The following is a 113779-nucleotide window of genomic DNA, read 5'->3' on the forward strand; positions in this document are numbered from 1 at the left end:
CGCCAAGAAGGTTGCAGCTCCGAAGGCAGCAGCCAAGAAGGTCGCAGCTCCGAAGGCAGCTGCCAAGAAGGTTGCAGCTCCGAAGGCAGCCGCACCGAAGGCAGCAGCTCCGAAGGCAGCCCCCAAGAAGGCCGCCGCTCCGAAGAAGGCAGCCGCCAAGCCGGCAGCTGCAGCACCGGCCGCCAAGACCGTGCTGAACCCGGCCGCCGCATGGCCGTTCCCGACCGGCGCTGGCCGTCCGTAAGATCGGCGCGCGTCCCGTCTGAGTCCTTCAGACGAAAAGCCGCTGTATGGCATGCCGCCATGCAGCGGTTTTTTTATACCCGCATTGCGGGCCGCAAGGCTCTGGCAATCACGAGGGATGGCACAATATATGAAGGATCGTGCGTGCCCGCCTCTGCACCCACCTCTGCTTCGGTGCATGGCGTGAGGATTGCACCGATGTCGCATGCACTCTAGTATGTGCCCTGCCTCTCACTGATGGAGAACCCTGTGCTGCATAGTATTTTCACGATGATCGTCAATGCCGTTGCCAGCATCCTGGCCGGTGTCATGCTGCTGCGTTTCTGGATGCAGGTCGTGCGCGTGCGTCCGCCGCAATCGGTGGGCCAGTTCGTCTACCAGCTCTCGGACTGGCTGGTACGCCCCCTGCGCCGGGTGCTGCCGGGCGGGACCTATGACTGGGCATCCCTGCTGGGCGCCTTCATCATCGTGCTGCTGTCCATCATCGCCATCCTCGGACTGCAGACCAATTTTGATTTCAAGCTCATCCTGCTCATCGCGCTGGAGCGCTTCTTCGAATGGATCTGCTATGGCTTCATGGCCACGCTGATCATCGAAGCCATCTTCAGCTGGGTCAATCCCTATGCGCCGTTGGCGCCCTTCGTGCGCGCGCTCAACGAACCACTGCTGCGCCCGCTGCGCCGTATCATCCCGCCACTGGGTGGCGTGGACCTGTCGCCGCTGGTGCTGCTGATCCTGCTGCAGATCGCCGTGCGGGTGGTCAGCGGCCTGTTGTTCGGGGCGGTCTGACGATCCTCGTTGATCATCGCTGGGACGAAAAAAGAGCCGGACTTGTCCGGCTCTTCTGTTTTGTAGCGCTGCGCCGGGGCATCGAAGACACGGCGGGCATCATCGTCATTGCCCTGGTCAGCGTTTCTGCCGGTCCGCCCACTGCTGCAGTGCCTGCATCGTGTTTTCCACGTGCTTCTCCGGATTCATGTCGGTGTATTCGTAGAGGATGGCATGGTCGGGTGTGATCACGTAGGACGTGCGGCTGGCATAACCGGTCACCTTCATGAACTGCGCGTCATAGGCCTTCATGATCTTCTTGTCGACATCGGCCGCCACGGCGAATTTGCTGCGGCATTCGCTGACCGAGAACTTGTTGAGGGTCTCGATATCGTCACCGGACACGCCAATCACCGTCGCCCCCAGTGCCTTGTAGCGATCCACTGCCTCGGCGAAGAGGTGGGCTTCGATGGTGCAACCCGAGGTGAAGGCCGCCGGGTAGAAATACAGCACCACCGGGCCCTTCTTGAGCGCGGCCGAGAGCGAGAAGGTCGAGACCTGTCCACCCAGCGAGGCCGGCGCCGAAAACTCGGGGGCCTTGTCGCCGGGTTTGAGTGCCGCCAGCGCCAGCGGTGAAGCCAGCGTTGCCGCCAGCAGCGCGCCGCCGGCAATCAGACCTCGCAGGAAGAGACGTACCTGGCGCGGCGAGGATGAATGGTCTGGCATGATCGATCTCCTGGTCTGTCTTGCGAATGGCCTGTGCAGAGGCGACGTGCGTTCCGGTCTCAACCGAAGCGGTAACCGAAAGCCTTGTGGAAGCGCTCTTCGATCTCGGCACGCGAGGGCGCATGGTTCTGCGGACCTTGCGACGCGATCTTGATCGAACCCATCAGGCTGGCCAGGCGACCGGTGGTTTCCCAGTCATAGCCTTCGGTCAGACCGTACAGCATGCCGGCGCGGAAAGCGTCGCCACAGCCGGTGGGGTCGGCGATGCGGTCAGCCGGTACGCAGGGGATATCGAACTTCTGGCCAGCCACGAAGATTTCCGCGCCCAGTTCGCCGCGGGTGACCACCAGGGCCTTGATCCGTTCGGCGATCTGCGTCAGCGTCAGCCCGGTACGGGCCGTCAGCAGCTCGGCTTCGTAGTCGTTCACTGCGACATAGGTGGCCAGGTCGATGAAGTTCTTCAGGTCATTGCCGTCGAACATGGGCATGCCCTGGCCCGGATCGAAGATCAGCGGGATGCCGAGTTCGGCCGCCTGCTGTGCGTGCTGCAGCATGCCGTCGCGACCATCCGGCGCCACGATGGCGAACTTGACCGGGCCGGCATCGGCGACCTTGTTCTCATGCGACCAAGTCATCGCGCCCGGGTGGAAGGCGGTGATCTGGTTGCTGTCGGCATCGGTGGTGATGAAGCATTGGGCGGTGAACGAGTCCTCGATCTGGCGCACGCAGCGGGTGGAGATATCCAGTGCCGCGAAGCGTTCCATATAGGGCGCGCTGTCCAGGCCGACGGTAGCCATCACGATGGGCTCGCCACCCAGCAGCTTCAGGTTGTAGGCGATGTTGCCGGCGCAACCGCCGAACTCGCGACGCATGGTCGGGACCAGGAAGGATACGTTGACCTTGTGCAACTGGTCGGCCAGCAGTGCTTCGGCAAAGCGGCCCTCGTATTGCATGATGTTGTCGTAAGCGAGAGAACCGCAGATCAGTGAGCTCATGGAGATGGCCGCCGGGAAAAGTGAATGATGCCGCATTGTAGAAGAAAAGCGGCACGCAGGCAGCACCTCACGGTGCAAGGACAGGCCGGAGACAGGGCCGGATCAGGGATAGAACAGGTAGATGCGATACCCCGACACCAGCGCATCCTTGAGCTCGAAGTTGAGCTTGATCTGGCGCTCGCTGTCAGCGGCCAGGCCGCTGTCGATCAGGCCGGCATCGGCAAGATAGTCGCGTGGACGGAAGACCTTTCGCACCACGGCCTTCTCGTCATCGTTGTTGAGGGTGAGTTCGATGTGCGGCCAGGCCTGGGCGCTGGTGCCGCGATTGCGCATCACGATGGACAGCGCATAGACGTTCTGGTTGGGCGGTACCACCTGCAATTCATTGGATTCCAGCGAGAGCCGGTCGATCTCGGCCGGTAATCCCACCGTGCAATGCAAGGCGACGCACATGCCATTGAGCATGGGGCGCAACACCGGCACCGAGGCCGCCAGCGGGTTGCGCCAGTAATAGAGCGATTGCAGCAGCAGCACCGGCACCATCACGCCGGCCAGCACCATCATCAGCATCTTCATCGCATGGCCGACGCGCGCCTTGCGCTCGGCACGCTTGACGAAACCGGGCTCGTCGGCCGCCTGCTGCTCATCGACGGCAGCGCGATCCTCGTCTTCCAGGCTCTCTTCGCGCTCGATCGGTGCGGACTCGACGTCATGCGTGACATCTGCCGATGCTGGCGGCGTTTCATTGTCGATCCTGAAGACGGCCGCGACCTCGGGCGGTGCCGCCAGGTCTTCGGCCGGGTCGGAGGAGCGCCGTAGCAGGGCGCCGGTATCGAGGTCATCGCCCTCGGCAAGCCCGGTCTGATCCGGCTTGTCGTTGTCCACAGGCTGGGACAGCTTCAGGGGCGCGCCGAGATCCGGGATATAGCCCGGGCTGGCGGGGGAGCGGAACACCTTGGGTTCCGCGATCAGCGGAATGGCGGCCGTGGTCGGGGGCGCCGGAGTTGCCGGTGTCGCTGGGGTCTCCGCCATCGGTGGTGCTGCTTCTGATGCAGCAGGTGCCACCGGCAGCCTGACCTCGGGTAGCGGGTCGGGCTGGGGCTGGAAAGAGGGGGAGGCCGAGGGCGGGTTGCGCCTGGCTGTGATGGCGGGCGCTGCTGATGCAGTGGCCGCTGCAGGGAGTGCGCCGGCCTGCGCCTTGCTGCCCGGAATCGGCTGGTAATGACCGTCGGCGATGCTGGGCTCGACCAGGAACTCATTACCGTTGAAGACTTCGCGGCAACTGCCGCAGCGTACCAGTCCGTTACGCAGCTTGAGCTGGTCGCTGGCGACCCTGAAGATGGTCAGGCAGTGCGGACACTGGGTCGCCAACGCCATGGATTACTCCGGCAGGTGGCCTGCCAGCGCCACCCAGCCTTCATGCTCCGCCCATACCGAGAGCGTGATGTAGGGCGCATAGGCGGCGATGACCTCCGTGGCCTGGCGCGCCAGCACACCCGACAGCACCAGGGACCCGCCGGCACGCACGCGGCCAGCCAGCATGGGCGCCATCAGTTGCAGCGGGCCGGCCAGGATATTGGCGACCACGACGTCGAACTTTTCACCTTCCGGGTAGGCCTGGGCGAAGGGTTCTGGCAGATAGTAGGTCGCGCTGCAGTGATTGCGTTCGGTATTGTGGTGGGCGGCTTCCAGCGCCTGCGGGTCGATGTCCACGCCAATGACCTGGGGGACGCCGATCTTGGCCGCGACCAGCGCGAGGATGCCCGAGCCACAACCGTAGTCCAGCAGGGTGCGGGCACTGGTGGAATTGCTTTCCAGCCATTCCATGCACAGCCGGGTGGTCGGATGGCTGCCAGTGCCGAAGGCCAGACCGGGGTCCAGTTCCAGCACCAGAGCATCGGGATCGGCCGGCGCTTCGTGCCAGCTCGGCACGACCCAGATACGCTGGCCTATGTGGATGGGCTCGAACTGGGATTGCGTCAGGCGCACCCAGTCCTGCTCTTCCACGTTACGCGTCGCAAAGGGCAGGGCATAGTCCAGGCCGATGGCCTTGGCCGCATCGGTCACGATGGCGGCGTGGTCGGCATCCTTGCCGGCCAACGCTACCACGCGGCTGCGGTCCCAGGCAGCTTCCTCCGGCTCCATGCCGGGTTCGCCGAAGAGCGGACGCTCGGCGTCCGTCCCTTCGTCCGCATCTTCCACCGACACCGACAGGGCGCCAGATTCCATCAAGGCGTCGGACAGTGCCTCCGCCTCTTCCCGCGCCACTTCGATGACGATTTCTACCCAAGCCATGTGCCTGCCTTTGCTGTTGCGTGATGTTGCATGATGTTGCGCGTTGTTGCTTGTTGTTGCGATTGGAGCGTGCTTACTTCTTCAGCGACTTTTCCGCATCCGGCGCCGTCGGACGTTCCGACAACTTATGTTCCAGATAATGGATATTGGTTCCGCCTTCGAAGAAACGGGCATCGACCATCAGCTCGCGGTGCAGCGGGATATTGGTCGAAATGCCTTCCACCACCATTTCCGACAGGGCGATCTGCATGCGACGGATGGCCTGTTCGCGGGTGGCGCCGTAGGCGATCACCTTGCCGACCATGGAATCATAGTTGGGCGGCACGAAATAGCCGGAGTAGGCATGCGAATCGACGCGGATGCCAGGACCACCCGGTACGTGCCAGGAAGTGATGCGGCCCGGCGAGGGGATGAACTTGAACGGGTCCTCGGCATTGATGCGGCACTCGATGGCGTGGCCCTTCAGCTCGATGTCGCGCTGGCGGTAACGCAGCTTCTCGCCTGCGGCGATGCGGATCTGCTCCTGCACGATGTCCACGCCGGTGATCATCTCGGTGACCGGGTGCTCGACCTGCACGCGGGTGTTCATCTCGATGAAGTAGAACTCTTCGTTTTCGTACAGGAATTCGAAGGTACCGGCGCCACGGTAGTTCATCTTGCGGCAGGCTTCGGCGCAGCGTTCGCCGATCTTCTCGATGATCTTGCGCGGGATGCCCGGTGCCGGTGCTTCCTCGATCACCTTCTGGTGGCGGCGCTGCATGGAGCAGTCGCGTTCGCCCAGCCAGATGGCTTGCTTGTGCTCGTCGGCCAGGATCTGGATTTCCACGTGACGCGGATTTTCCAGATACTTCTCCATATAGACTTCCGGATTGCCAAAGGCGGCACCGGCTTCGGTCTTGGTCATGGTCACGGCATTGATCAGCGCCGCTTCCGTATGCACCACGCGCATGCCGCGACCACCGCCGCCGCCAGCGGCCTTGATGATGACCGGATAGCCGATCTTGCGGGCGATCTGGACGATTTCCTTGGGGTTGTCCGGCAGCGCGCCTTCCGAACCGGGCACGCAGGGCACGCCGGCGCGGATCATGGCCTGCTTGGCCGAGACCTTGTCACCCATCATGCGGATGTTTTCCGCGCGCGGGCCGATGAAGACGAAGCCGGACTGTTCCACGCGCTCGGCGAAATCGGCGTTTTCCGACAGGAAGCCATAACCCGGGTGGATCGCCTGGGCATCGGTCACTTCAGCCGCGCTGATGATGGCCGGCATGTTCAGGTAGGACAGCGCGGAAGGGGCCGGGCCGATGCAGACCGACTCATCGGCCAGCTTTACGTACTTGGCTTCGCGGTCGGCCTCGGAGTGCACGACCACGGTCTTGATACCCAATTCGCGGCAGGCGCGCTGGATGCGCAGGGCAATTTCGCCACGGTTGGCGATGAGGATTTTTTCAAACATAACAGGAATGGGACGTCGCCAGTTCAAGCGTTATAGGTTCCGGAGGAGGGCCGTATCCGTAAGGACCACCGACCCTGCCGACCAGGCCAGGGACTGAATGCGATCAGCCCAGCACGAACAGCGGCTGGCCGAACTCGACCGCCTGGCCGTTTTCCACCAGGATCTGCTTGACCACGCCACCCTTGTCGGCGTCGATCTCGTTGAGCAGCTTCATGGCTTCGATGATGCACAGGGTGTCGCCTTCCTTGACTTCCTTGCCCACTTCCACGAAGGCCGGAGCGCCCGGTGCCGAGGAGCGGTAGAACGTGCCGACCATGGGCGACTTGACGATATGACCTTCCGGCACGGCAGCTGCGGCCGGCGCGGCCGGCGCAGCGGCGGCCACCGGAGCGGCTGCCACGGGGGCAGCGGCCGGGGCATAGGCCTGCTGTTGCGGAACCATCACCACCTGGTTCTGCGCATTCGGGGACGACTTGACGATCCTGACCTTGCTTTCGCCTTCGGTGACTTCCAGCTCTTCGATCGCCGATTCAGCAACCAGGTCGATCAGCGTCTTGAGTTTTCGTAAATCCATTTGAATCCCTCGGAATGTAGATAAGTAGTATTAGAGAAGCGCCAGCGCTCTGTCGCGGCCGGCAGGTTCAGTCAAGGTCTTGCAGTACGTGAAACGATCCGTTCGGGACGGGGCGGGCCCGCCGTCAGGATTGACGCAGCCAATGGTCCACGGCCATGCGATAGCCGTCGACACCGAAGCCGCACAGGACTGCCCGGGCAATGCCGGACAGGTAGGAAAAATGCCGGAACTGCTCACGTTGGTGGATATTGGAGATATGCACCTCGATGAAGGGAATCGCCACCCCGGCCAGCGCATCGCGCAGCGCCACGCTGGTATGGGTCAGTCCACCCGGGTTGATGATGATGCCGTCCACCCCTTCGTGGCGGGCCTGATGGATGCGGTCGATCAGCGCACCTTCATGGTTGCTCTGGAACGCGACCAGGGCCGCACCGGCGGCCCGGGCCTGGTCTTGCGCGCGCTGCTCGATATCAGCCAGCGTGGTGGATCCGTAGACTTCCGGCTCCCGGGTCCCGAGCAGATTCAGGTTCGGGCCATTGAGCAGGAGAAGCTGTTTTGCCATGGAGATTAAGCTCCGTTTGACGACGATGCGCGCATTTTGCCGTCAAATGGCATCATTTGGCAAGAAAAACTTTCTTTTCACGGATTTGCAGTCGCGCATGCATTTGCGCCAGCGTTGCTCTATCAGAGCTTGGAGAGGTCGGCACGCAGTTCATCGAACTTGATGCGACCCAGGTAGACCTTCTTGACTTTGCCGTCCTTGCCCACCAGAGCGGTGAAGGGGAGACCGCCTGCCTGATTGCCGAATTCCCGCAGCAAATCGGTGGCGCCGGTTCCGGCAACGAAGAGAGGATAGCGGATTTGGTACTTTTGCGCAAACTTGGCGATATTTTCCTGACTATCCACGCCAATTCCCAGAATTTGCACCGGCGCGATTTCCTGCTGCAAGGCTGTCAGCTCGGGCATTTCCTCCACGCAGGGGCCGCACCAGGTGGCCCAGAAGTTGACCACCAGCGGCCTACCCTTGTACTGCGCCAGCGACTGGGTCTGGCCGGTGGCATCCGGCATGGATTGCGACAGCAGCTGATTCAGCGCGAGCGTCTCGGGTGAGTCGGCGGGGTGGGCGCGATGGCTGGCATAGATGCCCACACCCACGCAAATCACGGCAACGACGGCCAACAGGATCACATTTTTCAGCTTCTTCATCACATGTCTTCTTCTGAAGTGGTCTCGATCAGTTGCGCCAGGGCGGCGGCGTCGCCCCGGTCGGCACGTTTTCCGGGCGCCACGCGCAGGCTGCCGCGCAGATCATCTTCGTCGTACAGGGCCAGGTGCGCCAATTCCGGGTCGGCGCCGCGCTGGGGCAGCAGGAAACTCAGGGTCTCGACCGCCTGACCGGTGCGGAAGTGCGCCGTCTCGCCGACCTCGAAGTTCACATTCTTGTTGAGCAGGAAGATTTCCACATCCTTGGCGCTGGGCGAGAACAGCTGCAGGTGGATGTCCGAATGTTCACCTGCCGTGCCATTCCAGACTGCGCCGGTGATGCAAGGATTGAAATGTTGCAAATCCTGCATCAACTGCAGCGCTACCCGGCGCAGGTGCAAGAGGCGCGCCGGCTGGGTGTCGGCAAAGAAGAGTTCATTGTAGATGCGCACTTCTTCTTCGATCTGCTCGTTATCGGGCATGATCTCGCCCCTGGCCTTCTGGTTGCCCAGGATCTGGCGGGCGGCCTTGCGCTTGGCGCTGCCATAGTCGGCGCCGTCCTCGGCAATCATGCGGGCAGCGGCGGCGGCAATCTCTGCACGCAGTTGCTCGGTGGGGGAGGTGAATTCGAATTCAGACATGGCCGCCATGATACTCGTTAGCGGTGGCGCCCGCCGCCTCAGGTAAAATCGCGGGATTACAGCCCAAGATTGACTATGCATATACATATCCTCGGCATCTGCGGCACCTTCATGGGTGGCCTGGCCGTGCTGGCCAAGCAGGCCGGCCATACCGTGACCGGCTGCGATGCCAATGTCTATCCGCCGATGAGCACCCAGCTGGAAGCCCAGGGCATTACCCTGATCCAGGGTTTCGAGCCGTCCCAGGTCGAGTTGAAGCCGGACCTGTTCGTCATCGGCAACGTGGTCTCGCGCGGCAATGCGCTGATGGAAGAAATCCTCAATCGCGGCCTGCCCTATGTCTCCGGCCCGCAGTGGATGGGCGAGAACATCCTGCAGGACAAATGGGTCCTTTCGGTGGCCGGCACCCACGGCAAGACCACCACCTCGGCCATGCTGGCCTGGGTGCTGGAGCATGCGGGTTACCAGCCGGGCTTCCTGATCGGCGGGGTGCCGATGAACTTCGGGATCTCGGCGCGCCTGGGCAGCGACGGCCAGAGGGGACCTTCGCCCTTCTTCGTCATTGAAGCCGATGAGTACGACACCGCCTTCTTCGACAAGCGCAGCAAGTTCGTCCATTACCGCACCCGCACCGCAATCCTGAACAACCTGGAATACGATCACGCCGACATCTTCCCCGATCTGGCCGCCATCGAGACCCAATTCCATCATCTGGTGCGTACCGTGCCGGGCATCGGCCGTCTCATCGTCAATGGCCGCGAACCGGCATTGCAGCGCGTGGTGGCACGCGGTTGCTGGAGCGAACGCGAGGACTTCGGTGTGGCCCAGGGTCAGCCGGGCTGGTCCCTGCAGACCCACGAGGACGGGCGCTTCGATGTCTTCTTCGAGGGCCAGTTGCAAGGCACCGTGGTCTGGGAACTGACCGGCGAGCACAACCGCATGAACGCCCTGGCGGCCATCGCCGCCGCCCGCCATGTGGGTGTGCCTGCAGCCCAGGCCATCGAGGCGCTGGGGGCTTTTCAGAGCGTCAAGCGGCGCATGGAACTGCGCGGCAGCGCCAATGGCGTGGCTGTCTATGACGATTTCGCCCACCATCCGACCGCCATCGCCACCACCGTGGCCGGCCTGCGCAAGAAGGTCGGCGACGCCCGCATCCTGGCCGTGCTGGAGCCCCGTTCCAACACCATGAAGCTGGGCACCATGAAGGAAGCCCTGCCCGGCAGCCTGGCCGAGGCCGACCTGGTGTTCGGCTTCGGTGCCCGCTCCGGACGTGACGCGCTGGGCTGGGACCTGGCCGAGGCATTGGCGCCGCTGGGCCAGAAGGCAGCCGCCTTCGATGAGCTCGATGCCCTGGTGCAGGCCGTCAAGGCCGCCGCCAGGCCGGGCGACCACGTGCTGGTGATGAGCAATGGCGGGTTCGGCGGCGTACACCAGAAGCTGCTGGACGCGCTGGCATGATCCTGTACCTGCACGGTTTTCGTTCCTCGCCGCAATCCTTCAAGGCGCGGGTGATGGGGCGGCGCATGGCCGAGCTGGGCTTGCAGGACGACTACCTCTGCCCGCAACTGCCGGCTTCGCCCGCTGCAGCCATTGCCCTGGCCGGGGCGCTGGTGGCCGGTGTCGACCCGGCGCGGCTGACTGTCGTCGGGTCTTCGCTGGGCGGCTTCTATGCCACCTGGCTGGCCGAACACCTCGGTTGCCGCGCCGTGCTGCTCAATCCTGCGGTCAAGCCGCCACGCGACCTGGAATCCTATGTCGGCGTGAGCACCCAGTATCACTCCGATGAACCCTTCGAATTCAAGCACGAATACATCGCCGAACTGCGCTCGCTGGTGGTCCCGGCCATCAGCCGCCCGCAGCGCTACCTGCTGCTGGCCGCCACCGGCGACGAAGTGCTGGACTGGCGCGAGATGGTGGCCCATTACCCGGGTGCGCGTCAGATCGTCATCCAGGGGAGCGACCACGGCATGGCCGAATTCGTGGACTACCTGGACGAAGTGCTGGCTTTCTGCGGTGTCGCGCCTGCGGGCAAGGTGCTGCGTTGATGCGATGTGTCCCGCGCAAGGCGCGCTGGATGGCGCACCCGCAGGCGCTGGCAACGCTGCTGGCCACCGAGGGCCAGCGCATGCGCTGCGTTCGTGCCTGGCTGGCCGACCCCGGTTCCATGACCCTGAAACTGAAGGCCCGTACCGACGCCTTCAGCGTGCGCCTGTTGCGCCAGCGGCCCGCCATGATCCTGGCCGATGAGCATGAGGCATTGGGCGTGACGGCGCGCAGCCGGGTGGTCGAGCGCGACGTGATCCTGCATTGCGACGGCCTGCCGGTGGTGTTCGGTCACACCGTCTTGTCCACCGGATCGGTGAAATCCGACTGGCCTTTCTTCAGCAAGCTGGGCAATACGCCGCTGGGCGCCAACCTGTTCTTTGATCCGCTGGTCGGGCGCCGCCCCATCCAGTATGCTCGCCTGAGGTCTGGCCACCCGCTGATGCGCCGCATCGCGCAGGCCCTGCCGCAGACCCCGCTACCGACCACCCTGCTGGCACGCCGCTCCCTGTTTACGCGGCGCGGCGGGATATTGATGGTCACCGATGTTTTCCTGCCGGCACTGGAGGCGCTGATGCGTCCGGTGCCGGCCCATGTACCAGATTGAGAAGCGATAGAAGCAGATGAATTTACTGTTCGAAGAATCCGGCGACTTCAAGGCCGGCTCCATCATGACCCAGCAGGGCGAGTCCTACCAGGTCGAGATGGCCTCCGGCAAGCGCACCAAGGTCAAGTCGCGCGACGCGCTGCTGCAGTTCGCCTCTCCTGCGCCGCAAGAATTGCTGGAGCAGGCGCAGGCCATCGCCGCCGAGGTCGACCTGGACTTCCTGTGGGAAGTGGCCGGCGAGGAAGAGTTTGGCTTCACCGAACTGGCGGCCGAATACTTCGGCCACGCGCCCCTGCCACCGGAAGCCGCGGGTCTCCTGCTGTGCCTGCATCACGCGCCGATCTACTTCTACAAGAAGGGTCGCGGTCGCTACAAGGCGGCCCCGCAAGCCTCGCTGCAGGCCGCCCTGGCCGGCCTGGAAAAGAAGAAGCAGCAACTGCTGGCGCAGGCCGCCTATGTGGAAGAACTCAAGGCCCACAAGCTGCCCGAGGCCTTCCGTCCGATTGCCCTGCAATTGCTCTTCAAGCCGGACAAGAACGGCATCGAATACAAGGCCCTGGACGCCGCCGCCAAGGAACTGCAGACCACCCCGCAGCGCCTGATGCTGGCCGCCGGCGGCGTGGCCTCGCCCAAGGACCTGCACTATGCGCGCTTCCTTCATGAGTTCTTCCCGCGTGGCACGGGCTTCCCGGCCATCGACATCCCCGCGCCGACCACAGACCTGCCCACCGCCGATGTGCAGGCCTTCTCCATCGACGACGTCACCACCACGGAAATCGACGATGCGCTGTCGGTGACCCGACTGGCTGACGGCAAGCTGCGCGTGGGCATCCACATCGCCGCACCGGGCCTGGCCATCAAGCGTGGCGACGCCATCGATGCGATGGCGCGCGCGCGCATGTCCACCGTGTACATGCCGGGCGAAAAGATCACCATGCTGCCCGACGATCTGGTGGCTACCTACACCCTGGATGCCGGCGCCGCCCGCCCGGCGCTGTCGCTGTATGCCACGCTGGACCCGGCCAGCTGGGAAGTGCTGGCCACCGAAACCCGTGCCGAACTGGTGCCGATTGCCGCCAACCTGCGCCACAACGACCTCGATGACCTGGTCACCGAGGAAGCCCTGGCCGAGAATCGCGGCGACTATCCGCACAAGGACGAGATCGCGCTGCTCTGGCAATGGGTGCAATTGCTGGAGCAGGGCCGCATGGCCAAGCGCGAGGCCTTCGGCCTGCGGCCGGAACAGAACAACCGCGTGGACTTCAACTTCTACGTCGAGAACGACGTGGTCAGCATTGTCCGTCGCCGTCGTGGCGCGCCGCTGGACAAGATCGTGGCCGAACTGATGATCTTCGCCAACAGCACCTGGGGCAAGCTCATGGCCGACCACGGCGTGCCGGGCATCTATCGCGCCCAGGGCGGCGGTGCCGGCGGCTGGGCCGCCAAGATGCAGGTGCGCATGGTCACCCATGCCGCTCCCCACCAGGGCCTGGGCGTGGACCAGTACGCCTGGAGCACCTCGCCCCTGCGTCGCTATACCGACCTGGTCAACCAGTGGCAGATCCTGGCCTGCATCGAGCATGGCGTGACCGCACCGCTGGTGGCGCCCTTCAAGCCGCGTGACGCCGACCTGTTCGCCATCGTCTCCGGTTTCGACGCGGCCTATTCCGGCTATGCCGACTTCCAGTCCACCATGGAGCGCTACTGGTGCCTGCGTTGGTTGGCCCAGGAAAATGCCCGCACCGTGGAAGCGGTGGTGCTGAAGGACGAAATCCTGCGCCTGGTCGATATCCCGCTGGTGTTGCGCATGCCCGGCCTGCCGCAACTGGCGCGCGGCCTGCAGGTCAAGCTCGACCTGCTGCGCTGGGATGAGGTCGATCTCAGCGTGGAAGCACGCCTGCTGGAAGTGCCGGCCGCGGCGGCCCAGGCCCTGGCCACCGATCTGGGTGAAGACGACGAGGAGTTGCTGGAGGGTATGGCTGCGCTGGGCAGCGAGGAGGATGCCTCCAGCGACGAAGCGACCGACGCCGGCGAGGGGGAACCCGGCGCTGCCGCTGAAACGGAAGCAGCGGCCGATGGCGAAAACCCGCCCGCCGCAGCGGCGCAATGAGGCGGTGCTGGCGTAGAATTGCCGCTGTCCCTATCGTCGCTTTTGCCTGCCTGCCGTGAACCTGTTTGCTCAACATCGCCTGCTCAGCGTGGCGCTCGGTATCTCGCTGCTGGTGCACGGCCTGCTGCTGGCCGTACACTTCGCCGCGCCCGATGCCTTCCGCTTCAAGCCGTCCGACCCGGAACTGGAAGTCATCCTGGTCAACGCCAAGCATGACAAGAAGCCGGTCAACGCCCAGGCCCTGGCGCAGGCCAACCTGGATGGGGGCGGCAATGCCGAGGACGGCCGCGCCAAGTCACCGCTGCCGGACATGCAGCGGGTCGAGAGCGGCGACAGCGTCAAGGCCGCGCAACGCAAGGTGGTCGAACTGGAACAGCAGCAGCGCAAGATGCTCGCGCAGCTGCAGGCGGCACAGCAGCATGTGACCAGCGCCGACCAGATCAAGCCGGTCGAGACGCCGCAGCCCAACGCGCACGACATGACCGAGACGGCCAAGGCCATGGCGCGCATGGAAGCCGAGGTCGCAAAGAACATCGAGCAATACAACAAGCGCCCGAAGAAGACCCAGATCACGCCCAGCACCCGCGAAGTCGGCTATGCCCAGTACTACAAGACGCTGCAGGACAAGATAGAAAAGATCGGTACCCTGAACTTCCCGACCCGGGACGGCAAGAAGCTCTATGGTGAACTGCTGATCGTCATCCCGGTCTTCCAGGACGGCACCATCTATGAACGCGATGGCGGCGTGGTGGTCAGGTCCAGTTCCGGCAATGCCGCACTGGACCAGGCGGCGGTGGCCATCGTGCGCCGCTCGGCGCCGTTCGGCCGCTTCCCGGAGAACATGCGCACCAGCGGCAAGGACGATGTATGGGAAATCATCACCCGCTTCCGCTTCACGCGTGACCAGGGTGTGCAGGCCGAACTGGGGGCCGGCTGAGAGGCTGACGCACTGAGGGTCAGCGGCGCGGGGCAGGAGCGCTGGCGGATCATTCAACGAAAACAGAGAACAAGGGAGCAGGCGGACCACCATGGATGAATACGTCGTCATCGGCAATCCCATTGCCCACAGCAAATCACCCGAGATCCACGCACAGTTTGCCGCCCAGACCGGCCAGCAACTGCACTACGATCGCCTGCTGGCGCCACTGCATGGCTTCAAGGCGGCGGTGCAGGTGTTCCAGCGGCGTGGCGGACGCGGTGCCAATGTCACCGTCCCCTTCAAGCTGGAGGCCCATGCCCTGGCCGACCAGCTGACCGAGCGCGCCCGCCTGGCCGGCGCGGTCAATACCCTCAAGTTCGAAGACGGCCGCATCCTGGGCGACAACACCGATGGTGCCGGCCTGGTGACTGACATCGTGGTCAATGCCGGCCAGGCGCTGGCGGGGCGTCGCGTGCTTCTGCTGGGGGCCGGCGGTGCCTCGCGCGGGGCACTGCTGCCGCTGCTGCAGCAAAAGCCGGCTGAACTGGTGATCGTCAACCGCACCCAGTCCAAGGCGGCCGAGCTGGCTGCGCAGTTCGCCTCGCACGGCCCGGTCAAGAGCGCCGCCTATGCCGAACTGGACGGGGTATTCGATGTCATCGTCAATGCCACTTCGGCCAGCCTCACCGACGACCTGCCGCCGCTGCCCGTGTCGGTCTACGGCAGCGACACCCTGGCCTACGACATGATGTATGGCCGCCAGCCCACGATCTTCCTGCAGAGCGCCCAGCAGCACGGCGCCTGCGTGCGCGATGGCCTGGGCATGCTGGTGGAGCAGGCGGCCGAAGCCTTCCACCTTTGGCGCGGGGTGCGTCCGGCCACCGCCGAGGTATTCGCCAGCCTGCGCGCGCAACTGGCGCAATGAGGGGCCTGCGCCCAGGGTCGGCCCGGCCGGCACGCGTGAGAATCTGCACATCGTGACACCCGAGAACCACAGAACAAGAACCGGCACATGAAATCGCTACGCAAGCTGCTCTTCTGGATCATCGTCCTGCCCATCGCACTGGTGCTGCTGTTACAGGCGTATTTCTTCGTCCAGATCTGGTGGTGGAAGGACCACAATCCCGAGTCCACCAGCTTCATGCGTCAGCAATTGTCATTGCTGCGCGAGAAGGACCCCAACGCGCAGCTGCAATTCCGCTGGACGCCGTATGCGCGCATTTCCAACAATCTCAAGCGCGCCATCATCGCCTCCGAGGATTCCAATTTCTCCGAGCATGACGGCATCGACTGGGAAGCTCTGCAAAAGGCCTACGAAAAGAACGAGAAGAAGGGCAAGGTGGTCGCCGGCGGCTCCACCATCACCCAGCAGCTGGCCAAGAATTTGTTCCTCTCCGGTGAGCGCAGCTACCTGCGCAAGGGCCAGGAATTCATCATCACCTACATGCTGGAATTCCTGCTGGACAAGCAGCGCATCTTCGAGATCTATCTCAACGTGGTGGAGTGGGGCAACGGCGTATTCGGCGCCGAGGCTGCGGCCCAGCACTATTACCGCACCACGGCCGCCGGCCTGGGTGCGGAGCAGGCCGCGCGCCTGGCGGTGATGCTGCCGCGTCCGCGCTACTACGACCGCAATCGCGGCTCGGCCTATCTGGCGGCCCGTACCGGGCTGATCCTGCGCCGCATGAACGCCGCCACGCTGCCGCCGACCCACAAGTGAGCGATTTTCTTGCCGCGTGCGCATGACCGGCGTATGACGTCAGGCTGCCAGCACGGGCCTGACAACAGGCCCCGTGTCGTGCTTGCCTGGCGCCGGGGTTGAACGTACACTTGCGCACGTTTCGCGCCTGAGGTCGCGCCGGCCTGCACCGGCGGCAGCGGGTCGCCGCACTCCCACCCGCGTTCCATCCAGCGAGAGCCCATGATCAATGTATTCGTGTTGCAAAACGGACGACTGAGCCAGGTCAACATCGACAGCCGTACCGACCTGGAACAGGCGGCGCCGGTCTGGGTGGACCTGACCGAGCCGAACGACGAGGAGCGCGCCTGGGTCAAGAGCATCTATGGCGTGACCCTGCCGGACGAGGATGAATTCAGCGACATCGAAGCCTCGGCCCGTTACTTCGAGGCCGAGAACGGCGACCTGCACCTGCGCACCGACTTCCTGTTCGAAGGGGATGACGATTCCTCCTCCACCATGACGGTGGCCTTCATCCTGGCCCGCAACATCCTCTTCTCGGTGCATGCCGAAGACCTGCCGGTGTTCCGCCTGGTGCGCATGCGCGCCCGTTCGCGGCCTGGCTCGATCGGCGACTATCGCGACGTGCTGCTGGACCTCTACGAGACCGATGCAGAATATTCCGCCGATGCCCTGGAAGGCATCTACCAGAAGCTGGAGGCGGTGAGCACCAGCGTGCTCAAGAAGAGCCTGTCCGACCAGGATGCCGCCGACGTCCTGAACACCATCGCCCACGAAGAAGACTTGAACGGCCGTATCCGTCGCAACATGATGGATACGCGGCGCGCGGTCAGCTTCCTGATGCGCGGGCGGCTCCTGAGTTCGGAGCAGTTCGAGGACGCCCGCCAGATCCTGCGCGACATCGAATCGCTGGACGGCCACACCGCCTTCCTGTTCGACAAGATCAACTTCCTGATGGACGCCACCGTCGGCTTCATCAACATCAACCAGAACAAGATCATCAAGATCTTCTCGGTGGCGTCGGTAGCCTTCCTGCCTCCGACCCTGATTGCCAGTATCTACGGCATGAACTTCAAGCTCATGCCTGAACTGGACTGGCCCATCGGCTATCCGTTGGCGATCCTGATGATGATCGGTTCGGCCATTGCGCCGTTCTGGTACTTCCGTCGGCGCGGCTGGCTCAACTGAGTCCTATCCGTTGAGGCCTGTCTGCTGACGGCGACGTCCTCATTTCTCTGACACCGTTTCCCGGGCTTCTCCGATGCCGTGCGCGCAGCCGGCGCGGCACACTGCATCCATCGTATATCGCCAGATCAGGAGAGCCCTCATGTCCACTCGCCACCATTACATTTCGCTGGCCATCGTCAGCGCCAGCTTCGCCGGCCTGCTGATCGGTTGCGCCAGCCCGCAGCAACCCTACGGCGCGGCCCCGCAGTCGCAGAACTATGATCGCGTTGCCTCCTATTCCGGTACCGGCGTGGTCGAGGCCATCGAAGTCACCCACAAGGAAAGTAACGGTGTTGCCGGTGCCGTGGTCGGCGGCGTGGCTGGCGGCCTGCTCGGTAACGCTGTCGGCGGCGGTACCGGCCGTGTGCTGGCCACCGTGGCGGGTGCCGCCGGTGGCGCCTACGCCGGCAACCAGGTGCAACGTAACAATTCCGCCGGCCACCAGGTCTACAACATCCGCGTTCGCATGAATGATGGCTCCTTGCAGACCTTCGCACAGGAAGACAATACCGACTTCCGCGTCGGTGACCGCGTGCGCCTGGATAACGGTCGTATCTCGCGCTACTGATCGCAACTGATCGCTACAGAGCGTTTCATACAGAGATGAGCCGCACCAGTTTCAGTGCCGTGCAATAGTCTTCAACAGTTCTTGAGGGCGCCGGGTGGTCGGGTGAAACCGGTCATCCAGCGCAAAAGTTCAGGCCGTCCGGCTTAGGCAGGACGGCCTTTTTCTTGTGGGCGGCCAGAGGGGGATTGGTCCGGCAGATCAGGCAGCTCAGGCAGGATAGAGTGCGCCCAGTACCCGCAGGCCACGCGCTCCGGTCACCGCCGGCAGGTTGCCCGGCAGGCGCAGGTCGAAGCGGCGCGCCAGCCAGGCGAAGGCCAGCGCTTCCACCCGTTGGGGCGCCACACCCAGCACGGCCGTCGATTGCACCTCGGCGCGCCCCTGCAATTGCTGACGCAGCAGTCGCATCAGCAGCGCATTTTCAGCCCCCCCACCACAGACATAGACCTGGCCCGCATCAGGCGCATGGGCCACGATGGCATCGGCGATCGTGCTGGCGGTGAGCATGGTCAGCGTGGCCTGCACGTCGGGTGCCGGCATGGTTTGCCCGCTGCGCTGCAGGGCTGCCTGCAGCCAGTCCAGGTGGAACAGGTCGCGTCCCGAGCTCTTTGGCGGCGCGGCGCGGAAGAAGGCTTCGTCACGCAGTTGCGCCAGCAGGCCGGCGTGTACCTGGCCACTGGCGCCCCAGTCGCCGTTGGCGTCGTAGCTGCGCTGCAGGTGCAGCTGTATCCAGCCATCCATGAGCGCATTGCCGGGGCCGGTATCGAAGCCATAGGCCCCTTCTTCGCCGGCCGGCAGGATGCTGACATTGGCAATGCCACCAATATTGACCACCACCCGCGATTGCGACGCATCGCCGAAGATGGCCCGATGGAAGGCCGGTACCAGCGGCGCACCCTGGCCACCGGCGGCCACGTCCCGGCTGCGGAAGTCGGCCACCACGTCGATGCCGGTCAACTCCGCCAGCAGCGCCGGGTTGTTGGTCTGGCGGGTGAAGCCCAGTTCCGGGCGATGGCGGATGGTCTGTCCGTGTACCCCCACCATGCGCAGGTCGGCCGCCGACTTGCCCGATTGCAGCAGCAGTTGCGCCACGCAGTCGGCGTAGTGCACCGCCAGTGCATTGGCGGCCATGGCTTCGCGTTCGATCTCGTTGGGGCCGGCTGCCTGCAGCGCCATCAGGTCGGCGCGCAGATGGTCGGGGAAGGGGACGTAGGCCGCTGCCAGCGTGGCCGAGACGGCCTGGCCGTCGAAGTCGGCCAGCACGCCATCGACGCCATCGAGGCTGGTGCCGGACATGAGGCCGATGTAGAGGGAAGGGGGCCGGGAAGACGACGGGGACGAAGAAGAACTCATGGCAGGGGCGCAGGAAAAAGAAAAGGGCGGTCGCTGATTCTACAGCGACCGCCCTTCGTAGCTCATGCCGGCAGGAACGATGCCGGCCGGAATTACTTGATGGAAGCCAGTTTCACATCCGGCGCGCCCGGTACACGCAGCATGGCCATGCGGTGCTGCATCTCGTCGGCCACGGTGCGGAAGCGCTGCATCTGCGGGCCGGTCAATGCTTGGACATTGGGCACTTCCACCGACAGCGGGTTGCGCGGCTGGTTGTTGACGCGGAACTCGTAGTGCAGGTGCGGGCCGGTCGCCCAGCCGGTCATACCGACGAAACCGATCACGTCGTTCTGGCTGACCTTCATGCCCTTCTTGATGTTGGGCGCGAAGCGGCTCATGTGGCCGTAGGCGGTGGAGTAGCCACTCCAGTGCTTGATGACGACGATGTTGCCATAGCCGTTCTGCTGACCCACGAAGTCGACCACGCCATCGGCCGCCGCATGGATGGGGGTGCCGGTCGGTGCCGCGAAGTCCACGCCGGTGTGCTGTTTCCACTGGCCCAGGATGGGGTGCAGGCGCATCGAGAAGCCGGAAGAGATACGGGTGAAGGCCAGCGGCGACTTCAGGAAGGCCTTCTTGAGCGACTTGCCGTCGAAGGCGTAGTAGCCGCCACCGCCGATCTTGCTGGCCGGGTCGCTGAACCACACCGCCTGGTAACGGTTGCCGGCATTGTCGAATTCGCCGGCCAGCACGCGACCGGTGCGCACCAGGTCACCGTTCTGGTAATAGGTCTCGTAGACCACGTTGAAGCGGTCGCCGCGGCGCAGGTCGGAAGCGAAGTTGATGTTGGTGGCGAACATGTCCACCAGCTGCATGGCGATGGCGTCCGGGATCTGGGCCGCGTCGGTGGCCGCGAACAGCGAGGAGAAGATGGTGCCGGCGCGCATTTCCACGCGCCGCTCGAGCACGGCCGGCTGGGCCTGGGCGGTCAGCTTGCCGTCCTGGCGCGAGATGACCAGGTTCTTCGGGGTGTCGCTGCCATCGTCGAGGGTGGCCGACAGTTTGACCAGTTCGCCATTGTCGTCGGTCTGGGCCACCACACGCTTGCCGGCGCGCAACTGCATCACCGTGCGCGCCAGGGTATCTGACTTGATGAAGGCCGTGGCCTCGTCGTCATCCACGCCCAGGCGGTTGAGCAGGGTGGCCAGGGTGTCGCCGCTGCGTACCTTCTCTTCGTTCACGTAATACTGCGAACGCTCTTCCAGTGCGCTGATCTGCTGTTGCAGGTCGGGCAGGGCCAGTTCCTTGGAAATCGGGTTGACCGGGGCGTCCTTCAGGTCGGGCTCGGCCGGTGCGAAGCCGGCGGCGCCGATGGTAAAGGCCGCCAGGAACAGGGCGCTGGCGCCGACGATGCGGGTCTTGGGCGAGGAGGCGGCGACTTTGTGGTGGCAGGATCGCAACGCGGTGAAGCACAGGGACGAGAGGTGCTTGAGTTTATCTTGTGGGAACATGCAATACGAATACGTTAAAATCTGACGTTTCCGTGGCGGATGGCGGGTACGGCTGCAATGCGGCGTTTCCTGTCCCCCCGCCGTGTTGCGCCCGCGTAATTCTTCATACGCACGGGTGTGAATATTGTTCCTGCTGATGAGCTTCTGAGGCGGCGTCCTGGCGCCCAGCAGAAAAACGAAAGTCGGAATTATAGCAACACGCTTTAGCGGTCTTGTCCTACAAATGCCAATTTTTTAGTTATATCGATGAACGCCGACCAGTCCACCCCTTCCGCGCCCTCTGCCGCCCCCTCCAAACTGCCCCTCTCCGACAAGGTCCAGGAGGCGCTGGCCATCACTAAACGCGGTATCGATGAGCTGCTCATCGAAAGCGAATTCGCGCAGAAGCTGGCGCGTGCCGAGCAGAGCGGCCAGCCGCTGCGCATCAAGCTGGGACTGGACCCGACCGCCCCTGACCTGCACCTGGGGCATACGGTGGTCCTGAACAAGATGCGCCAGTTGCAGAACCTGGGGCATCAGGTGATCTTCCTGATCGGCGACTTCACCTCGATGATCGGCGACCCGTCCGGCCGCAATGCCACCCGTCCGCCGCTGTCGCGCGAACAGATCGAGATCAACGCCAAGACCTATTTCGCCCAGGCCAGCCTGGTGCTGGATGCCAGCAAGACCGAAATCCGCTACAACTCCGAATGGTGCGATGCCCTGGGTAGTCGCGGCATGATCCAGCTGGCCTCGCGCTACACCGTGGCGCGCATGATGGAGCGCGACGACTTCACCAAGCGCTTCAAGGAAGGCACGCCGATCTCGGTGCATGAATTCCTCTACCCGCTGATGCAGGGCTATGACTCGGTGGCCCTGAAGTCCGACCTGGAACTGGGCGGCACCGACCAGAAATTCAACCTGCTGGTGGGCCGCGAACTGCAGAAGGACTTTGGCCAGGAGCCGCAGTGCATCCTGACCATGCCGCTGCTGGAAGGCCTGGACGGCGTGGAAAAGATGTCCAAGTCCAAGGGCAACTATATCGGCATCACCGAACCGGCCAACACCATGTTCGCCAAGGTGATGAGCATTTCCGACGTGATGATGTGGCGCTACTACGACCTGCTGTCGTTCCGCTCCATCGCCGAGATCGCTGCCTTCAAGGCCGAGGTCGAGGGGGGCCGCAATCCGCGCGATATCAAGGTCGCCCTGGCCCAGGAGATCGTGGCCCGCTTCCACTCGCAGCAGGCTGCCGAAGACGCGCTGGCCGATTTCGTCAACCGCTCCAAGGGCGGCATCCCGGACGACATCCCCGAGGTCTCGCTGTCGGGCGCGCCGCTGGGCATCGGCCAGTTGCTCAAGCAGGCCAACCTCTGTGCCTCCACCTCGGAAGCACTGCGCATGGTGGAGCAGGGCGGCGTGCGTATCGACGGCACCGTCATCAGCGACAAGGGTTTGAAGGTCGAGGCCGGCCAGTGCGTGGTGCAGGTCGGCAAGCGCAAGTTTGCCCGCGTCACCCTGGCGTAAGCTGGTGCGCGCATGATTGCCCTGTTGCAGCGGGTCAGCCAGGCCGCCGTGGTGGTGGACGGCCAGACGCTGGGTGCCATCGGCCCCGGCCTGATGGTACTGGTCTGCGCCGAACGCCATGACGGCGTGGCCCAGGCCGATGCCCTGCTCAAGAAGCTGCTGGCCTATCGCGTCTTCAGCGACGAGGCAGGCAAGATGAATCGCAGTGTTGTCGACGTGCAAGGCGGCCTGTTGTTGATCCCGCAGTTCACGTTGGCCGCCGATACCAATTCCGGCACACGCCCCTCCTTCACGCCAGCGGCCGCGCCCGAACTGGGACGGCAGCTGTTTGAGCACTTCGTGGCGCAGGCGCGGGTGCAGCATGGACAGGAAAAGGTCGGCACCGGCCGTTTTGGCGCCGACATGAAAGTGTCGCTGACCAACGACGGGCCGGTCACTTTCTGGCTGCAGGTGAAGCCTCAGGCTTTGGTGTCATGAACCTCGGTCCGGCTTGAAGCCGGGCCGGACGTCCCCAAATGAATTTGCAAAGCGTGTTGAATGTGGCCTTACTTTAGGAGGTGATATGAAATTCTGGAGCGATTCTTTCAAGGACGGTAGCAACATCCCCGGCGAGTTCGCCTTCGCGGTGATGGACGCCAAGACCCACGTCGCCCTGTCGGCCAACCGGAACCCGCACTTCGCCTGGAGCGATCTGCCGGCCGGTACCAGGTCGCTGGCGCTGGTGGTGCATGACCCTGACGTGCCTTCCCGTGGCGACGACGTCAACCAGGAAGGCAAGACCGTGCCGCTGGAACTGCCGCGGGTGGATTTCTATCACTGGACCCTGGTGGACATTCCGGCCAGTGTCAGCCAGATCAAGGCCGGCCAGTTCAGCAACGGCGTGACCGCACGCGGCAAGCCGGGTCCGGCGGTGCTGGGCGACGTCATGCCCGGTGCACGCCAGGGCATCAACGACTACACCGGCTGGTTCGCCGGCGACGGCGACATGCGCGGCGACTACTTCGGCTACGACGGCCCCTGCCCACCGTGGAACGATGCGCTGGTGCACCGCTACATCTTCACCCTCTATGCACTGGACGTGGAACAGCTGCCGGTGGCCGGCAACCTCGAAGGTTCGGTGGTGGTGACGGCGCTACGCGACCATGTCCTGGCGCAGGCCTCCCTCACCGGCCTGTACACCCTCAACCCCAGCGCCATACCGCGCACCTGAAAACCCGCATGACCGACATCCTGCTGATCCGCCACGGCGAAACCGACTGGAACGTGGACAAGCGCCTGCAAGGGCATATCGATATTCCGCTCAACCAGGCCGGCCAGCGCCAGGTCCTGGCACTGGGCGAGCTGCTGGCCGAGGAGGGCATCGATGCCATCTTCGCCAGCGACCTGCAGCGCGCTCGCGACACCGCGCAGGCGGTGGCCCATGCCAGCGGACGGCAGGTAGTCATCGATACCGGCTTGCGCGAGCGCTGCTATGGCGCCTTCGAAGGTCTGCGCCATGTGGAGATCGAGGCGCGCTATCCCGAGGCCTATCGGCAGTGGAAAGCCCGCGAGCCGGACTTCCGCTACCCGGCCGGCGAGCGTATCGCCGAGACCATGCGCGAGTTCTACGAGCGCTCGGTCGCGGCGGTGCAGCGGGTACTGGCCTCGGGCCCGTACCGCAAGGTGGCCATCGTCACCCATGGCGGCGTGCTGGAGTGCATCCATCACTGGGCCAGCCAGAGCTCCTTCGCCCAGCCGCGCAACTTCGACATCTTCAACGCCAGCGTCAACCGCCTGCACTGGGATGGCCAACGCGCCCATATCCGTTCCTGGGGCGAGATCGGTCACCTCCAGCGCGAGACGCTGGACGAGGTCGACCGCTGAATCCGCACGCCGGGCCGCGCCACGCGGCCCGGATTCTTGCAGGATGGCAATCAGGATTGGCATACTGCCAACAATTGATTTTGCCCAATAAATAATCAGCCCCAAAGATGTAACCGCGCCCGATTCTTGTTGGGCGAGGCCGTCAATCGCGCTAAAATAGCGCCCTTCCCCGTACCTCCCCCTGATCCACGTCGTGAACATTGGGCCTTACTCCCTGCGAAACAACGTGTTCGTCGCTCCCATGGCGGGCGTGACCGACCGTCCATTCCGCCAGCTGTGCAAGCAGCTGGGGGCAGGGTATGCCGTGTCCGAGATGGCGGCTTCCGATCCGCGGCTGTGGCACAGCGAGAAGACCTCGCGCCGTATCAACCACGATGGCGAGATGGAACCCAAGGCGGTGCAGATCGCCGGGGCCGATCCCGTCATGCTGGCCGACTGCGCGAAGTACAACGTCGAGCGCGGTGCCCAGATCATCGACATCAACATGGGCTGCCCGGTCAAGAAGGTCTGCAACAGCTGGTGCGGTTCAGCCCTGCTGCAGGACGAGGAACTGGTGGCGCGCATCTTGGATGCGGTGGTGTCGGCGGTGGACGTGCCGGTGACGCTGAAATTCCGCACCGGCTGGGACCGCGCCAACAAGAACGCCCTGAAGATCGCCGCCCGCGCCCAGGCGGCCGGCATCGCCATGCTGACGCTGCACGGTCGCACCCGCGCCGACGGCTACAGCGGCCATGCCGAGTACGAGACCATCGCCGCCGTGAAGGCTGCCGTCAGCATTCCGGTGGTGGCCAATGGCGACATCACCACGCCCGAGAAGGCGCGCGAGGTCCTGCGCATCACCGGGGCTGATGCCGTCATGGTCGGCCGCGCCGCACAGGGGCGTCCCTGGATCTTCCGCGAGATCGACCACTTCCTGCAGACCGGAGAACACCTGCCGGCGCCGCTGGTGAGCGAGGTCGTGCAACTGATGGATGAACACCTGCAGGCCCACTATGCGTTCTACGGCGAGTACCTGGGCGTGCGCACGGCGCGCAAGCATATCGGCTGGTATGTGCGCGAACTGGTCGGCGGCGAGCAGTTCCGTCGCGGCATGAATCGCATCGAAGACTGCAACCAGCAGTTGCAGGCGGTGCGGCAGTTCTTCGCCGACCAGGCAGTGCACGGCGAGCGTCTGCAATACGGTCTGGTGGATGAGGTGGCCCTGGCCGCCTGAGCGAACGAGCAATGGCCCGACCGCCCGGCAGGGACGGAGATCGGGCTTGGGGTACCGGGTATCGGATGCGCCTTGCGCGCAATTGATCAACAACACGGCAGGTCACGCAGGCAGGCGCGCAGTTCACAACAGCGAGCGTCGCCGGCGGTGGCCACACCGGAAAAAAACAGAAGCAGCAACGCCATGAGCAAAGAAAGTATCGAGGATGTCGTCAAGAAGAGCCTGGAAAAGTATTTCCGGGATCTCGGAGAGCAACTCCCCACCAATGTCTACGACATGGTGCTGGCCACGGTCGAAAAACCGGTCTTCGAGACCGTGATGGCGCGCGCCGAGGGTAACCAGTCCCAGGCCGCCGAGATCCTCGGCATCAACCGCAATACGCTGCGCAAGAAGCTGCAGCAGCACGGCCTGCTGTAGCCCGCGCAAGGCCGGCGCCGCAGTGCAGGGGGCCGGTTCATGCAGGGGTGCAGCTTCCTTCCACGGTTTTTCAGGTTTCCTTTCCCTTACCAGTCTTGCCTACCATGATCAAACAAGCACTCATTTCCGTATCCGACAAGGCAGGCGTGCTCGAATTCGCGCGCGCGCTGTCCGCCATGGGCGTCAACATCCTGTCCACCGGCGGCACCGCCAAGCTGCTGGCCGACAATGGCGTGCCGGTCACCGAAGTGGCCGACTACACCGGCTTCCCGGAAATGCTGGATGGCCGCGTGAAGACGCTGCATCCCAAGGTGCATGGCGGCATCCTGGCGCGTCGTGACTTCCCCGAGCACGTGGCCGCCCTGGACCAGCACGGCATCCCCACCATCGACATGGTGGTGGTGAACCTGTATCCGTTCCAGCAGACCGTTGCCAAGCAAGAGTGCTCCCTGGAAGACGCCATCGAGAACATCGACATCGGCGGCCCGGCCATGCTGCGTTCCTCGGCCAAGAACCACAAGGACGTGATCGTCATCTGCGACCCGACCGACTACGAAGGCGTGCTGGCCGAGCTGAAGTCGGGCGGCGACCTGCCCTATGAAAAGCGCTTTGCGCTGGCCAAGAAGGTCTTTGCCCACACTGCGCAATACGACGGCGCCATTACCAATTACTTCACCTCCCTGGGCGAAGACAAGCAGCACACCACCCGCAGCGCCTACCCGTCCACCCTGAACCTTCACTTTGAGAAGGTCCAGGACATGCGCTATGGGGAAAACCCGCATCAGAGCGCCGCCTTCTACCGCGACATCAAGAAGGTCGAGGGCGCCCTGGCCAACTACACCCAGCTGCAGGGCAAGGAACTGTCCTTCAACAACATCGCCGATGCCGATGCGGCGTGGGAATGCGTCAAGAGCTTCGACCCGGCCACCGAAGCGGCCTGCGTCATCATCAAGCACGCCAATCCCTGTGGCGTGGCCATCGGTGCCAACCCGCTGGAAGCCTACAGCAAGGCGTTGCAGACCGACCCGACCTCGGCCTTCGGTGGCATCATCGCCTTCAACCGCGAAGTGGATGCGGCTGCGGCCGAAGCGGTGGCCAAGCAGTTCCTGGAAGTGCTGATCGCCCCGTCCTTCAGTGCTGAAGCCAAGCAGATCTTCGCCGCCAAGCAGAACGTGCGCCTGCTGGAAATCCCGCTGGGCAATGGCCTGAACGGCTACGACTTCAAGCGCGTTGGCGGTGGCCTGCTGGTGCAGTCGCCGGATGCCAAGAACGTGCTGCTGGCCGACGTGAAGGTGGTCAGCAAGAAGCAGCCGACCCAGCAGCAACTGCAGGACCTGATGTTTGCCTGGCGCGTGGCCAAGTTCGTCAAGTCCAACGCCATCGTCTTCTGCGGCAATGGCATGACACTGGGTGTGGGCGCCGGCCAGATGAGCCGCATCGACTCCGCCCGCATCGCCTCGATCAAGGCGCAGAACGCCGGCCTGACCCTGGCGGGTTCTGCAGTGGCCTCCGACGCCTTCTTCCCGTTCCGCGACGGCCTGGACGTGGTGGTTGATGCCGGTGCCACCTGCGTCATCCACCCGGGCGGCTCCATGCGCGACCAGGAAGTGATCGATGCCGCCAACGAGCGCGACGTGGTGATGCTGCTGACCGGAACCCGTCACTTCCGTCACTGATCATCTGCATGCTTTAAACAGGAACGCCCGGCCATATGCCGGGCGTTCTTGTTGGTGGGTTCGGTTTGCCTGCGCTGCTGCCTGTGCTGTTGTTTGCGCCGTCGCCTGCGCTCAGGATTGCTCCGGAACCAGGCCCTCATGCATCGCAATCCGGCTCAAGGCCATTTCGAAGCGCTGGCGCGATTCCGTGGTCAATTGCTGCAGGTACTGGTGCAACTGCGCATCGGCCTCGTTGCGATTGGCGCACTGCGCGCTGTAACGCTCGAACTGCGATAGCTGCATCAGCAGCTCGGCCACATGGCGCGGGCACTCGCAGGCCACCGTGGTGGAGCGGTTGGCGAAGGCGATCAACTCATTGTCGCTCCAGCGCCGTATTACCTGCGCCTGCTGCGACCAGGCCGGTTCGCTGCGCGCCGGCACCGTCAGCGCCATCAGTGCGCGCAGCCATTGCAGGATAACCACGTCCGGTTGCGGCGCGCGCAGCAGGCTGATGCCTACCGCCGCCAGCGTCTCGCATACTGCTTCGCTGGCAAAGCCATACAGCACCGCCATCGGCAAGCCACTCAAGGCCGGTGCCGAACTCTCCAGCGCTCCCAGCCAGCCGGCATGCAACTGCGGCTCGTGCAGCAGCAGGGCGTCGACTTCTTCCCGTTTCAGGCTCAGGGCGGCCTGCTGGACGCTCTCGAAGGGTCCCAGCAACTGCAGCGGACGGCCCAGGCGCTGCAGCAGGCCCGGCTTGTCCAGCCGCTGCGCCAGCGTGGCGCCGATCACCGCCACCCGCCACTGGCCCTGCACCGTCTGCGGCGGGGTGGGGCGTACGGCGTGCAGTTCGGCATGGGTGGCCGCGACCTGTTGCAACTGCTCCATGTCCAGCCCGGCCAGGCTCCCGATGGCATGACCGAGCTCGGTCAACTGCCGGATCAGGGCCAGGCGCCGCACGTCGGCTTCCGAATACAGACGCTGCCCGCTGGGCGAGAGCTTGCCCTGGGTCAGCGCATAACGACGCTCCCACACGCGCAGGGTCGCCACCGGCATGCGCAACATGCGGGCCACGGCCCCGGTGCGGCGCAATGACTCGGTCGCGGGTTTGTCTGCGGGAGGGGCGGACTGCTGCGGCTGGTCTGTGCTCATGATCTCTCTCGTTGAATCAGGAATGACGCAGAGTATAGGCGATAAATCGCGGATTTGAATCAAGGTTGAACCATTTATTGCGTACAATCCGGAGTCATGAAATCCACCCGCCAGGCCATCGCTCATCGCGGCAACAGGCCCTAGCAAACCCTGCGCCGTCTGCGGCTTGCCCATGACCTGGCGACGCAAGTGAGCCAGGAACTGGGATGACGTCAAATACTGTTCCGACGCCTGTCGCCGCAAGCCTGCCCACGCTGCTTCCTGAGGAGTCGAGTCATGTACCGCAAACACCAATTCGACCTGGTGCTGGATGCCGTGTCACCGGAAGAAGCGGCGCAAGCCGCGCCGCAAGTCCTGGCGCCCCCTGCGCTGCCTACCCTGGCCGCCGCCCGCCAGCGTATCGCCGCCGTGCGCCCGGGGGTCTATGCCCGCACCCGTAACAGCCTGGAGGGCGCCGTGACAGGGCTGTCGCCCTACCTCACCCATGGCATGGTCACGTTGCGCGAGGTGCTGGCCGGCGTCTGCGCACGCCATGCCCTGGAGGTGCAGCACAAGTTCGTCTATGAGCTGGGCTGGCGCGCGTTCTACCGCTATGTCTGGGCGCGCCGTGGCGCCCGCATCTTCGATTCGCTGCACCCCGGTCCGCTGCCGGAGTCGGCCTATGCGCGTGAGTTGCCGGCCGATATCCGCGAGGGCGCCACCGGACTGCCGGTGATCGACCAGGCCGTGCGCACCCTGTATGCCACCGGCACCCTGCACAACCACGCCCGCATGTGGCTGGCCAGCTATATCGTGCATCTGCGCAAGCTGCACTGGCGCGCCGGCGCCGACTGGATGGTCGGTCACCTGCTGGATGGCGACCTGGCCAGCAATCACCTGAGCTGGCAATGGGTGGCCGGTACCGGCAGCCACAAGCCCTATCTCTTTAATGCCGAGAATGTGGTCAAGTACGCGCCTGCCCCCTGGCATAGCCCGGGGACGGTACTCGACACCAGCTATGAAGCGCTGGGCCAGATCGCCCTGCAGCCCGATCCGGTGGCGCCTGAACCTGCGGCCTCCGCCCGCGCTTGCCCGCGCATTGCCGAGCCCCCCCTGCTGGCGGCACCCCCGGCGAGCCTGGATAGCGTCGCCCCCGACCCGCAGGCCGTGGCCGGGCGCGACGTCTGGCTGGTCCATCCCTGGAGCCTGGGCGAACTGCCGGCCGATCTCGCACCCGATACGCTGGTGGTGGGGCTGTACCTCTCCGACTTCCATCTGCTGTGGCCGTGGAGCCGGCGCCGCTGGGATTTCGTCGGCGCGCGCATGCGCGAGCTTGCGCCGCTGTGCTGGCACGGCGACGCCGCCAGCGTGGGACGCGCCCTGAAGGTGGCACGCAGCGTGCGCTGCCAGTCCGATCCGCACCTGGCACCGTGGCTGCCGCTGTGGGCGCAATGCAGCGCGCCGCCGGGACTGTTTCCGGCGGTGGACAAGCCCAGCGATCTGTTCACCCAGTGGTGGCGACGCAGCACCCATGGCCTGCGCGACGCGGCCGAGCTGCTGGCGCGGGAGGGCCACTGCGATGGCTGACGGCGAGGAACGCAACAGCGGGAATCAGAAGGATGCGCTGACCGTGCTCTACGATGGCGCCTGCCCGCTCTGCCGCCGTGAGATCGGTCTGTACCAGCGCCTTGGCGAGCAGGCGCCGCTGCGCTTCTGCGACATCAGCCAGCCCGATCGTGGCTCCGCCTTGCCATCCGGCCTGACGCGCGAGCAGCTCCTGGCGCGCTTCCATGTGCAACGCGCCGACGGTGTGGTCTTCAGCGGGGCAGCGGCCTTCGTGCAGCTATGGGCGAGCTTGCCGGGCTGGCGCTGGCTGGCCCGTCTGGCGCGCCTGCCCGGGATGCTGTGGCTGATGGAGCGCTCCTATCGCGGCTTCCTGCGCCTGCGGCCGGCGCTCCAGCGTCTGGTCCTGCGCCTGGAAGGGCGCTCGCGGCGGTCCTGATGTCGGTCGGCCTGGTCTGGTTCAAGCGCGACCTGCGCCTGCGCGATCATCAACCGCTGGCGCAGGCGGCACAGTGCGAACGCGCCTTTGGCCTGTTCATCATCGAACCGGCCTGGTTGCAGAGTTTCGAATGCGATCCGCGCCACGTGGATTTCCTGCTGCGCTCGCTGCAGCCGCTGCAGATCGAGCTACGACAGCGTGGCATGCCGCTCTTGGTGCGCATCGGCGAGGCGGTGCAGGTGCTGGAAGCGCTGCGTCGTGAATGGAACGTCACCCATCTCTTCAGCCACGAAGAAACCGGCCCCGCCTGGAGTTATGCCCGTGATATTTCGGTCGGCCGCTGGAGTCGCATCCAGCATGTCCACTGGCAGGAATGGCCGCAGACCGGCGTCATCCGCCGCCTGCGCAGTCGCGATGGCTGGGCCGCGCGCTGGCTGCAGCGCATGGAGGCGCCGCAGGTGGCGATGCCTGCCGGCTTTCGCGCCCCGCCGGGCATGCAGCCCGATCCGCTGCCCACGCTGGCCGATCTCGGCCTGCCCACGCCGCGCCTGCAGCCGCCCGCCGGGGAAGCCGATGCCTGGGAGCGCCTGCGCGCCTTTCTCGGCGGTGATGGACGCGATTACCGGCGGGCCCTGTCCAGCCCGCTGACTGCGCCTGAAGCCTGCAGCCGTCTCAGCGCGCACCTGGCCTTCGGCACGTTGTCCATGCGCAGCGTGCACCAGGCCACCGAGCTGGCCATCGAACACACACCGGACCGCGAGCTGGCCTACGGTCTGCGCGGCTTTTCCAGCCGCCTGCGCTGGCATTGCCACTTCATGCAGAAGCTGGAAGACCAGCCCGATCTCGAATGGCGCAATATCGCCCGCTCGCTCGATGGCCTGCGCCCCGGAGATGGCGGGCCGTGGGGCGCACTGGCACAGGAACGCTTCGAGGCCTGGTGCGAAGGGCGTACCGGCTATCCCATGGTGGACGCCTGCATGCGCCAGCTATGCAGCACCGGCTGGCTCAACTTCCGCATGCGCGCCATGCTGGTCAGCTTCGCCGCCTACCACCTGTGGCTGCACTGGCGTGCGCCGGGATTGTTCCTGGCACGCCAGTTCCTGGATTTCGAACCCGGCATCCACTGGAGCCAGATGCAGATGCAATCCGGCACCACCGGCATCAATACCTTGCGCATCTATTCGCCGGCCAAGCAGGCGCGGGACCATGATCCCCTGGGCGAATATGTGCGGCGCTGGGTGCCGGAATATGGCACGCCAGCCTATCCCGCGCCCATCGTCGACGAAAAGAGCGCGCTGGCCCAGGCCAAGGAGGCACTCTATGGCCACCGTCACAGCCCGGTCGCCCGTCAGGAAGCCGACGCCATCCAGGACAGGCACGGCTCGCGCAAGAGCGGCCTGCCCGCGACCACGCAGCGACGCGGCCGCAAAAAGACCGCCGACCCCGGTCAGGGCGTGTTGTTCTAGGGCCTGGGTCGGTCCGATCGGTTAGACTGGCGGGCATGAAAATCCTCGGTATCGACCCTGGCTTGCGTACCACCGGTTTCGGGGTCATCCACAAGCAGGGCAACACGCTGTCCTATATTGCTTCCGGCACCATCAAGACGCCGGATGGCGATCTGCCGTCCCGACTCAAGGTGATCCTCTCCAGCGTCGGCGAGGTGGTGCGGACCTATGCCCCTGACTGCGCCGCCATCGAAAAGGTGTTCGTCAACGTCAACCCGCAATCTACGCTGCTGCTGGGGCAGGCCCGGGGCGCGGCGATCTGCGCCATGGTCGCGGCCGACCTGGCGGTGGCTGAATATACGGCGCTGCAGGTCAAGCAGGCCGTGGCAGGCCATGGACGGGCGCAAAAGGCGCAGGTGCAGGAAATGGTGGCGCGGCTGCTGAAACTGCCGGGCTTGCCCGGCACCGACGCCGCCGATGCGCTGGGCGTGGCGATCTGCCATGCGCACGGGGGAGGGGTCTTGTCCGACCTGGGGGCGCTGGCCCCGGCGCTGGCGCGCAAGGGCATCCGCATGCGCGGCGGGCGGCTGGTCGGTTAGTCTTTCGTCTTGAAGAGCGACAGCACGCGCTGCGCCAGCTTCACCATCACCAGCACCACCGCACCGGCGACCACGCCGAAGAGCGCATTCAATACCGCAGGTGCAATCGCGCCCAGTACCGGGCCGATCACCGCAACGCCCTCTACGGCAACCGCTGCCGCTTCGATGGCGTGATGGGCGAACGGCAGGCCGTGGGTCAGGATGCCGCCGCCCACCATGAACATGGCGATCGTGCCGATCACCGACAGGCTGCGCATCATCTTCGGCGCCGCCGCCAGGATGGCGCGGCCCACCGCAGCCTTCAGACGGCCCCAGGCGCTGGAGCCGGCGTGCTGCACCAGGTAGAGACCACCATCGTCGAGCTTGACGATGCCCGCCACCAGGCCATAGACACCGGCCGTCATGATCAGCGCAATGCCCACCAGTACCGTGATCTGCTGCTGCAGCGGGGCGCCGGCCACTGTCCCCAGCGTGATGGCGATGATCTCGGCCGAGAGGATGAAGTCGGTGCGCACGGCATCCTTGATCTTCTCGCGCTCGTAGCTGACCGGGTCGACTTCCTCGGGGGCGGTGGCGGCGACCTCGTGGTGTTGCTCGTCATGCGGCAGGTATTTGTGGGCCAGTTTCTCGAAGCCCTCGAAGCAAAGGAAGGCGCCGCCCAGCATCAGCAGCGGCGTCACCGCCCAGGGAATGAAGGCGCTGATGGCCAGCGCCGCCGGCACCAGGATGGCCTTGTTCTTCAGCGAGCCCTTGGCGACCGCCCACACCACCGGCAGTTCGCGCTCGGCGCGCACCCCGCTGACCTGCTGGGCATTGAGGGCCAGGTCGTCGCCCAGCACGCCGGCGGTCTTCTTGGCCGCCATCTTGGTCATCAGGGAAACATCGTCGAGCACCGTGGCGATGTCGTCGATCAATGCGAAGAAGGCGCTGCCGGCCATGGTTGTCCTTTATTCAAGCTTGTTATCGTTGGATACTGTTTATCCGAACAGTGCTGTATCATCCCGGGATTATCACAGAAGCTGCAGCTCACGCACATCAAAGACGCCATGATCGGTCGCCTCTCAGGAATTCTTCTAGAAAAAATCCCCCCGAATCTGCTGGTCGACTGCCAGGGCGTCGGCTACGAGGTGGTGGTGCCGATGAGCACCTTCTACAACCTGCCCGGGCTGGGTGAGAAGGTGACGCTGCTGACCCACCTCGCCATCCGCGAGGATGCCCACATCCTGTTCGGGTTTGGGACCGCCGAGGAGCGCAATACGTTCAAGGAGCTGATCAAGATTTCCGGCGTCGGTGCCCGTACCGCGCTGGCCATCCTCTCGGGCATGTCGGTGGCCGACCTGGCCCAGGCCGTCACGCTGCAGGAGGCCGGTCGCCTGACCCGCGTGCCGGGCATCGGCAAGAAGACCGCCGAGCGCCTGTTGCTGGAACTGAAGGGCAAGCTCGGTGCCGACCTGGGCGCGGTGGCCGGCGTGGTCCACAGCGACGCCACGGCCGACATCCTCAACGCCCTGCTGGCACTGGGTTATTCGGACAGGGAAGCCAGCCTGGCCATGAAGCAGGTTCCCAAGGACGCCAGCGTCTCGGACGGCATCAAGCATGCCCTCAAGGCCCTCTCCAAGGGCTAGGCCAGGGCCGACAAGGATCAGAGCATGAGCATCCAGACCGACGATTTCTCCGAACAGCGCATCATCGCCGCCACTCCGGCTTCGGCCAATGAGGAGGCCATCGAACGCGCCCTGCGGCCCAAGCACCTGGACGAATACGTCGGCCAGGAAAAGGTCCGCGCCCAGCTGGAAATCTTCATCTCGGCCGCCCGCAAGCGCGGCGAACCGCTCGACCACACCCTGCTGTTCGGCCCGCCCGGCCTGGGCAAGACCACCATGGCCCACATCATCGCCCGCGAGATGGGCGTGAACCTGCGCCAGACCTCGGGCCCCGTGCTGGAGCGCGCCGGCGACCTGGCCGCGCTCCTGACCAATCTGGAAGCCAACGATGTGCTCTTCATTGACGAGATCCACCGCATGTCGCCGGTGGTGGAGGAAATCCTCTACCCGGCCCTGGAGGATTATCAGATCGACATCATGATCGGTGAAGGCCCTGCAGCCCGCTCGGTGCGGCTGGACCTGCAACCCTTCACCCTGGTCGGCGCCACTACCCGCGCCGGTATGCTGACCAACCCGCTGCGCGACCGCTTCGGTATCGTCGCCCGGCTGGAGTTCTACACTCCGCCCGAGCTGGCGCGTATCGTCACCCGCAGCGCCGGACTGCTCAACGCCCCCATCGTCGACGATGGCGCGCTGGAAATCGCCCGCCGCAGCCGTGGCACGCCGCGTATTGCCAATCGCCTGCTGCGCCGGGTGCGCGACTATGCCGAAGTCAAGGGCCAGGGCCGCATCACCCGCGAGATGGCCGACGCCGCCCTGGTGATGCTGGACGTGGACCCGGTCGGCTTCGACCTGATGGACCGCAAGCTGCTGGAGGCCGTGCTCTTCAAGTTCGGCGGCGGCCCGGTGGGGCTGGACAACCTGGCCGCTGCCATCGGCGAGGAACGCGACACCATCGAAGACGTGCTGGAACCCTACCTGATCCAGCAGGGTTACCTGCAACGTACCCCGCGTGGCCGCATCGCCACCGGCGCGGCCTACCAGCACTTCGGCGTGGCAGCCCCGCGCACCGGTCCCAATGGCGAGCTGTGGGGCGCCTGACCCATCCGTGACATTCAGTTTTCTCGCCAGTTAGGTGACTTTTGCAGCAGCTGAAAAACAGCATGACGCGTGGCGAGGCAATCAGATGAAATTTTTGCCAGATCTCGTCAAAAAGCGAGTTTTTGCTTGTGCAAAAATTAATCGTCATCGACAATGGATAGCTATTCACTATCTTTCGATGTGAGCCCTCCATGCTAATGTCGAGCCAAGCCCTTCGATACGCGCATCAGCTGCTCGATGCGCGCGCCCAGTCTCGCATCATCCCGCGCATCTCCGAATCCGAACCGCTGTCGGTGGACGATGCCTACGACATCGCCCACAACATCCGCAACATCCGAGTGGCCCAGGGCGAGCAGCCCATCGGCCGCAAGATCGGCTTCGTGGTGCGCAAGAACTGGGAGCGTTACGGCATCATCGACGACACCCGCATCCCCACCTGGGCACCGATGTGGGACAGCACCGTGCGCTTTGCCGAGGACAACCACGGGGCGCAATCGCTGGCCGGTGCGGTGCAACCGCGTATCGAGCCGGAAATCGTCCTCAAGCTCGGCAAGACCCCGGCCCCCGATGCCTCGCTGGATGAACTGGCCGACTGCCTGGAGTGGATGGCGCATGGTTTCGAAATCGTGGTCTGCCCCTTCCCCAACTGGGAATTCACGGTGGCCGATTCGATTGCCGCCTTCGGCCTGCACGGCACCCTGATCGTGGGCGAGCCGCATGTGCTCTCCTCGGCCACCAAGCATCACCTGCCGCAGATCCTGGCCAGCGCCAGCGTCTCGCTGTCCTGCAATACCGAGAGTTCCAGCGTGCTGCGTGCCGCCGGCTTCTGCAATGACGAGATGGACAGCCCCCTGCACGCCCTGTGGCACCTGCACCAGCTGTTGCAGAAACAGAGCCGCTTCCGGCAGTTGCAGGCGGGCGAAATCATCAGCACCGGCACCTGGACCGACGCCTGTCCGATCGAACCGGGCCAGACCTGGACCACCGCCTTCTCCGGCGTGACCCTGCCGGGTCTGACGGTATCCTTCGTCTAGCCACGGGACGGCGTTTACATCTTGTCCATCTGGGTTGATGCGGACGCCTGTCCGGGCGTGATCAAGGAGATGCTGTTCCGGGTCGCCGACCGTACCGGCATCATCGTCACGCTGGTGGCCAACCGGCCGCTGCGTACCCCGCCTTCACGCTTCATCAAATCCATGGTGGTCCCGGCCGGCTTCGACGTGGCCGATCGCGAGATCGCCCGCCAGGTCGCGCCCGGTGACCTGGTGGTCACCGCCGACATCCCGCTGGCGGCCGACGTCATCGGCCGCGGCGCGCTGGCGCTCAATCCGCGCGGCGAACTCTATACCGGCCAGAACATCGGCCATCACCTCAGCACCCGCAACTTCATGGAAGAACTGCGCAGCAGCGGCGTGGAAACCGGCGGCCCGGCCGCCTTCAGCACCAGCGACGGGCGCGCTTTCGCCCGTGAACTGGACCGCTACGTCCTCAAGGCCAGCCGCCCCGCCTGAGTCGTGCTTACTGTTCGCGCAGCCAGGTCTGGGTCCGACCCAGCATGGGCATGCCGACATAGCCGCGCACGTTGAGCTTCTGGCCATCGTCGACCACGCTCAGCTTGCTCTTGTAGACCTTGCCATTGGCCGGATCGATGATCTGCCCGCCGTTGTACTCGTCCCCGTCCTTCTTCAGGCCCGACAGGATGGTCATGCCGATGACCGGCTTGTCCTTGAGCTCGCCCTCGCATTTCTGGCAGACCGGGTTCTGGTCTTCCTCGGGGGCGCGGAACAGCTTTTCTATCCGGCCGCTCAACTCGCCATTGTTCTCGGTGATGCGGATCAATGCCTTGGGCTTGCCGGTGGAGTCGTCGATACTCTTCCACAAGCCCAGCGGCGAGCCATCGGCCCAGGCGGCGGTGCTGGCCAGCAGGCCGGCGATGAGCAGGGTGCGCCCGAGCAGGCGGGCGGGGGACGGGGTGCGGGTCATGCTGGTCTCCTGTTGATCAAGTCGAATGCCATAAAAAAGCACGATTGTTCTAATTTTTTCGATCCAGTCTAGACAAGCCCGCCCTGCAAGGCAAGCACAAAAAACAAAAGCCGCCGTCCCGGATTGGGACGACGGCTTTGGCAGGAAAAGGCCGGGCTTACTTCAGCTTGGCCAGTTGTTCCTTCACTTTCTCCAGCGTTGCACTGAAGTTGGCGACACGCTCCTTCTCCTGCGCCACCACGGCCTCAGGGGCACGCGCCACGAAGCTCTCGTTGGACAGCTTGCCATTGGCCTTGGCGATCTCGGTCGTCAGGCGGGTGACTTCCTTGCCCAGGCGCTCACGCTCGGCGGCCACATCGATTTCCACCTTGAGCATCAGTTTGACTTCGCCGACGATGGCCACCGGTGCCGGCGACTCCGGCAGTTGCGCCACGATCTGCGCTTCCGACAGGCGTACCAGGCCTTGCAGGTAGGGCAGGAAGGACTCCACCGCAGCGGTGTCGGCCGCCTCCACGATCAGCGGTACACGCAGCGACGGCGCCAGTTGCATCTCGCCACGCAGGTTGCGGCAGGCATCGGTGTAGGCCTTGAACTGGGCGACCCAGGCTTCGGCTTCGGTGTCGATCTTGTCCAGGTCCGGACGCGGATAGGCCTGGCGCATGATGGAGTCGCCCGCTGGATCGGGCTTGCGGTCCGTCAGCGGCGCCACGCTCTGCCACAGCTGTTCGGTGATGAAGGGCAGCACTGGGTGCGCCAGGCGCAGCACGCTTTCCAGCACGCGCAGCAGGGTGCGGCGGGTGGCGCGCTGTTGCGCCTCGTTGCCGCTCTGGATCTGGGCCTTGGCCATTTCCAGGTACCAGTCGCAATACTCGTCCCAGACGAACTTGTAGATGGCAGTGGCGATGTTGTCGAAGCGGTAGTCGGCAAAGCCCTTTTCCACTTCGGCCTCCGTACGCTGCAGCAGCGACACGATCCAGCGGTCAGCCTTGGAGAACTGCAATTGCTCCTTGTCGCACACGCCCTTGACGTGGCCGTCGAAACCGCAGTCCTGGCCTTCGGTATTCATCAGCACGAAGCGGGTGGCGTTCCACAGCTTGTTGCAGAAGTTGCGATAGCCTTCGCAGCGGTTCAGGTCGAAGTTGATGTTGCGGCCCAGGGTCGCCAGTGAGGCGAAGGTGAAGCGCAGCGCATCGGTACCGAAGGCGGGAATGCCGTCGGCGAATTCCTTGCGGGTGGCCTTTTCGATGCTGCTTGCCTGCTTGGGATTCATCAGGCCAACCGTACGCTTGGCCACCAGTTCATCCACGCCGATGCCATCGATCAGGTCGATCGGGTCCAGGGTGTTGCCCTTGGACTTGGACATCTTCTGGCCCGAGGCGTCGCGCACCAGACCGTGGACATAGACGGTGTCAAACGGCACCTTGCCGGTGAAGTGCGTGGTCATCATGACCATGCGCGCCACCCAGAAGAAGATGATGTCGAAGCCCGTCACCAGCACCGACGAGGGCAGGAACAGCTTGTAATCCGGGGTTTCTTCCGGCCAGCCCAGGGTGGAGAAGGGCACCAGCGCCGAGGAGAACCAGGTGTCGAGCACGTCTTCATCGCGCTTGACGGTCTTGCCGCCGGCCTGTGCCTTGGCTTCTTCTTCGGTACGGGCGACATAGATGCCGCCGTCCTCGTCATACCAGGCCGGAATCTGGTGGCCCCACCACAGCTGGCGCGAAATACACCAGTCCTGGATGTTGTTGAGCCACTGGTTGTAGGTATTGGTCCAGTTCTCGGGCACGAACTTGATCTCGCCCGAAGACACCTTCTCCAGCGCGGTCTCGGCAATCGACTTGCCGGGGAAGTAGGTGCCTTCCGGCGCCGGCTTGCTCATGGCCACGAACCACTGGTCGGTCAGCATCGGCTCGATCACCACGCCGGTACGGTCGCCACGCGGCACCATCAGCTTGTGCGGCTTGACCATGTCCAGCAGACCCAGCGCATCCAGGTCGGCCACGATCTGCTTGCGCGCCTCGAAGCGGTCCAGACCCTGGTACTTCTCGGGGGCGTTCTCGTTGATGGTCGCCTTGAGGGTGAAGACGCTGATCTTTTCCAGGTTGTGGCGGGCGCCGACCTGATAGTCGTTGAAGTCGTGGGCCGGGGTGATCTTCACGCAGCCGGTGCCGAATTCCTTGTCGACGTATTCATCCTGGATGATCGGAATCTCGCGGCCCACCAGCGGCAGCTTGATCATCTTGCCCACCAGCGGCGCATAGCGCTCGTCGGTCGGGTCCACGGCCACGGCGACGTCGCCCAGCATGGTTTCCGGACGGGTGGTGGCGACCACGATGTGACCGCTGCCATCGGCCAGCGGATACTTGATGTGCCACATCGAGCCGTCTTCTTCCTCCGACACCACTTCCAGGTCCGAGACGGCGGTGCCCAGCACCGGATCCCAGTTCACCAGGCGCTTGCCGCGATAGATCAGGCCTTGCTCGTACAGGCGCACGAACACTTCGGTGACGGCCTTGGACATCTTCGGGTCCATCGTGAAGTATTCACGCGCCCAGTCGGTGGAGGCGCCCATGCGGCGCATCTGGCCGGTGATGGTGGAGCCGGATTTCTCTTTCCACTCCCACACCTTTTCGACGAACTTTTCACGGCCCAGGTCGTGGCGCGAGACCTTCTGCGCATCCAGCTGGCGTTCCACCACGATCTGGGTGGCGATACCGGCGTGGTCGGTACCGGGAATCCAGGCGGTGTTGAAACCGCGCATGCGGTGGTAGCGCGTCAGGCCATCCATGATGGTCTGGTTGAACGCGTGACCCATGTGCAGGGTGCCGGTCACATTGGGCGGCGGCAGCTGAATGGAAAACGAGGGCTTCTCCGCGTCGGTGGTGGCGGCGAAGTAACCGCGCTTTTCCCACTCCTCGCGCCAGAATTTCTCAATCTCGGCAGGCTCGAACGACTTGGCTAATTCCATGATTTGACGTGTGTTTTTGCGAAACCCAACATTATAAGGGACGGGGAGGGCAAATCCCTCCACGGGCGCGAAATTGACGCATCCCTGGGGGCAGGGCAGAAATGCGCAAGGGCGGCCCTCACCATGTTGCTGCCAGGCAGCCTGATGGCTTCAATTGCCGTGCTGCACCTCCAGCTCATCCAAAATGAAGCCTTGTTCATCGCCGTATTTGGAGTAGAATCCGGCCCACGACAAGGTCCGCGCAAGTGGCCCGCGTCGCATCGCTAGGGGTCCTGGCACCGGAGCACATGCTCTGGCAGCCGGGTGAGAAATACCCTTGAACCTGATCTGGATAATGCCAGCGAAGGGAAGCAACCGGCAGCATGACGTACCCACGGCACCGTCCCATCCCCGCCGTCCGTCCTCTTCCGCAACCTCCTTTGCTGGCTCCGAGCCATGAGTCATCAAGCAAAGGAGCCGAAATGAATGCCAACCCGAAATTCCTGTCCGCGACGGCCACCGTCGACGAGGCAGCCGTCCAGCCTCTCCCGAATTCCCGCAAGATCTACGTGACCGGCTCGCGCCCGGACATCCGCGTGCCCATGCGCGAGATCAGCCAGGCCGATACCCCGGCCATGTTCGGCTCGGAAAAGAATCCCCCGATCTATGTCTACGACACCTCCGGCCCCTATACCGACCCGGACGTCAAGATCGACATCCGCGCCGGTCTCTCCACGCCGCGCCTGCCCTGGATCCTGGAGCGCGACGATACCGAAGAGCTGCCCGGCCCCACCTCCGAATACGGCCAGCAGCGCCTGAACGACCCGGCCCTGGCCGAACTGCGCTTCAACCTGCACCGCAAGCCGCGTCGTGCCAAGGCGGGTGCCAATGTCACGCAGATGCACTACGCCCGTCGCGGCATCATCACGCCCGAGATGGAATTCATCGCCATCCGCGAAAACCTGCGCCGCAAGGAATACCTGGAGCAACTGAAGGCCTCCGGCCCCATGGGCAACAAGCTGGCCGACCTGATGGGCCGCCAACATCCGGGCCAATCCTTTGGTGCGTCGATCCCGGCCGAGATCACCCCGGAATTCGTGCGTGAGGAAGTCGCCCGTGGCCGCGCCATCATCCCCGCCAACATCAACCACCCGGAAGTGGAGCCGATGATCATCGGTCGCAATTTCCTGGTCAAGATCAATGCCAACATCGGCAATTCCGCCGTGACCTCCTCCATCGGCGAGGAAGTGGAAAAGATGACCTGGGCCATCCGCTGGGGCGGCGACAACGTCATGGACCTGTCCACCGGCAAGAACATCCATGAAACCCGCGAATGGATCATCCGCAATTCGCCGGTGCCGATTGGCACCGTGCCGATCTACCAGGCGCTGGAAAAGGTCAACGGCAAGGCTGAAGACCTGACCTGGGAAATCTTCCGCGACACCCTGATCGAACAGGCCGAGCAGGGCGTGGACTATTTCACCATCCACGCCGGCGTGCGCCTGCAATACGTGCCGCTGACGGCCAAGCGCATGACCGGCATCGTCTCGCGCGGCGGTTCCATCATGGCCAAGTGGTGTCTGGCGCATCACCGCGAGTCCTTCCTCTACGAACACTTCGAGGACATCTGCCAGATCATGAAGGCCTACGACGTCAGCTTCAGCCTGGGCGATGGTTTGCGTCCGGGTTCGATCTATGACGCCAACGACGAAGCCCAGCTGGGCGAGCTGCGCACCCTGGGTGAACTGACCCAGATCGCCTGGAAGCACGACGTGCAGGTCATGATCGAAGGCCCCGGCCACGTGCCCATGCACCTCATCAAGGAAAACATGGACCTGCAGCTGGAGCAGTGCCACGAAGCGCCGTTCTACACCCTCGGCCCCTTGACCACCGACATCGCCCCCGGCTACGACCACATCACCTCCGGCATCGGCGCCGCGCAGATCGGCTGGTACGGTACCGCCATGCTGTGCTACGTCACCCCCAAGGAACACCTGGGCCTGCCCAACAAGACGGATGTGAAGGACGGCATCATCACCTACAAGATCGCCGCCCACGCCGCCGACCTGGCCAAGGGCCATCCCGGCGCGCAGATCCGCGACAACGCCTTGTCCAAGGCGCGCTTCGAGTTCCGCTGGGAAGACCAGTTCAACATCGGCCTGGACCCGGACAAGGCACGTGAATTCCACGACGAGACCCTGCCCAAGGACTCGGCCAAGGTGGCGCACTTCTGCTCCATGTGCGGCCCGCACTTCTGCTCCATGAAGATCACCCAGGAAGTGCGCGACTACGCTGCCAAGGAAGGCATCTCCGAGATCGACGCCTTGAAGCAGGGCATGGAAGTGAAGTCGGTCGAGTTCGTCAAGATGGGCGCCGAGATCTACTCGAAGCAGTAAGCGCGGCCATGCAGATAGAACTGAACGGCAAGCCTCACCCGCTGCCCGACGGCGCCACGCTGGAACAGCTCATTGCCGGCCTCTCCCTGGCCGGCAAGGCGGTGGCCGTGGCGGTCAACCGCCAGGTGGTGCCCGGCGCGCGCTGGCCCACGCACGCGCTGGCCGAGGCTGACAAGGTAGATGTGGTGCGTGCCATCGGTGGCGGTTGAACCGCCTATGGCCATGCAGCGCAGCTCACAGACAAGGAAACGACATGAACATGAATGACGCCCCCCTTCAGAAAGAAGACCCGGGCCTGACCATCGCCGGCAAGACCTATCGCTCGCGCCTGCTGGTGGGTAGTGGCAAATACAAGGACCTCGACGAAACCCGTGCGGCCACCGTCGCCAGCGGTGCCGAGATCATCACGGTGGCGATCCGCCGCGTCAACATCGGCCAGGACCCCAACGCCCCCAGCCTGCTGGACGCGGTGCCGCCCTCCGAATTCACCATTCTGCCCAATACCGCCGGCTGCTACAACGCCGCCGATGCCGTCTACACGCTGCAACTGGCGCGTGAACTGCTGGGCGGCCACAAGCTGGTCAAGCTGGAAGTGCTGGGCGATGAAAAGACGCTCTTCCCCAACATGCCCGAGACCCTCAAGGCCGCCGAAACGCTGGTCAAGGATGGCTTCGACGTGATGGTCTATTGCAGCGACGACCCCATCCAGGCGCGCATGCTGGAAGACCTGGGCGTGGCCGCGGTCATGCCGCTGGCCTCGCTGATCGGCTCGGGCATGGGCATCCTCAACCCCTGGAACCTGTCGCTGATCATCGAGCAGTCGCGCGTACCGGTGCTGGTCGATGCCGGCGTGGGAACGGCGTCGGATGCCGCCATCGCCATGGAACTGGGCTGTGATGGCGTACTCATGAACACCGCCATTGCTGGCGCGCGCGACCCCATCCGCATGGCACGCGCCATGAAGCTGGCCGTGGAAGCAGGTCGTGAAGCCTTCCTCGCCGGCCGCATCCCGCGCAAGTTCGCTGCCTCGCCATCCTCGCCGATGGCGGGTCGCGTGGCCTGACGATGCAAGCCGCCTATCGTCCCACGCCGCCCTGCGTGCTGGTCTTCTCCGGTTCCGACCCCAGCGGCGGGGCCGGCATGCAGGCCGATATCCCGGCCATCACGGCGCTGGGGTGCCACCCGTTGTCGGTACCTACCGCGCTGACGGTGCAGGACAACGTCAGTGTCTTCGCCGTGCATGCGCTCGATCCGGATCTGGTGCGCTACCAGGCCCAGGTCTTGATCGACCGTTTCGATATCGCCGCCGTCAAGCTGGGCATCGCCGGCAGTCATGCCAATGCGGAGATGATTGCATCGCTGATCCGGCAATTGCGCAAGCGCAATCCGGAGATGCCGGTGGTGCTTGATCCGGTGCTGGCCAACGGCCGTGGCGACCAGCTTTCGCGCGACGATGCGGCGCAGGTGATCGAACCCCTGTACGCACTGGCCACCGTGATCACGCCCAACCTCAACGAGGCGCGCCGTCTGTGTGGCGATGTCTCACCGGCGCGCCAGGCGGCGCTGTTGATGGAGCGCGGTTGCGCCCATGTGTTGCTCAAGGGCGGGCATGGCCCGCAGGAGCAGGATGTGGTCAATCGCTGGTATGGGCAGTTGTTCCGTTCCGAATTTGCGCAGGAAGCCATCGAAAGCGCCCGCTGGCGCTGGACCCGGCTGCCGGATGAATTCCACGGCAGCGGCTGCACGCTGGCGGCGGCCCTGTCGGCCGGCCTGGCACGCGGCCTGTCCATGCGCGCAGCCATCGACCTGGCCCAGCAATACACCCAGCATGCCTTGTCCACGTCCTACGCCATCGCCGCCGGGCAGCGCATCCCCCATCGCGTCCCCGCGTTCGAACCTGTTGTTGATGCCGCCCCGGCGGCAGGAGCCTGAGATGAAACCCGACTACGCCAACCATCTGCGCGGCCTCTACATCGTCACCCCGGATTGGGATGACACCGCGCAACTGCTGACCGCCACCGAGCTGGCCCTGCAGAACGGCGCCGCACTGGTGCAGTATCGCCACAAGACTGCCGACCCCGCCCAACGGCGCGACCAGGCCAGTGCCTTGCTGGCCCTGTGCCGCCAGTATGAGGTGCCGCTGATCATCAACGACCATGTGGACCTGTGCCTGGAGATCGATGCCGACGGCATCCACGTCGGCGGCACCGATGCGTCCATTGCCGAGGTGCGCCAGGCCGTCGGCCCGGACCGCATCGTTGGCGCCTCCTGCTACGGCACGCTGGAGCTGGCGCACGCCGCCCATCGCGATGGCGCCAGCTATGTGGCCTTCGGTGGCTTCTATCCCTCGAGGGTGAAAAAGTATGACTTCCGCACCGCGCCGGAGATCATCGCGCAATCCAAACGCGAGATTGCCCTGCCGGTGGTGGTGATCGGTGGCATCACCCTGGAAAATGCGCCGCCGCTGGTGGCGCAGGGGGCCGACATGGTGGCCGTCATCAGCAGCGTCTATCTGGTGCCGGTGGCCGAGCGCAAGACACGGGAGTTGGCCGATCTTTATCGCTCATGAATGGCGTCGATGAAGACCGTTCGGACTGAGTAGCCGCCTGGCGGCGTATCGAAGGCGCGCAGACGCTTGCACACGGTCCTGCGCATTCGATACGATCCTGCGGGTCTACTCAGTCCGAACGGTAGCGAGAAAAAAATGCCGTTCGCAAGAACGGCATTTTTTTATTGAGTGATACGGATCAGCCTTCCAGCAGACTGCGCAGCATCCACGCATTCTTTTCATGCAGTTGCATGCGCTGGGTCAGCAGGTCGGCGGTCGGCTCGTCGGCAGCGGCATCGACGGCGGGGAAGAGCGAACGCGCGGTGCGGGTCACGGCTTCCTGGCCGGCTACCAGCTGGGCGATCATTTCCTGGGCGTTCGGCACGCCATCGGCTTCGGGGATCGAGGACAGCTTGGCGAATTCCTTGTACGAACCCGGTGCCGGATAGCCCAGGGCGCGGATGCGTTCGGCGATCAGGTCCACGGCCAGCGCCAGTTCGGTGTACTGGCCTTCGAACATCAGGTGCAGGGTATTGAACATCGGACCGGTCACGTTCCAGTGGAAGTTGTGGGTCTTCAGGTACAGCGTGTAGGTATCGGCCAGCAGCTTGGACAGGCCGTCGGCAATCTTCTTGCGGTCCTTGTCGTTGATGCCGATGTTGATCGAGGGGGCTGCCACGTTTTTCTTTGCCATCTTTCGCTCCTTAGCTGTTCGGTTTTTCGTAAGCGGGTGAACACAACATCGCGATTCTATTGCAAATCGCCCGGGGACAAGCTGCGGCCACGCAATCTATTGATAAGACAGTGGGGCCGACGTTCCCGATTTCAATCGATTTTTGCGATCAATGCAGGCCTATAAATCAATGGGGCCGATAGATAAAAATCGATCGGCCCCATCGTTTTATTGTTCTCGTCGTATTCAGATCATGGCTTGCCGCGTTGCTGCGCGCTGCGATACAGCGACAGCGACAAGGCCACCGCGCCGATGGCCGCAATGGCCGCGAACAGGAAGACCTGTGGATACCCCAGCTGGCCGGCGATGGCACCGGCCACCGGACCGGTGATGCCCAGCGCCAGGTCGAGGAAGACGGAATATGCCGCCAGTGCCGCGCCGCGATTGGCGGGCGACACCAGGTTCACCGCTTCCACCCCCAGTGACGGGAACACCAGCGCGAAACCGAAGCCGGCCAGGCCTGCGCCCAGCAATGCCAGTTCCGGCGTGGTGGCGCTCCACAGCAGCAGCAGGCCCACCGCTTCGGTCAGGAAGCTGACCACTGCCACCCGGTAACCACCGAAGCGCGTGATGGAATTGGCGAACAGCAGGCGCGCACCGACGAAGGCACTGGAGAAGGCCGTCAGCGCAAAGGCCGCGCCGCTCCAGTGCTGGTCGGCGTAATACAACGTGATGAAGGTGGCGATCGAGCCGAAGCCGATGGTGCCGAAGGCCAGGCCCATGCCATAGGCGAACACCTTGCGCAGCACCAGCTTGAAGGACAGCTGTTCGCCCTGCACCACCGGCGTGACCGGGCCGCCACGGGCCAGCACATAACCCAGCACCGTCAGCAGCATGCCGGCCAGGCCGATCACGGCAAAGCCCAGCGAACGATCCAGCACCACGCCCAGCGGCGCGCCGATGGCCAGCGCCGCATAGGTGGCGATGCCGTTCCAGGAAATCATCTTGGCGGTGTTTTCCGAGCCCACGCGCCCCACGCCCCACATGATGGCGCCGGTACCGACCAGGCTTTCGCCCAGGCCCAGGAAGGCGCGGCTGGTGAAGAGCAGCACCAGCGACAGGAACGGCAGCGGCTGCGCCAGTGCCGACAGCAACAGCAGGCCACCACTGGCCGAGCACAGCAGCATGCCGCGCATCACAGTCTGTTTGGCACCCACGGTATCGATCATGCGGCCGGCGTTGGCACGACTGACGAAGGTGGCGAAATACTGCACGCTGATGCCCAGCCCGGCGACCACCGAGCTATAGCCCAGGTCCAGGTGGATATAGCCCGGCAGCACCGCCATCGGGATACCGATGGCCAGGTAGACCAGGAAGGTGAAGAAGGCGGTGGCGATGATCTGGCGCGTGACCTTCACTGGTGGCAGGGCGCGCACGGCAGCCGGCGCAGCGGCGGAAACGGGTGTGGAACCTGGACTACAGGAATCGTCGGACATGGCGGGGGAATTCGGAATGAGGAGGCTGCGCGCGCCGATGCGCGTGAACAGCAGTCCGAATTTTACTCCCGCCACAAAAATGCTGCAGGACAGCAAAAGATTTTTACCTGTCGATTCAGCAACTTAGTGGCATTTGTGCGAGGTCGCTTGCCCGCAGGATGCGCGTCAACGGGTGCAGCGTAGCGCTGCCGTAGCCCGTTCACGTACAGCGGGTGCATAGTCGGCACCGAGGATTTCCGGCTCCAGCTCGGCCAGGTCCCGTTGCACGGCCGGCTCACACCAATGGCCTTTCAGGCGGACCAGCGCGGCCAGCAGGTCGGGCGTGAGGCGGTCCAGCACCGGGCGCACCTGCCGGGCCAGGTCAGGCGGATTGGCGAAGGGGGCATGCTGTTCCACCCGCCACTGGCGATGCAGGTCGCGCTGCACGATCTTGCCGGCATCGAACTGGTCCTGGAAGAAGCGCCGGGTCCAGGCCACGTCCAGGCCGAGAGCTTGTGCCCGGGCCGCCACATCGTCCAGGATCAGGGCTTCGCGTGCCGGGTCGTCGATGGGCGCGTGCGAATTCCACTTGCTGCGCGCCACCGGTGCTGCCACGTCCAGGCGCGTCTTCTGCAGCGTCAGCAACTGTTCGACATCGGCGCGCGAGGCCGGCGGCGGGGTGGTGGCACAGGCCGTCAGGAGCAGGGCGGCCAGGATCGTGAGCAGGCGGGACATCGGCAGGCGGGACATCGGCAGGCGGGACATCGGCATGGGGAGCATGGGGCAGCAGGACCGTGAAGAAGGACGGATGAGGGCGCCGGACAGACCATGGCAAGCGCCGCCCGGCAGTATAGCGCCAGCGCCGGCTGCCCGGCGCCCTCGCCAGCGCCTTATAATCGCGGGATGCAAAATCTTCTCCACAACCTCAACGAAGAGCAGCTCGCCGCCGTGACCCTGCCGGCGCAGTCCGCCCTGATCCTGGCCGGTGCCGGCTCCGGCAAGACCCGCGTGCTGACCACCCGCATCGCCTGGCTGATCCAGACCGGACAGGTCTCGCCGGCCGGCATCCTGGCCGTGACCTTCACCAACAAGGCCGCCAAGGAAATGACCTCGCGCCTGTCGGCCATGCTGCCCATCAATACCCGGGGCATGTGGATCGGCACCTTCCACGGGCTGTGCAACCGCCTGCTGCGCGCGCATCACAAGGATGCCGGACTGCCGCAGACCTTCCAGATCCTCGACACGCAAGACCAGCTCTCGGCCATCAAGCGCCTGTTGAAGCAGATGAACGTGGACGATGAAAAGTATCCGCCGCGCAACCTGATGTACTTCATCAACAGCGCCAAGGACCAGGGCCTGCGCGCCAAGGACGTCGATGCCTACGACGACTACAACCGCAAGTTCGTCGAGCTCTACGACCTCTACGACCAGCAGTGCCAGCGCGAAGGCGTGGTCGATTTCGCCGAACTGCTGTTGCGCACCTACGAACTGCTGTCGCGCAACCAGCCGCTGCGCGAGCACTACCAGAGCCGCTTCCGCCACATCCTGGTGGACGAGTTCCAGGATACCAACGACCTGCAGTACAAATGGCTCAAGCTCATGGCCGGCAACCACAACGCGGTCTTCGCGGTGGGTGACGACGACCAGAGCATCTATGCCTTCCGTGGCGCCAACGTGGGCAACATGTCGGCCTTCGAACAGGAATTCCACGTCGAGAACCTGATCAAGCTGGAGCAGAACTACCGCTCCCACGGCCACATCCTGGATGCCGCCAACGAACTGATCGCCAACAACAGCAAGCGTCTGGGCAAGAACCTGCGCACCGACGCCGGCCATGGCGAGCAGGTACGGGTCTTCGAGGCCACCAGCGACCTGCAGGAAGCGCAGTGGATCATCGAACAGGTCAAGGACCTGATCGCCGAAGGCTGGTCGCGCAGCGAGATCGCCATCCTCTACCGTTCCAACGCGCAATCGCGGGTGCTGGAGCATGCGCTGTTCAGCTCGGCCATTCCCTACCGCGTCTATGGCGGCCAGCGCTTCTTCGAGCGCGCCGAAATCAAGCACGCCATCGCCTACCTGCAGTTGATGGACAACCTGCACAATGACTCGGCCTTCCTGCGGGTGGTCAATTTCCCCACCCGCGGCATCGGTGCCAAGGCCATGGAGTCGCTGCAGGATGCGGCGCGCCAGTATGGCTGCTCGCTCTATGCCGCCGTGCCTTACGTGGCCGGCAAGGCCGGTTCTTCGCTGAACGCCTTCGTCAAGCTGATCGAAGGCGCCCGTTTCGAGACCCAGCACCTGCCGCTGCCGGAGACGGTCAAGGTGGTACTGGACCTGTCCGGCCTGATCACGCATTACCGCAACGAGAAGGAAGGCGCCGACCGCATCGAGAACCTGGAGCAGCTGGTCAGTGCGGCCACGCTCTTCGTCTCGGAAGAAGGCTATGGCCTGGATGCGCCGGCCTTCCTCGGTCCGCAGGCGCAGGCCACGGCGGGCACCGCCATCACCACCGCTGACGGCGTGGAAGTGATCGATGCCGATGCGCCGCTGGTCACCATCATGTCGCCGCTGTCGGCCTTCCTCTCGCATGCCTCGCTGGAAGCCGGCGACAACCAGGCGCAGGCCGGCCAGGATGCGCTGCAGCTGATGACGGTGCACTCGGCCAAGGGCCTGGAGTTCGATGCGGTCTTCATCACCGGCATGGAAGAGGGCCTGTTCCCGCACGAGAACAGCGCCAAGGAAGAGGGCGGGGTGGAAGAAGAGCGCCGCCTGATGTACGTGGCCATCACCCGCGCCCGCAAGCGCCTGTTCATGACCTTCTCGCAGACCCGCATGCTGCACGGCCAGACCCGCTACAACATGCGCTCACGCTTCTTCGACGAACTACCCGAGCAATCCATCAAGTGGCTGTCACCCAAGATCGCCCAGCACCACTGGTTCGCCAATCCCAAGTCGGCCTGGGATGAGGTGCCGGAAGCCGGCAACAACAAGATCGCCCAGAGCTTCTCGCGCCAGACCGACTCCGGCTGGCGCATCGGTCAGAACGTCGCCCATGCCAAGTTCGGCGAAGGCGTCATCGTCAACATCGAAGGGGGCGGCGGTGCGGCACGGGCGCAGATCAACTTCGGCAAGTTCGGCATGAAGCTGCTGGACCTGTCGGTGGCCAAGCTGGACAAGATCTGATCGCGCCGAGGCCTGACCGCCTCGGGATCACAGGTCTTCCCAGCCCTGCGCGCGCTGACGTCGCGCGTGTTTCAGCCAGGCCCGGACCTGTTCGATATCCCCGAACGCCGCCAGCGCGGCGCGCAGGTCCTGGCCTTCCTGGCGTAGCGCCGTGATGCCCCGGTTGAGGTAGCGCATTATCTTTTCCGGCGTCAGCCTTGCCTGGGATGCCAGGCCATAGGCGCGCCTGAATTGGCGCTCGACGTGGGCGATTTCCTGATCCAGTTCGGTGAGCTGCTCCTGCAGGATGTGGTTGTAATGGGCCAGCCGCGCTTCGCTCACCGTGTCCAGTGTGTGTTGGCCGATGTGTTCCAGTTCCAGCTGCAGCTCCAGAAGCTTGAGCAAGTCATTCTTTTCATAGGCCTGGTTGACCTGCTGCATCAGCGTGGTCTTGCGGGCGCGCTCGGCCTCGTCGGGTTCGCGGTCGGGGTGCAGGGCGCTGGCCAATCGGCGATAGACCGCGCGGATGGACTGGCTCAGTTCGATGCGCTGTGCTTGCTGCTGTTGTTCGGCGGCGCGCTGCCTGGGCGGCTTTTTGCGGCTGGCACGTTGCGCATCGCGCTGCTGCGCGGCTGCCATGCGCTCCCGCTCCTGGCGCTCCAGCATGGCTTCCATGCGCTGCATGATTTCCTCGGGCGTACCGCTGGTGAAGTCGTCGTCGGCCGCGGCCGCGTCTTCCCGCTCTTGCGGTTCTGCTGCTGACCCTGGTGCATTCGGGGACGGCGCGATGTCCTTCGCTTCATCCACCTCGTCCACCTCATCCTGCCTGCCGTGCTGCTGGTAGATCAGCGCCAGCTCGGTATCGTCGCCCCGCTGCAGCAGCGCCTGCGCCATGTCGGCGATGAGGGCGGACAGGGTGATGCGCTCACCCTTGCCCAGTGCCTTGTGCGACCAGGCGTCGTGCAGGCGGTAGACCGCCTGTCGCTTCAGGCCCAGCAGTTCCTGCTCCAGTGGCAGGTAGTGGGCGGAATATTTCTTGTGGAATTCGTCGCTTGCAGTTTCCCACTCCTGCAAGCGGGCGCGGCGCTTGCCGATCTCGTCGATGAGCGTGTTGAAACTCTGCTGCGCGGGCGACAGCCGGGTGGCGGTTTGGCCGTCGACGATGCTGACGGTATGTGGTGCTGGCTTCTTCATGGGAATGCGATGGTGAGCGGTGCAGGATTATAGGGCCAGTTTTTTGGAGCCTGTCCCGCCTGCGTCAAGTGATGAAGCGACCATCCGGATACTGGGCGCACAGGAATTCGACGAAGGCCCGTACCTTTGGACTCTGCAGGCGGCGCGAGGTATGCAGCACCCAGAGTTCGACTTCGTTGCCCATCTCACCCCATCGCTTCAATTGGCCGCTCTGCACCAGCGTTCCGGCTACCGACCACGGCAGCAGCGCTGCGCCTGCACCGGCGCAGACGGCATCCTTGACCATCATCAATGACGACAGGCGCAGCACCGGTTGTGGTGCGATCAGCAGCTTGCCTTGGCGCAGCGACCACACATCCCCATCGCGGTAGTTCGGCATCACCACGGCCGGGACGGTCTGCGTCTGGCCCGTCCGCGTACGCGGCATGGGCAGCGTGGGCGCGGCCACCAGCACCAGGCTGTCACGGGCGAAGCAGCGTCCGACCAGATGGCTGTCTTCATCAGGATTGATGCGGATGCAGAGGTCGAAATGCTCCTGCACCAGGTCCACCATGCGGTCTTCTGCGACTACCTCCAGCTCCACTTGCGGATACTGCGCCCGGAACAAGGCCGACAACCGCCCCAGCGCCAGCTGCGAGAACACCAGCGGTGCCGCAATGCGCAAGCGACCGCGTGGCGCGGTGCTGCCTTCGCTGGCCTGGGTCATGGCCTCTTCGATTTCGCGTAGCGGACCCTCACTGCGCTGGAGCAGCAGCTGGCCGGCAGTCGTCAACGTGAGCCGTTGCGTGCCGCGTTCGACCAGGCGCACGCCCAGTTCCTGTTCAAGATCGGCCACCCGGCGTGACAAGGTGGCCTTGGCGCGGCCACTTTCCCGGCTGGCGCGGCCGAAGCTGCCGTGGGTGGCGACCAGCTGTAGATCGACGAGGGCGTTGATATCCATGGTGTCTCAAAAATGATCCGGTGGGTCTCGATTCTATCGTCTGTGTTCCGATCATGAAACGACTTATCGTGTGTTCCATCAACCCACCGCAGTCACTTACCCACAAGGAGCCACACCATGAACACCATTCGTTCCCTGCAACTGATGCAATACGGCGGCCCGGATACGGTCCGCATCGCCGATCTCCCGGCACCCGTCGCCGGTCCCGCACAAGTGCTGGTGCGCGTGCATGCCGCCGGCGTCAATGCCCTGGACTGGAAAGTGCGCGAAGGCTACGTCAAGGATGCCTTTCCGCTGCCACTGCCCGCCGTGCTCGGCATCGAGCTGGCCGGCGTGGTGGAGCAGGTCGGGAGTGACGTCAGCCTGTTCAAGGTGGGCGACCGCGTCATGGGGCCGCTGGGCGGCCTGGGTGCCTATGCCGATCTGGTTGCGGTCGATGCCGACAAGCTGGCTGTGCTGCCCGAGGGTTTGAGCATGGTGCAGGCCGCGGCCTTGCCGGTGGCGGCCGTGTCGGCCTGGCAGAGCCTGCATCTGGCCGGTCCGCTCAAGGCTGGCCAGCGCATCCTGATCCACGGTGCGGCCGGTGCCGTGGGTGGCTTTGCGGTGCAGTTTGCCCACCAGGCCGGCGCCCATGTCAGCGCCACCGCCCTGGGCAGCCATGCCGACTATGTGCACGGCCTGGGCGCCGATCACGTCATCGATTACCAGACCTCCCAGTTCGAGGCCCTGGTCAGGGATATCGATCTGGTACTCGACTACGTCGGCGGCGACACCCTGGCGCGTTCCTGGGGTGTACTGGCCGAGGACGGCGTCATCGTCAGTACCGCTTCCCCCGCCATCCTCGCCAGCACCCCGGCGGGCCGTCGCGGCCTGTGGTTCATGAACCAGCCGGACGCTGTCCGCCTGGCCGATATCGCCCGTCAGGTGGCGGCGGGTCGTCTGCAGTCCCAGGTCGCAGCGGTGGTCCCCTTCGAGGACTTGCCGGCCGCCATCGAACGCAGCCGCACATTGCCGCAAATGGGCAAGACGGTGGTGGATTTCCTGCGCTAGGACACCGCTTGCACACTTCCCGCATTGATGCGGCGATTGTCGAAAAGCAAGTTGAAGACGGCCGGACGCCGCACCCGGCCGCAGTTCATCTTGTCCACAGGGAATTTCCACCTTGTTCGCAACAGGATACGCTTATCTGCTTGCGTAGCTACCTACTAGAAGGTAGACTGCGTCCATGAATAGCGCTCCCACCACTTCCGAAAAGATTCTTCAATGCGCCCAGGCCTTGCTGGTGGCCGGTGGATACAACGGTTTCAGCTATGCCGACATCGGCAAGGTCATCGGCATCCGCAATGCCAGCATCCATCATCACTTCGCCAGCAAGGCGGTACTGGTGCAGACGCTGGTGCGGCAATACCGCGACGCGGCGCAGGATGGCGTGGCCGCCATGGAGCGCAACATCACCGACCCGCTTGCCCAGTTGCGCGCCTATGCGGGTTACTGGGAAAGCTGCATGACCCAGCCTGAGTCTGCCTTCTGCGTGTGCGCCATGCTGGCCGCCGAGATGCCCATGCTGCCGCAGGAGATCGCCATGGAGGTCAAGGCGCACTTCAGGTTCTTTGCGCTGTGGCTGGAGTCGGTACTGGAGCGCGGCCAACGCCAGGGCAGCCTGCGCTTGACCGATGCGCCCCGGGTGGAGGCCGAACGCTTCCTGGCGACCATCCATGGCGCCATGCTGTCGGCCAGGGCCTATGACGATCCCAAGATGTTCGGGGTCATCGTGCATCCCATGCTGCAGCGCCTGGCGGTGGCCTGAGCGCGCCAGGAAGCACTGAGCACACGGGACGCGAGGGATTTTGCGTCCCCTTTTTTTGATCACAAAGCCTACCAATTAGTAGGTAGGACTTGTGATTGCCGAGCCGGGTGACCGGCAATGTTTGATCAACTACAACGAAAAGGAAATGCAATGTTCGGTATCTCATCCCTGGGCTGGGTCCACACGATCGGCAGCCTGCCGGCCATTCCGCTGGCCATCTACATGCTCGCCCGCTACGGGCGCATCCGTGCGCGTTCGGTGCCGGGGGCGATCTATTTCGTCTCCATGCTTGTGGGTGCCCTGACGGTATTCCTGGTGGCGAAGCGACCGGAAAGCAACTTCATCGCGGTGCTGACGCTGGTGTTCCTGCTGCTGGGCTTCGGGATGAGCTTTGCTGCATCATGGCTGGGGCGTCTGGCGCGGTATGTCGAGACCATCGCCTTGTCCGTGACGGTGTTCCTGCTGCTGGTGCCGGCGGTGTCGGAAACCCTGCGCCGGGTCCCGGACGGACATCCTTTCGTCACCGACCTGAAGTCGCCGCTGCTCCTGGGTGCGCAGGGCGTGTTGCTGCTGGTGCTGCTGGTGGGTGTCACTGCACAGGTGATCGCGCTGCGCCGCCAGGCGCAGTCCCGCGCAGGGATGGTATCGTAATCGACACCGCGCCGGCCACGGTGCCGGCATGACATTGGAGCAGAGGATATGGCCCGAAATCCCGTGACGGCAGTGCTGCCTGTGGACCCGGTCGGCCCGGTAAGACGGGTCGATAGCGGCGTGACCTATTTCCGCCACCTGGAACTCTGGCGAATACATTCCGAGTTCCAGGCGGGAGAGCGGCGACGGCGGTTGCATCTGGCAAAGACGGCGCCGGTGGAGGGTGACGACGAGTTCGCGCAGAACCTGCGCGAGAGCGTGGCCCGCCAGCGCTAAGCCGGCCTCAGCTGCCCTCAGCCGCGGGCGATCATGGCCTGTACTTCTTCCCAGGTCGCGGCATAGGCGCCCGCCTTGGAGGCGGCAATGGACGCACCAGCAGCCGCGCATTGCAGGTGCATCTGCGCCGGTGCATCCGGCTGGCGCAGCTGGCTGGCAATCCAGCCCCCCATGGAGGCATCGCCACAGCCCACGGTGTCGACCACCTCGACACGATAGGCGGGCTGGTCGATGATCTGTTCCCCCTTGATCCATCGCATTCCCTGTACGCCCAGCGTCAGCAGCACTTCAGCCTGTGGCGCCAGCGCCTGCAGGGTCGCCAGAGCATTGCCGTCACCCGGGAAAAGACGTTCCAGGTCTTCATCGGAGACCTTGACGTAATGCGACAGCGATAGCAGCTCCCGCAACAGCGCGTGATAGGCGGGCTGGTCCATCAGCTTGCGCCAGTTCGGGTCGAAGGCGATCTTCTTGCCGCGCCCGGCGGCTTCCCGGGCAATCTGCAGCAGCCGCGAGGCCAGCGGTTCGCGGGCCAGGCTGATGCAGCCGAAGTGCAGTATCTGCGCCTCGTCTAGCCAGCCGGACGGCAATTGGGCAGGGTCGAAATGCAGGTCAGCGCTGTCATCGCCGATGAAAAAATAATCCGGGGGCGTGGTGGAGGTCACCATCGCCAGCAGGGGGGCCTTGGCGTGCTGCTGGGTGAAACGCATGTCCAGACCGGCCTGCTGCGTCAGGGCATACAGCTCGGCGCCGAACACATCGGTACTGACGCTGCCGGCGTAGCCGGTGGCCACGCCCAGCCGCGCGGCGGCGCGTGCCACGTTCCAGCAGGCCCCGCCGGGAATGGCGCGCCACTGGCCATCAGGCTGGCGGATGAAATCGGTCAGGGCTTCGCCGAAGACGACGAATGCGGCAGGTCGGGTCATGCTGGGTCTCCGTTCGGATCGTTGTTATTGATGCTATCGATGGTAATGATGGCCTTGCAGGGTCAGGGGCAGACCATAGCCACCAGGGTGAAACCATTCAGTCCTGCAAGGCGTGACGTGCACAAACCTCATCGGTCACCAGCCCGGTGAGCCAGCCGCCGCGCAGGGCGGCACGCACCGCCTCGGCCTTCTTGCTGCCGCCGGAGAGGGCAATCACCGGGCGCTGTGGCCTGGCCGTCAGCAGGGGCGTGGTCACCCGCGAGGACAGCGATGACGACAGCATCCGGCCGTCGACGTCGAAGGCGTGGCAGATCATTTCGCCCACCGCACCCTGGCGCTGCAGCTCGGCGACTTCTTCATCGTCGATGAAACCGTCCTCGTGCATGGCCCCCTGCAGGGCAATCGTACCGATGCCCAGGAAGGTCACGTCGGCGCGTTCGGCCAGACCGGTCACGATCTTGTAGGCCCGGTGGTTGCACCATTGCTGGCGGTCACGCTCGCTCTCGGCCACGCGGGGTGCGGGCAGCAGGTAGAAGCGCGCGCCCAGCTTTTCGGCGGCCTGCAGCGCCACGTCGTAGCGATTGGCCGAGCCGTCCGAGGCAAACGCGCCGATCATGGAAACGATCTGGTGCTGCGGTCTTTCCAGTTCGGACAGGCGTTCGATGGCCGCCTTGAGCGTCCGCCCGGAGCCCACGTTGACCACCAGTGGGGCCTCCGAACTGAGCATCTGCTCCATCAGCTCGGCGCCGGCCACGGCCAGCATCTGCTGCACTTCCTGCGATTCGTTGGGATTGTCGGCGCCACCGGCGCCCGGCACCACGCGGCAGACCTCCAGCCCGTAGCGCTGCTGCAGCCCCTGTGCCAGTTCCAGGCAGGAAGAGACGGGGTGCGTGATCTGTACCTTCACCAGATTGGCATCGGCCGCATAGGCCACCATGCGCTGCGCCATCTGGCGCGAGATGCCGAGCCGTTCGGCGATTTCGTTCTGGGTGTTGCCGGCCACGTAGTACATCCACGCGGCACGCGCCGCCAGATCCAGTTTGGATGCGCTGCTAGACATGTTCTCCTCGCCAGCCACCGGCGCATGCGGCGCCCGGCTTGTGCTGTCTTATCTGGTTGTGGGGTGGTGCGGGGTCTTCCCGATGGGCTGCCATTTTACGGCCTTTGCTCCCGTCATGAGCATCTAGTATGGGCAATTGCTCAATTGAAAAGCAAATGCTTGACACGAATTCGAGAATCGATGAATATTTGCCCATAAAAATAATATTTGCTCAACGTCGTTCACAACAACCGCCCAACCTGCACGTCAGCACCGGCCTCACCGCCGCTGCCACCCAGGAAGAAACGTGCACGGCGGCACATAACATTCGGAGACAAGCATGTCCAAACTCGCGCGCACCCGTGCGTCCGGCATCACCCGTGTTCGCTTCAACCTGGCCGCTGCGGCAATTTCCGCACTGTTCGCCACCGGTCTGGTCCAGGCCGAGCCGGTGACGCTGAACATCGCCTCGATCAACAACCCCGACATGATCGAATTGCAGAAGCTGGCGCCGCAGTTCGAGAAGGCCAATCCCGACATCAAGCTGCGCTGGGTCACGATGGAAGAGAGCGTGCTGCGCCAGCGCCTGACCACCGATATCGCTACCAACAGCGGCCAGTTCGACCTGATGACCATCGGTGCCTATGAAGCGCCGATCTGGGCCAAGAAGGGCTGGCTGGCGCCGATGAGCGGCCTGCCGGCCGACTACGATGAAGCCGACCTGATCAAGCCGGTGCGCGAAGGCCTGTCGGTCGATGGCAAGCTGTATGCGCTGCCGTTCTACGCCGAAAGCTCGATGACCTACTATCGCAAGGACCTGTTCGAGCAGAAGAAGCTGACCATGCCCGAGCGTCCGACCTGGGACCAGATCGGCAAGCTGGCCGCACAACTGCACGACCCGGCCAAGGGCGTCTATGGCATCTGCCTGCGCGGCCGCGCAGGCTGGGGCGAGAACATGGCCATCATCACCACCATGGCCAATGCCTGGGGTGGCCGCTGGTTCGACGAGCAATGGCAGCCGCAACTGTCCTCGCCGGAGTGGAAGAAGTCGGTCGCCTTCTACGTCGACCTGTTGCGCAAGTACGGTCCGCCGGGCGCCAGCTCCAACGGCTTCAATGAAAACCTGGTGCTGTTCTCCAGCGGCAAGTGCGGCATGTGGGTCGATGCCACGGTCGCCGCCGGCATGCTCTACCACGGCAAGGATTCCAAGGTGTCCGACAAGACCGCCTTCGCACCCTCGCCGGTACAGGCCACCGACAAGGGTTCGCACTGGTTGTGGATCTGGTCGCTGGCCGTGCCGAAGTCTTCCAAGTCGCAGGAAGCGGCCAAGAAGTTCGCCGCCTGGGCTACCTCCAAGGAATATATCAACCTGGTCGCCAAGGATTCCGGCTGGGCGCTGGTGCCGCCGGGTACCCGCACCTCCACCTATGCCTCGGCCGAGTACAAGAAGGTCTCGCCCTTCTCGGACTTCGTGCTGGATGCCATCCAGACCGCGGACGCCAACAAGCCGACCTTGAAGCCAGTGCCTTATACCGGTGTGCAGTTCGCGACCATTCCCGAGTTCCAGTCCATCGGTACCGTGACCGGGCAGGCCATCGCCGGTGCACTGGCTGGCAAGACCAGCTCGGACGCTGCGCTTGATGCCGCCCAGGCACAGGCGGTGCGGATGATGCGCCAAGGTCGTTACATCAAGTAAAGAGCAAGCCCCCGGCAAGCGGGCAGGCAGCACGCCGTCGCCCCTGCCGTGGTTCCTGTCGTTGCGGCGGCATGTCCGGTAAAGCACCGGGACATGCCTGCCGCCTGGTCCTCCCGGCCGTCTCCACCCAGCGTGGATGACGGTCCGACCGAAGCCGAGGCCGTCATGCCCACGATCCACTCCACCCCTGCGTCGCCCGCCACCGGCGCGCCGCCCACGAGCACCATGATGCAGAGTCCATCCAAGTCACTTCCGCGCCCGCGGCAGAAAAGTCCTCCGCGCAAGGAACGCTTCAATCCCATTCGCCTGATGCAGGCCCCGTCGGTGCTGATCCTGCTGGCGTGGATGATCGTGCCGCTGGTGATGACGATCTATTTTTCCGTCAATCGCTATAACCTGATGGCCCCCGACCAGACCGGCTTCGTCGGACTGGAAAACTATGTCTTCCTGCTGGAGGATCCGGCCTTCTGGCCCTCCATCGGCAATACGGCGCTCCTGATCGGCTCGGTGCTGGCCATCAGCGTCATCGGGGGCACTCTCCTGGCGGTGCTGTTCGACCAGCCTTTCCGTGGTCGCGGCATCGCGCGCCTGCTGGTGATCGGCCCCTTCTTCGTCATGCCCACCGTGGCCGCACTGATCTGGAAGAACATGATCATGCACCCGGTCTACGGCATCCTGGCCTATGTCATGCGGCACCTGGGACTGGAGCCCATCGACTGGCTGGCCGAGTACCCGATGCTGTCGGTCATCATCATCGTGGCCTGGCAGTGGATTCCCTTCGCCTTCCTGATCCTGCTGACCGCGCTGCAGTCGCTGGACAGCGACCAGAAGGAAGCCGCCCAGCTCGATGGTGCCGGTCCGGTGCGCATCTTCTTCTACATCGTGCTGCCGCACCTGAAGCGCGCCATCACGGTGGTGATCATGATCGAGACCATCTTCCTGCTCTCGGTGTTTGCCGAGATCTTCACCACCACGGCAGGCGGTCCCGGTACGGCGACCACCAACCTGACCTTCCTGGTCTATGCCATCGGCCTGCAGCAGTTCGATATCGGCATTGCCTCGGCCGGCGGCATCTTCGCCGTGGTGCTGGCCAATATCGTCTCGTTCTTCCTGGTGCGCATGCTGGCCAGGAACCTCAAGGGAGTCAACGAAAAATGAGCGATCAAAAGAAAAGCCCCCTGTGGGTGGCCGTGCTGGGCTGGGCCTGCGCCATCGTGCTGTTCTTCCCCATCTTCTGGGTGGCGGTGACAGCCTTCAAGACCGAGGCCCAGGCCTATACGCCTTCGCTGGTGTTCCTGCCCACGCTGGATACCTTCCGTGAAGTCTTCAGCCGCAGCAACTACCTGGCCTATGTGCAGAACTCGCTGATCGTCTCGCTCGGTTCGACCGTGCTGTCGCTGCTGCTGGCGGTGCCGGCGGCGTACTCGATGGCCTTCTTCCCGACCGGGCGCACCCAGAAGCTGCTGCTGTGGATGCTCTCGACCAAGATGATGCCGGCCGTGGGCGTGCTGATCCCGATCTACCTGCTGGCCAAGAACACCGGCATGCTCGACACGGTCAGCGGCCTGACGATCATCTATACCCTGATCAACCTGCCCATCGCGGTGTGGATGGCCTTCACCTACTTCAATGACGTGCCCAAGGAAATCCTGGAAGCGGCCCGCATCGATGGCGCCAATGCCTGGCAGGAAATGATCTACCTGCTCCTGCCTACCGCCATGCCGGGATTGGCCTCGACAGCCCTGCTGCTGATCATCCTGTCCTGGAACGAGGCCTTCTGGAGCCTCAACCTGACCAGCGTCAATGCGGCGCCGCTGACGGTGTTCATCGCCTCCTATTCCAATCCCGAGGGCTTGTTCTGGGCCAAGCTGTCGGCCGCCTCGCTGCTGGCGATTGCGCCCATCATGGCGCTGGGCTGGCTGGCGCAGAAGCAACTGGTGCGGGGCCTGACCTTCGGAGCGGTCAAGTGATGATGACGCGTCAGGCAGTGACCCATCTCATCTGCGACTGCGACGGCGTGTTGCTGGACAGCGAGAGCATCGCCCTGGGCGTGCTGCATCGCGAACTGCTGCCGCTGCTGCCGGCCTGGCCCGACGCCGACGAAGCGCCCACTCTGCAGGAACAGCGCAGCCAGGTGCTGCACGACGCCATCGCCAACCGGCTGGGCATGTACACCGATGTGCTGCTCTCGGAAGTGGACCTGGAGTTCGAACTGGGTCTGGAAGCGGCACAGATGGAGCGCATCCACGCCACCGTGGCGCTGGCCTGCAGCGAACAGGCGCAGCCGGTGCCGGGCATCGTCGAAGCCCTGCAGGCGATCCGGCTGCCGCGCGCCGTGGCCAGCAACAGCGATGCACCGCGCATCGAAGCCGGCCTGAAGCGCTGCGGCCTGTACTCGCAATTTGCCGGCCGTATCTACAGCGGCCACGATGTGGCCCATCCCAAGCCGGCGCCGGATGTGTACCTGGCCGCTGCCGCCGGCTTCGGCGTCGATCCGGCGCGCTGCGTGGCCATCGACGACAGCGTCACCGGCGTGCGCGCCGCCGTGGCGGCCGGCATGCATGTGCTGGGCTTCACCGGCGTGGCGCACGACCGCAAGGCGATGGCACGGCGCCTGCGCGAGGCCGGCGCGCATCAGGTATTCGAGGACATGAAGCAGTTCCCGCAACTGATCTGTGAATTGATCTGGCTGCGCTGAAGCACGGCCTACAGATCAGCAGACCCACAACAAGAGACCCCGAGGAGAGAGACATGGCAGCAGTGAGCATCAGGAACCTGGCCAAGCGCTATGAAGACAACGAAGTCATGCGCGACATCAACCTGGAAATCGAGGATGGCGAATTCGTCGTCTTCGTCGGCCCTTCCGGCTGCGGCAAGTCGACCTTGCTGCGCATGATCGCGGGGCTGGAAGAGATCAGCGACGGCGACCTCGACATCGGCACCCGCCGCATGAACGACGTGCCGGCCTCCAAGCGCGGGGTGGCGATGGTGTTCCAGTCCTATGCGCTGTATCCGCACATGAGCCTGTACGACAACATGGCCTTCGGCCTGAAGATCGCCGGCAAGTCCAAGGCCGAGATCGATGCCGCCGTTCAGCACGCCGCCAAGATCCTGCACATCGACCACCTGCTGGATCGCAAGCCCCGTGCGCTTTCCGGCGGCCAGCGCCAGCGCGTGGCCATCGGCCGCGCCATCACCCGCCAGCCCAGCGTGTTCCTGTTCGACGAGCCGCTGTCGAACCTGGACGCGGCGCTGCGGGTGAAGATGCGCCTGGAGTTCGCCAAGCTGCATGACGACCTCAAGACCACCATGATCTACGTGACCCACGACCAGATCGAGGCCATGACCCTGGCCGACAAGATCGTCGTGCTCTCCGAGGGTCGCATCGAACAGGTCGGCTCACCCCAGCAGTTGTATCACCATCCGGCCAACCGTTTCGTGGCTGGCTTCATCGGTTCGCCCAAGATGAATTTCATCGACGGCACGGTCGCGACCGTCCAGGCCGACGGCGTGCAGGTGCAACTTCCTGCAGGCGGACTGCAGTGGGCGTCGGTGGATGGCAGCAGCCTGCAGGTCGGGCAGAAGGTCACATTGGGCGTGCGGCCCGAGCATCTCAATATTGCGCAGGGGCAGGCGGCGCTGCAGGCACGCTGCACGGCGCTGGAACTGCTGGGTGATTTTTCCTACCTCTACGCGGCCTACGAGGGCAGCGATGATGCGCTCATCCTGCGCGTGCCGGACAGCCTCGATCCGCCGCACGGCAGCGTGCTCCAGCTGGCGGCCGATCCGGCCCGCTGCCACCTGTTCGGCGCCGACGGCCAAGCCCTGCCGCGCCTGGCTTCCAGCGTGAGCGCCCCGCGCACCCATTGAACCCTTCGCCTTCTTCACCTCATCGACAAGGACACGGCATGACCCGCACCGCCACCTCCACCGAGCAGGACGCCGCCGACAGCCTGACCTGGCTGCATATCGGCGCCGGCTCCTTCCATCGCGCCCACCAGGCGGTTTACCTGAACGCCCTGCGTGAGAGCGGCGCCGACCGCCGCTGGCAACTGGCGCTGGCCAATATCCGTGCCGACATGGGGCCGCTGCTGGAGGCGCTGGCACGCCAGCAAGGTCAGTACACGCTGGAAACCGTCACGCCCCAGGGCGAGCGCAGCTACCAGCGCATCGCCTCCATCGGCCGCATCCTGCCCTGGGACGACAGGCTCACCCAGCTGATCGCAGCCGGCGCCGAAGAGCGTACCCGCATCATCTCCTTCACCGTCACCGAAGGCGGTTACTACCTGGACCACCAGCACCGGCTCGACACCGCCAATGCCGACCTGGCCGATGACCTGCGTTGCGCCCTCGATGGCAGCGGTACGCCGCGCACCATCTATGGCGCCATTGCTGCCATCCTGCAGGCACGCAGCCAGGCGCATCCGCACGCGGCGCTGACGCTGCTGAACTGCGACAACCTGCGCCACAACGGCGAGCGCTTCCGTGATGGCCTGCGCCAGTTCCTGAACCTGCGTGGCGAGAGCACGCTGGCACAGTGGATGGAGGCACATACCACCAGCCCCAACGCCATGGTCGATCGCATCACGCCGCGCCCCACGCCGGCCGTGGCGCAACGCGTGAGGGAGGTCACCGGCATCGATGACCCCTGCGCGCTGATGGGCGAGTCCTTCATCCAATGGGTGATCGAGGATGATTTCAAGGCCGGTCGTCCACGCCTGGAAGAGGCGGGCGTGGAGATGGTGCAATCGGTGCTGCCCTATGAAGAGGCCAAGATCCGCATCCTCAACGCCAGCCATAGCTGCATCGCCTGGGCCGGCACCCTGGCGGGCCTGCAGTACATCCACGAAGGGACGCTGCGCGACGACATCCGCCAGATGGCCTACGACTACGTGACGCAGGACGTGATCCCCTGTCTCACACCCAGCCCCATCGATCTGGCAGCCTATCGCGATACCACCCTGGCGCGCTTTTCCAACCCGGCCATCCAGGACACCAACCAGCGTGTGGCCGCGGATGGTTATTCCAAGATTCCCGGTTTCATCCGCCCGACCCTGCAGGAGAGCCTGAACGCCGGCCGCGATCCCCAGGCAACCGCCATGTTGCCGGCGCTGTTCCTGGTGTTTCTGCAGCGCTGGAATGCCGGGCAGTTGTCGTATGAATACCAGGACGGCATCTTCGACCCGGCGGCGGTGCGCAGCATGCTGGCCGCCGCCGATCCGGTGCGGGCCTTCTGCGCCGATGCGGTGCTGTGGGGCGAACTGGCTGGCGATGCAAGGCTGGAGGCGCTGGTGCGCGCGGGTGTGCAGCGCGTGCAGGACTGGCTGGGGCAGGCAAACTAAAAGCAGCCCATCTGGCCCAAGGCGGCATAGAATTGCCGCTCACCGTCTTGGCGATTGCAGCAATCGCAGCCATCGTAGCAAGCACACCGCACATTCATAACGATAACGAGGAGCACCATGTATCTTGGGATAGACCTGGGTACGTCGGAGGTGAAGGCAGTGGTCATCGACGACCAGGGCGCCCTGCTGGCGCTGGCCGGCAGTACCCTGAACGTCTCGCGCCCGCATCCGCGCTGGTCGGAGCAGGCGCCGGCCGACTGGTGGCAGGCCACCTGCGATACCGTGGACAAGCTGCGCGCGCAACTGGGCGAGGAGAGCTTCGGCCGCATTCGCGCCATCGGCCTGTCAGGCCAGATGCATGGCGCCGTGCTGCTGGACGAAGAAGACCAGGTATTGCGTCCGGCCATCCTGTGGAGCGATTCGCGCAGCGCCCCCGAATGCGCTGAACTCACGCGCCGCGCACCGCGCCTGCACGGCATCGCCGGCAACCTGGCCATGCCCGGCTTCACCGCGCCCAAGCTGTTGTGGGTGGCGCGTCATGAACCGCAACTGTTTGCGCGCATCGCCACCGTGTTGCTGCCCAAGGACTGGCTGCGCCTGAAGATGACCGGGTGCAAGGTCTCCGACCCCTCGGACGCGGCCGGCACGCTGTGGCTGGACGTCGAGGGCCGCAACTGGTCCGATGAACTGCTGGCGGCCTCCGGCATGCGCCGCGATCAGATGCCGGCGCTGGTCGATGGCAGTGCGGTCTCCGGCACCTTGCTGCCGGAGGTGGCGCAGCGCTGGGGACTGGCGACGGACGTGATCGTGGCTGGCGGTGCCGGTGACGGTGCGGCCAGCGCGGTCGGGATCGGTGCGGTCAAGCCGGGCGATGGATTCCTCTCGCTGGGGACCTCGGGGGTGCTGTTCGTGGTCAACGACCGCTTCCGTCCCAATCCGGGACGTGCCATCCATGCCTTCTGCCATACCCTGCCGCAACGCTGGCACCAGATGAGCGTGATGCTCTCGGCCGCCAGTTGCCTGCGCTGGTTCTGCCGGCTCTGCTCGGTGGACGAGAAGAGCCTGCTGGCCGAGATCGAACAGCTGGACCAGGAAGCGCGTGACAATGCGCCGCTGTTCCTGCCCTATCTGTCCGGCGAGCGCACGCCCCATAACGATCCCTACGCCACCGGTGTCTTCCACGGCCTGACGCCGGAACACCAGCGCGCCGCATTGGGCTACGCGGTGCTGGAAGGGGTGGCCTTCGGCATGGTCGATGGCCTGGATGCGTTGCGTGCCGCCGGCACCGACGTGGCTGAATTGTCGCTGGTAGGGGGTGGCGCCCGCAGCCCGTATTGGGCACAGTTGCTGGCCGATGCACTGGAGGTGCGCATCGTCACCCATGTCGGCAGCGAAGCCGGTGGCGCACTCGGTGCGGCGCGCCTGGCCTGGCTGGCCGATGGCGGCGATGAGGCGGAGGTCTGCCGCAAGCCGGCCCGCCAGGCGCAGTACCAGCCGGACCCGCGCAGGCGTGCCGTCTTGCAGGCGCGCTTGCAGCGTTATCGCGCCATCTATGCGCCGTTTGCGCCCTTGCATGGGGACGCAGGCTGAAGAAAACGACCGTTGAAAAGCAACAGGCCGTTCTTGCCCATCTGGCAGGAACGGCCTGTTGCTTGATACGGTGATGCAGTGATTCGCTGATTCAGCGACGGTTGAACTTGAACACCGAAATCGCCTGCAACAGCCGCACCGTCTGCTCTTGCAGACTGCCCGCGGCAGCGGCGGCTTCTTCCACCAGCGAGGCGTTCTGCTGGGTGCTGGCGTCCATCTGGGTGATGGCTTCATGCACCTGGTTGATGCCGGCGCTCTGCTGCTGGGTGGCTTCCTTGATTTCCCCCATGATGCCGGAGACGCGCTGCACCGATGCCACGATGTCGCGCATGGTGCTGGTGGCCTGTTCCACCTGACGGTTGCCGACATCGACCTTTTCCACCGAGGCATCGATCAGTTGCTTGATTTCCTTGGCCGCTGCTGCCGATCGTTGCGCCAGCGAGCGCACTTCCGAGGCCACCACGGCAAAGCCGCGCCCCTGTTCGCCGGCGCGTGCCGCTTCCACTGCAGCGTTGAGCGCCAGGATGTTGGTCTGGAAGGCGATGCTGTCGATCAGACCGATGATGTCCACGATCTTGCGCGAGGACTCGCTGATCTCGTTCATCGTGGTGCCGGTGCTGGCCACGGCATCACCACCGCGCATGGCAATGGAGGACGCGGTCCCGGCCAGGTCGTTGGCCTGCACGGCGTGGTCGGCGTTCTGGCGCACGGTGGCGGCCAGCTGATGCATGCTGGAAGCGGTCTCTTCCAGGTTGGAAGCCTGTACTTCGGTGCGGCGTGACAGGTCCATGTTGCCGGTGGCGATCTCGCGCGTGGCCAGGGTGATGGTTTCCACGTTGGAGCGTACGTCGCCGATGATGGCGGTCAGGTTCACGTTCATCTGCCGCAGCGAGGCCAGCAGGCGCCCCAGTTCATCGTGGCGACGGCTTTCGATGCGCACCGACAGGTCGCCGCCGGTGATGGCGTGGGTGATCTCCAGCGCCTGCTGCAGGGGCTTGATGAGGGCGTTGCGCAGGGCGATCCACTGCACGATGGAAATCACGGCGGAGGCCGCGGCCAGGGCGCTGATCCACCATTGATGCAGGGCCGCCATGCCGGCGATCACCACGGCGATCTGGATGGTCAGCATCAGGCCCATGGACAGGTTCAGGCGGGTGTTCAGCTGCATGCGCGCCAGCTTGCCCAGCCAGCCGGCCAGACCGGTGCGCACCACTTCGCCACGGTGCAGGGCGATGCCCTTGGCCTGGCCACGGCGGATGCTGGCATACAGTTTTTCGGCAGCGGCCACGGCATCTCGTTCGGGCTTGGTGCGCACTGACATGTAGCCGATCACCTGGCCGCTCTCGCGGATGGGCGTGACGTTGGCGCGCACCCAGTAGTGGTCGCCGTTCTTGCTGCGGTTCTTGACCAGGCCGGTCCAGGGCAGGCCGCCCTTGATGGTGGCCCACATGTCGGCAAAGGCTTCGGCCGGCATGTCGGGATGGCGGATCAGGTTCTGCGGCGCACCCAGCAATTCCTCTTCCTCGAAACCGCTGATTTCGATGAAGTAAGGATTGACGTAAGTGATGTTGCCCTTGAGATCGGTCTTGGAAACGATTGCCTTGCCGTCGACGAGCGGACGCTCTTCTCCGGTGACCGGCATGTTCATGCGCATCTTTTACCCCCGTGTAAGAAGCCTTGTGTGTGGAAAGTCCGGCTGGCGGGCGCAAGCTGCGCGGCGGGCAGCGTTCGTCTCTCCCTTACGAACGCGTGGAACCGTCTGCGCCAGGCAGCGACAGCCTGGCGCATGTCTTGCCTTGCCTGATGAGATTCAGGCGGCGGGATTGTCTCCGGGATGCGGGCTGTCGGGCCCTCTGCGGGGCTTTCCGAAGACGCTAGTGTAGGTCGGATAGAAGGAACAGTACATGACTACCGTCAACATTATCGAGATCGGCAACAGGATGAAGAACACCACCGTGAAGCTGCCGCTCACCAGCGCGATGATCATGCTGATCACGGTCGGGACGACGATGGCGATGACGATCCAGGCCAGGCCGTACACCAGGAAGGCGCGACCAGCGCGGCGCACGGCGAAGAAGCTGTAGAACAGTGCCTTGCCGAGCGGCATCTGCTGCCACATGATCAGCGGTGCCGCATACCAGAAGGCCATGGCCGCCGGCACGTACAGCGCAGCCGCGACCAGCATGGCGATGCGCATGCTGCCGGCGGCGCTCTGCAGTTCCTCGGTGGAGAGGCCGCCTCCCATCATGGCCTTCCAGAAGGTGCCGCCGTCGGCCAGCGCCGAGGCCGCGACCACAAGCGTGGCCACCAGCAGGTAGAGCAGGCCGAGCTTGAAGAGCGTGTTGCGGGCCGGGCTGCGGAAAGCGATCAGCAGCAGGTTGGGGTAGACCCGTTCGCCTTTTTCGATCTGCGCACAGGCTTGCATGAACGACATCGAAAACAGCGGGATCAGGATCAGCGGCAGCATCTGACCCAGCACCGGGATGATGCCCAGTGCCAGCATCAGGAACATGTAGGCCAGGAACAGCGTGGAGATCTCGGCCGGCTGCTTGCGGAACAGCGCGAAGCCTTGCTTGACCCAGGACCAGCCGGTATGTGCGGGAATCTTTTCCATAGCTCCAGTGGTTACAGCGCCGGCGGCGTTTCCTTGATGCGCAGACGCAGGATGCGTTCAAAATGGGTGGGGTCATGCGGCGTGAGCATCTCTGCTTCACGCGGCAGGTAGAAGTCATACAGGCGCGAGAGCCAGAAGCGCAGGGCCGCCGCGCGCAGCATCGGTTGCCAGGCCACGCCTTCGGCCGGCGAGAACGGACGCACGGCGCGGTAGGCGGTCAGCATGGCCTCGGCACGGGCCAGGTTCAGCGCACCCGTATCGAGGTCTACGCACCAGTCGTTGACGGTCACGGCCAGGTCGAACAGCCAGGTGTCGCAACCGGCGAAATAGAAATCGAAGATGCCCGACAGGCGCTCACCCACGAACATCGCATTGTTGCGGAACAGGTCGGCATGCACCGGGCCCCGCTGCAGGGCGCGGTAATCGGCGGTGGCGGCGAAGTCCTTCTGGTACTGCACTTCATCGGCCAGCAGGCTGGCCAGTTCGGGCGGCAGGAAAGGCAGCACCGAGGGCGTGGTTTCCAGCCACCAGGCCAGGCCGCGCAGGTTGGGCTGGAGGATCTTGAAGTCCTTGCCGGCCAGGTGCATGCGCGCCAGCATGTCGCCCAGCGCGGCGCAGTGCACCGGTTGCGGATCGAGCTGGGACTCGCCCTCCAGCTTGCTGACGATGGCCGCCGGCTTGTCGTTGAGCAGGGTGACGATGGCGCCCTTGTCATTGGCCACCGGCGCCGGCACGGGAATACCCCGCTGCGCCAGGTGGCGCATCAGTTCCAGGTAGAAGGGCAATTGTTCGATATGCAGCTTTTCGAACAGGGTCAGGACGTATTCGCCGCTGTCGGTGCCGATGAAGAAGTTGCTGTTCTCGATGCCCGAGGAAATGCCCTTGATCGAGCGTGCGCGACCGAGCGGAAATTGTTGGATCCAGTCCGAGAGCTGTTCCAGACTGACCGGTGTAAAGACTGCCATGGCGAAATTGAGAATGTGAAGCTTGCTGAAATACCGGGATCCCGAACTACGCCTGCCGGCACCGCCGGGACTGGCGTGACAGCGGCGGCATAGGGCCGCATCGGCTGTCCCTGGGCCGGTCGCGGCGGGCGACCGGGGTGATGTTGGCCAACCCGGCAGGGTCAGCCGTCCATCGTGGCGAAGCGATTACTTCTTGGTGGTGCTGTCGGTATCGCCTTCCTGCGGCTTCTTGACGCCCCAGTCGAACTCGCCGACCTTCCATTGTGCCGAGCTCGGCGGCGGGCTCTGGGCATCGCCCGGGGTGGAGCCGCCCAGTTGCGGGTTGGGGCGCACGTAATAGGTGCTGGGGCCGGACTTGACTTCGATTTCCTTGGTCTGGCCGTGGTCGCGGCGTTCCTTGATGCTATTGCCCTGGGTGCGGCTGTCTTCACCGGGCTTGCGGATGGTGACGGCGGGCGGTTCGCCTTCTTCCAGCTTTTCCAGTTCGGGTGGCGGCGGCGCCGGCTGGGCGGCCAGGCCGGCAGGGGCCGGTTGGGCGAAAGCCAGCGGAGCAGCCAGGCTGGCCGATGCGCACAGCAGGGCGGCGGCCAGGGACTGTTGGAACCAGACGTTGGATGGTTTCATGATATCGACAGGAAAAATGCAGGAAAAAGATGGTGTTGTTTTCTTCATTGTAGCAAACCATCGTGGTGCGGCCCCTGCGTTTCTTCACGGGAATGATCGGGAAGACAACATCCGGCCGCCTTTCTGCCATCTGGCGGCGACTTGCGGGCGACCCAGGCCCTAGTCCAGCAATGGCAACCTGCTATGGATCCAGTCGCCCAGGGTGGGCGGCATGGCGACCAGCCGGGTGAAATCGTCTTCGTCGCTGGCATCGAAGTAGCTGAGGTGGTCGGAGGAATATTCCAGCAGGGTCGGGAAGTCACGCCCCCATTGCACGGTGAAGTGCCGCAGCGCCCGCAGTTCGCCCCGTTCCCCATAGATACGCAGCCGGATGCGGTCCTGTCGGGTTTGCTCGGCCGGCCCGGCACCACACAGTTCGACCCGCAGCTGCTGGCCGCGATACTGACGCCAGCCACCGTTGAGCTTCTGGCTGTAGATGCCGCAGTCGCGATAGTGCGGTGTGAACGCGGTGGTCACCGTGGCTGCCAGCCCGTAGGCCATGGCCAGCAGATAGAGCAGGGTCACGGCGTGATAGCCGGGTTTGAGCGCGGGCTTGGCCGGAGCGACCACGCGCGTCAGCGCGCGATAGAACAGGCCCAGCGCACAGACCAGCACCACGCCCAGGGTCCAGTAGAGCGGCGTGGTGTCGGAGGGCGCATTCTGGTCCCACGGCAGCACGCCCAGCTGCTGGCCCATCGCCGGTGAAATGATCACCGGCATGCTGACCAGCGCGGCGATGAGCATGCCTGCCAGCGCCAGCGTGTAGAGCGTCCCGATGAAGAGTTGGATAACGTAGGCTTTGGTGACCGGCATGACGACGATGGCGTGCAATCAGTTCATTTGCGTGCCGTGCATCATGAAGTTGTCGACTTGTTTTTCAAATCGTACGAAGGTGATGAAAAGTGAACGTTTCTACACTTATCGGTGTAAAGATGGCGGGCGGAGGGGGAGAAATGAAGAGGCCGGGCGGCATTGCTGCGGCAGAGTTGGCAAGGGCTTTGCAGGAAAACCGGAGAATCACTCGGTCGAGCAAGGGAATTCGGGCTTTGGGTGGGATGATGAAAGACTGTTCATAGTCGTCCTGGCGTCGATGTCAAACTGGATGATCCGATTATTCTCATACTGCAATCGGTGTGGATGTGTTGGCCTTAATCCAGCAAGGGAATCCTCGATCGCAACCAGTCGAGCGAAGACGGTGGCATGGACATCGTCTGCATTTGATCATTCTGGTCAGCATGGTCGAAATAGATGATGTGCTGGTCGGAGTATTCCAATTTTCGTTCTGCATTGACGTCCCAATCCAATCTGAAGTAGCGGGTGGCCTGTACCGCATCCTCATCATCAAAGATTCGCAGCCTTATGTGATCATTGGCCCCCGTTTCATCGGGACCTGAACCGCATAGCTCAATACGATATGTTTGGTCGTCGAACTTTCTCAGACCGCCATTAAGCTTCTCGCTATAACCGGCGCAGTTCTTGTAACTTGGTCCGGATAGATTGATGATGGGAATGCTCAGTACGTAGCAAAGCAGAATGAGAAATGTAATGGTGATCCGGCGATACCTCTTTCTCGTCGATGGAGAAAATTCCTTGCCAAATTTCTCCATCCGCCAAAAGAAGAAAATCACCGCAACCATCAAGATTGGCAAGAACGTTCCTCGTATCAGTTCTGTTTGAGCATCCGGATCGATTCTCCACAAATAGACTCCGAGTGACGAGGTCATCCAGGCGGGCAAGGCGATGGCGAGGGTAATCATCAGGGCCGGCGTGGCGATCAGGAATGCCGAGGTGAGTGCGGTTCCGAGAAGAAGTTTCGTTACATAGGTTCTGGCGGTCGGCATATGGGCTGCAACTGGAGTCGGATAGGTTTGTCGAGTTTGACGAGTTTGGGTCTGCTGTAGATCATGAAATCTCCACCCCTGTCATGTTTTTCTCTCCAGGCGTTGAAATTCTTGTTGTAGATCGGAAAGTAGATGTCCTGCTCCCTGTTCTTTTGGAACAGACCTTTGCGTATATCAACAAGAAATTCCAGACCTTCGTCGGTGAAATAGAGTGAGTGAAGCTTGGATCGATCTTCTGAATAATTCCCGAAATGGGTTCGTACATTGATACTCTTCTGACCAATTATTTTGTAGCTGCCGTCAACGGCCTGACTCAGTACGCTTTTTGGCGTGATGATGATGCCGGTCTTGTTCCAATGACCCAGATATTGGGATTTGACGCCATCTGGATCATCGTTAAATGAATAGCTATCTTTGATGTACACGAAGACATGAGTCACCTCGACTTTTGGATTGATGCAAAATGTCTTCGTTTTCTTAAAATCGTCATAGAGAAAATATTTGTCACCTCTGACACTGGCTTTGGCGATGGCGGCATACAGATTGAACCTTGCCAAAGAGCCGGTCAGGTCGGTTAGGGAAAAATTGCTTTGCATGGTGTCCTGATTGAATACGGACGCCCTCTGAAATTGCCAGTCGATGTGGAATTGACGTAGATCCTTCAAAAAATCGCCTGTATCCAGATCCAAGGCCTTGGTATGGATGAACATGGTGGAGAGATGATGTGAAAGGATGCGTTCCAGCTTTCCCAGGCCATTCCGATTGTAGATACCCCGTTCGATGAGATCTTTGTAGATATCCCGTACTTTCCCGAAACGCAGTACCCAATCGAGGGTGACACTTGTACTTTCATAGGGCTGTACGGAATTTGGGTCATTGTCATAGATATGCTTTTGCGCGTTAAACCACGTCCGCGCTAACTTGGCCGATACCGGCCACCCCATCTTCTCCATCGCGTCAGGGATGTCCTGCAGGTCGAACACCGGTGGATCTTTGCACTCCTCCAGTACCAGTTCATCAGCTTGCATCGGCGGTTTGCTGTTACGTTCCGTTTTTGCTGCTTCCGTTTCCGCGTGCTTTTGCAGACGTTCCTCCTCCTTCTGGGCATTGATTGCTTGCCTGCTCAGTTTGACTTTCGGTGGTGTGGGTTGTGGCGGAGGTGGTGTGACGCCCGGTGCTGGACGCTCCAGCGATACGCCGGTCTGGGTGGACAACGGAACGCAGCCGCGCGAGCCAGCATAGGCTTGCCAGCGAATCGGCCTAAATGGAATCAGGGATGACTCCATTCGGTAATACGGAATCTTGCGCGTTGCCATGGCGATTCTCTTGTCAAAAAAGAATCCGCTACGGTACTTATTGACGTTTCCTTTGGTCAATATTTGGAGTGGGCCAGTCTTCAAAGTGAAGACGATCTTCGAAAATTTTTTGTGAGAAGCAGCCCTGTTGTCGCCTCGTGGCAAAATGCACGCCTTGAAAAGCAGAACGGGCGGGACATGGTGATCATGTCCCGCCCGCGCTTCCAGACCGCTTAAATGACCGGCCTACAGATACATCCCGCTCTGCCGCTCCGCCTCCTGCTGCGTTTCGGCCGGCTTGGATTTCTCGGCGTGGAATTTCTGGATTGCCGCCAGGACCTCGGCCGGCTCGTCGATCACCTGCAGCAGGTTGACGTCCTTGGGCGAGATCATGCCGTCGTCCACCAGGCGGGTCTTGATCCAGTCCACCAGCCCGGCCCAGAACTCGCTGCCCACCAGGATCACCGGCATCATGCGTGACTTGCCGGTCTGCATCAGGGTCAGTGCTTCGGTGAGTTCGTCGAGCGTGCCGAAGCCGCCCGGCAGGACCACGTAGGCGTCGGCATATTTGACGAAGGCGACCTTGCGCGCGAAGAAATGACGGAAGGACAGCGAAATGTCCTGCCAGGCATTGCCGTGCTGTTCGTGCGGCAGTTCGATGTTCAGGCCCACCGAGGGCGAGGCGCCTTCGTAGGCGCCCTTGTTGGCGGCCTCCATGATGCCGGGACCACCGCCGGAAATGACGGCATAGCCGGCATCCGAGATCAGGCGGGCGATCTCCACACACAGTTGATAATGGGGATTGTCGGGGCGGATACGGGCAGAACCGAAGATGGAAACGGCAGGACGCAGCTCGGAGAGACGTTCGGTCGATTCAATGAATTCTGCCATAATCGTGAGTACATGCCACGACTCGCGCGCCTTCTTGGCCGTCGCGCGTTCGATGTCTCCCACTTCCCGCAGGCGCGGGACATTCTTTCCTCTCTGTTCCATATGCAAAAAACCTTGTTGTTAGTTGATGGTTCCAGTTACCTCTATCGCGCATTCCATGCACTGCCCGATATGCGTAACGCGGAAGGCGCGCCCACCGGTGCGCTGTACGGCATCATCAATATGCTGCGCCGACTGCGCAACGATTATCCCGCAAGTTACGTTGCCTGTGTGTTCGATGCCAAGGGCAAGACCTTCCGTGATGATCTGTATCCCGACTACAAGGCTACCCGCAAGTCGATGCCGGAAGACCTGGCATTGCAGATCGAACCCATCCACGCTGCGGTGCGCGCGCTGGGCTGGCCCATCCTGATGGTCGAGGGCATCGAGGCCGATGACGTCATCGGTACGCTGTCGGTGCAGGCCACCGCCGCCGGGCTGGATACGATCATTTCCACCGGTGACAAGGACATGGCCCAGCTGGTCGATGAACACGTTACCTTGGTCAACACGATGAGCAATGAAGTTCTCGACATTGCCGGCGTGACTGCAAAATTCGGCGTGCCGCCCAACCGTATCGTCGATTACCTCAGCCTCATCGGCGACACCGTGGACAACGTTCCCGGGGTGGAAAAGTGCGGTCCCAAGACTGCCGTGAAATGGCTGACCTCCTACGATTCGCTGGACGGGGTGATGGCCAATGCCGACAAGATCAGCGGCGTGGTCGGCGAGAACCTGCGCCGCGCACTGGACTGGCTGCCGCAGGGTCGCGTGCTGGTGACGGTCAAGACCGATTGCGACCTGTCGGCGCACATGAAGTCCATCCTCGAATCGCTGACCATGCAGCCGCAGGACAAGGAAGTCCTGAAGGACCTCTTCACCCGCTACAACTTCCGCACCTGGCTGCGTGAACTGGCCGATGGCGGCGATGCCGCCGTGGGCAAGTCGCCGGTGGTGGGCGCCGTGGCTGCGGCCGCGCTGGAAGTGCCGGCCCAGGGCGGCTTGTTCGCACCCGCCACGCCGGTGGAGTACGAGACCGTGCTCACCGATGCGCAGCTGGACCAATGGATCGCCGCCATCAATGCGGCCGAACTGACCGCCGTCGATACCGAAACCACCTCGCTGGAAGCGATGCAGGCCGAGCTGGTCGGCATCTCGCTGTGCTGGGAGCCGGGCCGCGCCGCCTATATCCCGGTGGGCCACAATTACCAGGATGCGCCGCCGCAATTGTCGCGCGAGCACGTGCTGGAAAAACTCAAGCCCTGGCTGGAGGACGCCAGCAAGCCCAAGCTGGGCCAGCACCTGAAATATGACAGCCACATCTTCGCCAACTATGGCATTCGCCTGGCAGGGGTGAAGCACGACACGCTGCTGGAATCCTATGTCTTCGAGTCGCATCGCCCGCACGACATGGACAGCCTGGCGGCGCGTCACCTGGAGCGCAAGACCATCACCTACGCCGAGGTGTGCGGCAAGGGCGCGTCCCAGATCGGCTTCAACGAAGTGGACATCGAACGCGCCACCGAATACGCGGCCGAGGATGCCGAGGTCACGCTGGCCTTGCACCGCGCCATGTGGCCGCAGATCGAGCACGACGACAAGCTGCGCTTCATCTACGAAAAGATCGAGGTTCCGACTTCGGTGGTGCTGCAGAAGATCGAGCGTAACGGTGTGCTCATCGACAGTGAACGCCTGGGCCAGCAATCGCAAGACCTCGGGCGCCGCATGCTGGAGATCGAGCAGCAGGCCTATGACCTGGCTGGCCAGCCCTTCAACCTGAATTCACCCAAGCAACTGGGCGAGATCCTGTTCGGCAAGCTGGAGTTGCCGGTGGTGAAGAAGACCGCTTCCGGCGCGCCCTCCACCGACGAAGAAGTGCTGCAGAAGCTGGCCGAGGACTATCCGCTGCCCAAGGTGTTGCTGGACTATCGCGGCCTGTCCAAGCTCAAGTCCACCTACACCGACAAGCTGCCCAAGATGATCAATCCGGTCACCGGGCGCGTGCATACCAACTATGCGCAAGCCGTGGCGGTCACCGGTCGCCTGGCCTCCAACGAGCCCAACCTGCAGAACATCCCGATCCGCACTGCCGAAGGTCGTCGCATCCGCGAAGCCTTCGTCGCGCCCGAAGGCAGCGTGATCGTCTCTGCCGACTATTCGCAGATCGAGTTGCGCATCATGGCGCATATCTCGGAAGACGAAAACATGCTGAAGGCGTTCGCCAACAACGAAGACATCCACAAGGCGACCGCCGCCGAAATCTTCGGCATCGCGCCCGAGCAGGTCGAGTCGGAGCAGCGCCGTTATGCCAAGGTGATCAACTTCGGCCTGATCTACGGCATGAGCGCCTTTGGTCTGGCCGGTAACCTGGGCATCGAACGTTCGGCGGCGCAGATGTACATCGACAAGTATTTCATGCGTTTTTCGGGCGTGAAGCGCTACATGGACGAAACCCGACTGCAGGCCAAGGCCCGCGGCTATGTGGAAACCGTGTTCGGCCGTCGCCTGTGGCTGCCCGAGATCAATTCGCCCAACGGTCCGCGTCGCCAGGGGGCGGAACGGGCGGCAATCAACGCGCCCATGCAGGGCACTGCCGCCGACCTCATCAAGCTGGCCATGATCGCGGTGCAGGACTGGCTGGAAAAGACTGGCATGCAGACCCGCATGATCATGCAGGTGCACGATGAACTGGTGTTGGAAGTTCCACAACAGGAATTGGCAGTGGTGCGTGAAAAGCTGCCCGAATTGATGAAAAATGTTGCGGAGCTGAAAGTTCCCTTGCTTGCCGAGGTAGGAATCGGTAAGAATTGGGACGAAGCACATTAATTCACATTAATTCCGGTTTCTGGCAAACATCGTTCCCGGTTCGTGACCGGGTTCGCATGATCGCCGGTCGTGTAGCACCGGCGCCCGCCCCGCCAGGGAAAGCGGATCGGGCGCGGATGCCGGAGATGCAAATTGGCAATGCAACAAGCTGACGAACTGACAAGTCGGCGCAATCAGAACTGAAAAAAATAGAAGACTGGCGTCGCAACCGCAGGCATTCGAAGACGGGACGACGCACTGGGTGAAGCCGGACCAAGGTCCGGTGCAGCAGAGGCTGGGCAGGAAAGGGCAGGGGACACGCACCAGGTTTTTCGACACGCACCGCGCATGCGGGCTGCGCCATTGGCGCAGGTCTTTCCATCCCCCAACGCTTCCGTCCGGCCTCCGATGAACACATTGGAGGAGACGTCATGAAGTCAGCAATGAAAGTGGGCACGCGCCTGGGACTCGGGTTTGCGTGGGTAGTGCTGTTGCTGGTGCTGGTGACCGGTTTCGGCATCTTCAACATGCACCAGGTGCAGGGGCGCTTCACCCACGTGGTCGAGGTCAAGAACCCCGAGAGCACGCTGGTCAAGGACATGCTGGAGACCGTGGGCGAACGTTCCATCTCGCTGCGCAACCTGATGCTGCCGGCCGCTCCCGAGGATGTGGATATCGAGGCGCAGTACATCGAGGCGCAGACGCTGAAGTACAAGATGGCCGCGCAGAAGCTGCAGCAGCTCTTCACTGATTCGGCCGACACCACCGAGGAAGAAAAGGCCGCCCTGCCCAAGATCGCCGCCCAGGCCGCCAATGCCGAAAAGCTCATCAGCGAAGCCGTGGAGTTCGGCAAGCGTCGTGAGGCCTACGAGCTGGCGCAATTCCTGAAGGAACAATACCTGCCGGTGCAGAAGTCCTGGCAGGTTGAACTGAAGGCGCTGGCCGCGCTGGAAGACCGGCTCAACAAGGAAGCCGCCGAGGCCAGCGCCACTGCCTATGCACGTGCGCGCCTGCTGATGCTGGTCATCAGCGCCATCGGCGTGGTCACCGCCATCCTGGCGGCACTCTGGCTGACCCGCCAGATCCTGCGCAAGCTGGGCGGTGAGCCGGACTACGCAGTGCAGATCGCTGGCCAGATTGCCGAAGGCGACCTGGCCGTGGTCATCGATACCCGCCCCGGCGACAACGACAGCCTGCTGGCCGCCATGCGTATCATGCGCGACAAGCTGGCCGCCATCGTCACCGAAGTACGTAGGGGTTCGGAAACCATCACCACCGCCTCCACCGAAATCGCCCGCGGCAACCTCGACCTGTCGGGCCGTACCGAGCAGCAGGCCGGCGCCCTCGAAGAAACCGCTTCCTCGATGGAACAGCTCAATTCCACCGTCAAGCAGAATGCCGAGAACGCCCACCAGGCCAACGACCTGGCGCTGGCTGCCTCCGACGTCGCGGTGCAGGGTGGCAGCATCGTCTCGCAGGTGGTGGAGACGATGCAGTCCATCAATGCCTCTTCGCAGAAGGTGGCCGATATCGTCAGCGTGATCGATGGCATCGCCTTCCAGACCAACATCCTGGCACTGAATGCAGCGGTCGAAGCGGCCCGCGCCGGCGAGCAGGGGCGCGGTTTTGCGGTGGTGGCTTCCGAGGTGCGCTCGCTGGCCCAGCGCTCGGCCTCGGCGGCCAAGGAAATCAAGGTGCTCATCGGCGACTCCGTGGGCAAGGTCGAGAACGGCAGCAAGCTGGTGGAACAGGCCGGCAGCACCATGACCGACATCGTCACCAGCATCCGCCGCGTGACCGACGTGATGACCGAGATCACCCACGCCAACCGCGAACAGAGCAGCGGCATCGAACAGGTCAACGAGGCGATCATCCAGATCGACGACATGACGCAGCAGAATGCGGCGCTGGTCGAGCAGGCGGCTGCGGCGGCCCGTTCGCTGCAGGAACAGGCGGCCGGCCTGCAACAGCTGGTCAGCGTGTTCCGTGTCGATGCTGCCCAGGCGAGGGTGGCGTCATCCTATGCGGCGCCGAGTGCCGAGCGTGTCATCGATGTCACGCCGGGCGCGCCGGAATTGCCGGCCGGTGGCCAGGTGCTGGCGGTGCAGGGCTGAGGACGGCCCATAGGACGGGAACAACGCCTGCGCCGGTTTGCGGTTAGACTCCGGCTTGGGTGAAGTCGGAGCGCATCCGTGAGGATGCCGGCAAGCGGCCTGCAAGGGCCGCTTTTTTCTGGATCTGGATATTCCGGATGAGGCCAGGAAATCCGCGATCCTTCCCCGCATCACGTCCACCACAACGAGGCCACGTGCCACCAAGATGGAGAACCCGATGAACGACCTTCGCAATGACTTCGACAGCCTGCTGGGACAGAGCACCCTGTCCGGCAGCGCCGACCGCCGTACCTTCCTGAAGACTGCCCTGGGCACCGGCTTTGCCGCCGCCGTGCTGCCGGTCTGCGCGCAGACCATGATCAAGACCGACACCAGCGGCCTGACCGCCGGCGAGGTCGCCATCGACGTCAACGGCCAGCGCGTGCCGGCCTATCGCGCCCAGCCCGAGGGCAAGACCGGGCTGCCGGTCATCATCGTGGTGTCGGAAATCTTCGGGGTGCACGAGCACATCGCCGATATCGCCCGCCGCTTCGCCAAGCTGGGCTATCTGGCCATCGCACCGGACTTCTTCGTGCGCCAGGGCAATCCCATGGCCTATACCTCCATTGCCGAGCTGCAGAAGGACATCATTTCCAAGGTGCCGGATGCCCAGGTGATGGGCGACATCGATGCCTACGTGAAGTGGGCCGGCGAAAATGGCGGCGATACCAGCCGTCTGGGCATCAACGGCTTCTGCTGGGGTGGCCGCATCGTCTGGCTCTACAGCGCCCACAATCCCAAGGTCAAGGCCGGTGCCGCCTGGTATGGCCGTCTGGTGGGCGAGAAGACCGCGCTGTTCCCGCAGCAGCCGATCGATATCGCAGCTACGCTGAAGACGCCAGTCATTGGCCTCTATGGCGGCAAGGATCAGGGCATCCCGGTCTCTACCGTGGAACAGATGAAGGAAGCCCTGCAGAAGGCTGGCAACAAGTCGGAATTCCATGTCTATGCCAATTCCGGCCACGCCTTCAATGCCGATTACCGCCCCAGCTATGTCGAGGCCGACGCCAAGGACGCCTGGGCCAAGGTGGTAGCTTTCTTCAAGAGTCACGGCGTGGCGTGACGCGCTGAAGGTCCGGCCTCTTATTGGTGCGCGTCTGATGCAGATCAAGGCATGGCGCACCAAGATGTGCAGGACGTTTGCGGCAAGGGACGGAGTTCCGTCCCTTTTTCATTGGTATCCGACAAAACACATGGGTATACCGCGCCGATCCCGGCCTTGCGCCATTGGCACGCGGTTTGCTATGACAAGGATTGAGTAGAAGCGGCTAGCGGTCGGTAGAACGGACACTTACCTTCCTGCGGGGCATTGCTCGTGATGCCATCGGAACCCCCGATGGTCCCCATCTTTTGATAGGACACGAGACCATGCACGATGCCCGCGCGCTTTTCTCTTTCTCATTTTCTCTACGCTCTTCCCGGCCACGCTCAGGATCGCCCGCCTCTCTGCGAGGTGCGCGATGAATGCCGTCGCTGAACGCTTCAATCGCGTTGCCCCGGCCGATCCCCCAACCGTGCTGCACCTGCGGGTGAAGGCCATACGCCCGGCGGCTGCCGATATCCGCCTGTTCGAACTGAGCTCTGCAGATGGCGCCCCATTGCCGCCATGGAGCGCGGGCGCGCACCTGCGCCTGCAACTGGGGGAGGGGCTGGAGCGCTGCTATTCGCTGTGCAATACGCCGCAACAGCGCGACTGTTATGTGATCGCCGTCAAGAGGGAGGCCGCCTCACGCGGCGGCTCGGCCTTCTTGCACCACCAGGTGGAAGAGGGCGACCTGCTCACTGCAGCGGCACCCGTCAATGCCTTTCCTCTGGTGGTTGATGAACGTCCTCCGCTGCTCCTGGCCGCCGGTATCGGTATCACACCGCTCCATGCGATGGTCGCCGACATGGCCGCGCGCGGTGTACGCCATCGTCTGCATTATTTTGCACGCGGCCTGGCGCACGCGGCCTTCTTCCATGAGCTGGCGGCCTGCTCGCAGGGCATGTCCCTGCATCTGGGGCTGGATGGCGCCGAGACCGGACGCGCCATTGCCGCTGCGCTGGCCGGCGTGCCGTGCTCTTCCCCGCTTTATGTATGCGGTCCCGCGCCCTTCATCGAGGCGGCGCGTGACCATGCGCGCCAGGCCGGCTGGCGCGAGGACGATATCCATTTCGAATGGTTCGCCGCGCCCACCGGCGCAAGCCATGCCGTCATCCATGCCTCTGACCAGGACCACCATGTCTTCGAACTGGTCTTGCAGCGCTCGGGCGTGAGCTGCACGGTGTCGCCCGGCCAGAGCATCGTGGCCGCCGCCGCCGGAGCTGGCGTGGTGATCGGCACCTCCTGCGGCGAGGGATTCTGCGGCAGTTGCGAAAGCACCGTGCTGGAAGGCCTGCCCCTGCATCGGGACAGCGTGCTCTCGGCCGCCGAGCGCGCCAGTGGTCGCACGCTGATGCCCTGCGTCTCGCGCTGTGCAGGAACGCGATTGGTACTGGATCTGTGATGTTCCGATTTGTCTGTGCAAGTTCAACCCACCTGGAGAGGAAGGCTATGAAGAAGCAAGCGATGCAGAAGCGGACTTTCATGCGGCGTGTGGCCGCACTATGGCTGGGCGCGGCAGCCCTGCAGATGGCCGGCCTGGCCCATGCCGAGGACAAGGTCACCCTGCTGTCGAACTGGTATGCGCAGGCCGAGCATGGCGGCTTCTACCAGGCCGTGGCCAAGGGCATCTACAAGAAGTACGGCATGGATGTCACCATCAAGATGGGTGGCCCGCAGGTCAACAACATGCAGATCCTGGTGGCGGGGCAGGCCGACTTCAGCATGGGGTATGACTTCACGGTACTCAAGGGGATAGAGCAGGGCTTGCCGCTGGTGACGGTGGGTACGTCCTTCCAGTCCGACCTGCAGGGCATGATGACGCATGATGATGTCACCAGCCTGGCCGGGCTGAAGAACAAGACCATTCTGGTGGCGGGCTCCGGCCAGTCGAGCTGGTGGCCGTGGCTCAAGTCCAAGTATGGCTATACCGATGCGCAGTCCAAGGCCTACACCTTCAACCTGCAGCCTTTCTTCGCCGATCCCAACATCGCGCAGCAGGCCTATCCTTCCTCCGAACTGTTCCAGGCCGACAAGGCCGGCGTGAAGAGCAAGTTCTTCCTCTTTGCCAGCGAGGGCTATCCGCCGTATGGCACCACCATCGTGACGCTGCAAAAGACCGTGGCCAGCAAGCCCGACCTGGTGCAGCGCTTCGTCAAGGCGACCGCGGAAGGCTGGAAGAGCTACCTGGAAGACCCGGCCCCGGCCAATGCCCTCATCAAGGCCGACAACAAGAACATGGACGACGAGCAACTGGCCTATGCCCTGGGCAAGCTCAAGGAGCTCAAGGTGGTCACGGGTGGCGATGCGGCACGGTTGGGCATCGGCGTGATGACCGATGAACGCTGGAAGCAGACCTATGACGTCATGGTCGCTACCGGCCTGCTCAAGGCGGGTACGGATTATCACAAGGCCTACACCACCCAGTTCGTCAAGGACATGAAGGTCATGCCCTGATCCCGTTGGGCGCCGCTGCGTGAGTGCGGCGGCGCGGTCCACCTTGCGCGTGAGGACGCCATGATTCCCTACACAGCACCGATGACAGCACGCCGCATCCCGGTGATCGATTTTGCCGATGCGTTTTCCCCCGAGCGAAGCCGGCGCGAAGCGCTGGCCTGGGAAATCCACAAGATTTCGCGTGACGTGGGTTTCTTCTACATCGTCAACCACGGTGTCCCGCAGTCACTGGTGGAAGGCCAGTTCGACTGGGCGCGCCGATTCTTTGCGCTGCCGGCGGCCAGCAAGGCGGCCATCGACATGCGCGGTTCGCCGTCCGGCTACGGCTATGAACGCATGGGGGCGCAGGCCCTTGATGAAGGTTCGCCGGCGGACCTGAAGGAGGGCTTCCAGTTCGGCTTCGACATTGCCCATGATCATGCCTACGTGCAGCGCGGACTCTTGCGCTATGGCCACCACCGCTGGCCGCAGGACCTACCCGGATTCGAAGCCCATTCGCGGCGCTATTACGAAGCCGTGCGCGCGCTCTCGCATCGTCTGCTCAGCGTGATCGCGCTGTCGCTGGAGATGCCGGAGGATTTCTTCGAGCCGGTGCTGGAAACGCCCATCGCCACCCAACGAATGCTGCACTACCCGCCGCAACCGGACGGTGCGCGCAACAACCAGATCGGCGCCGGTGCGCATACCGACTGGGGCCTGGTCACCATCCTCGCGCAGGATGCCATCGGTGGACTGGAGGTCTGCAACGCAGAGGGCCAGTGGGTGAGCGCACCGCCCATCAAGGACAGTTTCGTGGTCAACATCGGTGACCTGCTGCAGCGCTGGAGCAATGACCTCTATCACAGCAATCCACATCGCGTGCTCAATGCCGGCACGGTACCGCGTTATTCGCTGCCTTTTTTCCAGGATGGCGACCAGGCGGCCGTGGTGGCCTGCCTGCCGACCTGCTGCAGCGCCGACCGCCCACCGCGTTATGCGCCTTGCACCATTGGCGAGTACCTGGACATGAAGGTGAGGCAGACCTTCGGGGCGGTGGCGGTGGACTGAGTCACCGCAGCCAGCAAGTCCGAATTTTCGAATGTCAGATTTTCCGGCGAAGGCGACCGTGTTGGCACGCCGGCCGGACCACTGCGGATCCCCAGGTCCGCAGTCCAAGCAGAAGGAGCAGCATCATGCTGGTAACTCAACAAAAAGTCTTGCGCAGGTTCTGGTACGCGCTCATGCCCATCTCGCAGCTCAAGGACGGTCCGCAGCCCTTTACGCTGCTGGGCGAGAAGCTGGTGGTATGGCTCAGGGAAGATGGTACGCCGGCCGCCTTGCAGGACCGCTGCTGCCATCGCACGGCGCGGCTGTCCAAGGGCTTCGTGGAAAACGGCAATATCGTCTGCGGCTACCATGGCTGGACCTTCAACGGCGAGGGCGCCTGCGTGCGCGTGCCGCAGAGCGTGGACGGCAGCGTACCGTCGGGTGCCTGCGTGAAGTCCTATCACTGCAAGGAGCGCTACGGTTATGTCTGGGTGGCGCTGGAAGATCCGCTGCGTGACATCCCCGATTTTCCCGAGGATGGTGCGCCGGGATACCGCCGCATCTTCCAGTTCTACGAACGCTGGGATACCAGCGCGCTGCGCATGATGGAAAACTCCTTCGACAATTCCCATTTCAGCTACGTGCATCGGGCTACCTTCGGCCTGTACGATCAGCCCAAGCCGGAGAAGTACGAGATCGAGGAAACCGACTACGGCTTCGAGGCCGAGACACGGGTGCCGATCAAGAACGTGCCGGCCAGCCACCGCGTCACCGGCAGCACGGCTGATACCACCGTGCGCCACATGTTCAACCGCTGGTACCTGCCTTTCGTGCGCCGCTTCGGTTGCACCTATCCGGAGAGCGGCCGGCATCACATCATCTACAACTGCGCTACGCCCATCGACGATGGCAGCATCATGCTGGCGCAGTGGCTGTACCGCAACGATACCGAGGAGGATTGCTCCGAGGCCGAGCTGATCGCCTGGGACGCCCCCATCCTGGTGGAAGACCGTGACATCCTGGAAGCCACCGACCCGGACGCCTGCATCGACGTGCGGCGCCGCCAGGAATTCCACATGGCCTCGGACCGTCCGGGTCTGATCATGCGCCGCATGCTGCTCCAGTTGCTGGAAGAGCATGGCGAATCCGAAGTCTTCCGCATCCATCCCGCTGCATGAACCCGCCAGGAGATTCCATGGACAGAGATGATCACGCCATGTCGCAGGCCGCGGCATGGGAGCAGCAGGGCGAGGCATCCGGCGAGGCTCCGGTGCTGTCGGCGCAACGGGTGGAGAAGACCTACCGCAACGGCACACGCGCCCTGGACGAAGTGCGGCTCGATATCGGGCGCGGGGAGTTCGTCTCTTTGCTGGGCCCGTCGGGCTGCGGCAAGAGCACCCTGCTGAAGATGTTCGCCGGGCTGGAGGAGCCGTCGCATGGGCATCTGCGTTGGTGGGGCGGTAACCTGGCCACGGTCGGGACGCCGGAGCGCACGCTGGCCATGGTGTTCCAGGAAGCCACGCTCATGCCCTGGGCCACGGTGGAACAGAATGCACGGTTGCCGCTGGACCTGCGCCACGTGCCACGTGCGCAGGCCGATGCACGGGTGGCGGCCGCCCTGAAGCTGGTGGGCCTGGACAAGTTCCACAAGGTGCTGCCGCGCGAATTGTCCGGCGGCATGCAGATGCGTGCCTCGATTGCGCGGGCGCTGGCGACCTCGCCCAATCTGCTGCTGATGGATGAGCCGTTCGGTGCCCTGGATGAATTCACTCGCAACAAGCTCGATTCCGACCTGCGCGCTATCTGGAGCCAGCAGGACCTGACGGTGGTCTTCGTGACCCACAGCATCTACGAGGCGGTGTTCCTGTCTTCGCGGGTGATCGTGATGGCGGCGCGGCCCGGGCGGGTGATCGCCGATGTGGCCATCGATGCGCCAGGGCTGCGTGACGAGGCCTTCCGCATTTCGGCGCCCTTCATGCAGTATTGCAAGACGCTATCTGATTACTTGACGCTGGCCAACCAGCAGGGAGGCGGTCATGAAGCCCAACACTGAGCCGCTGGTCAACCGTCCCGGTTTCTGGCGGGTGGCCGCACCGCTGGCGATCGGTATTACCTTGCTCCTGATGTGGCAGGTGGTCTGCACGCTGCTGGAGGTGCCGCCCTATCTGATACCGACGCCTTCCTTGATCGCCAAGACCCTGGTGGCCGACTGGGGCATGCTGCTTGATTCGTTGCTGGTGACGCTGAAGATCACCTTCCTGGCTTTTGTGCTGGCGGTGATCCTGGGCGTGGCGATCGCCTTCGTGTTCGTGCAGAGCCGCTTCATCGAGGTCAGCCTGTTTCCCTATGCGATCATCCTGCAGGTCACGCCCATCGTGGCGATTGCGCCGTTGATCATCATCTGGGTCAAGGACACCACGGCTGCGCTGACGGTCTGCGCCACCATCATGGCGCTGTTCCCGATCATCTCCAACACCACGCTGGGGCTGCGCAGCGTCAATCCGGGCTTGCTCAACCTGTTCCGGCTGAACAAGGCGACCCGCTGGCAGACGCTCAGGCGCTTGCGCATTCCGAGTGCCTTGCCTTATTTTTCGGCGGCTTGCGCATTTCCAGCGGACTGGCGCTGATCGGCGCCGTGGTGGCGGAGTTCGTGGCCGGTACCGGCGGTACCGGCTCGGGACTGGCCTACCAGATCCTGCAGGCCGGCTTCCAGCTCAATATCCCGCGGCTGTTTGCGGCCTTGCTGCTGATCACGCTGACCGGCATCCTGCTGTTCTGGCTGATGAGTGCACTGTCGCGCGCGGCGCTGGCCGGCTGGCATGAAAGCGAAATGGGATGAACCTGCGACAACAAGGAGACGATTGCGCATGAACACCTTCCTGATCAGGAACCTGCAAGCCATCATGACCGGCTTGCCCGGCGCTGCGGCGCGCCACGTCGGCCCCGACATCCGGGTGCAGGACGGCGTGATCGCCGCCATCGGCCGGCTCGCGGCACAGGCCGGCGAAGACGTGATCGATGCCAGCGATTGCGTGGCCTATCCGGCCTGGGTCAATACCCATCATCACCTGTTCCAGTCCCTGTTGAAGGGCGACCCGTTGGGCATCAACGCGACGCTGACTCCCTGGCTGGCGGCCACACCCTATCGCTATCGGGCCAGATTCGATGCCGAGCTGTTCCGGCTGGCGGCGCGCATTGGCATGGTGGAACTGCTGCGTTCGGGCTGCGGCACGATTGCCGACCACAACTACCTGTACTACCCGAGCATGCCCTTCGATACCTCCGAGATCCTGTTCGAGGAGGCCGAGCGACTGGGCCTGCGCTTCGTGCTGTGTCGCGGTACCGCGACGCGAACCCGCCAACTGGAGGCCGAATTGCCGAGTGCCTTGCGGCCCGAGACGCTGGAGGGTTTCCTGGCGGACATGGCGCGCTTGCGCAAGCGTTTCCATGATCCGGCGCCAGCGGCCATGCGCAGGGTGGTGATGGCGCCCACCACGCCACTCTATTCGGCGGCACCCGAAGAACTGCGCGAGATGGCGGTGGCGGCACGGGAGATGGGCTTGCGGCTGCACAGTCATCTCTCCGAGACCGTGGGCTACCAGGACAGCGCGCATGCCATGCATGGCTGCAGCCCGGTACAGTTTTGCGAGCGCATCGGCTGGCTGGGGCCGGACGTGTGGTTTGCGCATCTGGTCAAACTCGATGCCGAGGAAATTGCCCTGCTGGGCGCCACCGGCACCGGGATTGCCCATTGTCCGCAGAGCAATGGGCGCCTGGGTAGCGGGATTGCGCCGATACGTGCACTGGAGGCAGCCGGCGTGCCGGTGTCGATCGGCGTGGATGGCGCGGCTTCCAACGAGGCGGCTGACATGATTTCCGAGACCCACGCCGCCTGGCTGATGCAGCGCGCCCGGCGCGGCCAGGAAGCGACGCCGGTATTGCGGGGCGGCAGCTTCGAGGGAGGCGCGGCCGAGGCCACGGTGGAGGATGTGGTGCGCTGGGGCACGACCGGTGGCGCACGAGTGCTCGGGCTGGAGGCGCTGGACGGCCTGCAGGTGGGGCAGCAGGCCGATATTGCGCTGTACCGCCTGGATGACCCGCGCTACTTCGGCCTGCATGATCCGGCCATCGGGCCGGTGGCCTCGGGTGGACGGCCTTTCCTGAAGGCAATGTGGGTCGGCGGCCGGGCGGTGGTGCGGGAAGATGTCATTCCCGGGCTGGATCTGGCAGAACTGGGAGCGCAAGCGCGTCAGGCGGTGCAGATGATGCTTGCAGGCAATTAGGGCAGGGCGAAGTCGCTTGCTTGTGCCGCCTTGGTCCCCGCTTTCCCCATGAGCCGCATGGGGAGGCGGCCAAAACTGCTAAAATGGCGGGATGATCAAGCGACGTAATTCTCCCTTCAGTTTCTCAGCCGAGGATTTCGATGAATCCATGGATTCCTTTGGCGCTTTCGATCCTTTCCGTCCTGACTCACCTCGCCGCGAGGCGGCTTCGGCCCAAGCCGGGTCTTCCGGCTCTTCCGCACCATCCGGAGCTTCCGCCGCGGGCGAAGACAGCGCCGAAGAGGAAACCCGGCCCCCGCTGGAACTGGACCTGACCAATCACTTCCTGATCGCCATGCCGTCCATGCTGGACCCGGTCTTCGGCGGCACGGTGGTCTATCTGTGCGAACACAACCATAACGGCGCGCTGGGCGTAGTCATCAACAAGCCCACCGACATGACGATGGACGTGCTGTTCGACCGCATCAACCTCAAGCTGGAAATCCGCCCTGATACCCCTGACGCCATGCCGGAGCTGTATCGCCGGCCGGTCATGTTCGGTGGCCCGGTGCAGGTGGAGCGCGGCTTCGTGCTGCATTCGACCTCGGAAAAATACTCCTCCACCCTGCAGGTGACCGATGATGTCGCGCTGACCACCTCCAAGGATGTGCTGGAAGCGGTGGCGTATGGCAACGGCCCTGAGCGGGTGCTGGTGACGCTGGGTTGCTCAGGCTGGAGCCCGGGTCAGCTGGAAGGGGAGATCGGACGCAATGGCTGGCTGACGGTGAAGGCCGATCCGGCCATCATCTTCGAACTGCCCGTGGAAGAACGCTTCACGGCAGCCCTGGCCTTGCTGGGCATCGATCCGGTGATGCTCTCCGGCGACGCCGGGCGGGCCTGAGGACGATAGGGAAAACCCTTGGAAACCATCCTGGCCTTCGACTTCGGCTTGAAACGCATCGGCGTGGCAGTGGGCAATACCGGTCTGAAGCAGGCCCAGCCGCTGGCGGTGATCGGCGAGCCCACCAACGACGGCAAGTTCGCCGCCATCGCACGCCTGATCGCAGAGTGGCAGCCATCGCGCTGCGTGGTCGGCCTGCCCTTGCACCCGGACGGCGCGGAGCACGAGATGAGCGTGCGCTGCCGGCGCTTCGCCAACCAGCTGCACGGTCGCTACGGGGTCGAGGTCACGCTGGTGGATGAACGCTACAGTTCGGCGGTGATCCAGCACCAGCGCGGCGAGCAGATCGACGACCAGGCCGCCGCCATCATTTTGCAGCAATACTTTGACGACGCACATTCATGAGCACAACATCTTCCCAGCTTGATGCAGAAGCGCTGTACCAGACCCTGGTGCAGCAGATCAGGACCGGCCTGCAGGGCGCGACCGACGTGGCGCTGGTGGGCATCCATTCCGGTGGCGCCTGGCTGGCCGAGCGGCTGGCAGCCGAACTGGGCCTGACCGAACGCCTGGGCTTTGTCGACGTGTCCTTCTATCGCGACGACTTTTCCGAAAAGGGCCTGCGCGCGGACGTCAAGCCCAGCCAGATTCCCTTCGACGTCGAAGGCGCCACCATCCTGCTGGTGGACGACGTGCTCTACACCGGGCGCACCACGCGCGCGGCCATCAACGAACTGTTCGACTACGGCCGCCCGGCGCGCGTGCTGCTGGCCGCGCTGGCCGATCGCGGCGGGCGTGAGCTGCCGGTGGCTGCCGATTTCGTGGCGACCTCGGTTGAACTGACCAAACAAGAAAACCTGCAATTGCAACGCGCCGACGACGGCCGCTTCTCACTCACGGTGGTCCATGCTTAATCCACAACTCAATAAAAACGGCGAACTGCAGCACCTGCTGACCATCGAGGGCCTGCCGCGCTCGATTCTCACGCACATCCTCGACACCGCCTCTTCGTTCGTCAGCATCGGCGACCGCGAAGTCAAGAAGGTGCCGCTCATGCGTGGCAAGAGCGTGTTCAATCTCTTCTTCGAGAACTCCACACGTACCCGTACCACCTTCGAGATCGCTTCCAAGCGCCTGTCGGCGGACGTGATCAACCTCAACATCCAGGCCTCCAGCACCAGCAAGGGCGAGTCGCTGCTGGACACCATCGACAACCTGGCGGCCATGCATGCCGACATGTTCGTGGTGCGCCACGCCCAATCGGGCGCGCCCTTCCTGATCGCCAAGCACCTGATCGACACCAGGCAGTCGCATGTGCACGTGGTCAACGCCGGCGACGGCCGTCACGCGCACCCGACCCAGGGGCTGCTGGACATGTACACCATCCGCCACTACAAGAAGGATTTCACCAACCTGCGCGTGGCCATCGTGGGCGACATCCTGCACAGCCGAGTGGCGCGTTCCGACATCCATGCGCTGACCACCCTGGGCGTGCCTGAAGTGCGGGCCATCGGCCCACGTACGCTCTTGCCCAGTGGCCTGGAGCAGATGGGCGTGCGCGTCTTCCACAACATGGAAGAGGGCTTGAAGGACGTCGACGTGATCATCATGCTGCGCCTGCAGAACGAGCGCATGAGCGGTGCGCTGCTGCCCTCGGCGCAGGAGTTCTTCAAGAGCTACGGCCTGACCCCGGAACGCCTGGCCCTGGCCAAGCCGGACGCCATCGTGATGCACCCCGGTCCGATGAACCGCGGCGTGGAAATCGACTCGGCCGTGGCTGACGGCGCCCAGGCAGTGATCCTGCCGCAGGTGACCTTCGGCATCGCGGTGCGCATGGCGGTCATGAGTATCGTGGCTGGTAATTGAATTGAGTAAGGTGTCCTGAATCTGCCCTTCGATACGCCGCTACGCGGCTACTCAGGGCGAACGGAGTCAATGTTTGACCGTCCCGGCTCCACCTAAGCCCGTTCGGGCTGAGTAGGGCCGCAGGGCCGTATCGAAGCCAGCGCACGGTGTGCGTGACCAGTAGCTGAGGCGGACATGGCGTTTTATGTTTATCTTTTACGCTGTTCGGATGGCAGCTATTACGTCGGCCATACGGACAATATCGAGACGCGGATGGCACAGCATCAATCTGCTGCCATGAAGTGCTACACGTCGACTCGATTGCCGGTCGAGCTGTTGAAGTCGGAAAGCTTTGGAACAAGAGAAGAAGCACTGGCAGCTGAGCAGCAACTGAAGGGCTGGACGCGCAGGAAGAAGGAAGCCTGGCTCGCAGGAAATTTTGAAGAATTAAGACGACTCGCTAAAAAGACATTCAACTGATGAAACTGCATATCAAGAACGGCCGTCTGATCGACCCGGCCAACGGCATCGATGCCCAGCAGGATGTGTACGTAGCCGCCGGCAAGATCGTCGGTGTCGGCCAGGCTCCGGCCGACTTCGTGGCCAACAAGACCATCGACGCCACCGGACTGGTGGTGACCCCCGGCCTGGTGGACCTGTCGGCGCGCCTGCGCGAGCCTGGCTATGAATACAAGGCCACGCTCGAATCCGAGATGCAGGCCGCCATCCAGGGCGGTGTGACCAGCCTGATCTGCCCACCGGATACCGATCCCGTGCTGGACGAGCCGGGTCTTGTGGAAATGCTGAAGCACCGCGCCCGTTCGCTGAACCAGGCGCACGTCTATCCGCTGGGGGCGCTGACCGCCGGCCTGAAGGGCAAGGCCCTGACCGAGATGGCCGAGCTGACCGAGGCGGGGTGTATCGGCTTTTCGCAGGCCGAGGAACCGATTACCGATACCACCGTGTTGCTGTCGGCGCTGCAATATGCCAAGACCTTCAACTACACCGTCTGGCTGCGCCCACAAGACCCGCACCTGGGCCGCTCGGGCATTGCCCACAGCGGGCCGGCGGCGTCGCGCCTGGGCCTGTCGGGCGTGCCTGTGATGTCCGAGACCATCGCCCTGTACACGCTGTTCGAACTCATGCGTGCGACGGGCGCGCGGGTTCACCTGTGTCGCATGTCCTCGGCCGCCGGTCTTGAACTGGTGCGCCAGGCCAAGAGCGAAGGCCTGCCGGTGACCTGCGACGTGGGCGTGCACCACATCCATCTGTGTGACCTGGATATCGGCTTCTTCGATTCCAATGCCCGCATGACCCCGCCGCTGCGCTCGCAACGCGACCGCGAAGCGATCCGCACCGCGCTGCTCGATGGCACCATCGACGCCGTCTGCTCCGACCATACCCCCGTGGATGACGACGAGAAGCTGCTGCCCTTCGGCGAAGCCTCGCCGGGCGCAACCGGTCTGGAACTGTTGCTGTCGCTGTCCCTGAAGTGGGCGCTGGAGACCGAAGGCGAGGGCAAGGAAGTGTTGTCCAAGGCGATCTCCAAGGTGACCCATCGCGCCGCCAAGGTGGCGGGCCTGAAGGCGGGCAACCTGGCCGTTGGCAACGTGGCCGACCTCTGCCTGTTCGATCCCAACACCATGTGGAAGGTACACGGCAGCGCGCTGGCCAGCCAGGGCAAGCACACGCCTTTCCTGGGCTATGAGCTGCCTGGCGTGGTCAAGGCCACCATCGTCTCGGGGCATATTGCCTTCGAGCGCTGATCCGATCTGCATCGTTTCTACAGCCGACCAAGAGCCGACCGAGCCATGTTCGTTTTCCGTTTGCTGCGCCTGATCGCGCATCTGTTCAAGGGCATGGCAGTGTGCGCCTTCCTGTTCCCGTTGACCGGCAAGAAGGGCCAGGAGGCGCATATCCGGCGCTGGTCGCGCAAGCTGCTGCGCATCTGCGGCATCAGCGTCGAAATCGACAGCCCCTTGCCGCTGCAGCGTTCGCTGCTGGTGTCCAACCACGTGAGCTGGCTGGATATCTTCGTGGTCAATTCGCTGCAGCCCTGCCGCTTCGTGGCCAAGTCCGAGATCCGTGGCTGGCCGCTGATCGGCTGGTTGTGTGCCAAGACGGGCACCATCTTCATTTCGCGTGGCAAGGCCAGCGATGTGCGTCGCATCTTCAAGGGACTGGTGGAAAGTATCGAGAAGGATGAGCACGTGGCCTTCTTCCCGGAAGGCACCACGGCGGCCCAGGGTACGCTGCTACCCTTCCACGCCAACCTGTTCGAAGCCGCCATCGATGCCCGGGCGCCGGTGCAGCCGTATGCGCTGCGCTACGTGGATGCGGCCGGCAATTTGCATGGGGCGGCCGATTTCATTGGCGACATGTCCATTGCCGAGAGCATCCTGACCATCCTCAAGGCCCGGGGCATACGTGCGCAGTTGAAGCAATTGCCCATCATCAGCACCGAAGGCGCCCACCGGCGCGACCTGGCGCGTAGCGCGCGCGAGGTGATCGCGACCGGCCTGGGGTATTCGCTGGAATCGCTCAGCCCGGCTGGCGCGCCTGCGGACACTGCACCTGGAACAGCGCCCGATCCTCAAGTCGCACCGCACTGAGCTTGCCACCCCAGACGCAGCCAGTATCGAGCGCAATCAGATTGGGGCGCATCACCAGTCCCAGCGTCGACCAGTGGCCGAAGACCACGCTTACCTCTACCGTACGACGGCCCGGCACCTCGAACCAGGGCATCAGCCCTTCCGGTGCGGCGGCCGCACCTTCCTTCACCGCAAAATCCATCGTCCCGTCCGCCTGGCAGAAGCGTAGCCGGGTGAAGGCGTTGATGACGCAGCGCAGCCGGTCGTAGCCGGCCAGGTCGTCGCTCCAGCGCGCAGGCTGGTTACCGTACATGTGGCGCAGGAAATCGATCCATTGCTCGCTTTGCAGCATGGCCTCGACTTCGGCAGCCAGCGACAGCGCCTGTTTCAGGTCCCATTGCGGCAGGACACCGGCGTGTACGATCAGGTGACCCTGCTCGTGGATGGCCAGCGGACGATGGCGCAGCCAGTCGATCAGTTCGTCGCGGTCAGGCGCTGCCAGGATCTCGTCCAAGGTGTCATCCCGATGGGCCGGGCGGATGCCGCAGGCCACTGCCAGCAGGTGCAGATCGTGGTTGCCCAGCACGGCCTGGGCGCGGTTGCCCATCTGCATCACGGTGCGCAGGGTTTGCAGGGAGTGGGGGCCGCGGTTGATGAGGTCGCCGGCGAAGAGGATACGGTCGGACGCAAACGGCGGGAGAGTTGCCAGCAAATCCTGCAGGGAGGCATGGCAGCCCTGCAGGTCTCCGATAATGTAATTTCTCATGGGCAATGTCTGATGAGCTTGGGGCCAGGTGAAGGATCGGTGATGCCATGCATAAACACCCCGTGCGAACTGATCCAATGCGGGTGCGCTCGGGTAAAATACCTGGTTTCCATTCTTTACGCATGGTAACCAGCGGTGGCGACCCATGCCAGGACAGCAATGATTTTAGTGACTGGCGGTGCAGGATTCATCGGATCCAATTTTGTCGTTGAGTGGGTCGGCCATACGGGCGAGCCTGTGGTCAACCTCGATTTGCTGACGTATGCTGGCAATCTCCAGAACCTGGATTCATTGCAAGGGAACGCGGCCCATATCTTCATTCAGGGTGATATCGGCGACCGTCAACTGGTCGCCGATCTGCTCAAGCAGCACCGCCCGCGTGCGGTCGTCAACTTTGCAGCAGAGAGCCACGTGGACCGCTCCATTCACGGCCCGGAGGCCTTCGTGCAGACCAATGTGCTGGGCACCTTCAACCTGCTGGAATCCGTGCGCGAGTACTGGAGCCAGCTTGATGAGGCGGAGCACCGGCAATTCCGTTTCCTGCACGTTTCCACCGATGAAGTCTACGGTTCGCTGGCTCTGCAGGCACCGGCCTTCACCGAGACCAACCGTTACGAGCCCAACAGTCCCTATTCGGCGACCAAGGCCGCCAGCGACCATCTGGTACGCGCCTATCATCATACCTACGGGCTACCGGTGCTCACGACCAATTGCTCCAACAACTACGGTCCGTATCACTTCCCTGAAAAGCTGATCCCGCTGATGATCGTCAATGCCTTGGACGGCAAGTCCCTACCGGTCTACGGCGATGGCCGCCAGATCCGCGATTGGCTCTACGTCAAGGATCACTGCAGCGCCATTCGCCGCGTGCTGGAAGCGGGCACACCGGGCGAGGTCTACAACGTCGGGGGCTGGAACGAAAAGGCCAACATCGATATCGTCAATACCGTCTGCGCCTTGCTGGACGAATTGCGTCCGCGTGAGGACGGACAGAGCTATGCTGGCCAGATCACTTATGTGACTGATCGTCCGGGCCATGACCGCCGCTATGCCATCGATGCCGGCAAGATCGAGCGCGAACTTGGCTGGAAGCCGGCCGAGACCTTCGAGACAGGCATTCGCAAGACCGTTCAATGGTATCTGTCCAACCAGGAGTGGGTGGCCAACGTCCGTTCCGGCAGCTACCGCGAATGGCTGGAAACCAATTACGCTGCACGCCAGGCATGAAGATCCTGCTCTTCGGCTGCAATGGACAGCTCGGTTGGGAACTGCAGCGCAGTCTGGCGCCGCTGGGCCAGCTCATCTCCTTGAGCGCCTGCAGCGAGCAGTACTGCGGGGACCTTGCTGACATGGCCGGAATCAGCCGCACCATCGCGGCACTGCGTCCGGATGTGGTGGTCAATGCGGCTGCGTATACGGCCGTGGACAAGGCGCAGTCCGAACCCGAGCGCGCGCACCTGGTCAACGCCGAGGCCCCGGGGGCCATGGCATTGGCCGCTGCGCAGTGCGGCGCTCTGCTGGTGCATTACTCCACCGATTACGTCTTTGACGGGAGCGGCGAACACGCGCGCAAGGAAGACGAGGCCACCGGCCCGCTCAACGTCTACGGCCGTACCAAGCTCGAAGGCGAGCAGGCCATCGTTGCCAGCGGCTGTGCGCATCTGATCTTCCGTACCAGCTGGGTCTATGCCGCACGCGGTGGCAATTTTGCCAAGACCATGCTGCGGCTCGGCGCCCAGCGCGACGAGCTCAATGTCATCGACGACCAGACTGGGGCCCCCACCGGCGCTGAACTGCTGGCCGATGCCAGCGCGCATGCCATCGTCCAGACCCTGGCCCACCCTGAGCGCCAGGGCCTTTATCATCTGGCCGCTTCGGGACAGACCACGTGGTTCGCCTATGCTCGCAAGGTGTTCGCCCTGGCGGGGCAACTGGGGGGCCTTTCCGGGCCGGCCCGGCTGGTCCCCATCCCCACCAGCGCCTACCCCACACAGGCTGCGCGGCCCCTCAATTCCCGCCTGGACTGCAGCAAGTTCCAAGCCGCTTTCGGACTGATCCTGCCGGACTGGCAGAACGGTGTCGAGCGCATGATGAAAGAACTCCATGAACACTAAATCCAACGTTTCCCGCAAGGGCATCATCCTGGCTGGCGGCTCGGGTACACGCCTGCATCCGGTGACCATGGCCGTCTCCAAGCAATTGCTGCCGGTCTACGACAAGCCGATGATCTACTACCCGCTCAGCACGCTGATGCTGGCCGGTATCCGTGACATCCTCATCATCACTACGCCGGAGGAGGCATTGCGCTTCCAGACGCTGCTGGGCGACGGCGCCGGCTGGGGAATGAACATCAGCTATGCGCAGCAACCCAGCCCGGATGGCTTGGCGCAAGCCTTCATCATTGGGCGCGACTTCATCGGCAATTCACCCTCGGCGCTGGTACTGGGTGACAATATCTTCTACGGACACGATCTGCAGTCCAAGTTGGACCAGGCGTGCAACCGTACCGATGGGGCGACCGTGTTTGCCTATCATGTTCATGATCCAGAGCGTTACGGCGTGGTCGCCTTCGACGCCGAAGGCCGTGCCACCAGCCTCGAAGAAAAGCCCGTCAAGCCCAAGAGCAGGTACGCTGTGACGGGCCTGTATTTCTATGACAACCAGGTCTGTGACATCGCAGCCGATATCAAGCCTTCGGCACGCGGCGAGCTTGAAATCACCGACGTCAACCGCTTCTATCTCGAACGTGGCGAGCTCAACGTGGAGATGATGGGACGCGGCTACGCGTGGCTGGATACCGGCACCCATGAGAGCCTGATCGAGGCCAGCAACTTCATCCAGACCATCGAGCATCGCCAGGGACTGAAAGTGGCATGCCCGGAAGAGATCGCCTATCGTATGGGCTACATCGACGCCCAGCAGTTGCAGAAGCTGGCGGCGCCGCTGGTCAAGAGCGGTTATGGACTCTATCTTCAACGGCTGTGCGATCAGGGGGATGCGTCGTGAACGCCATACGGACAGACCTGGAAGGGGTACTGATCATCGAGCCCAAGGTGTTTGGCGACGATCGCGGATTCTTCTTTGAGAGCTTCAATCAGCGGCGCTTCAATGAGTTGATCGGCCGCGAGGTGGAATTCGTCCAGGATAACCACAGCAAGTCGGCTTATGGCGTCGTGCGCGGCCTGCATTACCAGATCCGCCAGGCGCAAGGGAAGCTGGTGCGCGTTACCGCAGGATGCGTCCAGGATGTGGCCGTGGATCTTCGCAAGTCCTCTCCCACCTTCGGCAAGCATTTCTGCGCCGAACTGAGTGCCGAGAACAAACGCATGCTGTGGATCCCGGAAGGGTTTGCCCACGGCTTCCGCGTGATGTCGGAAACGGCAGAATTCCTGTACAAGACCACAGATTACTGGGCGCCCGAGCATGAGCGCAGCATTGCGTGGGATGATCCCGAGCTGGCCATTGACTGGGTGATTGCCAAGGATCAAGCCAAGCTTTCGCCGAAGGATCTGGCAGGCGTAGCCTTCGCCAGCGCCGACTATTTCGACTGAGCCGGGTTGCAGGCAAGGGGCGACCCGCGTGATCTGGTTGAGCGGGTATTTTTCCCGCTCCAGCTCCGTCTCAATGCTCCTCAGGTGCCGCGCTGTAGTTCCGTTTCCTGTTCCATGTAGACCCAGTCCACGATTTCGTCGCTGGGCGTGTACCCGGACACCAGGCGTTGCATGATCGTGCGGATTGCGTTGACGTCGTTGGCTGACAAGGCCGCCATCAGTTCCCGTAGTCTCTCCTGCAAGGCAGGCCAAGGCATGAAGTCCTCATGGGCTTTCATGATGCGAGGATGAGGCGTGGTTTCCGAATCCTCGCCGATCAACAATTCCTCATAGAGTTTCTCCCCATGCCGCAGGCCGGTGATCTGTATCTCGATGTCGCCATCGGGGTTGACTTCGTCGCGCACGGTCAGCCCTGACAATTCGATCATGCGGCGTGCCAGATCGATGATCTTAACTGGCTGTCCCATGTCCAGAAGGAAGACATCGCCGCCCTTGGCCATCGCACCCGCCTGGATGACCAGCTGAGCAGCCTCGGGAATGGTCATGAAGTAGCGTGTGATATCGGTATGGGTCAGCGTGATCGCTTCACCATTGCGGATCTGCTGCCTGAACTTGGGAACGACCGATCCGGACGAGCCCAGCACATTGCCGAAACGCACCATGGAAATCCGCGTGGCTGGCTGGGTCGAGGCAAGCGCCTGCAGGGCCATTTCCGCCAGCCGTTTGCTGGCACCCATGATGTTGGTCGGGCGAACGGCCTTGTCTGTACTAACCAGAACGAAATGCGCGACCTCATTTTCGATCGCGGCCCGGGCCGTGCGCAGCGTCCCCAGCAGATTGTTCTTGATGCCCTCCGCCGGATTGTGCTCGACCAGTGGAACGTGCTTGTAAGCTGCGGCGTGATAGACCGTATGGGGATGCCAGGTGGAGAGGATTTCGCCCAGCCGTTCTTCATCCTGCACGGAGGCCAGCAGCGGCACCAAGGCGATGTCCCGGCCATCCAGTTGTGCTTCCAGTTCCTGATGGATGGCGTAGAGCCCGTATTCGTTCTGTTCGATGAGCAGCAGCTTGACCGGAGAGACCGCCAGGATCTGCCGGCACAGCTCGCTGCCGATCGATCCTCCCGCGCCGGTCACCAGGACCACCTTGCCGGTGATGTTCTTGGCCAGCAAAAGATGGTTGGGCAGGACGGGCTCGCGGCCCAGCAGGTCGTCGATGTCGAGTTCTCGCAGGTCGGAGACGCTGATCCTTCCGCGCGCCAGGTCCATGACGCTGGGCAGCGTGCGCACCGAAACGTGCGCGCTGCGGATGTCGCTCAGAATCGCGTTGCGTCGCGTCCGGTTGATGTTGGGCATGGCCAGGAGGACGTCGTTGATCTTCAGCGTCTCCACCAGCCCCGCCAGGTCGGCCGGATTGTAGATGGGCAGGCCGTTGAGGACATGGCCGTGCAGCCGGTCATCGTCATCCAGGAAACCCGCCACCTGCATTTCGTGGCTGTTGGTCAGGGCGCCTGCCAGCTGGCGTCCGGCTTCGCCGGCACCATAGATCATGACCTTGGGACGGGCGGCATGCTTGAGGATGCGAAGATACTGATCACTCAACCAGACCCGCGCAAGCGCCCGTGATGCGCCCACCATGAACAGCAGCAGGATGGGCTGGATGATGCCCACCGTGCGCGGCACGCCATTGATGCCGATGATCGTAAAGATCGAGAAGTACAGCACGCCATAGACGCCGACCGCGCGGCCAACCGTTTGCAGCGCAGGCAGGCCGCTGTAGCGGAAGATCGCACGGTACAGGCCGGAGACGATGAAGATCGGCAAAGCAATGAGGCAGGCAGCCACCGCGGCCAGCAGCAGGCCTGTGCCCCATTCGGACTCTCGCGTGATACTGATGAATTCACCCAGCCGCAGGTAGAAGCTCAGCCATGCGGTGAACAGGCAAAGACTGAGGTCGATGGTCAGCGCGACGATGCGCTTGACGGGGCGGGGCAGGGCCAATGCCGGGCGGGCCAGCGCCGAGCAGGCACGGCGCCAGCTGCGACGAAGAAAGCGTGCTTGGTTCATGGCGCTTTGATCCTGTCCCCACGACCCGAGCCCGTTGCGGTCTGGACGATGAATTTGATGTAATGGGCCAAGTTCATCTCAGCGAGCATGCGCGCATCGATTTCTGCCAGCAGACGGGGTGTCGACATGTCGACACCCTTGACCTGCGCTAGACCAGTGATGCCGGGCCGGGCATCGAATACCCGCCGCTGTGCGCGTTCGGCAATCAGCTCGGTCTGGTTGAACAGGCAGGGGCGCGGCCCGACAAGACTCATTTCTCCTGTCAATACGTTCCACAACTGTGGCAGCTCATCGAGCTTGGTACGCCTGAGCATGCTGCCTATGCGGGTGACCGAGGCGGGGCTGGCCAGATGGGTCGCCATCGACTGGGTATCGGGCTTCATGGTCCGGAACTTGACTAGGACGAACGGCCGCTGGTGCCGCCCCACCCGGGTCTGGCGGAACAGCGGCGACCCGGTATCGAACAGGCCCAAGACGAACAGCAGTACCAGCAGGGGCGAAGTCAGCAACAAGCCGAGCAACGAGAAGAGAATGTCCAGCATGCGCAGCATCATTGCGATACTCCTGTGCTGTCGTTTGGTCCGATGGGCTCCACTTGACAGAAATTGACTTGCACGTCTTTTCCTTTTTTATGTATGACTCGATGGTGTGCAGTTGTCGTTTTGCATGACGGCGATGGCCGATCAACGCGTTCCAGGGGATGACAGGCCCGCATATAAAGCAAGAGTCTGTTCCTTAACCAGCGCGGATGCAAATTCGGTCTCGATCCGTTCACGGCCGCGCCTGCCCATGGTCACACGCAGCGCCGGTTCCTCCAGCAGTCTGCGCAAGGCCGCGGCCAGCGCTGGGGCGTCGGCGGCGGGGACCAGGAGTCCGTTGTCGCTGTCGCGTACCGCTTCGCGGCAGCCTTCGACATCGGTTGTCACGCAGGGCAGGGCGCATGCCATGGCTTCCAGCAACGCCTTGGGCAAGCCTTCCCGATACGAAGGTAGACAGGCGATACTGGCCTGGGCAAGAACGGCATGCATATCTTCCTGGAAACCCCAGAATTCGACAACGCCTTCCTGTTTCCATGTGTCCAGTGTCTGCAGGTCCACCGAGGAACGATTGCCGGGATCGCGCTCGCCGGCCACGATAAAACGTGCCACGACGCCTTGTTCACGCAGCAGGCGTGCGGCCTGCACGAATTCTCCGAGGCCTTTGTCCCATAGCAGGCGGGCGCTCATGACGACCATCGGCGGCAGACTTGGCACGCCGGGGCGATACTGGCGGGGATCAACACCGGCGCCACGGATCAGCACGGCATCGGCAGCATTGACCAGGCGGGTGGTCACGAAGCGCTTGAGGTCATCGCCGTTTTCGAACACAACCTTGCTACCCCCGGGGTTGAGCAGCAGCTTGAGCAGCATGTGCAACACCGGCCTCAATGCTTTGGCTTTCCAGCTTTGGGCAATGAGCACATACCCACCGCCGACGACGGCGTTGACGATGTGCTTCACACCGCCCAGGCGCGCCGCCAGGCTGCCAAGGAGGATGGGCTTGAGCGCGACATGGTGCACCAGGGCAGGCCTCTCGCGACGATAGATGCGTATCAACGCCAGCAGCGTCTTTGCAGCCTCCAGCGGATTGAGGCTGCGGCGGTCGATATCCAGTGCGATCAGGCGCAGACCTGCTGCTTCAATGCGTGGTCCATGCCGGTCGACATGGGTGAGTACGATGACCTCGAAGCCGGCTTCACGCGCGGCGATTGCGCGTTCCAGGAAATGAGAGCAGAAAAACCAGTCGACGGCAACGAAGAAGAGCAGCTTGGGCTTTGTTCCCTGGTGCATCAGCGCTCCCTTTCCTGCTTCTCCGGGCCTTGCCTGTAGGCAGCACCGCGCGGCAGGAAGCGCTTGCAGACGGCCTTCCCCAAGGCGATCATCAGGCCCTGCAATGTGTACCAGCCGGGCTTGGACAAGAATTCACGCAACCAATGTGCACTGACTTCGGCGTAGCCGGCACCACTGCTGATGGACTGGCTGTCATGGAGACGGTAGGACAGCAGCACGTCTGGGAGGTTGGCCATGCGTGCTCCGTGGCGGCTCGCTCGCAACCACAGATCGGTATCTTCGGAGTGAAAACCGCCCAGGTAGCCGCGCATCTCCAGCAGGAACTGCCGACGGATGGCTACAGCGGGGTGGCAGAAAACAGTCCGTCTTTTTAACGCAGCCACAATCTGCTCCCGGCTTTCCGGAAACTGCATCAATCCGACTTGGTGGCCATGGCCATCGATCAGGGATACCGCAGAGCCGAGGATGTCGAGCGGATCGTTTGCCAGGTGCGCACGTAAGGTGGCAATACGGGTCGGGGCGCAGACATCATCGGCGTCCATACGCACCAAGTACTGTCCGTGCGCCATGTCGGCAAGCACATTCAGGTTGAAAGCCAGCTGTCCGATGCTGGTCCGGATCAATCGGATACGCGGGTCGCCGCGGCCTACGGCTTGCAGTTGCTCCCAGAATTCGTCGCTGCAGGCATTGGCCGCGATCAGGAATTCGAAATCCCCATCGCTCTGTTCCAGTACGCTGTCGATGGCGTGTTGCAACCAGGGATTGGCGCGATGTACGCACAGGATGACCGAGAGGCTGGGCCCCTGCGGGCAGTGGGAGCTACCTCTGTTCATGGCGGAATCCGTTGTTTCAGCGGGAGCCGGACTTGGCCGGGCCCAAGCGCGCGTACACCTGCTTGAGCGCACGGCGGATGAAGCCGGGTACGTATGGATAGAGCCGGTAGAAGATCTTGCGCGCCAGCAGCTTCGGGTCACGCAGCAAGTTCCAGAAGGTGTAACGCTTCTTCAATAGAATGGTGAAATAGCCATCTTGCCCCGGCGCCTCTTGCGGGGGTGTTACGCCGTAGCGGGAGAAGTCAGCCAGCTTGCGCATCCGGAAGCGCTTGAAAAGAATCAGCCAGCCCTGTTTGACCAGAGGATTTTCCTGCTGCTGCGGCGAAAATTTGCGGAAGAAGGCCATCGCCTCGCCCAGTTCGACTTCACCATTGTCGCGGCAGATTTCAGTCACCTGGTGCCCTGCGTTGGTGGGTGTGGTGATGAGGGCTTCGGTCGTAAAGGCGAAGCGCCGGTTATTCATCAGCATGCGGTAGTAGTAGTCGACATCGACCAGCCACTTCATCTGGCGGTCATAGTCCAAGCTCGCGGACCGTCGGCAGATGGTGGCGCTGGGCGCGCCGATGCAGTTGCCCACGAAGAGGCTGGCCGGATCTTCCGCGAGATCGGCCAACTGGCGGTCACTGGCGCAATGGATGCGCTGCATGTTCACATCGATATGGTTGACCAGGGTCGCGCAAAATCCGAAGTCCGCGTGTGGAGCATCGTCGAGCAACTTGACGAACAGGCGTAATGCATCCGGGCGGATGAAATGATCGTCGTGATGCAGGATCTTGACATAGTCGCCTTGCGCCAGCCGCAGCGCGGCGTTCCAGTTCTCGGGTGAACCGAGGGCGGGCGAATTGCGGACATAGCGCAGCCTGCCCCCAAAATCGAAGCTCGCCAGCAGATCGCATACGCTGTCGTCGGGAGAATCGTCGGTGACGATGACTTCGAAGTCCTGAAAATCCTGGGTCAGCAAGGATTGCAGGGTTTCACGCAGGTACTCGACCTGGCGATAAGCGGGAATGCAGATGGAGACTTTCACAGCAAACGCTCCAGGAGTCGAATCAATTTGCGGATGACGCGCTCGCGCAGGGATCTGCGCGCAACGGTCGGGGAGGGGGCGGCCGGTTGGTCCTGTACTGCTGCCCCGGGCACTGGCAAGCCGAAATAGTCGTTGCCCCACCAGACCGAAGCAGCAAGGGTAGCCTTGCGGTTTTCGACGATCGCCTTGCAGCGCGCCCATGCTTCACGGTTGAGCCGCTCACGGTCTTGCCTTCCGGCTGAATCCATCAGCGACAGATTGGTGTTTCCACCGACGGTACTGACATGATAGGTGGCAGTGAATTCTTCGACCACGGCCGGTTCATGATAAAAGGCCAGCCGCAACAGGAAGTCCCAGTCTTCAGAGCGATCCAGTTCCTCGTGGAAAGGCCGCTCGGTCAGGGCCGAACGTAGCTGGCTCCTGTCGATGAGAAAACTGTGGATAGGCAGAAAGTTCTCGCTCCACAGTGACTTGAGTGAAAAGGCATGGCGTCGGAAGGGGGTACTTTCACTGACGATTTCCAGGTCCGCATTTTCCTTGCGCAAGGTCACCTGCGCATAAGCCCAGGTTTTACCGGTGGCCTGCAAAGCAGCCAGCAGCAGGCTAACGTGATTGGGCGCGAGCGTGTCATCATCATCTAGGAACCCGAGATGGCGGCCGCTGGCCTGTGCCCAACCGATATTGAGGTTCTCGGCGCGACGGTCGCCGCTGGCGGGGTTGCGCACCACCTTGACATCGATGTCGGCGAATTCCGCTGGAAGCTTCTGCAGATCTTCCCATTGCGTATTCTCCGCGCCCTGGTAGACCACGACCACTTCGAGTGGGCGCCAGTCATTGGCGGCAACGCTTGCGATCGCACGGCGGATTTCGCGAGGACGCCCGCCCACCGTTCGCATCACGAAGCTGACCAGCCCCGATTGTTGGGCATGGATCATGACTTGCTCCTTCTTGCTCGCCACTGCCACACCATGGACTTGAGCCGGCGCTTCACGCGCGTGGCCAGGCTTGCCTTGCCTGCCTCATGGGAGACCATAGTCAGATCTTCCGTTGAAACGTAGCCGGCGGTGGGAGCCGCATTGGCGAGCGCTGACAGGTCTGCACCGACCCTGCGTGCGGTGTCGATGAACTTGCCCTTGAGCAGGCGATGCAGGGCCTGCTCGTTCCAATAGCCACTCTGGCGCGCGGCCGCTTCCAGCCGCGCGAACCAGGCGGCCAGGGCCGGCAGATAATCGGTGCGGGCCACGGGCCGCTCCAGAATGACGCTTTCGTGCAAGGCGATTTCCTCATCGGTGGGCTCAACGCCGCATTCTTGCATCATCTGCCTGCGCACGCGCAGGGAGGCGGCATACTGCTTGTCGGAGGAGTCCGAGCTGACCTGCTGCGCATGCAGGCGATAGTCCAGTACGACCTCGGGCAGATTGGCTGCGTTGACCTGCAGGAGCAATCGGCTCCAAAGATGATAATCCTCTGCGTGACGGAAAGCGTCGTCGTAGCGGATGATGCCCTGGTCCAGCAGCTCTCTGCGGAACATCAGAGCCGGGTGGGCCAAGGGGCAATAGAAGAGCATCGCCGGATGGATATCGGCATGGGCGAGCGGGAACGTGAAGACGTTCGGCGCCACGTTGCCGAAGAAACGGATTGCGCCGCCTACAATGCCGACCTCCGGATGCTCGTGCAGGAATGTGACCTGCCTGCCGAAACGGTCTGGTGCACAAATATCATCGGAGTCCATGCGCGCTATGAGCGGTGCGCGGCACTCGGCATAGGCCCGGTGCAAGGTCGCGATGAGCCCCAGGTTGCGCTCATTGCGCAGCAGCCGCACGCGCGGATCGGCGGCAAACCGGCTCACGACTTCTGCCGTGTTGTCGGTGGACCCATCGTCGATAAGCAGCAGTTCGAAGTCGCGGAAGTCCTGCGCCAGAACGCTGGCCACGGCCTCTTCCACGTAGCGTCCCGCGTTGTAGGTGGGAACGACGACACTGATGGCCGGTAGTTGTTCACGTTGGTTCATAGACGCACCCAGCGTTGCGGAACCAGATCGCGCGCGTCTGGCGTATCGGCGACGAACCAGCGTGCCGGGGCGATGGTGATGCTCTCGGAGCGGCCATCCAGCCAGGCGCCCCACCAGCTGAAGGAACTGTTGGCCACGATGTGATGACGGCAGGCGGTCATCAGGCGCAGGTCTTCGAAGTTGGTGGCGGCATCATTGTCACGCACAAGATGCATCGTGTAAGGAAGTTGCAGGTTGGTCGCGACCCAATCCAGGTCATCTGAAAAGACGAACAGTTCTGGCGCTTGGCCGGTTACCTGGTGCAGATGCGCAACCGCACGCTCGTAGTAGCCCAGGTCGCATGTCCCGTGCACGGCGGCGGCCGCGGCGTTGGACACGTAGTCACCTCGGCGGATGTGCAGAGAGACCGAATGCGTCCGGCCGATCAGCTCCAGCCAGGCCTGGTTGGGCGCACTGGGGGCGGCTTTGACGGCGAAGTCCTTCCTGATGTCATCGGCAAAGTCGGCAAAGTATTTTTCCGATTGCCAGTAGCCATCGAGATAGATGCCGTCAGGCAGGCTCAGTACGGCCTCGTCGAAGGTGAAGGTCTTCTCGGTGTAGACACGCAGCGGATTGGGCAGGAACCTACGCAGCAGGCGCTGAAGACGGCCCTCTGCAGGCGGGTTGGGGAGCAGTCGCGAAGGGGCCTCGGTCTGGTCGGCGCAAAAGCACTGCATGCCGAAGGCGTGGGTCTTGTAATCCGCAAAGGCACGGCTGTCGATGGCGAAGGGAACGCCACGGCGTAATGCCAGGGCGCGCCCTGCCGCGTATTGGAACATTTGGTTGCCGAGGCCACCGATCAAGCGACTGACTATCATGACGAGATTTCTTGCGTAAGTTGTTCTATGAGTTTGCGGGCCTCGGAAGCAGGCAGTTCCCACCATTTGCTGGCGAGAATTTTCGCAGCGGTTTGATCGTCGAATCGGGCGCCGATGTTGCGCGCAGGTGAGCCCGCCATGATGGCGAAAGGAGGCACATCCTGGTTCACGAAGGAATTGGCGCCGATCACTGCCCCGGTACCGATGATGACACCCCGCCGGATGATGCAGGAAGCGCCGATCCAGACATCGTCCTGAATCACGCAGGCGGCTTCGGTGAGAGTCTCGTAGGGCGCATCGTAGAAGATGGAGTGCGTGGAAACCCGGTCCAGGCGGTGCTCTCCCGGGCCGACCAGCACATTGTCTGCAATGGAGACGTAGCGCCCGATTCTGGCCTTGGTGATGTGGCAGTTGAAGCCGACGTACGTATTGGCTCCGATCCTGGAATCCCCCGACACGATGCTGCCTTGCATGACCTGGATATTTTCGCCATCAAAGAAGATGGCTTGATTCAGGGAGGAGTTGACGCTTTCGACGAGAGGCATGCGCAGCGCACCGGTCATGTCGATTGCGGTACATTCCCGGGCTAACCAGTAGGCCCATTGCCTTGAAGCGGGATGCATTTCATGGCCACCCTTGCCGGTCGCGCCACCGGTTGCACTGCTGTCCAGTAGGAGGGCAGCGACCTCGGGCAGCATGGCCTGTCGCATGATCCATTGCGCTGCCAGTCGCTGCGTTTCGTTTGCCGTTTCGCGCACATCCTGCTGTCGGGAACCATAGCCGAGAAGCGCGGCAGACTCAGGACGCAAACCGCGCGCGACGATGGCCCTGGACACATGGGTGAGCAGGACCTGAAAGCGGGATTTGACGGCGGCCAGGGAGATCATCAGTCGCTTACCCCTTTATGAGCCGCCGCAGACGAGATATCAACGATGCCGGGACCGGCGCAAAAGGGGCCTCCGGCTGCGGCGCGACAGGAGGCGCCGCGGCAAAGCTGCCATTGACCGCGAGGGAGACCGGAACCGCTGAAACGTCGCTGCGGACATGGCGTTCCAGGACGTGGCTCAGATTGGCAAAAAACTGCAGTTGATGCAGATAGTACTGCCGTGCACGCGCTATGGCATGCAGGCTTCGGTCGTATTCTTCAGGATTGGCGAGCAATCGGCCGATTGCATCCAGCGCGGCTTCGGTGTCTTCGATATCGATCTTCAGGCTGGCGTCATCCGGAAGATAACGGTCTACGTTGGTGCATCCGTAATAGATCGGAAAACAGTAAGCCAGCAGTGCGTCCGGCAATTTCTCCGTCAGGAAATCGTCCCCGGCAAAGTTCTCCAGGACGATGGCGAAGCGATAGGGGGCAAGCACGTCCCATTTCTGCTCGAAATCACGCAAGCCCCGGCCCCAGACTTCCACCCGGTCGCCGAAGCGCTGCTGCAGGGCACGCACGAAGTCCAGGCGCGCACGGTGGCCTTCGGTGAAAGCCTTGGCTGAACTGATGACGCTGATATCGCGGCTCTTGGGAATCGGCGGCATGCTGGCCAGCTCATCGAAACTTTTCTCGACGAACCAGGGATGGCCCTGTTGCAGACGAATCTGATGGCGGTGCTGCAGGTCATTGCGCCCGCTGACGACGTGGGCGAACTGATCCAGAAAAGCCGGCTGGTAGGAACCGATCGGATCGGGCTCGCCTGCAATGAAGAAGACGTTCTCGGGCGGGCAGCAGGTGTTCTCGGTCTGGCTCAGTGATTCGAAAACCACCCACGCGTCGCAACGCTCCACCTCCGTATCGACGTGGAAGCGGAATGGTCCCCACTGCAACAAGTTCCCGGGCGTTTGCCGAGCCCAGGGCCAGGTAGGAGCGCAGGTCGTGAGCTTGACGTCGATCATGTCAGTCCGAAATCCTTTCCAGCTGCCAGTGCGGATCGAGGTAGATATGGCCGAACGCCTGTTCGCGTGCATGCTGAATATTGAACAGCCGGGGACGTGCGATACGGAACGGCTGCAGCGCATTGCTGCCGAAGAAGTCCTGCACGCCGAACTGGCTGCCGTGAACTTCCAGCACATAGTCTCCGGCGACCAGGAAGTCGGCGGGAATTTGCGCCTTGACGCGATAGGTGCCTGGGCGCACGTTTTCCATTTCCGGATTGCGGTCGGCCAGCAGCGCGCGCGTGAGCATGTCGCCGAAGACGGTCTTGACGTAGAAGCCGATACGGAAGTTTTGCAAGTTTTCCTTGACGTGATAGATCAACTCCACGTCCACCGGAGCATCGCCCTCGAAGTTGTAATTCGGGTTCTTGCGGCCGCCTTGGGTGACATGCATGGCCAGAAGGTCCACGTGTTCCGTTTCCAGGGGCATGTTGGCGCCACCCACATGCATGGCGTGCCGCATGTAGTCGCCGATGGCGTCGTCGACCAGGGTCTTTTCCTTGATGCGTCCATGTTCGATGAGCACGGCGCTTTCGCACAGATCCTTCACCGCTGCCATGCTATGGCTGACGAAGAGCACCGTCCGCCCCTGGGACGCCAACTCGCGCATCTTGGCGTAGGACTTCTGCTGGAAGCGGGCGTCGCCGACCGACAGCACTTCGTCCAACACCACGATGTCCGGTTCCAGAAAAGCGGATACGGCAAAGGCCAGGCGCACATACATGCCGCTGGAATAGCGTTTGACGGGGGTGTCGAGAAAACGCTCCACCTCGGCGAAGTCGACGATGGCATCGAACTTCTGGCGCACTTCCATGCGCGACATGCCCAACAGGGCACCGTTGAGATAGACGTTCTCGCGTCCGGTCAGGTCGGGGTGAAAGCCGGTACCGACCTCCAGCAGGCTGCTCATGCGGCCACGGATGCGGATCTGTCCTTCGGTCGGGCTCATGACCCGGGAAAGGATCTTCAGCAGCGTGGACTTGCCCGCACCGTTGCGGCCGACGACCGCCAGTCGCTCGCCCTGATTGACCTCGAAACTGATGTCGCGCAGCGCCCAGAAATCTTCATCCGAGCCGGCCTTGTCTTTGCGGTTGCGCCCGAGGAACTTGCGCAGCAGGCCCCGTTCCTGGGTGTCGCGTTCCTTTTCATGATGGATACGGAATTTCTTAGAAATTCCTTCGACGATGATACTTTTGCTCATGATTAGATGGCGTCCGAAAAACGATGCTCGCTGCGACGGAAGAAGCGCACGCCTGACCACAGCAACACGAGCGTCACCAGGCAGGAAATGCCGACCTCATTCAAGCGAAGCGGTTGCGTATCACCGAGCAGGCTCCAGCGGAAGCCGTCGATGATGCCCACCATCGGATTGAATGCATACAGCAGGCGCCATTTCTCTGGTACCACCGTGCTGGCAAAGCCCACTGGGGACAGGTACACCCCCAGTTGCAGCACCACCGGCAAGAGGTGCCGGAAATCACGGTACCAGACGCTCAAGGCGGCGATCGACAGGCTGCAGCCGAGGATGAGCAGGCAAAGCTGCAAGAGGAACAGGGGCAAGGCCAGCACATGCAGTCCGGGCGGCAGGCCATAGAAGAACGACATGGCCAGGTATACCAGCATGGCCAGCGCAAAGTCGACTAGGCCCACCACCACCGACGAGAGCGGAATGATCAGGCGGGGAAAGTAGACTTTCTGGACCAGGTTGGCATTGCCCACCACACTGTTGCTGGCGTCGGAGAAAGCAGCAGAGAAAAACAGCCAGGGCAACAGTCCGGCAAAGACCATCAGCGCGTAAGGCGCGCCATTGGAGGGCAGATTGGCCAGCTTGCCGAAGACCAGCGAAAAGACCAGCATGGTCGCCAGCGGGCGAACCAGTGCCCAGCTCAGACCCATCGCAGTCTGCTTGTAGCGCACCACGATGTCGCGCCAGACCATCATGCCCAGCAGTTCACGGCTGCGCCACAGCTCGGACCAGTAGTCCTTGCCATCGGGATTGGCGGTGATGACGGTCAAGGGCAGCGACTCAAGGTCGCGGCCGTTACCCGTTTCTTGCGTGTCCTTCGTCATTGCTTGGCTTTGACCAGCTTGTTCAGGGCCATGCGCAGCAGATCGAACTGCTCATCCAGTTCGTAATGATGGTTGCCGATGAACAACCCATTGCTGTCAAGTTCGTCGGCATTCTTGAGCGCGCCGTGAATTTCATAATCGAACCAGCGCAGCACTTCGTTCTTGGCGAAATTGCCGGCCACGATGGGACGGACATCGATGCGGTATTCATTGAACACTCGTACTACGTCTTCACGAGAGAAGCCGGCATCCGGCTCGATGATCATGCTGAAGCCGAACCAGCTGCTTTCACCGATTTCCTTCTGAATGCGGAGTTGCGGATAGTCCGCCATCAGAGCCTTGAATTTGACGGCGTTGCGACGTCGCTCCGAGATCAAGCCAGGCAATTTGCGGACTTGCTCGATACCAATGGCTCCGCTCATTTCAAGCGGGCGCAGATTGTAACCAGGCAGGATGAACTTGAAGGATTCGACAAAAGCGTCGTCGCTCTTGGTACCTGTCAGCTGGTTGTGCTTGGGCAGATTGCGTGTCCAGCCATGGGCGCGAACGGAAAGCATGATGTGGTACAGCTCTTCGTCATTGGTGACCACCATGCCACCTTCCATTGTGGAAATGTGATGGCTGAAGAAGGCACTGTAGGTACCCATGATGCCGAAGGTTCCAGCCTGACGGCCGTTGAGCTCGGCGCCCATGGATTCACAATTGTCTTCGACCACTACAATGTTGCGACCGGCCACGATACGTTCGATTGCATCAAAGTCGTTGGGGTTGCCCAGCAGGTTGACGATCATGATCGCGCGGGTCTTGTCGGTTACCGCTTCGGCCAAGGCGTCCAGATCGTAGTTCAGTGTATCGCGGTCAACGTCGACGAACTTCAGCTTGAGGCCGTATTGTTGCAGCGGGTGATAGGTCGTGCTCCAGGATACCGCAGGCACGATGATCTCTTCACCGGCGAGCAGCGGGGACTCCTTGCGAAAGCGCAGGGCAGCAATCATCAGTAGATTAGCCGAGGAGCCAGAGTTGACCATTACGCAGTAGTTACTGCCAGTATAGGCAGCGAACTGTTTCTCGAATTCCTGGACGTTCGCTCCCATGGTGAACATACCCGAGGCGATAACCTTCTGGATCGCTTGGTATTCCGCATCGTCCCAGGTGGCGGTGGCGAGTGGGTAGTGGCTGGGGCTCATGCTTGACGTCCTTCTAGATAGAATTGATAGGTTTGGGCGATGCCCGATTCCAATGAAGTGGTTGCACGCCAGCCCCAGGTTTGCAGACGGGTGGTATTTACCAGTTTCTGCGCCATGCCTTCGGGCTTGGTCAGATCGTGCACAAATTTCCCTTCGAAGCCCACAATGCGGGCTACGGCATGGTAGTAGTCGAGGATAGAAAGATCACTGCCCAGGCCTACGTTGAGGTAGAGCGGCAGAGTGTCGAAGTGGTCTAGCGCACGCCACATACAATCGGCCAAGTCGCCCGCATACATGAATTCACGTCGCACCTTGCCGCTGCCCCAGATGTCGACTTCGTCACGTCCGGCGGATTTGGCCTCATGAATCTTGTGAATCACTGCTGGGACAAGGTGTGAGTGCTTTGGATCGAACTTGTCGTGACGGCCGTACAGGTTGCACGGGATCAGCGTACGGTATTGCAGTGAAGGATTTTCGCGTCCGATGTAATCGCACAAACGAGCGACCATGATCTTTGCCAGTGCATAGCCCTCATTGGTCGGTTCCAATTCACCGGTCAGCACGGTTTGCTCGGCCAGCGGATTGGGCGCATTGCGCGGATACATGCAAGAACTGCCAAGGTTCAGCAGACGCGGGACGCCCGCGCGGCGTGCTGCCAGCACAACGTTGCGACCCATATCCAGGTTTTCGGTGAGGAAGGCGACTGGATCGCGCATATTGGCCTGTATGCCGCCGACCCGGCCCGCAGCGTGCACCACCACATCGGGCTGTTGCTGCTGTACCCAATCGTTTACGGCACGAGTATCCAGCAAGTCCAGCTCGGCGCTGGTGGGTGCCAGGATATCGTGTCCGACGGCAGCGGCGTGCTCGGTGAAATTTCGCCCGACCATGCCACGGCCGCCTGTGAGAAAGATACGCATGTCTAACCCTTATCCAATATCAGCGGTGCACCGGTAATTCATCACTGGTCGTAGTTGAAGGCGTTATATCCATGGCTCTTGACGAGCGCGTCTCGCTGCGCCGACTTGAGGTCCTCGCGTACCATCTCTGCCACCAGTTCATCGAAGGTGGTGCTGGGAGTCCAACCCAGCTTGGTCTTGGCCTTGCTCGGATCGCCCAACAGGGTTTCGACTTCGGTCGGACGGAAATAACGTGGATCCACTGCCACGATGGGTTGGTTTGGATCGCCTTGTTCGCGGTTTTCCCAGTAGCCCTTTTCCTCGACCCCGGTATTTTCCCAGCGGATCTTCATGCCGATTTCCTGCGCAGCGGCGTTGACGAAATCGCGAACGCTGTATTGGACGCCGGTGGCGATGACGAAGTCTTCTGGCTGTTCCTGCTGCAGCATCAGCCACTGCATTTCCACGTAATCACGCGCATGGCCCCAGTCGCGTTTTGCATCCAGGTTGCCGAGGTAAAGCGCTTCCTGCAGGCCGAGCTTGATCCGGGCCAGGGCGCGGGTGATCTTGCGTGTAACAAAGGTCTCGCCGCGGATGGGGCTCTCATGGTTGAAGAGGATGCCGTTACAGGCGTAGATGCCGTATGCCTCGCGATAGTTGACCGTGATCCAGTAAGCATAGAGCTTGGCAACGGCATAGGGGCTACGTGGGTAGAAGGGCGTAGTTTCCTTTTGGGGGGTTTCCTGTACCAGCCCGTAGAGTTCGGAGGTGCTGGCCTGATAGAAACGTGTTTTCTTGGTCAAGCCAAGGATGCGAATTGCTTCCAGGATGCGCAGGGCGCCCAGGGCATCGGAGTTCGCTGTGTATTCTGGCTCTTCAAAGCTGACCGCGACGTGACTCTGCGCCGCGAGGTTGTAGATCTCGTCCGGCTGGACCTTTTGGATAATGTGGGTCAGGCTGGATGAGTCAGTCATATCGCCGTGGTGCAAAACGAAACTCCCGTCGGAGATGTGCGGATCCTGGAACAGGTGATCGATACGGTCGGTATTGAACAGGGAAGTGCGGCGCTTGATCCCGTGCACTTCGTAGCCCTTGGCGAGCAGGAGCTCCGCCAGATAGGCACCATCTTGTCCGGTGACGCCGGTAATGAGGGCTTTTTTCTTCATAGTCATGGATGTCGTCCGTGTGCGTTATGTGTGGGTTGATGGGCGGCTTCGATGGCAATGCATCAACGGGAGG

Annotated in this window: 107 protein-coding genes, 4 pseudogenes and 1 riboswitch; of the genes and pseudogenes, 65 read left to right on the forward strand and 46 right to left on the reverse strand. The window is 63.2% G+C overall.

The annotated features are described in order from the left end of the window. Positions 1-244, forward strand: a pseudogene (locus HFRIS_RS11920) (histone); the annotation flags it as partial. Between the two features lie 248 nt (positions 245-492). Then, the gene (locus tag HFRIS_RS11925) at positions 493-1032 is read left to right on the forward strand and encodes a YggT family protein (RefSeq protein WP_006463601.1); all 540 of its coding nucleotides are present in this window, start codon (positions 493-495) and stop codon (positions 1030-1032) included. A gap of 117 nt (positions 1033-1149) precedes the next feature. On the opposite strand, the gene HFRIS_RS11930 is transcribed toward HFRIS_RS11925, so the two are convergent. The 9 genes from HFRIS_RS11930 to HFRIS_RS11970 form a co-directional block, all read right to left on the reverse strand. Beyond that, the gene (locus HFRIS_RS11930; RefSeq protein WP_006463602.1) at positions 1150-1737 is read right to left on the reverse strand and encodes a peroxiredoxin; all 588 of its coding nucleotides are present in this window, start codon (positions 1735-1737) and stop codon (positions 1150-1152) included. A gap of 59 nt (positions 1738-1796) precedes the next feature. Further along, positions 1797-2732 (reverse strand): carbohydrate kinase family protein, encoded by a 936-nt coding sequence (locus tag HFRIS_RS11935; protein WP_006463603.1) that lies wholly within the window; start codon positions 2730-2732, stop codon positions 1797-1799. 102 nt (positions 2733-2834) lie between these two features. Next, positions 2835-4109: a DUF3426 domain-containing protein gene (locus tag HFRIS_RS11940; protein WP_006463604.1), complete on the reverse strand. Its 1275-nt coding sequence runs from the start codon at positions 4107-4109 to the stop codon at positions 2835-2837. Positions 4110-4112: 3 nt separating this feature from the next. After that, positions 4113-5027, reverse strand: coding sequence for a 50S ribosomal protein L11 methyltransferase (gene prmA, locus HFRIS_RS11945; RefSeq protein WP_006463605.1), 915 nt, complete (start codon positions 5025-5027; stop codon positions 4113-4115). A 73-nt stretch (positions 5028-5100) separates the two neighbouring features. Next, positions 5101-6480 carry an acetyl-CoA carboxylase biotin carboxylase subunit gene (gene accC / locus HFRIS_RS11950; RefSeq protein ID WP_006463606.1) on the reverse strand — a complete coding sequence of 460 codons (1380 nt, stop codon included), beginning with the start codon at positions 6478-6480 and terminating at the stop codon, positions 5101-5103. Between the two features lie 103 nt (positions 6481-6583). After that, positions 6584-7054 (reverse strand): acetyl-CoA carboxylase biotin carboxyl carrier protein, encoded by a 471-nt coding sequence (accB, locus tag HFRIS_RS11955; protein WP_006463607.1) that lies wholly within the window; start codon positions 7052-7054, stop codon positions 6584-6586. A gap of 124 nt (positions 7055-7178) precedes the next feature. Further along, positions 7179-7616, reverse strand: coding sequence for a type II 3-dehydroquinate dehydratase (gene aroQ, locus HFRIS_RS11960; RefSeq protein ID WP_006463608.1), 438 nt, complete (start codon positions 7614-7616; stop codon positions 7179-7181). A 122-nt stretch (positions 7617-7738) separates the two neighbouring features. Next, on the reverse strand, positions 7739-8260 hold the full coding sequence (locus HFRIS_RS11965; RefSeq protein ID WP_006463609.1) for a TlpA family protein disulfide reductase: 522 nt from the start codon (positions 8258-8260) through the stop codon (positions 7739-7741). Then, positions 8260-8907, reverse strand: coding sequence for a hypothetical protein (locus tag HFRIS_RS11970; protein ID WP_006463610.1), 648 nt, complete (start codon positions 8905-8907; stop codon positions 8260-8262). The genes HFRIS_RS11965 and HFRIS_RS11970 overlap by 1 nt, the downstream gene beginning before the upstream one ends. Before the next feature lie 66 nt (positions 8908-8973). Between HFRIS_RS11970 and mpl the strand changes: the two genes are divergently transcribed. From mpl to HFRIS_RS12015, 9 genes are all read left to right on the forward strand, one after another. Continuing rightward, positions 8974-10356 carry a UDP-N-acetylmuramate:L-alanyl-gamma-D-glutamyl-meso-diaminopimelate ligase gene (gene mpl / locus HFRIS_RS11975; RefSeq protein WP_006463611.1) on the forward strand — a complete coding sequence of 461 codons (1383 nt, stop codon included), beginning with the start codon at positions 8974-8976 and terminating at the stop codon, positions 10354-10356. After that, a complete protein-coding gene (locus HFRIS_RS11980) occupies positions 10353-10943 on the forward strand; it encodes a YqiA/YcfP family alpha/beta fold hydrolase (RefSeq protein WP_006463612.1) in 591 nt (196 codons plus the stop codon). The genes mpl and HFRIS_RS11980 overlap by 4 nt, the downstream gene beginning before the upstream one ends. After that, positions 10943-11548: a chorismate--pyruvate lyase family protein gene (locus HFRIS_RS11985; RefSeq protein ID WP_039875471.1), complete on the forward strand. Its 606-nt coding sequence runs from the start codon at positions 10943-10945 to the stop codon at positions 11546-11548. The genes HFRIS_RS11980 and HFRIS_RS11985 overlap by 1 nt, the downstream gene beginning before the upstream one ends. Before the next feature lie 16 nt (positions 11549-11564). Beyond that, entirely contained in the window at positions 11565-13658 is a 2094-nt protein-coding gene (locus HFRIS_RS11990; protein ID WP_006463614.1) for a ribonuclease catalytic domain-containing protein, read from the forward strand. 55 nt (positions 13659-13713) lie between these two features. After that, positions 13714-14595 carry a cell envelope integrity protein TolA gene (gene tolA / locus HFRIS_RS11995; protein WP_006463615.1) on the forward strand — a complete coding sequence of 294 codons (882 nt, stop codon included), beginning with the start codon at positions 13714-13716 and terminating at the stop codon, positions 14593-14595. 91 nt (positions 14596-14686) lie between these two features. Continuing rightward, positions 14687-15502 (forward strand): shikimate dehydrogenase, encoded by an 816-nt coding sequence (aroE, locus tag HFRIS_RS12000; protein ID WP_006463616.1) that lies wholly within the window; start codon positions 14687-14689, stop codon positions 15500-15502. Positions 15503-15589: 87 nt separating this feature from the next. Then, on the forward strand, positions 15590-16297 hold the full coding sequence (gene mtgA, locus HFRIS_RS12005) for a monofunctional biosynthetic peptidoglycan transglycosylase (protein WP_006463617.1): 708 nt from the start codon (positions 15590-15592) through the stop codon (positions 16295-16297). 201 nt (positions 16298-16498) lie between these two features. Then, positions 16499-17464, forward strand: coding sequence for a magnesium/cobalt transporter CorA (corA, locus tag HFRIS_RS12010; RefSeq protein ID WP_006463618.1), 966 nt, complete (start codon positions 16499-16501; stop codon positions 17462-17464). Positions 17465-17603: 139 nt separating this feature from the next. Then, positions 17604-18071: a glycine zipper 2TM domain-containing protein gene (locus HFRIS_RS12015; RefSeq protein ID WP_006463619.1), complete on the forward strand. Its 468-nt coding sequence runs from the start codon at positions 17604-17606 to the stop codon at positions 18069-18071. A gap of 207 nt (positions 18072-18278) precedes the next feature. Here HFRIS_RS12015 and HFRIS_RS12020 read toward each other — a convergent pair whose 3' ends face one another. Next, positions 18279-19421: an anhydro-N-acetylmuramic acid kinase gene (locus HFRIS_RS12020; protein WP_039875476.1), complete on the reverse strand. Its 1143-nt coding sequence runs from the start codon at positions 19419-19421 to the stop codon at positions 18279-18281. Positions 19422-19513: 92 nt separating this feature from the next. Then, positions 19514-20911: a M23 family metallopeptidase gene (locus tag HFRIS_RS12025; protein WP_006463621.1), complete on the reverse strand. Its 1398-nt coding sequence runs from the start codon at positions 20909-20911 to the stop codon at positions 19514-19516. Positions 20912-21157: 246 nt separating this feature from the next. Here HFRIS_RS12025 and tyrS point away from each other — a divergent pair, with 246 nt between their 5' ends. The 7 genes from tyrS (at position 21158) to purH (ending at position 27586) form a co-directional block, all read left to right on the forward strand. Then, a complete protein-coding gene (tyrS, locus tag HFRIS_RS12030; RefSeq protein ID WP_006463622.1) occupies positions 21158-22417 on the forward strand; it encodes a tyrosine--tRNA ligase in 1260 nt (419 codons plus the stop codon). A 12-nt stretch (positions 22418-22429) separates the two neighbouring features. Then, positions 22430-22894: a D-aminoacyl-tRNA deacylase gene (gene dtd / locus HFRIS_RS12035; protein WP_006463623.1), complete on the forward strand. Its 465-nt coding sequence runs from the start codon at positions 22430-22432 to the stop codon at positions 22892-22894. 85 nt (positions 22895-22979) lie between these two features. Beyond that, positions 22980-23627: a YbhB/YbcL family Raf kinase inhibitor-like protein gene (locus tag HFRIS_RS12040; RefSeq protein ID WP_006463624.1), complete on the forward strand. Its 648-nt coding sequence runs from the start codon at positions 22980-22982 to the stop codon at positions 23625-23627. Positions 23628-23635: 8 nt separating this feature from the next. Next, the gene (locus HFRIS_RS12045; RefSeq protein WP_006463625.1) at positions 23636-24280 is read left to right on the forward strand and encodes a histidine phosphatase family protein; all 645 of its coding nucleotides are present in this window, start codon (positions 23636-23638) and stop codon (positions 24278-24280) included. Positions 24281-24473: 193 nt separating this feature from the next. Beyond that, positions 24474-25493 (forward strand): tRNA dihydrouridine synthase DusB, encoded by a 1020-nt coding sequence (gene dusB, locus HFRIS_RS12050; protein ID WP_006463626.1) that lies wholly within the window; start codon positions 24474-24476, stop codon positions 25491-25493. Positions 25494-25676: 183 nt separating this feature from the next. After that, positions 25677-25910 (forward strand): Fis family transcriptional regulator, encoded by a 234-nt coding sequence (locus HFRIS_RS12055; protein WP_006463627.1) that lies wholly within the window; start codon positions 25677-25679, stop codon positions 25908-25910. 104 nt (positions 25911-26014) lie between these two features. Next, complete coding sequence (gene purH, locus HFRIS_RS12060; protein WP_006463628.1) at positions 26015-27586, forward strand: bifunctional phosphoribosylaminoimidazolecarboxamide formyltransferase/IMP cyclohydrolase; 1572 nt, start codon at positions 26015-26017, stop codon at positions 27584-27586. Between the two features lie 111 nt (positions 27587-27697). Here purH and HFRIS_RS12065 read toward each other — a convergent pair whose 3' ends face one another. Beyond that, the gene (locus HFRIS_RS12065; protein WP_006463629.1) at positions 27698-28717 is read right to left on the reverse strand and encodes a MerR family transcriptional regulator; all 1020 of its coding nucleotides are present in this window, start codon (positions 28715-28717) and stop codon (positions 27698-27700) included. Positions 28718-28889: 172 nt separating this feature from the next. Here HFRIS_RS12065 and HFRIS_RS26010 point away from each other — a divergent pair. From HFRIS_RS26010 to ruvC, 5 genes and pseudogenes are all read left to right on the forward strand, one after another. Further along, positions 28890-28982 (forward strand): annotated as a pseudogene (locus HFRIS_RS26010) (DUF2256 domain-containing protein). 11 nt (positions 28983-28993) lie between these two features. Next, complete coding sequence (locus HFRIS_RS12070) at positions 28994-30283, forward strand: FAD-binding domain-containing protein (protein WP_006463630.1); 1290 nt, start codon at positions 28994-28996, stop codon at positions 30281-30283. Continuing rightward, the gene (locus HFRIS_RS12075) at positions 30276-30698 is read left to right on the forward strand and encodes a thiol-disulfide oxidoreductase DCC family protein (protein WP_006463631.1); all 423 of its coding nucleotides are present in this window, start codon (positions 30276-30278) and stop codon (positions 30696-30698) included. The genes HFRIS_RS12070 and HFRIS_RS12075 overlap by 8 nt, the downstream gene beginning before the upstream one ends. After that, positions 30698-32164, forward strand: coding sequence for an FAD-binding domain-containing protein (locus tag HFRIS_RS12080; protein ID WP_006463632.1), 1467 nt, complete (start codon positions 30698-30700; stop codon positions 32162-32164). The genes HFRIS_RS12075 and HFRIS_RS12080 overlap by 1 nt, the downstream gene beginning before the upstream one ends. 35 nt (positions 32165-32199) lie before the next feature. Beyond that, entirely contained in the window at positions 32200-32742 is a 543-nt protein-coding gene (ruvC, locus tag HFRIS_RS12085; RefSeq protein ID WP_006463633.1) for a crossover junction endodeoxyribonuclease RuvC, read from the forward strand. Here ruvC and HFRIS_RS12090 read toward each other — a convergent pair. Then, entirely contained in the window at positions 32739-33680 is a 942-nt protein-coding gene (locus tag HFRIS_RS12090; protein ID WP_006463634.1) for a DUF808 domain-containing protein, read from the reverse strand. The two genes, ruvC and HFRIS_RS12090, sit on opposite strands and share 4 nt — an antisense overlap. A gap of 108 nt (positions 33681-33788) precedes the next feature. On the opposite strand from HFRIS_RS12090, the gene ruvA reads away from it, so the two are divergent. From ruvA to HFRIS_RS12110, 4 genes are all read left to right on the forward strand, one after another. After that, positions 33789-34367 carry a Holliday junction branch migration protein RuvA gene (ruvA, locus tag HFRIS_RS12095; protein WP_006463635.1) on the forward strand — a complete coding sequence of 193 codons (579 nt, stop codon included), beginning with the start codon at positions 33789-33791 and terminating at the stop codon, positions 34365-34367. Positions 34368-34391: 24 nt separating this feature from the next. After that, on the forward strand, positions 34392-35447 hold the full coding sequence (gene ruvB, locus HFRIS_RS12100) for a Holliday junction branch migration DNA helicase RuvB (RefSeq protein ID WP_006463636.1): 1056 nt from the start codon (positions 34392-34394) through the stop codon (positions 35445-35447). A 191-nt stretch (positions 35448-35638) separates the two neighbouring features. Beyond that, positions 35639-36481, forward strand: coding sequence for a 2-keto-4-pentenoate hydratase (locus HFRIS_RS12105; RefSeq protein ID WP_182993602.1), 843 nt, complete (start codon positions 35639-35641; stop codon positions 36479-36481). 21 nt (positions 36482-36502) lie between these two features. Continuing rightward, positions 36503-36958, forward strand: a complete 456-nt coding sequence (locus tag HFRIS_RS12110; RefSeq protein WP_006463638.1) for a YaiI/YqxD family protein — start codon at positions 36503-36505, stop codon at positions 36956-36958. Positions 36959-36965: 7 nt separating this feature from the next. Here the strand turns inward: HFRIS_RS12110 and HFRIS_RS12115 are convergent, their stop codons facing one another. Both HFRIS_RS12115 and HFRIS_RS12120 read right to left on the reverse strand, forming a co-directional pair. After that, a complete protein-coding gene (locus HFRIS_RS12115; protein ID WP_006463639.1) occupies positions 36966-37430 on the reverse strand; it encodes a DUF2147 domain-containing protein in 465 nt (154 codons plus the stop codon). Between the two features lie 157 nt (positions 37431-37587). After that, the gene (locus tag HFRIS_RS12120) at positions 37588-40398 is read right to left on the reverse strand and encodes a valine--tRNA ligase (RefSeq protein ID WP_006463640.1); all 2811 of its coding nucleotides are present in this window, start codon (positions 40396-40398) and stop codon (positions 37588-37590) included. Between the two features lie 255 nt (positions 40399-40653). Then, positions 40654-40764, forward strand: a riboswitch (TPP riboswitch). 95 nt (positions 40765-40859) lie between these two features. Between HFRIS_RS12120 and thiC the strand changes: the two genes are divergently transcribed. Genes thiC through thiE form a run of 5 tightly spaced genes read left to right on the forward strand, consistent with a single transcriptional unit; the run spans position 40860 to position 45342 of the window. Then, positions 40860-42773 (forward strand): phosphomethylpyrimidine synthase ThiC, encoded by a 1914-nt coding sequence (gene thiC / locus HFRIS_RS12125; RefSeq protein ID WP_006463641.1) that lies wholly within the window; start codon positions 40860-40862, stop codon positions 42771-42773. Positions 42774-42781: 8 nt separating this feature from the next. Then, entirely contained in the window at positions 42782-42982 is a 201-nt protein-coding gene (gene thiS, locus HFRIS_RS12130) for a sulfur carrier protein ThiS (protein WP_006463642.1), read from the forward strand. A gap of 44 nt (positions 42983-43026) precedes the next feature. Next, on the forward strand, positions 43027-43836 hold the full coding sequence (locus tag HFRIS_RS12135) for a thiazole synthase (protein ID WP_006463643.1): 810 nt from the start codon (positions 43027-43029) through the stop codon (positions 43834-43836). Positions 43837-43838: 2 nt separating this feature from the next. After that, positions 43839-44705 (forward strand): bifunctional hydroxymethylpyrimidine kinase/phosphomethylpyrimidine kinase, encoded by an 867-nt coding sequence (gene thiD, locus HFRIS_RS12140; protein ID WP_006463644.1) that lies wholly within the window; start codon positions 43839-43841, stop codon positions 44703-44705. A 1-nt stretch (position 44706) separates the two neighbouring features. Further along, positions 44707-45342 (forward strand): thiamine phosphate synthase, encoded by a 636-nt coding sequence (gene thiE / locus HFRIS_RS12145; protein ID WP_006463645.1) that lies wholly within the window; start codon positions 44707-44709, stop codon positions 45340-45342. A gap of 178 nt (positions 45343-45520) precedes the next feature. On the opposite strand, the gene HFRIS_RS12150 is transcribed toward thiE, so the two are convergent. From HFRIS_RS12150 to aroQ (HFRIS_RS12160), 3 genes are all read right to left on the reverse strand, one after another. Next, the gene (locus HFRIS_RS12150) at positions 45521-46015 is read right to left on the reverse strand and encodes a Dps family protein (RefSeq protein ID WP_006463646.1); all 495 of its coding nucleotides are present in this window, start codon (positions 46013-46015) and stop codon (positions 45521-45523) included. A gap of 230 nt (positions 46016-46245) precedes the next feature. Next, entirely contained in the window at positions 46246-47490 is a 1245-nt protein-coding gene (locus HFRIS_RS12155; protein WP_039875518.1) for an MFS transporter, read from the reverse strand. Between the two features lie 165 nt (positions 47491-47655). Then, a complete protein-coding gene (gene aroQ / locus HFRIS_RS12160) occupies positions 47656-48234 on the reverse strand; it encodes a gamma subclass chorismate mutase AroQ (protein WP_006463648.1) in 579 nt (192 codons plus the stop codon). Positions 48235-48372: 138 nt separating this feature from the next. Between aroQ (HFRIS_RS12160) and HFRIS_RS12165 the strand changes: the two genes are divergently transcribed. Next, positions 48373-50652, forward strand: a complete 2280-nt coding sequence (locus tag HFRIS_RS12165; RefSeq protein ID WP_006463649.1) for a UvrD-helicase domain-containing protein — start codon at positions 48373-48375, stop codon at positions 50650-50652. A gap of 27 nt (positions 50653-50679) precedes the next feature. Here HFRIS_RS12165 and HFRIS_RS12170 read toward each other — a convergent pair whose 3' ends face one another. Beyond that, positions 50680-51825, reverse strand: a complete 1146-nt coding sequence (locus HFRIS_RS12170) for a J domain-containing protein (RefSeq protein WP_006463650.1) — start codon at positions 51823-51825, stop codon at positions 50680-50682. 64 nt (positions 51826-51889) lie between these two features. After that, on the reverse strand, positions 51890-52765 hold the full coding sequence (locus HFRIS_RS12175; RefSeq protein WP_006463651.1) for a LysR family transcriptional regulator: 876 nt from the start codon (positions 52763-52765) through the stop codon (positions 51890-51892). A gap of 117 nt (positions 52766-52882) precedes the next feature. Between HFRIS_RS12175 and HFRIS_RS12180 the strand changes: the two genes are divergently transcribed. The 4 genes from HFRIS_RS12180 to HFRIS_RS12195 all read left to right on the forward strand — a co-directional run bounded on the left by HFRIS_RS12180 (position 52883) and on the right by HFRIS_RS12195 (position 55499). Next, positions 52883-53815 carry an NADP-dependent oxidoreductase gene (locus HFRIS_RS12180; protein ID WP_006463652.1) on the forward strand — a complete coding sequence of 311 codons (933 nt, stop codon included), beginning with the start codon at positions 52883-52885 and terminating at the stop codon, positions 53813-53815. A gap of 175 nt (positions 53816-53990) precedes the next feature. Continuing rightward, positions 53991-54572 (forward strand): TetR/AcrR family transcriptional regulator, encoded by a 582-nt coding sequence (locus tag HFRIS_RS12185; protein WP_006463653.1) that lies wholly within the window; start codon positions 53991-53993, stop codon positions 54570-54572. Positions 54573-54722: 150 nt separating this feature from the next. Continuing rightward, positions 54723-55223 carry a hypothetical protein gene (locus tag HFRIS_RS12190; RefSeq protein ID WP_006463654.1) on the forward strand — a complete coding sequence of 167 codons (501 nt, stop codon included), beginning with the start codon at positions 54723-54725 and terminating at the stop codon, positions 55221-55223. Positions 55224-55271: 48 nt separating this feature from the next. Continuing rightward, entirely contained in the window at positions 55272-55499 is a 228-nt protein-coding gene (locus HFRIS_RS12195; protein WP_006463655.1) for a hypothetical protein, read from the forward strand. A 17-nt stretch (positions 55500-55516) separates the two neighbouring features. Here the strand turns inward: HFRIS_RS12195 and HFRIS_RS12200 are convergent, their stop codons facing one another. After that, positions 55517-56422, reverse strand: coding sequence for a carbohydrate kinase family protein (locus tag HFRIS_RS12200; protein WP_006463656.1), 906 nt, complete (start codon positions 56420-56422; stop codon positions 55517-55519). Between the two features lie 97 nt (positions 56423-56519). Further along, positions 56520-57482: a sugar-binding transcriptional regulator gene (locus HFRIS_RS12205; protein WP_006463657.1), complete on the reverse strand. Its 963-nt coding sequence runs from the start codon at positions 57480-57482 to the stop codon at positions 56520-56522. 319 nt (positions 57483-57801) lie between these two features. Here HFRIS_RS12205 and HFRIS_RS12210 point away from each other — a divergent pair, with 319 nt between their 5' ends. The 7 genes and pseudogenes from HFRIS_RS12210 to xylB all read left to right on the forward strand — a co-directional run bounded on the left by HFRIS_RS12210 (position 57802) and on the right by xylB (position 66089). Then, complete coding sequence (locus HFRIS_RS12210) at positions 57802-59157, forward strand: ABC transporter substrate-binding protein (protein ID WP_006463658.1); 1356 nt, start codon at positions 57802-57804, stop codon at positions 59155-59157. 165 nt (positions 59158-59322) lie between these two features. Then, positions 59323-60315, forward strand: coding sequence for a carbohydrate ABC transporter permease (locus tag HFRIS_RS12215; RefSeq protein WP_039875521.1), 993 nt, complete (start codon positions 59323-59325; stop codon positions 60313-60315). Positions 60316-60365: 50 nt separating this feature from the next. After that, positions 60366-61127, forward strand: a pseudogene (locus HFRIS_RS12220) (carbohydrate ABC transporter permease); the annotation flags it as partial. Next, entirely contained in the window at positions 61127-61855 is a 729-nt protein-coding gene (locus HFRIS_RS12225) for an HAD family hydrolase (RefSeq protein ID WP_006463662.1), read from the forward strand. The pseudogene HFRIS_RS12220 and the gene HFRIS_RS12225, both read left to right, overlap by 1 nt. Before the next feature lie 53 nt (positions 61856-61908). Further along, entirely contained in the window at positions 61909-63027 is a 1119-nt protein-coding gene (locus HFRIS_RS12230; RefSeq protein WP_006463663.1) for an ABC transporter ATP-binding protein, read from the forward strand. Between the two features lie 38 nt (positions 63028-63065). Further along, positions 63066-64499 carry a D-arabinitol 4-dehydrogenase gene (gene dalD / locus HFRIS_RS12235; protein ID WP_006463664.1) on the forward strand — a complete coding sequence of 478 codons (1434 nt, stop codon included), beginning with the start codon at positions 63066-63068 and terminating at the stop codon, positions 64497-64499. 117 nt (positions 64500-64616) lie between these two features. After that, positions 64617-66089, forward strand: coding sequence for a xylulokinase (gene xylB, locus HFRIS_RS12240; protein ID WP_006463665.1), 1473 nt, complete (start codon positions 64617-64619; stop codon positions 66087-66089). 91 nt (positions 66090-66180) lie between these two features. Here xylB and HFRIS_RS12245 read toward each other — a convergent pair whose 3' ends face one another. The 8 genes from HFRIS_RS12245 to HFRIS_RS12280 form a co-directional block, all read right to left on the reverse strand. Further along, positions 66181-67743, reverse strand: a complete 1563-nt coding sequence (locus tag HFRIS_RS12245) for a methyl-accepting chemotaxis protein (RefSeq protein ID WP_006463666.1) — start codon at positions 67741-67743, stop codon at positions 66181-66183. A gap of 156 nt (positions 67744-67899) precedes the next feature. Next, the gene (locus tag HFRIS_RS12250; protein WP_006463667.1) at positions 67900-68703 is read right to left on the reverse strand and encodes a BPSS1780 family membrane protein; all 804 of its coding nucleotides are present in this window, start codon (positions 68701-68703) and stop codon (positions 67900-67902) included. A gap of 11 nt (positions 68704-68714) precedes the next feature. Continuing rightward, positions 68715-69668 (reverse strand): homoserine kinase, encoded by a 954-nt coding sequence (locus tag HFRIS_RS12255; RefSeq protein WP_006463668.1) that lies wholly within the window; start codon positions 69666-69668, stop codon positions 68715-68717. 186 nt (positions 69669-69854) lie between these two features. Continuing rightward, positions 69855-70292 carry a hypothetical protein gene (locus tag HFRIS_RS12260; protein ID WP_006463669.1) on the reverse strand — a complete coding sequence of 146 codons (438 nt, stop codon included), beginning with the start codon at positions 70290-70292 and terminating at the stop codon, positions 69855-69857. 159 nt (positions 70293-70451) lie between these two features. Then, positions 70452-71144: a hypothetical protein gene (locus tag HFRIS_RS12265; protein WP_039875524.1), complete on the reverse strand. Its 693-nt coding sequence runs from the start codon at positions 71142-71144 to the stop codon at positions 70452-70454. A gap of 335 nt (positions 71145-71479) precedes the next feature. Continuing rightward, positions 71480-72172, reverse strand: coding sequence for a hypothetical protein (locus HFRIS_RS24540; RefSeq protein WP_006463671.1), 693 nt, complete (start codon positions 72170-72172; stop codon positions 71480-71482). Next, positions 72148-73488, reverse strand: coding sequence for a DUF6402 family protein (locus HFRIS_RS12275; RefSeq protein ID WP_039875485.1), 1341 nt, complete (start codon positions 73486-73488; stop codon positions 72148-72150). Before HFRIS_RS12275 ends, HFRIS_RS24540 begins: the two co-directional genes overlap by 25 nt. A 225-nt stretch (positions 73489-73713) precedes the next feature. Further along, positions 73714-74460 (reverse strand): LOG family protein, encoded by a 747-nt coding sequence (locus tag HFRIS_RS12280; protein WP_006463673.1) that lies wholly within the window; start codon positions 74458-74460, stop codon positions 73714-73716. Here HFRIS_RS12280 and polA point away from each other — a divergent pair, their 5' ends adjacent. The 17 genes and pseudogenes from polA to HFRIS_RS12365 all read left to right on the forward strand — a co-directional run bounded on the left by polA (position 74461) and on the right by HFRIS_RS12365 (position 93539). After that, positions 74461-77223 (forward strand): DNA polymerase I, encoded by a 2763-nt coding sequence (gene polA, locus HFRIS_RS12285; protein WP_006463674.1) that lies wholly within the window; start codon positions 74461-74463, stop codon positions 77221-77223. 410 nt (positions 77224-77633) lie between these two features. Next, positions 77634-79316: a methyl-accepting chemotaxis protein gene (locus tag HFRIS_RS12290; RefSeq protein WP_039875487.1), complete on the forward strand. Its 1683-nt coding sequence runs from the start codon at positions 77634-77636 to the stop codon at positions 79314-79316. A 217-nt stretch (positions 79317-79533) separates the two neighbouring features. Continuing rightward, positions 79534-80418 carry a dienelactone hydrolase family protein gene (locus HFRIS_RS12295; RefSeq protein WP_006463677.1) on the forward strand — a complete coding sequence of 295 codons (885 nt, stop codon included), beginning with the start codon at positions 79534-79536 and terminating at the stop codon, positions 80416-80418. Between the two features lie 397 nt (positions 80419-80815). Then, positions 80816-81841: a PDR/VanB family oxidoreductase gene (locus HFRIS_RS12300; protein WP_006463680.1), complete on the forward strand. Its 1026-nt coding sequence runs from the start codon at positions 80816-80818 to the stop codon at positions 81839-81841. A 47-nt stretch (positions 81842-81888) separates the two neighbouring features. Then, positions 81889-82893 (forward strand): ABC transporter substrate-binding protein, encoded by a 1005-nt coding sequence (locus HFRIS_RS12305; RefSeq protein ID WP_006463682.1) that lies wholly within the window; start codon positions 81889-81891, stop codon positions 82891-82893. Positions 82894-82953: 60 nt separating this feature from the next. Then, positions 82954-83940 carry an isopenicillin N synthase family dioxygenase gene (locus HFRIS_RS12310; RefSeq protein WP_039875489.1) on the forward strand — a complete coding sequence of 329 codons (987 nt, stop codon included), beginning with the start codon at positions 82954-82956 and terminating at the stop codon, positions 83938-83940. Between the two features lie 125 nt (positions 83941-84065). Continuing rightward, positions 84066-85097 carry an aromatic ring-hydroxylating dioxygenase subunit alpha gene (locus tag HFRIS_RS12315; RefSeq protein ID WP_039875491.1) on the forward strand — a complete coding sequence of 344 codons (1032 nt, stop codon included), beginning with the start codon at positions 84066-84068 and terminating at the stop codon, positions 85095-85097. A 17-nt stretch (positions 85098-85114) separates the two neighbouring features. Beyond that, complete coding sequence (locus tag HFRIS_RS12320; RefSeq protein WP_006463688.1) at positions 85115-85972, forward strand: ABC transporter ATP-binding protein; 858 nt, start codon at positions 85115-85117, stop codon at positions 85970-85972. Then, a pseudogene (locus HFRIS_RS12325) lies at positions 85956-86758 on the forward strand (ABC transporter permease). Before HFRIS_RS12320 ends, HFRIS_RS12325 begins: the two are co-directional and overlap by 17 nt. Before the next feature lie 28 nt (positions 86759-86786). Further along, the gene (locus HFRIS_RS12330; protein ID WP_006463689.1) at positions 86787-88202 is read left to right on the forward strand and encodes an amidohydrolase family protein; all 1416 of its coding nucleotides are present in this window, start codon (positions 86787-86789) and stop codon (positions 88200-88202) included. Positions 88203-88293: 91 nt separating this feature from the next. Beyond that, positions 88294-89082, forward strand: a complete 789-nt coding sequence (locus HFRIS_RS12335; RefSeq protein WP_006463691.1) for a YqgE/AlgH family protein — start codon at positions 88294-88296, stop codon at positions 89080-89082. 18 nt (positions 89083-89100) lie between these two features. Further along, positions 89101-89487 (forward strand): Holliday junction resolvase RuvX, encoded by a 387-nt coding sequence (gene ruvX, locus HFRIS_RS12340; protein WP_006463693.1) that lies wholly within the window; start codon positions 89101-89103, stop codon positions 89485-89487. After that, positions 89484-89996: a bifunctional pyr operon transcriptional regulator/uracil phosphoribosyltransferase PyrR gene (gene pyrR / locus HFRIS_RS12345; protein ID WP_006463694.1), complete on the forward strand. Its 513-nt coding sequence runs from the start codon at positions 89484-89486 to the stop codon at positions 89994-89996. The genes ruvX and pyrR overlap by 4 nt, the downstream gene beginning before the upstream one ends. After that, positions 89989-90948, forward strand: a complete 960-nt coding sequence (locus tag HFRIS_RS12350) for an aspartate carbamoyltransferase catalytic subunit (protein WP_006463696.1) — start codon at positions 89989-89991, stop codon at positions 90946-90948. Before pyrR ends, HFRIS_RS12350 begins: the two co-directional genes overlap by 8 nt. A gap of 174 nt (positions 90949-91122) precedes the next feature. Then, complete coding sequence (locus HFRIS_RS12355; RefSeq protein ID WP_006463698.1) at positions 91123-91407, forward strand: GIY-YIG nuclease family protein; 285 nt, start codon at positions 91123-91125, stop codon at positions 91405-91407. After that, a complete protein-coding gene (locus HFRIS_RS12360) occupies positions 91407-92693 on the forward strand; it encodes a dihydroorotase (protein WP_006463700.1) in 1287 nt (428 codons plus the stop codon). Before HFRIS_RS12355 ends, HFRIS_RS12360 begins: the two co-directional genes overlap by 1 nt. A gap of 45 nt (positions 92694-92738) precedes the next feature. After that, entirely contained in the window at positions 92739-93539 is an 801-nt protein-coding gene (locus HFRIS_RS12365; RefSeq protein ID WP_006463701.1) for a lysophospholipid acyltransferase family protein, read from the forward strand. Here the strand turns inward: HFRIS_RS12365 and HFRIS_RS12370 are convergent. Further along, complete coding sequence (locus HFRIS_RS12370; RefSeq protein ID WP_006463702.1) at positions 93469-94284, reverse strand: symmetrical bis(5'-nucleosyl)-tetraphosphatase; 816 nt, start codon at positions 94282-94284, stop codon at positions 93469-93471. The genes HFRIS_RS12365 and HFRIS_RS12370 overlap by 71 nt on opposite strands. Positions 94285-94443: 159 nt before the next feature. Between HFRIS_RS12370 and rfbB the strand changes: the two genes are divergently transcribed. Genes rfbB through rfbC form a run of 4 tightly spaced genes read left to right on the forward strand, consistent with a single transcriptional unit; the run spans position 94444 to position 97835 of the window. After that, positions 94444-95511 carry a dTDP-glucose 4,6-dehydratase gene (gene rfbB, locus HFRIS_RS12375; protein WP_006463703.1) on the forward strand — a complete coding sequence of 356 codons (1068 nt, stop codon included), beginning with the start codon at positions 94444-94446 and terminating at the stop codon, positions 95509-95511. After that, the gene (rfbD, locus tag HFRIS_RS12380) at positions 95508-96398 is read left to right on the forward strand and encodes a dTDP-4-dehydrorhamnose reductase (RefSeq protein WP_006463704.1); all 891 of its coding nucleotides are present in this window, start codon (positions 95508-95510) and stop codon (positions 96396-96398) included. Before rfbB ends, rfbD begins: the two co-directional genes overlap by 4 nt. After that, on the forward strand, positions 96388-97290 hold the full coding sequence (gene rfbA / locus HFRIS_RS12385) for a glucose-1-phosphate thymidylyltransferase RfbA (protein WP_006463705.1): 903 nt from the start codon (positions 96388-96390) through the stop codon (positions 97288-97290). Before rfbD ends, rfbA begins: the two co-directional genes overlap by 11 nt. Then, positions 97287-97835, forward strand: a complete 549-nt coding sequence (gene rfbC / locus HFRIS_RS12390; RefSeq protein WP_006463706.1) for a dTDP-4-dehydrorhamnose 3,5-epimerase — start codon at positions 97287-97289, stop codon at positions 97833-97835. The genes rfbA and rfbC overlap by 4 nt, the downstream gene beginning before the upstream one ends. Positions 97836-97915: 80 nt before the next feature. On the opposite strand, the gene HFRIS_RS12395 is transcribed toward rfbC, so the two are convergent. From HFRIS_RS12395 to gmd, 15 genes are all read right to left on the reverse strand, one after another. Continuing rightward, the gene (locus tag HFRIS_RS12395) at positions 97916-99901 is read right to left on the reverse strand and encodes a polysaccharide biosynthesis protein (protein WP_006463707.1); all 1986 of its coding nucleotides are present in this window, start codon (positions 99899-99901) and stop codon (positions 97916-97918) included. After that, positions 99898-100455 (reverse strand): sugar transferase, encoded by a 558-nt coding sequence (locus tag HFRIS_RS12400; protein WP_233207654.1) that lies wholly within the window; start codon positions 100453-100455, stop codon positions 99898-99900. Before HFRIS_RS12400 ends, HFRIS_RS12395 begins: the two co-directional genes overlap by 4 nt. 129 nt (positions 100456-100584) lie before the next feature. Beyond that, complete coding sequence (locus tag HFRIS_RS12405; RefSeq protein ID WP_006463709.1) at positions 100585-101730, reverse strand: glycosyltransferase family 4 protein; 1146 nt, start codon at positions 101728-101730, stop codon at positions 100585-100587. Continuing rightward, positions 101730-102563, reverse strand: a complete 834-nt coding sequence (locus HFRIS_RS12410) for a glycosyltransferase family 2 protein (RefSeq protein WP_006463710.1) — start codon at positions 102561-102563, stop codon at positions 101730-101732. Before HFRIS_RS12410 ends, HFRIS_RS12405 begins: the two co-directional genes overlap by 1 nt. A 16-nt stretch (positions 102564-102579) precedes the next feature. Next, complete coding sequence (locus tag HFRIS_RS12415) at positions 102580-103590, reverse strand: glycosyltransferase family 2 protein (RefSeq protein WP_006463711.1); 1011 nt, start codon at positions 103588-103590, stop codon at positions 102580-102582. Continuing rightward, positions 103587-104525 carry a glycosyltransferase family 2 protein gene (locus HFRIS_RS12420; protein WP_006463712.1) on the reverse strand — a complete coding sequence of 313 codons (939 nt, stop codon included), beginning with the start codon at positions 104523-104525 and terminating at the stop codon, positions 103587-103589. Before HFRIS_RS12420 ends, HFRIS_RS12415 begins: the two co-directional genes overlap by 4 nt. Beyond that, positions 104522-105601 carry a glycosyltransferase family 2 protein gene (locus tag HFRIS_RS12425; protein WP_006463713.1) on the reverse strand — a complete coding sequence of 360 codons (1080 nt, stop codon included), beginning with the start codon at positions 105599-105601 and terminating at the stop codon, positions 104522-104524. Before HFRIS_RS12425 ends, HFRIS_RS12420 begins: the two co-directional genes overlap by 4 nt. Then, positions 105598-106419, reverse strand: coding sequence for an alpha-1,2-fucosyltransferase (locus tag HFRIS_RS12430; RefSeq protein ID WP_161625974.1), 822 nt, complete (start codon positions 106417-106419; stop codon positions 105598-105600). The genes HFRIS_RS12425 and HFRIS_RS12430 overlap by 4 nt, the downstream gene beginning before the upstream one ends. A gap of 35 nt (positions 106420-106454) precedes the next feature. Beyond that, positions 106455-107345 carry a CatB-related O-acetyltransferase gene (locus HFRIS_RS24545; protein ID WP_006463715.1) on the reverse strand — a complete coding sequence of 297 codons (891 nt, stop codon included), beginning with the start codon at positions 107343-107345 and terminating at the stop codon, positions 106455-106457. Positions 107346-107352: 7 nt separating this feature from the next. Further along, complete coding sequence (locus tag HFRIS_RS24550; RefSeq protein ID WP_161625975.1) at positions 107353-108345, reverse strand: glycosyltransferase family 10 domain-containing protein; 993 nt, start codon at positions 108343-108345, stop codon at positions 107353-107355. A 1-nt stretch (position 108346) separates the two neighbouring features. Beyond that, positions 108347-109585 (reverse strand): ABC transporter ATP-binding protein, encoded by a 1239-nt coding sequence (locus tag HFRIS_RS12445; RefSeq protein ID WP_006463717.1) that lies wholly within the window; start codon positions 109583-109585, stop codon positions 108347-108349. Positions 109586-109587: 2 nt separating this feature from the next. Further along, a complete protein-coding gene (locus tag HFRIS_RS12450) occupies positions 109588-110454 on the reverse strand; it encodes an ABC transporter permease (RefSeq protein WP_006463718.1) in 867 nt (288 codons plus the stop codon). Further along, positions 110451-111641, reverse strand: a complete 1191-nt coding sequence (locus HFRIS_RS12455; protein ID WP_006463719.1) for a DegT/DnrJ/EryC1/StrS family aminotransferase — start codon at positions 111639-111641, stop codon at positions 110451-110453. The genes HFRIS_RS12450 and HFRIS_RS12455 overlap by 4 nt, the downstream gene beginning before the upstream one ends. Next, on the reverse strand, positions 111638-112561 hold the full coding sequence (locus HFRIS_RS12460) for a GDP-L-fucose synthase family protein (RefSeq protein ID WP_039875500.1): 924 nt from the start codon (positions 112559-112561) through the stop codon (positions 111638-111640). The genes HFRIS_RS12455 and HFRIS_RS12460 overlap by 4 nt, the downstream gene beginning before the upstream one ends. A 41-nt stretch (positions 112562-112602) precedes the next feature. Next, the gene (gene gmd / locus HFRIS_RS12465) at positions 112603-113706 is read right to left on the reverse strand and encodes a GDP-mannose 4,6-dehydratase (protein WP_006463721.1); all 1104 of its coding nucleotides are present in this window, start codon (positions 113704-113706) and stop codon (positions 112603-112605) included. Positions 113707-113779 lie beyond the last annotated feature (73 nt).

This window comes from Herbaspirillum frisingense GSF30 (assembly GCF_000300975.2).
Taxonomy (GTDB): Bacteria; Pseudomonadota; Gammaproteobacteria; order Burkholderiales; family Burkholderiaceae_D; genus Herbaspirillum; species Herbaspirillum frisingense.

Coding starts and splice junctions, on each gene's coding strand:
- HFRIS_RS11930 (WP_006463602.1), bottom strand. CDS start 1,737: ATGCCAGACCATTCATCCTCGCCGCGCCAGGTACGTCTCTTCCTGCGA.
- HFRIS_RS11935 (WP_006463603.1), bottom strand. CDS start 2,732: ATGAGCTCACTGATCTGCGGTTCTCTCGCTTACGACAACATCATGCAA.
- HFRIS_RS11940 (WP_006463604.1), bottom strand. CDS start 4,109: ATGGCGTTGGCGACCCAGTGTCCGCACTGCCTGACCATCTTCAGGGTC.
- prmA (WP_006463605.1), bottom strand. CDS start 5,027: ATGGCTTGGGTAGAAATCGTCATCGAAGTGGCGCGGGAAGAGGCGGAG.
- accC (WP_006463606.1), bottom strand. CDS start 6,480: ATGTTTGAAAAAATCCTCATCGCCAACCGTGGCGAAATTGCCCTGCGC.
- accB (WP_006463607.1), bottom strand. CDS start 7,054: ATGGATTTACGAAAACTCAAGACGCTGATCGACCTGGTTGCTGAATCG.
- aroQ (WP_006463608.1), bottom strand. CDS start 7,616: ATGGCAAAACAGCTTCTCCTGCTCAATGGCCCGAACCTGAATCTGCTC.
- HFRIS_RS11965 (WP_006463609.1), bottom strand. CDS start 8,260: ATGAAGAAGCTGAAAAATGTGATCCTGTTGGCCGTCGTTGCCGTGATT.
- HFRIS_RS11970 (WP_006463610.1), bottom strand. CDS start 8,907: ATGGCGGCCATGTCTGAATTCGAATTCACCTCCCCCACCGAGCAACTG.
- mpl (WP_006463611.1), top strand. CDS start 8,974: ATGCATATACATATCCTCGGCATCTGCGGCACCTTCATGGGTGGCCTG.
- HFRIS_RS11980 (WP_006463612.1), top strand. CDS start 10,353: ATGATCCTGTACCTGCACGGTTTTCGTTCCTCGCCGCAATCCTTCAAG.
- HFRIS_RS11985 (WP_039875471.1), top strand. CDS start 10,943: ATGCGATGTGTCCCGCGCAAGGCGCGCTGGATGGCGCACCCGCAGGCG.
- HFRIS_RS11990 (WP_006463614.1), top strand. CDS start 11,565: ATGAATTTACTGTTCGAAGAATCCGGCGACTTCAAGGCCGGCTCCATC.
- aroE (WP_006463616.1), top strand. CDS start 14,687: ATGGATGAATACGTCGTCATCGGCAATCCCATTGCCCACAGCAAATCA.
- mtgA (WP_006463617.1), top strand. CDS start 15,590: ATGAAATCGCTACGCAAGCTGCTCTTCTGGATCATCGTCCTGCCCATC.
- corA (WP_006463618.1), top strand. CDS start 16,499: ATGATCAATGTATTCGTGTTGCAAAACGGACGACTGAGCCAGGTCAAC.
- HFRIS_RS12015 (WP_006463619.1), top strand. CDS start 17,604: ATGTCCACTCGCCACCATTACATTTCGCTGGCCATCGTCAGCGCCAGC.
- HFRIS_RS12020 (WP_039875476.1), bottom strand. CDS start 19,421: ATGAGTTCTTCTTCGTCCCCGTCGTCTTCCCGGCCCCCTTCCCTCTAC.
- HFRIS_RS12025 (WP_006463621.1), bottom strand. CDS start 20,911: ATGTTCCCACAAGATAAACTCAAGCACCTCTCGTCCCTGTGCTTCACC.
- tyrS (WP_006463622.1), top strand. CDS start 21,158: ATGAACGCCGACCAGTCCACCCCTTCCGCGCCCTCTGCCGCCCCCTCC.
- dtd (WP_006463623.1), top strand. CDS start 22,430: ATGATTGCCCTGTTGCAGCGGGTCAGCCAGGCCGCCGTGGTGGTGGAC.
- HFRIS_RS12040 (WP_006463624.1), top strand. CDS start 22,980: ATGAAATTCTGGAGCGATTCTTTCAAGGACGGTAGCAACATCCCCGGC.
- HFRIS_RS12045 (WP_006463625.1), top strand. CDS start 23,636: ATGACCGACATCCTGCTGATCCGCCACGGCGAAACCGACTGGAACGTG.
- HFRIS_RS12055 (WP_006463627.1), top strand. CDS start 25,677: ATGAGCAAAGAAAGTATCGAGGATGTCGTCAAGAAGAGCCTGGAAAAG.
- purH (WP_006463628.1), top strand. CDS start 26,015: ATGATCAAACAAGCACTCATTTCCGTATCCGACAAGGCAGGCGTGCTC.
- HFRIS_RS12065 (WP_006463629.1), bottom strand. CDS start 28,717: ATGAGCACAGACCAGCCGCAGCAGTCCGCCCCTCCCGCAGACAAACCC.
- HFRIS_RS12070 (WP_006463630.1), top strand. CDS start 28,994: ATGTACCGCAAACACCAATTCGACCTGGTGCTGGATGCCGTGTCACCG.
- HFRIS_RS12075 (WP_006463631.1), top strand. CDS start 30,276: ATGGCTGACGGCGAGGAACGCAACAGCGGGAATCAGAAGGATGCGCTG.
- HFRIS_RS12080 (WP_006463632.1), top strand. CDS start 30,698: ATGTCGGTCGGCCTGGTCTGGTTCAAGCGCGACCTGCGCCTGCGCGAT.
- ruvC (WP_006463633.1), top strand. CDS start 32,200: ATGAAAATCCTCGGTATCGACCCTGGCTTGCGTACCACCGGTTTCGGG.
- HFRIS_RS12090 (WP_006463634.1), bottom strand. CDS start 33,680: ATGGCCGGCAGCGCCTTCTTCGCATTGATCGACGACATCGCCACGGTG.
- ruvA (WP_006463635.1), top strand. CDS start 33,789: ATGATCGGTCGCCTCTCAGGAATTCTTCTAGAAAAAATCCCCCCGAAT.
- ruvB (WP_006463636.1), top strand. CDS start 34,392: ATGAGCATCCAGACCGACGATTTCTCCGAACAGCGCATCATCGCCGCC.
- HFRIS_RS12105 (WP_182993602.1), top strand. CDS start 35,639: ATGCTAATGTCGAGCCAAGCCCTTCGATACGCGCATCAGCTGCTCGAT.
- HFRIS_RS12115 (WP_006463639.1), bottom strand. CDS start 37,430: ATGACCCGCACCCCGTCCCCCGCCCGCCTGCTCGGGCGCACCCTGCTC.
- HFRIS_RS12120 (WP_006463640.1), bottom strand. CDS start 40,398: ATGGAATTAGCCAAGTCGTTCGAGCCTGCCGAGATTGAGAAATTCTGG.
- thiC (WP_006463641.1), top strand. CDS start 40,860: ATGAATGCCAACCCGAAATTCCTGTCCGCGACGGCCACCGTCGACGAG.
- thiS (WP_006463642.1), top strand. CDS start 42,782: ATGCAGATAGAACTGAACGGCAAGCCTCACCCGCTGCCCGACGGCGCC.
- HFRIS_RS12135 (WP_006463643.1), top strand. CDS start 43,027: ATGAACATGAATGACGCCCCCCTTCAGAAAGAAGACCCGGGCCTGACC.
- thiD (WP_006463644.1), top strand. CDS start 43,839: ATGCAAGCCGCCTATCGTCCCACGCCGCCCTGCGTGCTGGTCTTCTCC.
- thiE (WP_006463645.1), top strand. CDS start 44,707: ATGAAACCCGACTACGCCAACCATCTGCGCGGCCTCTACATCGTCACC.
- HFRIS_RS12150 (WP_006463646.1), bottom strand. CDS start 46,015: ATGGCAAAGAAAAACGTGGCAGCCCCCTCGATCAACATCGGCATCAAC.
- HFRIS_RS12155 (WP_039875518.1), bottom strand. CDS start 47,490: ATGTCCGACGATTCCTGTAGTCCAGGTTCCACACCCGTTTCCGCCGCT.
- aroQ (WP_006463648.1), bottom strand. CDS start 48,234: ATGTCCCGCCTGCCGATGTCCCGCCTGCCGATGTCCCGCCTGCTCACG.
- HFRIS_RS12165 (WP_006463649.1), top strand. CDS start 48,373: ATGCAAAATCTTCTCCACAACCTCAACGAAGAGCAGCTCGCCGCCGTG.
- HFRIS_RS12170 (WP_006463650.1), bottom strand. CDS start 51,825: ATGAAGAAGCCAGCACCACATACCGTCAGCATCGTCGACGGCCAAACC.
- HFRIS_RS12175 (WP_006463651.1), bottom strand. CDS start 52,765: ATGGATATCAACGCCCTCGTCGATCTACAGCTGGTCGCCACCCACGGC.
- HFRIS_RS12180 (WP_006463652.1), top strand. CDS start 52,883: ATGAACACCATTCGTTCCCTGCAACTGATGCAATACGGCGGCCCGGAT.
- HFRIS_RS12185 (WP_006463653.1), top strand. CDS start 53,991: ATGAATAGCGCTCCCACCACTTCCGAAAAGATTCTTCAATGCGCCCAG.
- HFRIS_RS12190 (WP_006463654.1), top strand. CDS start 54,723: ATGTTCGGTATCTCATCCCTGGGCTGGGTCCACACGATCGGCAGCCTG.
- HFRIS_RS12195 (WP_006463655.1), top strand. CDS start 55,272: ATGGCCCGAAATCCCGTGACGGCAGTGCTGCCTGTGGACCCGGTCGGC.
- HFRIS_RS12200 (WP_006463656.1), bottom strand. CDS start 56,422: ATGACCCGACCTGCCGCATTCGTCGTCTTCGGCGAAGCCCTGACCGAT.
- HFRIS_RS12205 (WP_006463657.1), bottom strand. CDS start 57,482: ATGTCTAGCAGCGCATCCAAACTGGATCTGGCGGCGCGTGCCGCGTGG.
- HFRIS_RS12210 (WP_006463658.1), top strand. CDS start 57,802: ATGTCCAAACTCGCGCGCACCCGTGCGTCCGGCATCACCCGTGTTCGC.
- HFRIS_RS12215 (WP_039875521.1), top strand. CDS start 59,323: ATGCCCACGATCCACTCCACCCCTGCGTCGCCCGCCACCGGCGCGCCG.
- HFRIS_RS12225 (WP_006463662.1), top strand. CDS start 61,127: ATGATGACGCGTCAGGCAGTGACCCATCTCATCTGCGACTGCGACGGC.
- HFRIS_RS12230 (WP_006463663.1), top strand. CDS start 61,909: ATGGCAGCAGTGAGCATCAGGAACCTGGCCAAGCGCTATGAAGACAAC.
- dalD (WP_006463664.1), top strand. CDS start 63,066: ATGACCCGCACCGCCACCTCCACCGAGCAGGACGCCGCCGACAGCCTG.
- xylB (WP_006463665.1), top strand. CDS start 64,617: ATGTATCTTGGGATAGACCTGGGTACGTCGGAGGTGAAGGCAGTGGTC.
- HFRIS_RS12245 (WP_006463666.1), bottom strand. CDS start 67,743: ATGCGCATGAACATGCCGGTCACCGGAGAAGAGCGTCCGCTCGTCGAC.
- HFRIS_RS12250 (WP_006463667.1), bottom strand. CDS start 68,703: ATGGAAAAGATTCCCGCACATACCGGCTGGTCCTGGGTCAAGCAAGGC.
- HFRIS_RS12255 (WP_006463668.1), bottom strand. CDS start 69,668: ATGGCAGTCTTTACACCGGTCAGTCTGGAACAGCTCTCGGACTGGATC.
- HFRIS_RS12260 (WP_006463669.1), bottom strand. CDS start 70,292: ATGAAACCATCCAACGTCTGGTTCCAACAGTCCCTGGCCGCCGCCCTG.
- HFRIS_RS12265 (WP_039875524.1), bottom strand. CDS start 71,144: ATGCCGGTCACCAAAGCCTACGTTATCCAACTCTTCATCGGGACGCTC.
- HFRIS_RS24540 (WP_006463671.1), bottom strand. CDS start 72,172: ATGCCGACCGCCAGAACCTATGTAACGAAACTTCTTCTCGGAACCGCA.
- HFRIS_RS12275 (WP_039875485.1), bottom strand. CDS start 73,488: ATGGCAACGCGCAAGATTCCGTATTACCGAATGGAGTCATCCCTGATT.
- HFRIS_RS12280 (WP_006463673.1), bottom strand. CDS start 74,460: ATGGAACAGAGAGGAAAGAATGTCCCGCGCCTGCGGGAAGTGGGAGAC.
- polA (WP_006463674.1), top strand. CDS start 74,461: ATGCAAAAAACCTTGTTGTTAGTTGATGGTTCCAGTTACCTCTATCGC.
- HFRIS_RS12290 (WP_039875487.1), top strand. CDS start 77,634: ATGAAGTCAGCAATGAAAGTGGGCACGCGCCTGGGACTCGGGTTTGCG.
- HFRIS_RS12295 (WP_006463677.1), top strand. CDS start 79,534: ATGAACGACCTTCGCAATGACTTCGACAGCCTGCTGGGACAGAGCACC.
- HFRIS_RS12300 (WP_006463680.1), top strand. CDS start 80,816: ATGAATGCCGTCGCTGAACGCTTCAATCGCGTTGCCCCGGCCGATCCC.
- HFRIS_RS12305 (WP_006463682.1), top strand. CDS start 81,889: ATGAAGAAGCAAGCGATGCAGAAGCGGACTTTCATGCGGCGTGTGGCC.
- HFRIS_RS12310 (WP_039875489.1), top strand. CDS start 82,954: ATGATTCCCTACACAGCACCGATGACAGCACGCCGCATCCCGGTGATC.
- HFRIS_RS12315 (WP_039875491.1), top strand. CDS start 84,066: ATGCTGGTAACTCAACAAAAAGTCTTGCGCAGGTTCTGGTACGCGCTC.
- HFRIS_RS12320 (WP_006463688.1), top strand. CDS start 85,115: ATGGACAGAGATGATCACGCCATGTCGCAGGCCGCGGCATGGGAGCAG.
- HFRIS_RS12330 (WP_006463689.1), top strand. CDS start 86,787: ATGAACACCTTCCTGATCAGGAACCTGCAAGCCATCATGACCGGCTTG.
- HFRIS_RS12335 (WP_006463691.1), top strand. CDS start 88,294: ATGATCAAGCGACGTAATTCTCCCTTCAGTTTCTCAGCCGAGGATTTC.
- pyrR (WP_006463694.1), top strand. CDS start 89,484: ATGAGCACAACATCTTCCCAGCTTGATGCAGAAGCGCTGTACCAGACC.
- HFRIS_RS12350 (WP_006463696.1), top strand. CDS start 89,989: ATGCTTAATCCACAACTCAATAAAAACGGCGAACTGCAGCACCTGCTG.
- HFRIS_RS12355 (WP_006463698.1), top strand. CDS start 91,123: ATGGCGTTTTATGTTTATCTTTTACGCTGTTCGGATGGCAGCTATTAC.
- HFRIS_RS12360 (WP_006463700.1), top strand. CDS start 91,407: ATGAAACTGCATATCAAGAACGGCCGTCTGATCGACCCGGCCAACGGC.
- HFRIS_RS12365 (WP_006463701.1), top strand. CDS start 92,739: ATGTTCGTTTTCCGTTTGCTGCGCCTGATCGCGCATCTGTTCAAGGGC.
- HFRIS_RS12370 (WP_006463702.1), bottom strand. CDS start 94,284: ATGAGAAATTACATTATCGGAGACCTGCAGGGCTGCCATGCCTCCCTG.
- rfbB (WP_006463703.1), top strand. CDS start 94,444: ATGATTTTAGTGACTGGCGGTGCAGGATTCATCGGATCCAATTTTGTC.
- rfbD (WP_006463704.1), top strand. CDS start 95,508: ATGAAGATCCTGCTCTTCGGCTGCAATGGACAGCTCGGTTGGGAACTG.
- rfbA (WP_006463705.1), top strand. CDS start 96,388: ATGAACACTAAATCCAACGTTTCCCGCAAGGGCATCATCCTGGCTGGC.
- HFRIS_RS12395 (WP_006463707.1), bottom strand. CDS start 99,901: ATGAACCAAGCACGCTTTCTTCGTCGCAGCTGGCGCCGTGCCTGCTCG.
- HFRIS_RS12400 (WP_233207654.1), bottom strand. CDS start 100,455: ATGATGCTGCGCATGCTGGACATTCTCTTCTCGTTGCTCGGCTTGTTG.
- HFRIS_RS12405 (WP_006463709.1), bottom strand. CDS start 101,730: ATGCACCAGGGAACAAAGCCCAAGCTGCTCTTCTTCGTTGCCGTCGAC.
- HFRIS_RS12410 (WP_006463710.1), bottom strand. CDS start 102,563: ATGAACAGAGGTAGCTCCCACTGCCCGCAGGGGCCCAGCCTCTCGGTC.
- HFRIS_RS12420 (WP_006463712.1), bottom strand. CDS start 104,525: ATGATCCATGCCCAACAATCGGGGCTGGTCAGCTTCGTGATGCGAACG.
- HFRIS_RS12425 (WP_006463713.1), bottom strand. CDS start 105,601: ATGAACCAACGTGAACAACTACCGGCCATCAGTGTCGTCGTTCCCACC.
- HFRIS_RS12430 (WP_161625974.1), bottom strand. CDS start 106,419: ATGTTCCAATACGCGGCAGGGCGCGCCCTGGCATTACGCCGTGGCGTT.
- HFRIS_RS24545 (WP_006463715.1), bottom strand. CDS start 107,345: ATGATCTCCCTGGCCGCCGTCAAATCCCGCTTTCAGGTCCTGCTCACC.
- HFRIS_RS24550 (WP_161625975.1), bottom strand. CDS start 108,345: ATGATCGACGTCAAGCTCACGACCTGCGCTCCTACCTGGCCCTGGGCT.
- HFRIS_RS12445 (WP_006463717.1), bottom strand. CDS start 109,585: ATGAGCAAAAGTATCATCGTCGAAGGAATTTCTAAGAAATTCCGTATC.
- HFRIS_RS12450 (WP_006463718.1), bottom strand. CDS start 110,454: ATGACGAAGGACACGCAAGAAACGGGTAACGGCCGCGACCTTGAGTCG.
- HFRIS_RS12455 (WP_006463719.1), bottom strand. CDS start 111,641: ATGAGCCCCAGCCACTACCCACTCGCCACCGCCACCTGGGACGATGCG.
- HFRIS_RS12460 (WP_039875500.1), bottom strand. CDS start 112,561: ATGCGTATCTTTCTCACAGGCGGCCGTGGCATGGTCGGGCGAAATTTC.
- gmd (WP_006463721.1), bottom strand. CDS start 113,706: ATGAAGAAAAAAGCCCTCATTACCGGCGTCACCGGACAAGATGGTGCC.